A 106,218-nucleotide genomic window follows, 5' to 3' on the forward strand; every position below is an offset into this window, starting at 1 on the left:
CTGATATATTAGGAACAAATACGACACAATTTCAAAAGGAGAATCCGTTCTCATGGAGAAAAGCATTGCAGAAATGCAGCGTGAGGTTGATCTGTATATTTCCCAGTTCAAAGAAGGATACTTCAGCCCGCTGGCCATGCTCGCCCGTATGTCTGAAGAGGTGGGAGAGCTTGCAAGGGAAGTGAATCACGAGTTCGGTGAAAAACCGAAAAAATCTTCCGAAGCAGACAATTCCATTGAGCTTGAGCTCGGGGACATTTTATTTATCACGATTTGTTTTGCTAACTCTCTCGGGATCGACCTGGCAGAGGCGCACGACAAAGTCATGCATAAATTTAACACACGCGATGCAAATCGGTGGACGCCAAAAAACACCGATTAGGCGTAGATTACATATGCTGTACCATCACCTCAATGGGGGAGGGACAGCTTGGATGATGAAACCGGAAGAGTATATGCAGCATGCGTACCGCTGTATTTTGCAAAATGATTTTGAGCAGGCGATTCGTTGGTTTGAATCTGCCATTAATGCTTACCCGGAACATGCGGAGCTCTATTATCGTTGTTCCATTACACATGCCCGTAGTCAACACCTTGTTCCAGCGCTTGAATATGCACGTAAGGCTGTTGAACTGTCACAAGGGATAGAGGAGTATGTTTTGCATTTGCAGACCCTGGAAGCCAAACAGATAAGCCTTCAGGCCAAGGTGCTGCTTGAACAGGCCGGAAACGGAACGCATGAACGATATGTGCAGGCGGCCGATCTGCTGAAACAGGCAGTAAAACTTGACCCGTTATATGTGGAAGCGCATATCATGCTTGCTCTTGCTTACAGTGATCTGAATGAGTTCGACCTTGCAACCCGTTCCGTTCGTGACGCATTGTTGTTGGACCCGCAGAATGATCAACTGCATCTATTGTTACATGAAATTAAGCAGCGTATGAAATCCATTCAATAAGATGCCGTTTCATAGCGGGATGGAGATCTTTTGAATGGATTCAACCAAATGAACCAATATAGTGAGGAGATGCAGTCAAGATGAGTGAAGTAATAAGAGTTGCCGTAATCGGAGCAGCTGGCCGGATGGGCCGTGAAGTAGTGAAACTGGTGCTTCAAGATCCTGAACTGGAGCTCGCCGCAGCGGTCAACCGCTCCGGAGTAGGCACGGATGCCGGAACACTTGTCGGTCTGCCCGAATGTGGGGTGCTTCTTACCGATGATATCGAGATGGCTTTTGCAGAGACTAAACCACAGGTTATGGTGGACTTTACAGTCCCTCAATATGCCTTTGCTCATACAGAGATTGCGATCCGTCATGGGGTCAGACCTGTTATGGGTGTTACCGGCTTTACGCCGGAACAGATCGAACAGCTGGACAAGCAGTGTCAGGACAAAGGCATTGGAGGGTTGATTGCCCCGAACTTCTCAATCGGTGCTATTCTGATGATGAGATTTGCCGCACAGGCTGCCAAACATATGCCGAATGTGGAGATCATCGAATATCACGGGGATCAGAAGCTGGATGCTCCTTCGGGTACAGCAATCAAAACAGCCGAGCTAATTGCAGCAAACCGCGAGGAACTTCGCCAGGGTAATCCGAATGAAGAAGAGACGATCGAAGGATCGCGTGGTGGCTATTATAATGGATTCCGAATTCATAGTGTCCGGTTGCCGGGGGTATTTGCCCAGCAGGAAGTGGTATTTGGAGACTTTGGCCAATCCCTCAAAATTCGTCATGATTCCTATGAGCGTGCAGGTTATATGCCTGGTGTTAAGATTGGTGTACAGAAGGTTATGGAATATACAGGACTTATCTACGGATTTGATCACTTTATCGACTAAAAGAGGTAGTTCAAAAAGTCAACTTTTGATCACGAGGTCACTCGAGAAGCGGATACGACATCGAATCTTGAATTCAGCCGGGCCTTCCGTTGCTCACGTAGGTTCGCAAGCACATGCTTCCGAAGCCGTTTTCTCCGAAAACGTGTAGCTCCGCTACTCAGTCCCTAGCTTCATCCAACCTTCTTGGTGCTGAAAACCTGACTTTTTGAACACACACTAAAAGGAGATTGTCATGTTGAAAATTGCATTTATTGCCCATGATCGCAAAAAAGAAGAGATGGTTAACTTCGTGACAGCCTACGAAAACGTATTTACAGACCATCAACTATACTCCACAGGTACAACAGGTCTTCGTATTATGGAAGGAACCTCATTACAGATCCATCGGTTTGAATCCGGTCCACTGGGCGGAGATCAGCAGATCGGAGCCTTGGTTGCACAAAATGAGATGGATTTGATTATTTTCCTGCGTGATCCATTGATGGCACAGCCTCATGAACCAGATATTAACGCTTTGCTGCGTCTGTGCGATGTACAGGGGATTCCGCTTGCTACGAATATTGCAACTGCAGAAATTCTCGTCAAAGCGCTCGATCGCGGTGATTTTGGCTGGAGAGAGCTTGTACATAAATACAAGCCTGAGGGTGGATTGAATTCGGGTGATGCTCAATGAGTTTGGACATTCTCATATTTGGTGCACACGCGGATGATGCAGAGATTGGGATGGCAGGAACGATTGCCAAACATACTGCAGCTGGACTGAAAGTAGGCGTGTGTGATCTGACCCGAGCGGAGATGTCTTCCAACGGGACGGTAGAGCGCAGAGCCGAGGAAGCGGAGCAAGCCTCCCGCGTCCTCGGTCTTTCGTGTCGAAGCAATCTCTGTTTGCCTGATCGGGGGCTGTATATTACTCCTGAACACATCGAAGCTGTGACTGCCGAGATACGGCGTCATGCCCCTCGAATCGTGTTTGCGCCATATTGGGAGGATCGTCACCCAGATCATGTAATGTGCAGCAAGCTGGTGCAGGAGGCTGTCTTTAATGCCAAGCTTAGAAACTATAAGCCGGACATGCCCGCAGTTCAAGTGAAAGAATTGTATTTTTACTTCATTAACGATATCGGACCAACGGATTTGATTGTGGATATTACGGAACACTATGAGCAGAAGGAAAATTCATTGCTAAGTTATCGTTCCCAGTTCGAATTGGGAGAAGGCGCAGTTGCCACTCCATTGACTCAAGGATATATTGAACGTGTGAAAGCCCGGGATTCTTTGCTCGGACAGCGGAGCCTCATTCCTTTTGCAGAAGGATTCGCTAGCATTACACCTTATGTAGTTCATCAATTTGGCCAAGCAGCCAAGTCATAAAACGATCGAACTTACTCGTATAAATCATTTATCAATTGCATTTCCGTTGCATTACATCAACCTGCACACGCGGGAGATTAAAGGAGCGTCCACCGGATGGATCAAAAGCTAAAAATTGGTATTACCTGTTATCCGTCCCTCGGAGGGTCTGGCGTTGTCGCAACGGAGCTGGGCAAATTGCTTGCCGAACAGGGTCACCAGGTTCACTTTATTGCCAATAGTATCCCGTTTAGACTGGGTAAATTTCAGAAAAATATTTTTTATCATGAAGTTGAGGTCAACGATTATTACGTCTTCCGTTATCCGCCGTATGACCTGTCATTGGCCACGAAAATGGCGCAAGTAGCCAAAGCACAGCAACTGGATCTGCTGCATGTACATTATGCAGTGCCACATGCGGTTTGTGCCTTCTTGGCAAAACAAATGGTTGGTGAGGATTTAAAGGTGGTCACAACGTTACACGGAACAGATATTACGGTACTGGCGCAGGATGAGTCGTTGAAGGATCTGATTCGACTTGCCATCAACGAGAGTGATGCGGTTACGGCCGTATCCCAGGATTTGATTCGTGAAACGGTTGAGTTGCTGGATATAAGACGTCCAATCGATCTGACCTATAACTTTATTGATAAAAGAATTTATTATCCACGTGATGCAGCAAGTCTGCGTAGAGACTTCGCAGCACCTCACGAAAAAATACTGATGCATATCTCCAACTTCCGTCCTGTGAAGAGAACACAGGATGTGGTAGAAGTGTTCCGTCAAGTACAGGAGCAAGTACCTGCCAAACTGTTATTTGTTGGAGAAGGACCGGATTTGCCGAAGATTCAATGGAAGATTAATGAGCTTGGACTGAATGACAAGGTCCATTTCCTAGGCAAGCAGGATGATATTGCTCAAGTCATTTCGATGGCTGATGTGCTTATGCTGCCGTCGGAGAAGGAAAGCTTTGGTCTTGTGGCACTCGAAGCCATGGCTTGTGGTGTACCTACCATTGGTTCACTAGCAGGGGGGATCCCTGAATTGGTATTGCACGGCAAGACCGGATTTTTGTCTCCAATCGGCGACACGCAATCGATGGCGGAGAACACGATTCGTTTGTTGACAGACGACCGTTTGACAGCGGACTTTAGAGAAGCGTGCCTGAAACGGGCACACCATGATTTCTGCAACGATGCTATTCGGCATGAATATGAACAAATATACTACCGGGTGCTGGGACGTGAAGTTCCGAATCTGAAGCCGGTTTGTGGCTGATTGTCAGATAGGATTGTTCCATCTTGGAAATATATCTGTGTAAGCCACACCAAGCAACACGTAGTTATGGGGTGAGAGTAAGTGGTTCAATGGACACAGGTAGATCATGAAATGGCAAGACAAAGTGAACAGGTGCTGCGAACATTAAATGAAAAAGGATACGAAGCTTATTGGGTCGGTGGTTGTGTGCGTGATGAACTGCTGGAACGTAGCGTGGATGATATGGATATCACCACGTCCGCTTCTCCTGAGCAAGTCATGGAACTGTTTGCGGATTGTATTCCTACGGGCCTCCAGCATGGAACGGTTACTGTACGTTCAAGAGGTTTTTACTTTGAAGTTACAACGTTCCGCACTGAATCTGAATATAAAGATAATCGAAGACCCGCTGCCGTTCAATTTGTGCTGGATGTCAAAGAAGATTTGCAGCGGCGTGACTTCACAATGAATGCTCTCGCTATGGATCGAGACGGAAATATCGTTGATCCTTTCGGTGGACAATCGGATATCCAGGATGGACGGGTCAGATGTGTAGGATCGGCGACAGAACGGTTTGGTGAAGATGCACTGCGGATGCTTCGCTGTGTTCGTTTTGCTTCGGTATTTGATTTCAAAATTGCCTACAACACCTGGAAAGGGCTTGTTCATCAAAAGGGTCTGCTCCAACATATCGCCATGGAAAGAGTACGTACCGAAATGGTGAAAATGATGGCAGGCCCCCATCCGCTGCGAGGTCTGGAATTGCTGTTTCGCAGCCAGGCATTGGAACATGTGAAGGCACCAATCCACAGGGAACGATTCAATAAAGCCCTCATGTCCAATATGGAACAACTGAAGGAAGAGAACGTTTTATTGCGCTGGTCCATGATGCTGATTGCAGGTCTTTTTACCAGGGATGAAGCAGATGCTTTGCTTCGAAAATGGACGTTTTCTAATGACGATCGTTCCCGCATTAATGGAGTTCTGCAGGTCGAAGAGTTGATCCAGAAAGTCATACAGGAGCAAAAGGATGAAGAGACACTGCGATCAGAATGGATCATAACTGTGCTGTCTTGCGGACGTCAGGCAGTAGAGGACTGGCTCATTATTCAACCACTGCTTCCATCAGGTTGGAGAGATCAAGAGGTCCTACACGAAGAACAGATCGTGGTAATACAATCTCGAGGCGCTGCATGGAGCCAATCCATGAAGGTGCACGAACTGAAAGATTTGCAAATTACAGGTGAGAACATTCTACAGTTGCTTGGACGTAAGGGTGGACCATGGCTTGGACAACTGATGAAACATCTCTTAAGAGAGACTGCGATCGGAAATATAGCGAATCAGCATGACATGCTGACCAACGAAGTAAAGCGGGTGGCTGCAGATGACAAAGCATGAGGAACTGTTACATATGTTACTAAATGCAGAAGGAGAGTTTGTGTCTGGTGAAGAGATCAGTCGCAACCTTTCCATTAGCCGAACGGCCGTGTGGAAGCACGTAAACAAACTGCGTGACATGGGTTATGAGTTTGAAGCCGTATCTCGCAAAGGGTATCGCTTGGTCACGAAACCGGACAGTATCGATGCCACAGCGCTTCAACTGGCACTGGAAACGACGGTGTTTGGTCGGAAGGCAATCATTCTGAATTCCACATTGTCCACCCAAGGTGATGTTCAGCACATGGCTGAACAGGGGCAGGGCGAAGGGACAGTGGTGCTGGCAGAAGAACAGACGGGTGGACGAGGCCGCTTTGGACGTAAATGGTTCTCACCACCGGGAAGAGGCATCTGGATGAGTGTTCTAATGCGTCCGGAGCTTGCACTGCAAAATACACCACAGCTTACATTATTAACGGGTGTGGCGGTGTGTCGTGCGATTAGATCGTATACAGGCGCTGATGCCGGTATCAAATGGCCTAATGATCTTTTAATCGATGGTCGCAAGGTATGCGGGATTCTGCTTGAATCAACCGTTGAAGATCACGAATTACGGTACTGTATCGCAGGCATAGGCGTAGATGTGAACTTCGATCCCAAGGATTATCCCGAGGATCTGATATCAATTGCTACTTCACTTAAGATGGAGACCGGACAAACGATAGACCGAACCAAACTTGCAGCGGCCATTCTCTCGGAATTGGAGCGTTTGTATTATTTGTATCAAAAAGAAGGGTTCGGCGTGATCTCTTCGCTCTGGGAAGCTTTGTCCGTATCCATGAATCGTGAAATTAAGGTGGCTAATCCGCAGGGTATCATCGAAGGTACAGCCATAGGCCTTGATCCTTCTGGTGCATTGATTTTGGAGAAGAAAAACGGTGAGCATGTATCGGTATACTCCGGTGAAGTTTCATTGGTAAATTAAACAATTTGTCGAATTTACACCGTTAAAATGAACATAAGACGTGAACTTTGGGCAGAACTTTGGTATACTGTGTTCGTGAGGCGATATCGGCTAATGCAGACCGAATTGCACTCCGGCAATAGTATGCTTTGTTCTGCTTTTAAAATGTTGTAGTGACAAAGGCAGGAATGGTAGTAAAGTGAGTTGTTGGATTCTGCTCTGAGCCGAAGAGGACCGAGACAGAAGGGACGATCGCAAGTGACTCTTTTTTGACTTTTCGGGACTTTTTAGTGGAAACTAAAAGGTTTTTTTGTTGTGTTTAAATTGAAAAGATGAGAGGAGCCATGACGAAAATGGCAAACAAACAAGCATTGAATATTGTGAAAATGAAAAAATATAAGCAGGACGGCGTGCCGCTTAGCATGATTACAGCTTATGATTATCCGACAGCCCAATTGGCCGAGGAAGCGGGTATCGATCTCATCCTGGTGGGTGATTCACTGGGAAATGTGGTACTGGGTTTTAACTCGACCTTGCCTGTTACGATTGACGATATGGTGTACCATACACGCTCTGTAGTACGTGGAGCGGGAAATACGTTTATCGTGGCTGATATGCCCTTCATGACGTATCATGGTAGCTTGGACGAGACGCTCAAAGGGGTTCGTCGCCTGATGCAGGAAGGTCATGCACAAGCGGTCAAGATGGAGGGCGGTCTTGAAATCGCGGATACGGTAAAAGCGGTTGTTCAAGCTGGTGTACCTGTACTTGGACATATCGGGCTTACACCACAATCCGTGAATCAAATTGGCGGTTATCGTATTCAGGGCAAGGATGCTGCTGATGCCAAACGTCTTATGGACGAAGCCAAGGCGCTTGAAGCAGCGGGAGCTTTCGGCATTGTACTCGAACTGGTTACGGAAGAAGTGGCAAGAGCGATCTCGGAAGAACTTTCTATTCCCACAATCGGTATTGGCGCAGGTAGAGGGTGTGATGGTCAGGTACTGGTATTCCATGATGTGGTTCAGTATGCTTCCCCATACACGCCAAAACGCTTTGTTAAATCGTATGGAGACGTAGGTACATTGATTCGCAATAGCATTGAGTCCTATGTGAAAGAAGTCAAGGATCGCTCATTCCCGGCAGAAGAGCATGTATTTACCGCCGCTGACGGCGTTCTGGATCAGCTGTACGGACATCGCAAAGAAAAGGTGGAGACCAACGCATGAAAGTGATACGGACAATCGCAGAATTAAGAAAAGAACTTAGCTTGAAACGTCAGTCGATTCAGTCCAGAGAGTCCGTTGTAGGACTCGTGCCTACGATGGGATTTCTTCATGAAGGCCATGCAAGTTTGATGCAAGCGGCGAAACAACAGAGTGATATCGTGGTTTTGAGCATATTTGTAAATCCAATTCAATTCGGTCCGAATGAAGACTTTGACAGTTACCCTAGGGATGAAGCCAGAGATGTGGAAACTGCACGAGCAAAAGGGGTGGATATCGTATTTATTCCCTCTGTTGAAGAGATGTATCCACAGCCTACTCAAACGACTGTATCGGTTTCTCGTCTAACGGATCGCTTATGTGGTGCATCACGTCCAGGGCATTTTGACGGAGTGACTACAGTCGTGTCAAAGCTGTTTAACATTGTACAACCGCAGCGTGCATTTTTTGGCATGAAGGACGCACAGCAGGTAGCTGTGATCCAGCAGATGGTTAACGATTTGAACATGGCGGTTGAGGTTGTGCCTTGTCCTATCGTTCGTGAAAGTGATGGCTTGGCCCTTAGTTCGCGCAACGTGTACCTCAGTTCAGAACAGCGTCAGGAAGCTCTTGTTCTGTCCAAGGCTCTGCGTGAGGCACAGGAAGCTGTAGATGCAGGGACTGCAATGACAGCAGCGGATATCCGCGTTATATTGCGTGAGAACATTGAACGTTCACCAATGGCAGTGATTGATTATGCTGAAATTCAGGCTTTTCCAAGTCTGGAGCCACTTGCAGATCAGGAAAAAGTTCATGGTCGTGACGATCTGTTGATCGCACTTGCAGTAAAATTCGGCAAAACAAGATTGATTGACAATATAAGGCTGCAAAAATCGGAGGTACTGTCCCATGTTTAGAACACTAATGAAATCCAAAATTCACCGGGCAACCGTTACGGAAGCAAACCTGAACTATGTGGGTAGCATTACCATAGATGAAGATCTAATGGAAACTTCCGATCTAATGGAAAATGAGAAAGTGCAAATTGTGAATAATAACAATGGTGCACGTCTGGAAACCTATGTCATTCCAGGTCCACGTGGAAGTGGAGTGATCTGCTTGAATGGAGCAGCAGCTCGTCTGGTACAGCCTGGGGATACCGTCATTATCATTTCATATGCGATGATGTCTCAAGAAGAGGCAAATAATCACAAACCTACCGTTGTATTTGTGGATGGACAGAATAAACCTGTGCAAACGATGAAGCACGAAGTTCATGCGACGATTATGTAATCGACTGGTAAGGGGAATGAAATCGACCCATTCTACAAAAAATGAGTACAGGTCACTGCACTAATCCATTTTTTCAAGGGTGGGGATGCATCGATGTTCCAGCATGTTTTCGCAGAAATGAACGACATGTTAGATGAAATTATCAAGCGCTACCCTTCTGCTGAAGGCCTAAGCAAACAGGAATTGCTGCAAAAGTGGAATTTGCTGAAGCGGATGAGTGACGGGATGATTGATGAGTGGCTGATGTTTGAAGAAAAAATGAGCCAGGTGAGGGAAAGGGAACTCGATAAGCCAGCTTCCCTCGAACCTGAACAGGAAGCTGTTACCGCACTGCCAGAACTGCATCTGGAGTGTTTCAGTCGCGGTCAGGGATATTTCAAACTGCAAATGTACCCCCAGGCGATTATGCAATTTTCTAGGGTTGTGACCGACTATCCGGAAAGTGCATTGACTCGTTTTTACCTGGCTCTTGCTCATCTTAACCTGGAACAAACCGAGGAAGCAGGAAAACACTTGCAGCGGATCATGCATTTGAATGGTTCACCGAGATTGAAAGGACTGGTATGTAACGTCCTGGGCTGTATCGAGGCCAAGCTTGCGAACCTTGATGGTGCATGCTCTCTATTTGCGCAGGCGCTTCAGTATGACCCAACGTTGACCGAACCGCTGTATAACATGGAAGCCTGTCGATTAAACAGCGGAAAATTGCAATATGCAAATCAGCTGACTGCCTTAAATTAAGGGCTATTCGGCGGCATAAAGACGGTGTTCCCTCCTCTGGCATAGCGGCGGGGACACCGCCTTTTTTGTCAGTTAATTTTCAAATGCCCTTTTTTTTGCTATGCTGTAACATAGACTGGAATGGAAGGGACCGTACATTGCAATGAAATTTGCCGTATTGGATTTCGAAACAACCGGCACGCAGTCCGACGGTGAGATAATACAGGCCGGACTTGCCATCATAGATCATGACTACAGCATAACTCAAATATATAGTTCTTATGTGAACCCAGGTGTACCGATTCCTCCGTTTATTACGGGGTTAACCGGTATTACTGATGAAGATGTGGCGGATGCTCCCTCATTGGAAGAGATGATGATGGAGATGGTTCCGCTGCTTGACGATGTTGTTCTTGTTGGACACAACGTTGCTTTTGATTTTCATTTTCTTCAAAATGCACTCGATCGATGCGGTTATCTGCCATTTACCGGACGGATTCTGGATACGATTGATTTCCTGAAGATCACGTTTCCGTCACTGGGGTCTTATCAACTCGGTTATGTGTCTTCGGAATTCGGATTTCAGCATGACCGTCCTCATCAGGCAGACAGTGATGCTCTCGCAACAGCTTTTGTATTACTGAAGTGTCTCGATGAGCTGCGTGCATTGCCTCTGATCACGATTCAGCGCCTCAGTGACCTGTTTGCGCCGGAAGACAGTGACTTGGGTTGGTTCTTTGATGGAATGCGTACTGAGAAGGAAGCAGAGCCGATTCAGGATCTGGATGGTCATACGTATTACCGCCAGCTCGCCCTGAACGTGAGTGACTGGACCGATATAGGCTCACCACGCGATGAGCGAGAAGGTAATCCGCTGGAAGGCGTAAGTTTTGAGCAGTTCATGGATCAGGTTAGAGATAACCTGAAGGAGACGCTGGACCATTATGAGGAGCGTGAGGCTCAAACTCAGATGTTCAGCAGTGTACGACAAGCTTTGGATGAAGAGAAACATCTCTTGATTGAAGCTGGAACAGGTACAGGTAAATCACTTGGGTATTTGCTGCCTGCCATCTATGAAAGTGTGAAACAGGAACAGAAAGTCATGGTCAGCACACATACCATCAACCTGCAGGAGCAATTGAGAGAGCGGGATATTCCTATGCTGACCCAGGTGGTTCCGTTCCCGTTCAAAGCAGCGGTGTTCAAAGGACGTGGGCACTATTTGTGTCTGCGTAAGTTTGAGCACAAAATCAATAAACGCGAATTTGCTACACCAAAAGAGGATTATTTTACAGCGGCTCAGATGATTGTCTGGCTTACTCAGACGGAGACTGGAGACGACGAGGAGCTTAATCTAAGCGGGCGCGGAGGAGACTTCTGGGAGACGGTACAGAGCGAGTCTGAGTCCTGTCTTGGACGTTCCTGTCCTTGGTTCCGCAAATGTTTCTATCACCGGGCCAAACATGAAGCCGGGCTGTCTGATATCGTCATTACGAATCACTCGAAATTGTTTACGGATGTCAAAGCAGCGCATCAACTGCTGCCGGCCTACGAAAGTCTCGTCATCGATGAAGCACATCATCTGGAGGACGTAGCAGGTAAGCATCTTGGTCTTCATATGAAATATTTTACGTTGGTTCATACTCTGACCCGACTGTTTAAAGATAGCCGTAATGGCCAACTGCCGATGCTTCGTTCTCAATTATCGGGTCACGAAAATTCGGTACAGTGGGGCTCCATGATTGATCAGATGTTCCCGCTTGCCGTCGAAGTCAAAGAGATGTGGGATCGACTAAGTGACACATTGTTTGGCCTGCTGCCTGAACGCAGCGATGCTTCTCCAGGCGAGACAGGACAATTCTCTCTTAGACTGAAGCCTTCACAAAAACCAGCCAAATGGCAGGAATTGCAGGATGCTGAAAACCAAATCTATGTCACTCTAGGTGATTTGATTCGTAAAGGCGACAAGCTGCTGCTTGAAGTGAAAGAAGATCAGGATGATTATCAGTCCGATAGTCTGATTACGGATATCTCAGGTCTGCTCAAGGACTTGGCAACGATTAAGGATAATCTGCGTTTCTTCATGCGGATGGATGATGCCAACACCGTGTACTGGATGGAGGCCAGCGGCCAATTCCGCAGTAAATCACTTCAGCTCTATGCTGTTCCTGTCGATGTCAGTGCACAATTGAAGGATATGTTCTTTGATAAAAAGAAAAGCGTTGTGCTTACATCGGCTACGCTCTCCGTTGACAAGTCATTTCAATTCATGATCGAACAGCTGGGTTTGCAGGAAGCTGCCGAGAATAACCGTTTGTTAACGTCCATGTTGCCGTCACCGTTCAATTATCGAGAACAGGCGCTGCTCGTCATTCCGCGTGATTTCCCAAGCGTGAAGGGCAGTGTAGGCGATGCCCACTTTGTGGATATGCTCGTGCACTCCCTCGCGGAAACGGCTATTGCCACTCGTGGACGTATGATGGTGTTGTTCACCTCCTATCGCATGCTGCGCCAGGTCTATGACCCACTTAAGGAGGCCTTGTCAGGCAATGATATCTCTTTGCTTGGGCAAGGGGTGGACAGTGGCAGCCGTTCCAAGCTTACACGCCGCTTCCAAGATGCGAAAGCAACGGTGCTTCTTGGCACAAGCAGCTTCTGGGAAGGGGTGGACATTCCAGGAGAGGCTCTGACTTGTCTCGCGATTGTCAGACTGCCGTTCCAGCCACCGAATCATCCATTAGTCGAAGCGAAGAGCGAGCTTTTGCAGCAGCAGAAGAAAAACCCGTTTATGAAGCTGTCCGTGCCACAAGCCGTCATCCGTTTCAAACAGGGATTTGGCAGACTGGTTCGTACAGGCAAAGACAGAGGCATTGTGATTGTATACGATACACGCGTTATTGAAGCATATTATGGCAAGTACTTTTTATATTCATTACCTGGTCCCAAAATGGAGCACATGCTCACAGAACAGATGGTTCCACGCATTTCGGAATGGCTCGAGAGACCGACCGAAGAGCAACAATAACAGATCGCTCTGTAGCTTCCATTATTGCAAGACGCCAGTGGTTGGCGGTAAAATTAAGTAATATGATTTATTCGTTTCATGGATATGCGAGTAAAGCAATTAAAGGAATTAAAGCAATTATCCATTATATAACAATGAGCATCCTGTTTAACTCAGTAATCTTTTTGCTCGTTTTAGACAGGGTGCTCATCTTTTTCATCTATCTATCGTGGCCTTTGTAAGGGGGAGCAATGAATGAAATCAGATAAAATTTCGGAAGCCGTGGTGCGTAGATTACCTGTTTACTTGCGTTATTTGAATGAACTGCATCAGCGTGAAGTCAATACGGTCTCTTCACAAGAACTTGGATTGAGGCTGGATTTGAATCCTGCCCAGATTCGTAAAGACCTGGCTTACTTCGGTGACTTTGGTCGTAAAGGGATCGGGTATGACGTATCATATCTCATTGAGAAAATCCGCCATATTTTAAAAATAGACCAGCAGATCAATGTAGCTCTTGTCGGAGCAGGTAATTTGGGACATGCCTTGTCCAATTACAATGCCTATCTCAAAGACAACATGAAGATTGTCGCTGTATTTGATGCCTACGGTCCGAAGATTGGGAGCCAAATCAACAGTTTGACGGTACAACCGATGAATGAATTAACGGATTCGGTCAAAAAAGATAACATTCGTATAGGTATTATCACGGTTCCGGATACGGAAGCCCAAAATGTTGCAGATCAGCTGATTGAGTCAGGAATTGAAGCGATTCTGAACTTTGCACCAACGATCCTGAAGACCCCGCCGCATATTCGTATTCATCATGCCGATTTTACGACGGATCTACTTAGCCTGGCTTATTACTTGGAGAATGGAAAGGACGACGAGGAAGATGACGACAAATAGATGGGTAATTCACAACGGCAAATTTGCCGTGAGTGAGGGTACGAATTGGAAAGTGGTTCAAGGTTTTATGGTTGTTGAGAATGACAAGATTGTGCATATTGGTGAGACATTGCCGGAAGGAGACGAAAGTCTGACAAAGGTGGACGGAAAAGGACTGTTCTTCTTGCCGGGTCTGATCAATACGCATGGTCACGCGGCCATGTCGCTTTTGAGAGGCCATGGAGACGATCTGGCGTTACAAGTATGGTTGCAGGAGAAAATGTGGCCAATGGAAGCCAAAATGACGTCTGAAGACGTATATTGGGGCACATCACTATCCGTTCTTGAAATGTTGAAAGGCGGAACAACATCTTTCCTGGATATGTATGATCATATGGATCAGGTCGCGAAAGTGGTGGAACAATCCGGCGTTCGGGCTGCTCTGGCACGTGGGGTAATCGGACTTTGCTCAGAAGAAGAACAACTGCGTAAGCTGGAAGAGTCCGCAGCATTTGCTCGTCAATGGAATGGACAGGCAGACGGAAGAATTACAACCGTAATCTCTCCACACGCCCCTTACACTTGCCCTCCGGATTACATAGAGAAGCTGGTACAGGTTGCTCATGACCTGAATCTGCCTTTGCATACGCATATGTCTGAAACGCTTCGCGAAGTGGAACAGAACGTGGCTGATTACGGACTGCGTCCGGTTGCACATCTGGAGAAACTAGGATTTTTCTCCCGTCCATCTTTGGTTGCACATGCGGTACATCTGAATGATGAAGAGATCGAGATTCTCGCAAAGCATGATGTAGCAGTTTCCCACAATCCAGGCAGTAACCTGAAATTGGCTTCGGGTGTTGCACGAGTACCTGATCTGTTGAAAGCAGGTGTGACCGTATCCTTGGGAACAGACGGACCAGCAAGTAACAATAACCTGGATATGTTTGAAGAGATGAGATTGGCTGCGTTGATTCATAAAGGTGTGTCTGGTGACCCTACTGCAGTGCCGGCGGGGGAAGCACTTCTGCTTGGAACTTCATATGGTGCCAAATCCATATTCCTGAACAACACAGGCGCTCTGCAAGTTGGCATGAAGGCTGACTTCATCGCGTTGAACATCGAACAAGCCCATTTCTATCCGCATACGGATCTGATTTCCCATACGGTCTACTCGGCATCTGCCAAAGATGTGGAGCATGTGTGGGTGGATGGTAAACAAGTGGTTAAACATGGCGAATGTCTTACAATGGATGAAGAGCGCATTCTGCGTGAGTCTCAGCTGGCATTTGACAGTTTGCTTGCCCGATAATTACAAGGACCGCATCGTCATAGGGAAAGGAAGTTCGGCTTTTGAAGAAAAAAAAGAAGTGGATATGGATTTCGCTGCTGCTCCTGGTTCTGATTCTGTTTGGACTTCAGCGTTATTATGTCTATGTTACCCAGGATCAGCGCAAGGAAGAGGCGTTGGCCATACAGGCGGCCCAGGAACAGCTGGGGATTACGTCCCACGAAGAGCTGCGTAAGTATGTCTGGGGGCAGAAAGACGGCGGAGACAACATATACTGGACCCTGATCGGCAAAAATAAGGATAATCAGGATGTCATGGTGTGGATCAAGTTTGATGAGAATAACAAACCGGTGACGGGAGCCAATGCAGTACACGGTGAATTGTTGAAGAATGGCATGAATGAAGCTCAGATTCGAAATCGGTTCAGCTCTGAAGTTCCGGGTGGGGAGATCAAGCGAATCATGCCAGGCGTTGTGAATGGAATCTATGTATGGCAAGTGTATTACAACGATGATACTCACAACTATTATCGGTTTTACCGCTTCAGCAACGGGGAACAGGTGGACCTGGTCTATACGATCCCGAATAGCTAGAATTAGCAAAAGTACTATCGCCCAAAAGAATACATTAAAGAACCGGCAGACGGAAACCCGACTGGACCGGTTCTTTGGCGTACTTTGTTGATCATTTTGGATTTGAATAGTTAAAATTAATAATTTATTCATATTTTCGCCTTAGATATTGTATATACGATGTGATATACTCAAATATGTATTCAAGGATACATCATACACAAATAAATCCTGTTAGGCACATCACAGGACATTACGTACACATATTCATATTCTTGCCTACAAGTTATAGGATGAGCCAAAATTTAGGAGGGGTAACTCACTTGAAGATAAAAGTATTGCCTATTGCTCTGACTGCCGTCATTTCAGCCGTTGTGTTGTTTGGAGGTTGGTTTGTGTATCGTCATGTGGCTGTGCAAAGCCCAATTGAAAAGATGGTTACCCAGTACGATGGAGTCAATGATGTTCAATTAACTATTAACCGCAATGATGTACAGTTGAAACTCGATCTGCAGCCAGATGTTGATCTGGGCAGATTAGTACAATATATTCACAAAGAAGGACAGACCTTGATTGGCACTCGTTCGTTGAAGCTGGATGTCGTGGATCATTCCAACGAAGCGCTGGAGAGCTGGTGGGGAAGCGCGATGTTTACCGTAGCTCAAGCGATGGAGAACAAGCAATACACCGAGATTACACCGACCTTGTCTAAAATGGCTACAAATGGGATCAAGGTAAATACAGCCATGGATGACAATAATGTATATGTCAGTCTCAGAGATGGAGATGCCAGCAAGTTTATCATTCTGCCGCGTGTGCCCGGTCAGATAGGAGTGTGGCCTAATGCCTAAATGGACGAAAGAAATTGCCATTGGATTTGTACCCGTATTAATTATCTTTCTCGCTTTTATCGGTGTAAACATGATTCCCATTCTGATCGCTGCAATGCTTGTGGGTGCTCTGCTGCTTATGATGCAAATGCGTGGCGGAATTACGGTGGGCGCAGGTCAGGAACGTAAACGCAAGAAAAAAGGACCTTCCAAGCTGACTTTTGAAGAAATCGGTGGTCAAGAGAGTGCCAAGCAGGAACTGCGGGAAGCGCTTGATTTTCTCATTCGACATGAAGAAATTCAGAAGTTTGGTATTCGTCCTTTGAAAGGTATCCTGCTTACTGGCCCTCCAGGAACAGGTAAAACCTTGATGGCCAAAGCTGCTGCTCATTATACCGACTCTGTTTTTGTAGCTGCTTCAGGCAGTGAGTTTGTTGAGATGTATGTTGGTGTAGGTGCAGGCAGAATACGGGATTTATTCCGTGATGCAAGAACACGTGCTGCTAAAGAAAATAAGGAAAATGCCATTATATTTATTGATGAAATTGATGTGATCGGTGGAAAACGGGAAGGTGGACAACAGCGTGAATATGATCAGACACTGAATCAGCTGTTGACGGAAATGGATGGCATATACTCTTCCGACACACCGCGCATACTCGTGATCGCAGCTACGAACCGAAAAGAAATGCTGGACAGCGCGTTGACACGTCCAGGACGTTTTGACCGTCATATTCAGGTAGATTTGCCGGATAAGAAAGGCAGAAAACACATCCTGGAGCTGCATGCTGTCAATAAACCTCTTTTGGAAGGGGTCAGCCTTGAGAAGACAGCAGAAGAATCCTATGGTTTTTCTGGAGCACAGCTGGAAAGCGTGATGAACGAAGCTGCAATTTACGCGATGAGGGACGGGCTGCCCAACATTGAACAGCGCCATCTGTCCTTAGCGATTGATAAAGTAATGATGGGTGAGAAGACAGACCGCGAATCCAGCGTAGAAGAGAAGAAAAGAGTGGCTATTCATGAATTGGGACATGCCATCATGGCTGAACTGGTTCGTCCTGGCAGTGTGAGTCAGGTTGCACTCAGCCCTCGTGGACAGGCCCTGGGATATGTACGTCATAACCCGCAACAAGAGCAATTTCTTTACACGAAGCGCTTCCTTGAAGAGCAAATCATGATTGCCCTCGGAGGTGCAGCAGCGGAGGAAATGTATTACGGTGGACGCAGTACTGGATCACGCAATGACTTTGAACAAGCAACGAATGTGGTACAAACGATGATGGCTTCCGGGCTCACAACGTTAGGTATTGTTAACATGGATATGGTAACTACGGAAGAATTAATGCGGGAGAACAAATTGATCCTGCAAGACCTGATGGAACAGACCAAACGATTGCTTGAAGAACAGCGGACAATTTTCGACAATTCCCTCGACACGTTGCTCAGGGAAGAAGTATTGTCTGGCGATCAATTTCGTTGTCAATTTCGTGACAGCGCCCTTCTACCGGCATAATTTATTTATGTCGGTTATTTTTTTTTACATTTCAGTCGTGCTAAGATATTATTATATGTTGGGTCGAAATTTGTAATTTTCGGCGAACAGGGTACAATAGAGAAATAGAGAACCGAAAGGATGGAGCAGAACCATGTTTTTCAAAAAGATAGGAGTTGTCGGCGGCGGCACGATGGGGCAAGGTATTTCCCAGATGCTTGCAGCCAAAGGACTTGATGTGCTTCTGGTGGAACACACAACGGAGAAGCTGGATCATGCATATAACATGATTGAGACCAACCTCGATAAACAACTGGAGAAATGGGCTATTACGAAGGCTGAGAAGAAATTGATTCTCTCCCGTATTACCAAAGTTGCCCATCTGGCTGAACTCGGAACTTGCGATATGGTCATTGAGACTATTTCTGAAGATCTGGAAGCGAAAAAAGCGGTATTCAGTCAACTTGACCAAGTTTGCCCAAGCAACGTAATTCTTGCAAGTAATACATCCACGCTGAGTTTGACTGAGCTTGCAAGCTCAACCAAATACCCAGAGCGTGTTATTGGTATGCACTTTATTCACCCGGTATCCCGGGTTGATCTTGTAGAGATTATTCGTGGTCTGAAAACATCTGATTCCACTTTTGCAGAAACTAGACGTTTTGTGGAAGAAGTAGCGGACAAAAAAGGCGTTATGATCTATGAATCACCTGGATTTGTTACGTCCAGACTGATCTGTCTTTTGATCAACGAAGCGCTGCATGTACTGCAGGAAGGTGTCGCTTCCGCTGAAGATATTGATGACGCTATGCGTATCGGATACAATTTCCAGCACGGACCGCTTGAGATGGCAGACCGTTTCGGATTGGATTCAGTAGAAGCTGCACTCGAAAGAATGTTCCGTGAATTCGGTGAATTGAAATATCGTCCTTCCACAGTCCTGAAGAAAATGGTACGTGCAGGACACCTGGGTGTCAAAACAGGCGAAGGATTCTTCAAGTACGACAAGGATGGTGACCGGCTGTGAAAGTACTCGTAATTAATGCGGGGAGTTCCTCGCTCAAATATCAATTGTATAACATGACGGATGAATCCGTATTGGCAAAAGGTCTGGTAGAGCGGATCGGGATGGATTCTTCCATTCTGACTCATAAACCAACCGGCCGCGAGGATGTTACGGAAGTTAGCGAAATTCTCGAACATACTACAGCGATTCGTAAAGTTATTGACATCCTGACAGACAAAGAAAACGGTGTGCTTGGTTCCGTTGATGAAATTCAGGCTGTTGGACATCGTGTAGTTCACGGTGGTGAAGCATTTAAGGAATCAGCATTGGTTGATGATGCTTCCAAAGCAGAAATCCGTCGTCTGTTCGATCTGGCTCCACTGCATAACCCTGCAGCGATGATGGGGATTCGTGCGGCTGAATCCAATATGCCAGGGGTACCACAGGTAATGGTCTTTGATACGGCTTTCCATCAAACGATGCCGGAAAAAGCATATCTGTATGCCATTCCACGTGTACTTTACAAAAAATATAAAGTGCGTCGTTATGGAGCACATGGTACTTCCCATGATTACGTAAGCAAGGCAGCAGCTGAATATCTGGATCGTCCATTGGAAGATCTGAAGATCATCACATGCCATGTTGGTAATGGTGGTAGCGTAACGGCTGTACAAGGCGGCGTATCCGTGGACACGTCCATGGGCATGACTCCACTCGAAGGATTAATGATGGGAACACGTAGTGGTGACTTGGATCCGGCCATTGTACCTTATGTTATGAACAAGGAAGAACTGAGCGTGAGCGAAGTGAACTCCATGTTGAATAAACATAGTGGACTTCTTGCAATCTCCGGTATTAGCAGCGACATGCGTGAAATCACGGAAGGTATGGAGGCTGGCGATGCTAACTCCACGCTTGCATTCGAGATGTACGAATATCGTTTGCGTAAATACATCGGTTCTTATGCAGCAGCAATGAACGGTGTAGACGTGATCGTATTTACGGCTGGTGTAGGTGAAAACTCCATAGTTCTTCGCCAAAAAGTATGTGAGCAACTTACGTATCTGGGTGTTGAACTGGATGAAGCGCTGAATGCAATTCGCTCTGGAGAACCACGCCGTATCACAACAGCGAATTCCAAAGTGGACGTTCTCGTAGTTCCTACGAACGAAGAATTGGTGATTGCAAGAGATACACACCGAATCGTATTGAATTCTCTGTAATCTAATTGTAAAGTGAATATAGCATGACAAGGAAGTGCAGGGGACAGGCATATGCCTGCCCGCTGCATTTTCAAATTCAGGATTCCAAGGAGAGATATGTGCATGAGTACGGATTGCGTAATTCGTAATGTGAGTGAGCATGTGGGCGAGACTGTTAAGATCGGCGCCTGGATTAACAACAAACGTTCCAGCGGCAAAATTCAATTTTTGCAACTGCGTGATGGAACCGGATATATTCAAGGGGTAGTGGTTAAGAGTGAAGTCAGCGAAGATATCTGGAATGCTGCAAAGAGCTTGACTCAAGAAAGTTCATTGTATGTAACAGGAATTATCCGCGAAGAACCACGTAGTGCATCCGGTTATGAGATGACGGTTACTGGCGTGGAAATTATCCATCTGACTGAAAACTATCCAATTACTCCGAAAGAGCATGGGGTAGATTTCCTGATGGATCATCGCCATCTGTGGCTGCGTTCGACAAAACAACGTGCGATTATGGTTATTCGTGCGGAAATTATCCGCGCTGTTCAGCAGTTCTTTGATGGTAACGGATTCACACAGGTGGATCCTCCAATTCTTACACCTTCATCTGCTGAAGGAACAACGAACTTGTTCCATATCAAATACTTTGATGAAGATGCCTATCTGACACAAAGTGGACAGTTGTATATGGAAGCTGCAGCAATGGCGCTGGGCAAAGTGTACTCCTTCGGTCCTACGTTCCGTGCCGAGAAATCCAAAACACGTCGTCACCTGATCGAGTTCTGGATGATTGAGCCGGAAATGGCATTTGTGGATCATGAGGAAAGCCTGCGAGTGCAAGAGAAGTTTATTGCTCACGTGGTTCAAACGGTTCTGAAAAACTGCCGTGCTGAACTGGAGTCCATTGGACGTGATGTATCCAAGCTTGAAAAAATTGTAGCTCCATTCCCGCGCATTACGTATGACGAAGCGATTGAATTCCTAAATGGACAAGGCTTCGATATTCCTTGGGGAGAAGACTTTGGTGCTCCACACGAAACGGCGATTGCCGAGAAATACGAAACACCGGTCTTTATTACCCATTATCCGGCTGGAATCAAGGCATTCTACATGAAACCTGATCCAAATCGTCCTGAAGTAGTCCTCTGTGCAGATATGATCGCACCAGAAGGATACGGAGAGATCATTGGCGGTTCCCAGCGTATTGATGATCCGGAACTGATGCAGCAGCGCTTTGATGAGCATCAATTGTCGGAAGAGGCATATCAGTGGTATCTGGACTTACGTAAATACGGATCGGTTCCTCACTCCGGCTTCGGTCTGGGATTGGAGCGGACGGTAGCATGGATCTGTGGATTGGATCACGTACGTGAAACAATTGCATTCCCACGTATGCTCTATCGTCTGTACCCTTAATGCTTAACCGCGAGTCCATGGAAGAAACCGGCTCCAAAGCCTGGTTGAATGGAGCAGCTTACGGTATGGCATCAGGGACAGCGCAGCTCCCATATGCTTTATTGCGCTATTATCATCAGCTGGGGTTAAGTGACGCAGAGGTGCTTCTGTTGATTCAATTGTTTGGATTCCGGCAAGTCGAATTCAATGAGTTCCCAACGCTTGAAGAGCTTGCAACCCGTATGGGTCTTGCTCCTGAAGGCATCGCCAGAATGTTGCAACGTCTTATGAGAGACGGGTACATTCACATTGACGAGCATCGAGATGAAGAGCGTGACATTCAATATGAACGTTATGATCTGCATGGATTATATGCCAAGCTGGCAGGATGTACAGCAGAGGACATGGCCGTTGCTCGTAAGCAGCAGCTGGACAGTAATGCATTGCGCCCGGATTCGAACAGTGTTCAAAAAGAAGAGGAAGAACGAAATATGTTCTCTATTTTTGAAAAAGAATTTGGCCGCCCGCTTTCACCGATGGAATGCGAGACTATATCCAGCTGGTTGGATCAGGATCGCTATCAGGAGGAACTGATTCTCATGGCATTGAAGGAAGCGGTGTTTGCTGGTAAAGTGCATTTCCGGTATATCGACCGAATTCTGCTTGAATGGAGCCGTAACCGCGTGAAGAATGTGCAGGACGCCAAGGCATATACGCAGCGGTTTCGTAACGGAGGACGTTAACACCAATGTTAGATTAGGCAACAACTTCATTCAGAATAAATCAAAAACAGGCCAGAATTTATTCTGTGCCTGTTTTTTTTAGAGTATAGAGATGTTAAGTAAGATGCATTAAGTTCCCGGTAGGACTGACTTTTCAGGCAATGTATAACCTTTTTATAAAAAAAAATGAATGAATACGCAGGGGTCAACAAACAAGTTGTCGTCTATTGTAGTGGAGAGGAGGGGAGAGTTATTGATGAAGCGCGCTTAATCGAACAAATCCGTCAAGGCGATACATCCAAGATACGCTTGTTGGTCGAAAAGTACAGCCAGCATGTATACCATGTGGCCTACTCCGTATTGCGGAACGATCAGGATGCACAGGATGCAGCGCAGGAGGCGTTCATTCAGATGGTTAAATCTCTCCCCGATTACCGATCCGAAGGTTTCAAAACGTGGTTAACCCGAATTGCCTTTCACAAAGCAATTGATGCCAAACGCAAGCTGGGCAGACGAAGCGCTGAGGATCTGGGCGGAGAAGAAAAAATAATAAACATGCCCGGTCGTGAAGAAGATGTTCTTGCCCGCCTTGTACGTGAAGAGCGTCAGGAGAAGTTGCGCGAGCGTATCAATCAGCTGCCTGCCCAGCACAGGGACATTATAACTGCGTATTACTTAAGCGAAAAAAATTATGAGCAGATTGCCCGTGATGCACAGGTGGCAGTGAAAACCGTGGAGTCCCGTCTGTATCGTGCCCGGCAGTGGATTCGAAATCATTGGAAGGAGGATGAGTGGCGTGAGAAATAAAAGAATGTATACCGTCCAGGAATGGACTGATTATATTGAAGGTCGAATGACTGCAAACCAGGCAAGTATGATGGAACAGGTGCTTATGGACGTTCCGGCAGCAATGGACAACTATCTCGAAGCACTCGGCATTCATCGGGAGCTGCCACAACTGAAGGACCCGGTAGGCTTCGCCGATTCAGTCATGAATCAAATTACGGAAATGCAATCCTCCAAGCCAAAGCGCAAATCGCGTTCCGGACGAAGACGTCTCTGGCTGGATCACAAAGTGTTTCATTATGCTGTAGCGGCTTGTCTGACGTTAATCTTCCTCTCCTCAGGGCTATTTGACAAGGTTGCGCCTTATCATAAGTTCCAGGATGGTGATCACAGAGGTTCATTTACGGAAAAATGGACGGAGGCAGCTACTTCATGGCTGGATCACTTCAAGCCTGGACCATAAATTAAATTTATTCGCATTGCCTGAAAAGAAAGGATGAAGACTGTGCAATCAGATCGTAACAAATTACTTGCATTCTTATTAAACCTGATTCCGGGTTTGGGTTTTCTCTATTGGGGTCGACCTGCCAGAGCTGTAATCTATCCATTACTCTTTTTTGGGACAGCTGTTGGTTCGTTTATGCTGGCAATTCTGGTGAGTGAGCGGGAATTAATGATTCTTGGGGCTTTGGGGACCATATTCTTCTGGTGTGTCAGCATGCTGGATATGATTATCGTTCTGCTGCGTGCCCCATCGCCTAATGATGCCCGATACCATGGATATGGCGCACATTACAGTGGACCGCATCAGGGGGCGGCATATCAGGGAGCATACACTGGTCAGGAAGGTCATCTGGGACAGATGGAGATGGACATGGAGGGAATACATCAGCATCAGGGTGGTGAGTATGGTGGCCCCGAAGGGGCTTACGGTCAACCCATGTATCGAAAAGGCAGTGAAAGCGAACGATTTTTTACGATTTTGCTTTCTTTTGTTCCAGGTCTGGGACATCTTCATCTCGGACTGTTACATCGCGGTTTATCATTCCTGATCGCGTTCTTCGGTTCATTTGCCATGATGGTTTTTGTAGCTTCCATTACGAATGAATCCGTATTTCTGATGTTCTTGCTCATTCTGCCTGTCATTTGGGTATACTGCATGTTTGATGCCGTCCAGCACGTGCATCGCAAGCAGGCTGGTGAGGTATTGCAGGATCGTACGTTGTTCGAGGAGCTGGAGATGGGCAGGGCTTCTGGACGGAGAAGCAAGGTGCTGGCAACCCTGTTGTCAGCCTTCCCGGGTGCGGGCCATCTGTATCTTGGACTGCAAAAAAGAGGCATGCAACTCATGTTCCTGTTTCTCGGCAGTATCTACGTTCTGGACCTGCTTCATTTATCGGTGTTCCTGTTCATGATTCCGTTGATCTGGTTCTACAGCTTCTTTGACGGACTTCAGTGTTCAAGCCGGTATGGCCGCGAACCGTTGACAGATCAACCCATTTTCAAGGATTGGGCTCGTCACCAGCGCCTGATTGGATTCGGAATTGCTGCGTTGGGATTGTACTATCTGTTTATCCGTTTGGTCATTCCACAGCTCAATGAGATGTTCCCGGATGCATTTATGACGTACGAGATTCGTTCGTATGTGAACACCGTCATTGTGTCCTTGCTGCTCATTTTTGGCGGTCTGAAGCTGTTGTTTGGCAAGCAGAGGGGGACGGGTATCCCTAGTGCGGCTCATCGAAATGATGAGGGAGCAGACAGTCTCTTTTTATTCAAGGATCGGGATGATCGATTGTAGAACTTTACAGATTTTTTCTGAATGGGAACAAAGAAATCATAGAAAACAAGAAATTCCCCAAACATAAAAAACACGCCAAGGCCTATGTATATCAGCCTTGGCGTGTTTTGGTTGTGCAGCTTTGATTTCGAATAAATGATTGCTATTTCGTAGCACCCTTTAACAGAAGCTGACGGTACATCACTTCAAATAGGAACTCGAACGCTTCCAAATGACGTTTGGCTTCAAAAGCATCTTTGCCCCAGGCATAAATACCGTGGTTACGCAGTAAAATTCCCGGTACGTTGGCATCAAGTACACCTGGCACCAATTCAGCGATAGATGGAATATCTGCAAAGTTAGGTAGAACCGGTACACGAATCTCCGCATTTTCTTCCCAGATGTTGAAAGCCTTGATCAATTCGATGCCTTGAATCGGTACGTGTCCGTCTGCTCCAAAGAATTCACTGATCAGGTTGTTAAATACGGTATGCACGTGGAACACCGCGCCGCAGCCGGTTAAACGATAGATTTCGCAGTGAATTAACGTTTCAGCGCTCGGTTTCAGGGTTGTGGTCTCAATGGCTTTACCATGCTTGTCCACAAACAGAAAGTCTTCCGGTGTACGGAGAGATTTGTCTTTGCCTGATGCAGTAACTGCAAAGTAGAATTGCTCCGGGTCGAAGTCGCCCACACGCATCGAGAGGTTGCCACTTGTACCAGGGAACCAGTTACGGCTGGCAAACAGCGCTTTGATATCAGCCAGCTCTTCGAGGACCTGGCGTTTATGTTCCAATGTAATCTTTTCAAAACCCATTTTTACAGCACTCCTTGTGTTTGCTTCTGTTTCATATCTTCCATAATATCGTAGAAGGTTGTGAATGGGACATGGTCCACACCCAGCTCTATACACTTATCCGTCAGAATAGAACGGGAGTAGACAAGATCAGCGATTTTGGCACCTTCAAAATCCGTTAGACTGTCTCCAATGAGGATACGATTATATTGTTCTTCCGGGAATGTACGAATAACCGTCGTTTTACACATGCCGCAGCCATTCTCACAAGGAGGCTGACATGGATTAGGCCATTCAATACGTATGAATTCATCTGTGAAATCTGCCCCGTTGCAATAAACGTGATCCTGTGGAATATCGAATGGAGCGAGCAAAGGCTCAATAAAAAAGTCCATTCCGCCACTGGTGACATTGAATTCAATGCCCTCGTCCCTAACATATGCAAGAAATTCGCTGAAACCTTCTCGGATGCCGGCCTGTCCAAGGACAAATTCCACAATCTCATCTTTCTGCGAAGAAGGCAACAGAGCGAACATCGCTCCCACACCTTCGCGGAGCGAAATTCGCTGTTCAATCGTGTCGTTCATAATCGCTTCAATACCTTCGGGTTTAAAATGTTTCATAATCGCTACGATATTGTCCGAAAGGGTGATCGTGCCATCAAAATCACAGAAAATAACTGTTTTTTTATCACTTCTCATCGTTCGCCACCCCACAGATCCAGTGCACTTTTCAGCTCGGGATGTTCGACTGCATATTCTGCTAGTGGAATGGAACGTTGGGCTGCCTCGATTGCCTGCAAGAATGCCCGTCCGCCTGCCTCAGTGCCCATAGGATGTCCATGGATACCACCGCCGGCATTAACGATGACATCGGTACCGAAGTCACGCAGAATAAGCGGTACAAGCCCTGGATGTATACCAGCCGAAGGCACAGGCATGCTGGTTCTGACCGGAAGCTCAGGTGACAGCAATTGTTCTGTAATGGCCATATTCTCTTCCTTCGGCATCGTCACCGATCCGTAAGGGGAAGGGAAGAGCACCAGATCCGCTCCGGCAAGTCGCATCAGCTGTCCCAGCAGGACGGAAGCCGAGATTCCATAGTGTGGTGAAGGATACAGTGCACCTGCAAGCGCAGGGTGAGCCATGATTGGTACGTTGATGTCCGGATCACTGCTTAGTTCGTGCAGCACGTCATATCCGTAAGACAAGACATTGATTAACAGTGCATTTGCCCCTGCACCTATTGCACGTTCAGCCTGCTGTTTCAGGTGTGAGGTAGGCCCAGTCAAATTTGCGGCATAAAGAAGTTTCTTACCCGTCTCCTTGCGTGCCTGTTCCGCAGCTTTCATGCAGACCTCGACTCTTTTCTCAATCGGAGTCAGTTTGTTCTCAAACAGAATTTCATCATCTTTAATCAAGTCTACTCCACCAAGAGCTTGGCGAATAAACTGTTCCCTCAGTTCGTCAGCATCCAGTCCAATAACTGATTTAAAAATACTCATTAACAACGGACGATCATGTACACCTAGCAGATCACGAACACCATTCAGTCCAAACTTGGGACCAGGGAATGCGCTAAGGAAGCCATCTGAGAATCCAAGCCGTGTCAGTTTGATACGTCCATCCATTGAAATTTTGCCAAAGACCGTCACAAGCAGGGCAGGAATATCACGGCTGAAATTTACATCCGGATAACCGATGGTAATATCAGCGTAACGCTCACCTGGGGCTATGCCCTCAGCTTCATGCACCTCAACGCTGATGACCTCACCCAGATGTTTCTGCATCGCCTCACGCTTGGCCTGAGGTAATTCAGTCCAACTGCCAACAGTCATGCCGACAGCAATGGACTCAGCCTTCTTGCGGAAGTCTGCACGATCATCATGCAGACGATATGTGGCTATGCACATATTATTCATTTTAAATCTCCTTCCAAAGCAGCTCCCATCTCCCGTGAGCGCTCTGCACAGCGGTTGACGGCTGCGATTACATTTTCAAAGAAATCTCCCTCATCCAGCGTTTTTAGTGCTGCCTGAGTTGCACCTCCCGGGGAGGTCACATCACTACGGAGTTTCATTGGCTCTAAGCCAGTCTGTTGTACCATGCGTGAAGCACCCAGCACGGTCTGAACAGTCAGATCGCGGGATTGTTGGCTGGATAAGCCGCCACGAATACCTGCGGCAATCATGGCCTCCATCAAATAGTATACATAAGCCGGACCACTTCCGGAAATACCTGTGAGCACTTCGAGTTTATCTTCAGGCACGATGGTCACGATTCCAACAGCTTCGAACATCGTCATGACTGTACTGCGCTGTTCATCCGTAATCTCTTCGGAAAAGGCAAGTCCGGTTGCGCCGAGCCCGATTGTACTGGACGTATTCGGCATGGTGCGGGCGATCGGTTGCTTACGTCCTAGTAGGGATTGCATCGTACGGATCGATAATCCGGCAATAACCGAAACGATTAATTGATCCGGCGATAGGAGCGGCCCAAGTTCACGCAGCGCTGCGGCAGCATCCTTTGGCTTCATGCAGAGTACAATAACCGGAGAAGCAGCGAGATGATCCAGCGATTGTGCAGCAGTTCCGGTATGTACGGCATAACGGGTGCTGAGCTCCTCCTGACGTTTCTGGTTGCTGCGGTTCAGCATCGTAATATCCTGAGGACGAACGACAAGGCGGGAAATTAATCCGCGCACGATGGCTTCAGCCATCGCACCTGCTCCGTGAAATGTAATCTTCTGTTGTAATAACGTCTGTTGTTCTTGACTCATATTTATCGTTCCTCCTATATAACTGTAGCTGCGATATTATTGCCGGATTTGTCCATTTCCTGTGATACGGTATTTGGTTGACGTTAATGCAGGCAGACCCATAGGTCCACGAGCATGCAGCTTCTGGGTACTGATCCCAATTTCGGCTCCATAACCGAATTCAAATCCGTCTGTGAAACGAGTAGAAGCATTATGGTATACAGCAGCCGCATCTACATCATGTAAAAAACGTTCTGCATTGCTGGTATCCTTGGTGACAATACACTCTGAATGCTTTGTGCCATAACGCGCGATATGCTCCATCGCTTCATCCAGGTTCTGAACTACACGAATATTTAAAATATAATCATTGTACTCTGTCGCATAATCTTCTTCCGTCACAGGAAGGGCAGAGGGAACGAGACGGCGAACCGTGTCACAACCCTTCAACAGGACATTCGCCTCACGGAGCTGTTCAGCCAGTGTCGGTAGATGCTCCTCCGCGTATACGGCGTGCAGCAACAAGGTTTCCATGGAGTTGCATACGGATGGACGCTGTGCCTTGGCATTAACGGCAATCTCCGCTGCCATGACCGGATCGGCAGATTCATCCACATAAGTATGACAGATACCTGCACCGGTTTCGATCACAGGCACTGTTGCATTGGCGACCACATTGCGGATCAGTGAAGCTCCGCCGCGTGGGATGATGACATCGAGCAGTCCATTTAACTTGAGCATTTCGTCCACGGAGGAACGGTCTGCATCCTCAACAAGCTGTAAGGCGTCCGCTGGCATGTCAGTTGTTGCCAATGCCTGATGGAGTACCTCCACAATTTTGCGATTGGAGGAGAGGGCAGAGGAGCCGCCTCGCAGCAGTACAGCGTTACCTGTTTTGAGGCAAAGTCCGGCGGCATCTACTGTAACATTTGGACGTGCCTCGTAGATGATGCCGATTAGACCGATGGGCACTCTCAATTTTTCAACATGCAATCCGTTCGGACGAGTGAAAGTCTCCAGCACTTCGCCCACAGGGTCTTGCAACTCCACGATCTGACGCAGTCCTTCAGCAATACCAGCGATACGCTCCTTATTCAAAGCGAGGCGATCCAACATCGATTCTGGCGTACCTTGCTGTCTGCCACGTTCCAGATCGTCAGCGTTTGCTGCAATAATGGAATCCGATTGGGCAATCAATGCGTCCGCCATGACTAACAGGGCGTTATTTTTTTGTTCTTTGCTCAGTCGATTCAGCTGCGGAACCACGGCTTGGGCCTTGCTCGCTTTTTCCCTGACTTCACTCATCATAAATTCCTCCCATATATAAAGTGGAAACAAAAGAATATTTAATAGCTGTATCATATGATCCTGAGTAGTACACTCGGTAGGATTATAGGTGTTCTATTTTAACGTAATCCACTCGTCCCGATGAATAACCTCAAGTCGATGGATGCTGTTCAACTGCTTCATCACTTCGCCACTTGGCAGTCCTGCGATGAGCCGTAGCTGGTCATCATCATAATTGACGATACCACGACCGAGCAAGGTGTCATCCATACCCAGCACCTCTACAACATCTCCGGCATGGAAGGTACCCAGCACACGTTTGACACCTACAGGCAGGAGACTATGACCACCATGAACCAATGCTTCTTCGGCACCATTATCCACAACGACGGTACCGAGCGGAGTAGACATGAAGCCAAGCCATTGTTTTTTGCGAGAGAGAGCGGCAAGGCGAGTTTCGAAATACGTTCCTTTTCCGGTGCCATCAACCGCTCTTTGCATATCTCCAGGTTCCTTCACACTTCCTACAAAGACAGGCACGCCTCCACGCGTTGCCACTTTGGCTGCATCTACCTTGGATCGCATGCCGCCGGTACCTACGGATGATCCAGAACCGCCAGCATAGGCGTAAATTTCTGCCGTAATTTCGGGGATGCGGTCATAACGAAACGCAGACGGATCCTTTCGCGGATCAGCCGTGTACAGACCGTTGGTATCTGTAAGAATGACCAGATGCTGTGCCTTGACCAGATTCGCCACCAGAGCAGACAGGAGATCGTTATCTCCGAACTTCAATTCATCGACAGATACGGTATCATTCTCGTTAAAGATCGGAATGACGCGCTGTTTGAGCAGTTCTTCTACCGTCATGCCCGCATTGCCCATACGTTTCCGGCTGTGAAAGTCGGTACGGGTGAGCAGAATTTGTGCTGTAGTAACGCGGTGCGCTGCAAAAGCCTGTTGATATGCCTGCATCAGCAAAGCTTGCCCAACAGCCGCTGCAGCTTGTTTTTCATGCAGTTGCTTGGGACGCTGGGGGTAACCAATCTCCCGGAATCCGGCAGCTACCGCTCCCGAAGTGACCAGAAGAACCTCGTGGCCCTGTTCGGCCAAGGCAGCAATTTCTCCAGCAAAAAAAGTAATGGCACTCCGATCTAGCCCGCCTTCTTCCGTAGTAAGCGAACTGCTTCCGATCTTAACTACAATACGTGAGGTCATGATTTCACTTCCTTAAACAATATTAATGATTGACCCTGGAGCAGACCGTTGGGTACAAAAAAAACTCCCGCCCTTTTAATTAAAAAGGACGAAAGTTCGTTACTTCCGCGGTACCACCTTTATTGATGATTGGATCATCCGGCTTCATGCCCTGTAACAGAAGGCACTGTCCTGTGCATCACAGGCCGCTCAGGGGTAGGTTTCGGAGAGAAGCCGCGGTAAATTCTTGCAGCCCGATGGAATTTACTCTCTGGGCGCGGCTGATCCTCTCGTACTGGTCCCGTCATCACGTTTCGTTCAATATTTCCTTATAACATACCATGGAAACTTGGCAGATGCAAAGGGGTTATGCACCTGTAAATTACTTGAATAAATTCAACTTGCCAATCCGCTCCGCTGCTTCCCTTAATCGATCTTCATCACTTAGCAGTCCTGCGCGCACATAGCCCTCACCATGTGAACCGAAACCAATACCCGGTGCTACGGCCACTTTAGCTTCACGCAGTAACACGTCAGCAAAGGAAGCAGAAGTAAAGCCTGCAGGTACAGGCAGCCAGCTAAAGAAGGAACCTCCCGGTTTAGGAGCCTGCCAGCCGATGGATGAGAGTGCATCATAGAAAGCGTCGCGACGTGATTCATAACGTGCAACCAGTGAAGTCACACATTCCTGGGAAGATGTCAGTGCTGCCGCAGCAGCGGCCTGGATGCCTCCGAAGAGGCTCACGTAGATATGATCCTGCAGCAGATTGATTTTGGAGATGATCTCCGAATTACCTAGAGCAAATCCGACGCGCCAACCCGCCATATTGTAGGTTTTGGATAATGTGTAGAACTCAATGCCCACTTCTTTGGCACCTGGTGCCTGCAAAAAGCTCACTGGACGATGTCCATCGAATCCAATTGCACCATAGGCGAAGTCACTTGCTACGACGATTTTATTTTGAATGGCGAACTCTACCGTATCTTCATAGAAGGAAAGCGGGGCGGTTGCCGATGTTGGATTGTTAGGATAGTTCAGGAACATCAGCTTGGCATTTTCTCGATCTTCGGTAGAGATTGCTTCATAATCAGGCAGGAATGCATTGGACTCCAGCAGTGGCATAAAAGACATCTGTGCTTTCGCCAGTGCCACTCCGGACCAATAATCGGGATAACCTGGATCAGGTACGAGACATACGTCCCCAGGATTGAGCAATACCTGAGGTAACTGGACCAAGCCCGTTTTTCCGCCAAATAAAATCGCAACTTCCGTTTCGGGGTCCAGGTCCACGTTGTAATCTTCCTTGTAACGTTTCGCAACGGCTTCCTTCAGGAAAGCATGCCCGCTAAAAGGCGAATATTTGTGATAGAGCGGGTTCTCCGCCGACTCCTGTAATGTTTTGACAATGTGGGGTGGTGTAGGTGTATCCGGGTTCCCCTGACCCAAGTTAATGACGTCGTGACCACTTGCAATTTCTCGGTTTACATTTTGAACTAGGGAAGCAAAAAATTGTGTAGGAAGCTGTGTCATTACATCGGATGTAGGTATGGTAAAGGCTGAACGACCCGATGATTGAGGTTGATTAGTCATGCTATACATCACTCCGGTTATTAAAGATGGCAATATAGTATTCATTAATTTATCACGTCAATCCCGAGCTGTATAGGGGGAAAACACTTCATGAATACTTGGGTGGAGCCAATATTTAAGTTTTTGTACAAAACTGAAATGAGATATTTTGTTTTGTCCATTGAGATTAGGGGAAATCCTGTTTTATGATAATATTCGATAATGATAATCAATATCATTGATAAATAGGAACGAAGCACTTATTAGGGGGAGAAATAGAAATGAAAAAGGGTATACGAAATACGGCAGTATTATTGACCGTTACATGGTTATCCATTCTTTTGCTGGCTTGTGGAAATCAGACTTCAACTCCATCTGCCGGAACGGATGATTCCAAAACGGTCAATGAAACACAGACAAACGAAGATCAGTCCAATCAGGAACAGACGGCATCGAAGGATAACAGTGAGGGTGAAACCCGGATGTTCAAGGACTGGACAGGCCATGATGTAGAGGTTCCGGTTACGCCGAAGCGTGTAATTTATCATGGTGAAGTTACAGGGGACTTGCTAGCGCTGGGCGTTGTACCTGTAGGTATTCTTCGTCAGGAGGGAACAGTATATGATGATCAGGTCGCCCAAGCAGAAGATGTGGGTTTCCCGATAAGTGTTGAAAAGGCGCTTACCTTGAATCCTGATCTGATCATTTTCTCGAATAGTGATGAGGCACAATATGATCAAATCTCAAAGGTTGCGCCAACGGTTACCTTTGATTCATTTGCCTCATTGGACGACCGTATGCGTATTCTCGGCGATCTATTGAACAAAAAGCCGGAAGCGGAAGCTTGGATCACGGCCCATCAACATGCAACGGAAGAGATGTGGAAGCAGCTTCATGAGAATGGACTGAAAGAAGGGGAAACGGCTTCGGTATTCACCATGTATCCTGGTAATCGACTGTTTGTAATGGCCGGAGCAGGATTGCCACAGTTATTATATGGAGCCGATGGGATGAAGCCAACCGCGGAAATTCAGAAAGTGTTAGATGAAGGAATGGGCTTTGCTGAGATTTCTACTGAAAAGCTGCCTGAAATAGCGGGTGATCGCGTATTTATACTGGATCCAGTAACGGATGATGCGAAGCAGTCCACCAAAGAATTGCTGGATAGCCCGATTTGGAAGAACCTGCCCGCTGTAAAAGAAGGAAAAGTATATCGCTTTGATCTGGTCAAGGCTTCAAGTGACGCAACTTCAAGAGAATGGCTTTTGAAAGAGTTGCCGAAACAGATGATTCAATAGTTAAGAACGAAAATGCCGACTAAAAAAGAGCCTTCAACATTTCGTTGAAAGCTCTTTTTTGTGCTGATTACAGCCAGATCTGGATTAATGACAAAAGCTCGCTTATAATCAGTTCATACAGATATAATGATAATCATTCTCATTTTAAAAACGAGGTGAACCACCATGCAGGCTTTGAATGCCGATGCCAGAGGGTTGTATTTTTCAGCATTCATGTTTCGGCTGGATCATCTGGAACAACGAATTGAACAACCAGAACAGGTGATGCTGGAAGTGGCATGCGATAAACATACATTTTTGATCTGCGAAGAAGGGGAAGGTCGCTTATATATAGGATATGAACAGTTTCCTTTTACCACCGGATGTGTTTACCCTCTTTCTCCGAGCGAGGGGTACCAGATTGAACACGGAAACCGAATGGAATTGAAATATATGGTGATATCATTTGATGTTATTCATGTGTTGACGGGAGATCCGGAACAGTATACGCGCCCTGTATTCGAACATAGAAATCAATTGAACGGCTATCCTTATGCTCCGTTAAGTGGGCTGTTGGAGCAATTGTATGCCATTCGGGATTATCAAACAGATGCTGAATATAGCCATTTGAATGCACAGTTTCAGAGATGGATGGAGATGATCATCACCCGGTACACTTCACCAAAAACAGAGCAGAGTATGGAATCCAGACTACACAGTACAATTCAATATGTAGAAGATCATTACGCTGAAGAAATCACAGTAACGAAACTGGCCCGTCTTGCAGATATCCGACCCGTGCAATATACAAACTTGTTCAGACAATTAACAGGCCACAGGCCGCTTGATTATGTGAACCATGTACGAATTAAACATGCTAAGGATTGGTTGCGCAGATCCGATGAACCACTTCGGGATATAGCAACCCGGGTGGGTTTTAAGGATGAGTATTATTTTAGCAGGCGTTTTCGTCAAATGACCGGATTATCGCCTCGTCAATATGACCGATCTATTCAGCAACAAACACTGGTTCAGGATTGGTTGGGTCATGATGTGAATATTCCGTCACAACCCGAGCGAATTATGTTTTATGGTGATTCCGGTGGAGATTTGCAAGTGCTGGGCATTGGTTTATTAGGAGATCAGGCCTATGATGCGGTTGCCCCGGTTAATGTGGAAGAGGCAGTCCGGATGAGACCAGACCTGATCATTTTCGATAGTACTAACGAACAACAATATGAACAATTTTCCCGAATAGCACCCACACTGGCATATAACTCTCATGCAACGCTGGAAGATCGAATTTGTAGGGTGGGAAGCTGGTTTGGCAAGCAATCAGAGGCTGGAAAATGGCTCTCCTCCTATCAGCAACGTATGGAAAAGATGTGGATGAAGATTCATGCATCAATTGAACCCGGGGAAACGGCGTCCGTGTTCACCTATCATCGGGGTGCCCGATTATTTGTCATGGGCAATATTGGTCTGGCCTCACTCTTGTATCATCCGATGGGATTCAGCCCCGTTACGAAAGTGAAGGAGGCGCTTGTGGCGGGCAGAGCGTATAAGGAAATTTCGTCAGAAGCGATTCGTCAGTATGCCGGTGACCATATATTTGTCTTGCTTCCTGAAGAGGTTATTGCAAGACAGGCGACAGAGAAGTTGATGCAAAGTCCAAGCTGGCGAGCACTTCCAGCGGTGCAGAAGGGGCAAGTGTACGGAGTGGAAGAAACAACATGGAATTTGGGCGATGCAATGACGAGCAACCGTTTGTTAATTTTGTTGCCCAAGTTATTATGTAGGAGTTCACAACGAAAACAGGTTGCAGATGTTTGAATGATCAAGCTATGATTACAGGTATTACGGTTCAGAGGAGAGCTGGTTATGACAGAACAACAACAAGGGGAAATGCGTGTAGCCCTGATTCAGGGCGATATTCAGATCGGAGACCCTGAGGCCAACCATAAACATATGCAGTCTTTGCTCGAACGAGCGGTAGAACAGGTTCCCGACTTGGGATTGGCTGTGCTGCCCGAGATGTGGAATACGGGCTATGCTTTGGAACAAATTCATGAGCTTGCTGACCCGGAGGGCCAGAAATCAAGAGAGTGGCTCGCGAATTTTGCCCAAAAACATCGAATCTCCATCGTTGGCGGTTCCATTGCGGAGAAACGTGATGGCCAAATCTTCAATACAATGTACGCCTATAATAGTGAAGGAAATCAGGTGACACGTTACGATAAATTGCATTTGTTCCGCCTGATGGATGAAGAGAAGTATTTGCAGCCTGGTGCAGAACCGGAAATATTCGAATTGGAGAACGGCCTCACCGCTGGAGCTTCGATCTGTTACGATATCCGTTTCCCTGAGCTTGCTCGAACACTTGCCTTGAACGGAGCCAAAGCATTAATTGTCCCCGCTGAATGGCCGAACCCGCGCTTGCACCATTGGCGCACACTGCTTACAGCTAGAGCCATTGAGAATCAGATGTACGTTATTGCCTGCAATCGCGTTGGGAAAAGCAGAGATACCGAATTTTTCGGACATTCCCTCATTATTGATCCTTGGGGTGAAATTGTGGCTGAAGGCGGAGAAGGAGAAGAGATCGTGACCGGAGTTATCCGTCCATCGCTTGTGGATGAGGTTCGTGGCCGTATTCCGGTATTCGAAGACCGCAGACCTGGCATATATTTTGGCAGCAAATAAAAATCTGTAATTTTCCAATAAAGTGTTTATTCTTCCGGGAGGCGGGTAATGATAACTATCCCGTCACCAAGGAGGATGATCAATCAATGGACAACCATGTGAAAGATACGCTCAGGAGACTGGAACAGGAAAACACTAGGGTAGATCACTTGAGGCCATTCTTAGAGAATGGGGCAGGAGGGCTATCACCACCTGAACAATCTGTTCAGGACGAAGGCCGCCTTGTGAATCAACAGAACAGGCTGACAAGTGAACGTAATTTGCGAAAATAAACCGCCAAACTTGAAATTCTCATATGTACGTTTCTACGTTAACAATTCAATGATGATTTAGCAACATTGTACTGTAACGATGATGTACTGCTAATACCATGTAAAGAACTTTATCCTGCGGATGCGGGAGACGAGTATAGAACAAAGGCTTGGCCCTTATGGGTCAAGCCTTTGTTTATTTTATTGCCATGTATAGAGCAGGTCTAATACGCTGACCGTCCAATTATTCTCCTTGAGAGAGCTCGGCAACGGTTTGTTGAAACGTATGAATAAATGCTTCCGCGGCTTTGGAGAGAACCCGTCCTTGGCGGTATGCAACTACAAGGGTACGACTGGGAGATGGCTCAGCTAGCGGTACATAAACAGGAACGAATTCACTGCGGGGCGCGCGGGCAATAAAGCGCGGAACTAGTGTAATCCCCATACCTGTAGCCACCAATGACTGCACCGTCTCAATATTTGTACTCTCAAACACCACATTGGGGTCAAACCCCGCTTCCTCACACAGATCAAATGTAAGTTTACGGAAGCCTTGTCCTTTCTTCAACACAACAAAGGGTTCATCTCGAAGCTCTTCCATCCGTACTGGAACTGGATGCTCCGGATCTCCTCTGCGTGCCAGAGGGTGATATGGGGGAACCGCCAAGTCAATTCGCTCTTCACCAATTGTTACATAAGATAGGCTTGGCTCCTGCAATGGGAGCGAGAGCAGGCTTAAGTCAGCCTTGCCACTAGCCGTCAACTTTTCAAGCGTCAGCCCGGAGTCTTCCAGCAAGGTTACTTCAATCTCGGGATAGGCCTGCTGAAATGCGGGTAGCACATGCGGAAGCAGGTGGGAGCCAGTGATCGGCATGCTGCCTACAACGACTTTACCTTTGCGCAGCTGGGAAATGTCCGACATTTCCTGTCTGAGCAGCTCGACCGCATCAATAATTTTCTGAGCCTGCTCTACAAAAGTCACCCCTGCATGGGTCAGCTCCACGCTGCTGGTATTACGCTGGAATAGCAGTACGCCCAGTTCCTTTTCAAGTTTGGATAGCTGCTGACTTAAAGAAGGCTGGGCGATGTGCAGCTTCTCGGCTGCCCGGGAGAAGTTTCGCTCTGACGCGATTTGCAGCGTATATTGAAGTTGTCTGAATTCCATATCAACACGTCATTCCTTTCGTTATGCCATCATTATATCACTACAAATAAGAAATGATTAATTTAACTGAAACGCTTAAACTGCTTAAAAGAGTTAATAAATGTAGATGTTAATAATACAGAGCTTGTTTATCGGCAGAATATTCAATCAAAATCTATTATCGGTAGCCTTTTTGACTAATGCTGATCATTCCATGCTAAAAAAGAACACGGCTGCATCTAAATGGCGTACTAATCTGACAGCCATTTTCTTTCCTAGAGCGCTTTTTGATGACAAGTATCTGAGTGATTTAAGTCAATTTGTTAAGCAAATGGCTCCGAAATCCGTTCATTAATTTTTTTCTTAGCAGTAAATCTTAACTTATGAAGACGTTAACGGATGTGAATTCATCTGGCTAACGTCTTTTTTATTGAACAGTCAGGAATAAATACTTGCACTAACTTAAGATTTACTTATAATAACTTGCAAAAACTAAAAATAACACTTATAGTTACTTAAAAGGAGGTGCGTGTATTGTGTATCAAGAGGAAAGATTGTTAAAAATACTCGAATACTTGAAACAACACCAATCGATGAGTGTTACAGATATATGTACGCTGTTTGAAGTATCAAGGGATACTGCACGAAGGGATATTGTTAGATTAGTACAAGAAGGCGTTGTGATTCGAACTCATGGGGGGCTATCGTTACCTGAGTTACAGAAAGAAATGCTGTCTTATCAGGATCGTTTGATTGATGAATCCGAGAGTAAGAAAAAAATAGGGAAGTTTGGGGCAAAACTTATCCAAGACCATGAGACTGTGATTTTAGACGTATCAACCACGGTGCAATTTGTAGCAGAACAAATTAGCGCAAAAAATTGCACGGTGGTCACGCACTCGATTGATAACGTAGGGATCTTGTCCAATCGAGAGGATCTTCAAATCTATATTCTCGGTGGTTACTTGAATGTAAAGCATCGCTTTTTATATGGTTCTTCCATTATCGATAAACTAAGTGAAATTCGTGCTGATAAAGCCTTCATTGGAGCATCGGCGATCCGGTCTGATGGACTTTATTATCCATATGAAGAAGATGCCCGGGTAAAGAAAGAAATGGCCAGAAGATCTGATCAGGTTATCGTAGTAGCCGATCACACAAAATTTATTGGCAAATCTATTCATCGGCTGGACTTTGATTTCGTTGACATTTTAGTCACAAATCTGGAACTCCCGAGTGAGATCAGAGAAGTTCTGGATCAGAAGAACATCACTGTTATTGAGTGTCAGGAAGAAAATGAAGAGGTTCGAAAGCAAGACTGATAACCATCGGGAAGAGGAGGGTTTTTATGGATTATATTTTGCATAATGTACAAATGGCACTTCGCAACCGTATCGTTCCATCAGCCAATGTGTGGATTTCTGAAGGGAAAATCATGAGGGTAGACACAGGTGATCTTCCTACGCTAGAAGGAGAGTATGAACGGATTGATGGGAGAGGACATTTGCTAGTACCTGGGATGATAGATGTTCATATCCACGGTGCCAATGGCTTTGATATGATGGACGGTACTGAAGAGAGTATTCAAGAAGTTTCACGCCAATGTGCTTTAACGGGGTGTACCTCATTTCTGGCTACATCTGTTAGTTCTACGATGGAGGATCTTCTGGAAATGATTCGTAGTGTCAAGCGTGTAATAGGACAAGAAGTGGGAGCAAAGATCGCAGGGATTCACTTAGAGGGACCGTATCTGAACCCGAAGCGAAAAGGAATGCAGAATGAAAAGTATTTGCGGCATCCCAACATAGAAGAAATGAAGATCATTTTCCAGGAAGCAGGGTCACTCATTAAGATGGTTACTATTGCTCCCGAGCTGCCGGGAGGAATGGACTTGATTTCCTTTTTGAAAGAACAGGGAGTAGTTATAGCGATCGCTCATTCGGATGCCACATATGAGGAAGCCAAACAAGCCTTTACATCAGGTGCGAGTCATGTTACGCATTGTTTTAATGGCATGCGGCCGATCCATCATCGAGATCCGGGTCTGATCGTGGCTGCTTTTGAAGAGAAACATGTAAGTCTTTAATGTCCATCTGCATCCTGCTATTATTCGACTGATGCATAACCTGAAAGGACCGGAAGGAATGGTCTTGATCACAGATGCTTTACAAGCAATGGGTATGGGCGATGGGAATTATCTATTTGGAGGCCATCATGTCACGGTATCGGGTGGCATTGCAAGACTGGAGGATGGAACACTGGCCTCCAGTACAGTTACCATGAATGAAGCCTTACGTTATACTGTCGAAACCGGAATTCCCTTGATAGATGCCGTACAGATGGCTTCAACTACGCCGGCCAATATTCTTGGATTTCAACAAAAGGGGGAAATTTCCTCTGGTTTCGATGCCGACCTGGTCCTATTGGATGATGAATTTCAGGTTCTCTGGACGATGGTGGGCGGTCAAATTCTATAAATCACTATTATTTGCGATTCCACAGCGAAAGCCCATTAGATAAGTCTAGTGGGCTTATTTTTTATTTTCTTCACATTCCGACCCATACAGGATAATAATCGTCAAATATATAAACAATAATAATGGTATCATGACAAAAATATTATAATGGCGAATGAGTATATGAGGTAATCTCACTAACCGGAATGATAATATTCTATCGTTATCTTTCTCTAATGATTGGATTCCAGTGATTTTGCTATTAAGACTTAAATTGTTTGCGGAAGCAGAGTGGCGAGATGCCCATCACTAATTTGAAGGTTCTTCCAAAATGGGAAGTGTTATCAAACCCGACCATTCCCGCAATTTCAGTAACATTAAAAGAAGAGCCCACCAGCAAATCACGAGCTTCTTTAATACGGATGTTATTGATATATTCTATGAAGCTGAACCCTGTGGATTCTTTAAAAGTTCGGCAAAGGTAGGAAGAGCTTATGTCGAATTGCCGTGAAATCTCACCGAGCTTAAGCGGTTCCATATAATGTTGATTTACATAATTAACGATGTCTAGGACTTTCTTGTGTGTACGATTGGATTCCACCAATGGAGCGACAAGGCTGTCAAATAGTTTACGGTTAAGATAGAGGAGCAACTCTACCAATAATATTTGTTGGTAGTGTTCATATCCGCGTGCTTGTTTGTTCCCTTCCTGGATCATCTTCAGAAAAAGCTGTTCGATGAAATGCTGATCCTTTCCGGTCATCTTCAAAGCACGGTAATCACTTTTGAATAATTCGAGCAGTTCCTCACATTGATCACGGGTGCAGAAATGCTGCAGGAATTCTTTCTTAAACAGCAGTGTAACTCGTTCATACATATTGCAGCTGGAATTAACCAGTTTGTGCCTTTCCTGAATATCCATAAATAGCAGTGTTCCGCCCGCAACCTGGTAGGTTCTATCGCCTATATAATAATAAAAATCCCCGGATATTAAATACAGAATCTCATATGCATCATGATAGTGTCTTGAAGGCATGCTGGTGTATACCTGTTTCTTGCGGCTGATGTCAAAAAGAGTAGACTCATAAAATACCGGCTTCATTGAGCACCTCCTAAGAGGATTGTAGACTTGATCTAAGGTTGATAGCAATATATGTATGAAAATTTAATAATTACAAGAAAATACGTGCTGTATAGATAAATTTTTTGAGATAAGCTTGAATGGAATTTATCAATCGTTGAAAAAAAGGAGGGGTGTCATGCTTGGATCGGTTTGGGTATAGGGTTCCTATTGCTAAAAGTTAAAGCGCTTATACTATTTAACTAAGGGAGAGATTGCGGTGCTTAATTCAACGAATAGTAAGGTTTTCAAGAAGATGAAATTTTCATTGATGATCCTACTCAGTTTTTCAATGATTTTTTCTTATGGCTCTCTGTTCAATGTGTCTCAACAGAAAAGTTATGCGGCAGGAAACCCTAATTCTAATTTCTCACCTGCAACACTTCAATTCTTACGTGCCAACACAGGTTTGGATGGTGAGCAGTGGAACAATATTATGATGCTTGTTAACAAACCGGAGCAGGACGATCTGAACTGGACCAAATATTACGGATATTGTGAAGATATTGATGATAACCGCGGGTATACGATTGGAATATTCGGTGCGACTACAGGCGGCTCAAATGATACCGGTCCCGACGGTCCGGAACTGTTCAAGGAATATGACGCTGCCAAAGGCGCGAGTAATCCTTCGGTTAAGGGAGCATTGGCCCGGATTGGTGTCAAGGGTTCGATGAAAGGGAAGATCCTCGAAATCAATGAGAGCGAAAAGAGTTTCTGCAAAAAGATCGGCAATTTGCAAAATGATCCCGAGTGGAGAGAGGCTATGTGGAAAACGTTCTACAATGTTTATATTAAGTATAGTGTGGACCAGGCCCGCAAACGCGGCTTTAACTCGGCATTAACGATTGGTTCCTTCGTGGACGCAGCGCTGAACCATGGAGCGACCGGCGGTTCTGAGACCCTTCAAGGGCTTTTGGGCAAATCAGGAAGCAGCACGGATGAGAAGACTTTCATGACCACATTCTATAAAGAACGGACCAAGATTGTGGATACGAATGACTACAACTCTCCGCCTAACGGAAAGAATCGTGTGAAGCAGTGGAGCAATTTGCTGAACATGGGAGAGACAGACCTGAAGGGCGCAGATTCGGCAGTACTTCAAGTTACCAACTGGAAACTCCAATAACAGGAGGGAGATGGGGCGAATGGACAACAACCAATCTTATCTCAAGAACAGATTTTCCAAGGTAATCAGTCTATTGGTTATAGGTTTGCTGCTTGCCATGGAGTTGACCGGTTTTGTCTCAGCAGGAAGGGAAGGAAATGAGGAAGATCTTGCAAGTGAAGCAACTGCAGTTCAAGAAACGATTGCCCAGTGGATTTTTAAAGACAAAGGTGAGAACGGAGTATTTCCGGCTACCGGCGGGATATATCAAACAGCATCATCCATTCGTGATGTAGGAACAAATACGGATGCATACACCTATGAGTCAGGTGAGAACAGCGTACGCAACCAGGGCTGGCATGAAGGAACGGGCACTAAGTACTGGCTCGCCACGGTTTCGACCAAAGGCTTTGAAGGTATCGTCCTCTCTTCACAGCAAACATCTTCAAGTACAGGTCCCAGGGATTTTAAGGTGCAATACAGTAGGAATCAGCAGGAATGGACAGATGTCGCAGGCGGCAAAATGGTTCTGGCCCAGAACAATTTTAATTGTTCCAATAATTCTTGCAAATTAACGAACCTCTCATTGCCTGCGGGAACAAACAATCAAGATGTACTCTATATCCGCTGGGTGGTAGACTCTGCGAAAAGCGTAAGCGGGGCAGCGGTGTCCAGCTCAGGCTCAAGCAGAATTAAAGATGTGGTAGTTAAAGGAACACGCATCAGCGGCGAACCCGGGAACACTCCCACACTTGAGGTAAGCAAAACTCCCGCTTCAGGGGCTGCAGATGTTTCCCTTAACGCAGAGATCACAGTGAAGTTTAATAAAGCCATTAGTCTCGTTAGTGGTCATCAAGTTGTAATCACAGAAAACAATGCTCCTCTTACCAACATCTCTGCCTCGCTCCTCAGTCAAGACACGGTTAAAGTCAGCCATCCTAATTTTACTGCCGGCAAAACTTACAAGGTGACCATCCCTAAAGAGCTTGTTAAGGGGACTATGGACGGCCGAACACCGGACAACGATATTACCTGGAGCTTTAAAACGAAGTCTCCAGATACCGGTAACAAAACACCAACGCTGCTGAACATGACTTTTAATGGAGACCCCAAGACAAGTATCGCCTTTGACTGGTATACGGCCGAAACGGTAAGAAGTACAGTAGTGCAAGTGGTGGAGGCCTTCAATGCGGTAGGAAGTGAGTTCCCGGAACAACTGGCAACTTCTTATGAGGGCAGCTCAACAGTTATTGAAACCTTAATGACGTCAGGAGACAGAAGTTCCAAGAAGTATAAAAAGTTCGCCAGCCACAAGGTTATTGCAACCAGTCTTAAGCCTGGAACCAAATATATGTATCGCGCTGGTAACGGTGATGTGGACGGCTGGAGCGAGACGGGTTCTTTTACCACAGACAAGGCGGATAATCAGGATTTCCATTTCCTCTATGTAACCGACACCCAAGGCTCAAGTAAATCCAATTTCGATCTGTGGCAGGATACTTTTAAGAGAGCTATTGAGAAAATGGTAGACCCCAAGTTTGTTCTTCTTACAGGGGATCTAACGGATGACGGTGATCTGGAGCAGCTGTGGCAATGGTTCTTGGGTGTGCCGAAAAAAGAATTTGCCAATGTGCCTTTTGCTCCGATAATTGGCAACCATGAGATAGAGGATTATCCGAATAATAATTTTTATAACCATTTTAATCTTCCGAAAGATGTGGGGACTGGTGCTCATGATGGGTCGGTGTATGCTTTCGAATACGGCGATGCCCTGTTTATGCAAATCAATTCCCAGTACGAAGGGGAGGTCAAGCCGTACAAAGCGGATATTCAGTTTACGAAGCAATTGGAATGGATGCGGAATCAGGTGGCAAAGACCGACAAGAAGTGGAAATTCGTCTCTATGCATAAGGGAGCTTATTCTTCAGGGGATAATGCTTCGGCAGAAAGCGAACGGGTAGAATTTTACCGGAAATATCTGATTCCTGTATTTGATGAGCTGGGTGTGGATATGGTGTTTGAGGGACATGACCATATGTATATGAGGTCTTTTCAAATGCTGAATAACGTTCCGATTAAGAATGTCATTACCGATGAGCATGGAAATGTGCTGAATCCCAAAGGAACCGTGTATCTAATGGGCAACTCGGCCGCTTCGAAATTCTATGCTCTTAATCCAGATGCAGACACGTTTTTTGCAGCAAAAAACGATCAGCCCAACAAGAAAATGTTCCTGGATGTTTCCATTACAAGCGACGTGCTGAAAGTTACATCCTACACAGCAGTTAAAGATAAACCTCTTGCCGTCTATGATGCTTACAGTATTAAACGGACTGACGTCAAACCCCGCACAGTCGAAAATCCAAGCGCAGTAAGACAGTCAGCGAACCGTGCAGTTCTTTCGTGGAAAGCGCCAGCAACTAGCTCTGAGCCGGTGCGAGGTTACCGGATTTACGAGAAAAATGATAAAGTCAGCACGAATTGGAGCGTGTATGTGCCGGCGGTCAGCGGTCAGACAAGTTACAGCTATACATTAAACGGCATAGATTCTGCCAAAGACTACAATTTCGTTATTAAAGCTGTGGGGACAAGAAGTAATTCACTTCCAGCAGAGGCAGGAATGCAATGAATGGATAGATGTGGGGAATACGGGAGGTAGCGATCGTACTTCTTTTCAAGACCTCAATCTGCTGATCCGTTGTCTCATTTATTTCATTCGGTTATTCATATGTCGTTTGTACTGTGTGTGGACGGGAACGTCTAGAGCTGGTGAGAATTAGTCATCGCAGCCCTTGCATCAGGGCTGCTTTTTTTCTATTAAACATAAAAAGCATTGACAGCGAAGAAGCTGGAACGTAGTATAAGACTTACATGATAATGATAATTGTTATCAATTGAAACCTCTGCATAGAGCAGTGGTTTATTTGCTTTTCCCTCATTATAGGTTAAACCTATTACATCTATAGATATTATATCTTGGAACAATGAAGGACAGGGTGATATATTTATGTCATTCAAGAGCTTCACTTTTAAAGGAACTAAAGAGGCTCTTCCAAGGACCGAACTTATGATGAGGTGAAAATGATGAGTAAAAAAACGATGTTTGAGAAAATTTGGGAAAACCACGTGATTCATCAGGAAGAAGGCAAACCAAGCATTTTGTATATCGATCTGCATTTGGTGCATGAAGTAACATCCCCACAGGCGTTTGAAGGTCTGCGTCTGAGTGGTCGTAAAGTTCGTCGCCCTGAGTTGACGTTCGCAACAATGGATCACAACGTTCCAACGAAGGATCGTTTCAACATTACGGATCCAATCTCCAAACAACAAATCGACACACTTTCACAAAACTGCCGTGACTTTGGCGTAAAACTGTATGACTTGGATACCGTTGATCAAGGTGTTGTACACGTTATGGGTCCTGAACTCGGCCTGACTCATCCAGGTAAAACGATTGTATGTGGCGACAGCCACACGTCCACACATGGTGCATTTGGCGCACTCGCATTCGGGATCGGAACGAGTGAAGTAGAACATGTTATGGCAACCCAATGTTTGCAGCAAGCCAAAGCCAAAACGATGGAAGTTCGTTTTGTCGGCAAACGTAACCCGGGTGTAACGGCGAAGGATATGATTCTCGCAGTCATCGCCAAATACGGTACAGACTTTGCTACTGGATATGTTATTGAATATACGGGTGAATCGATCCGTGAATTGAGCATGGAAGAACGTATGACCGTTTGCAACATGTCCATCGAAGGTGGAGCAAGAGCGGGCATGATTGCTCCGGATGAAACAACATTCGAATATCTTCGTGGACGTGAATATGTACCTGCCGATGGCCAATTCGATGAAGCAGTTGCTACCTGGAAAGAGCTTGTAACCGACGAAGGTGCTGAATTCGACCATGTGGTTGAAATCGATGTAGAATCATTGATTCCGCAAGTGACTTGGGGTACTAGCCCAGGTATGGGAACAGACATTTCTTCGAAAGTTCCTGTCCCGGCTGAACTGCCAACTGAAAACGAACGTAAAGCCGCTGAAAAAGCGCTTGAATATATGGGCTTGGAACCTGGAACACCAATCTCCGAAATTCCGGTTGATTATGTATTTATCGGTTCATGCACGAATGGACGGATTGAAGATTTGCGTGCTGCTGCACAGGTAGCCAAAGGTCACACCGTATCCAGTAATGTTACAGCGATCGTTGTACCAGGCTCGGGACGTGTTAAAATTCAGGCGGAAAAAGAAGGTCTGGATAAAGTCTTCACAGAGGCTGGATTTGAATGGCGTGATGCCGGATGCAGTATGTGTCTGGCAATGAACCCGGATGTATTGAAACCAGGACAGCGTTGTGCATCGACTTCCAACCGTAACTTTGAAGGACGTCAGGGACGCGGAGGACGTACTCACCTCGTATCTCCTGCAATGGCTGCAGCAGCAGCGGTTAAGGGACACTTCGTAGACGTACGTGACTGGAATTTCAAAACGGAAGCAGCTATCTAACAACGAACGGATTGAAGGGAGAACGAATGATATGGAAGAATTCAAAACACTGCAAGGCATCGTTGCACCGGTAGACCGGGTCAATGTAGATACAGATGCAATCATTCCGAAACAATTTTTGAAACGGATCGAACGGACCGGATTTGGACAATTTTTGTTCTATGAATGGCGTTTTGACGAAGAGGGTAACAACAATCCTTCTTTTGAAATGAATAAACCTCGCTACGAAGGGGCATCTATTCTGATCTCACGGGCCAACTTTGGTTGCGGATCTTCTCGTGAGCACGCACCATGGGCAATTATGGACTACGGATTCCGTTGTGTAATTGCACCATCTTTTGCGGATATCTTCTATAATAACTGTTTCAAGAACGGGATCTTGCCGATCAAACTGTCGGAAGAGCAGGTTGAAGATCTGTTCCAGCGTACAGCGACACATGAAGGCTATGAGATGAATGTGAATCTGGAAAACAAAACGATTACAGATGCATACGGACTGCATATTGATTTTGATCTGGATGAGCATCGTCGCCAATTCCTGTTGCAAGGATTGGATGATATTGGTCTTACACTTCAACATGATGACGAAATCGCTGCTTATGAACAGCGCCACGCGGCAAAGCTGTTTGGACAAACGGCCTCAGTCTAAACTTTATCTGCAATTTGTATTCAAACCTCCAATCGTGCAGGGAACTTCACCGTTCCTTGGATCGAATTGGAGGTTTTTTTGCATTTGGCAATGATGCAATTATGTCTTCGAGTTATAGGATACTCCGACTAAATATGACAACGTTGTAACCGGATGAAGTGACAATATCTGATAAACTGATTAGTAGATTATGGAAGGGTAGATAGAGTCGAGTGTTGCATCACAGCGAATCAGATCGAAGGTTCATAAGACAAACAGAATGGTGGTTGATGTATGAAGAAATGGTCGGCAGCAGTCTTTGTTTTTCTGTTCCTGTGTTTATTTCCTGTCATGGCAAATGCCGATTCGTCTCCCTCGATTGTGCTGGACGGTGTGACCATTAACCAGCAGTCGGGAGCTCCAGCCGAGAATACTGGCAAAACCGTGATGGTGCCCATTCGGATCGTCTCTGAAAACCTCGGTTATCAGGTGAAATGGGAGAAAGCCACTCAGACTGTTCGTATTCTCAAAGGTAACAGCAGTATCCAGATGACGGCAGGCGAAGATGCGGCCACCGTGAATGGAAATCGGGTGAGTCTTGATTCTCCGCCTCTAATCAAACAGGGGACTACACTGGTTCCGTTACGTTTTGTCGGTGAAGGCATGGGTCTTCAGGTGGGATGGGACAATGGAACCAAGACAGTAAGCCTATTAAGTATTCCTCCTGTAGCAGGTACCGAGGGTGAAAATGACCCGGTGGAAGCTCCTGAACCGGAAGGTTTGTCAGAGCTTCAAAGTATCAGCTTCGGCGGGGATCGTCTGATCTTGGCGACGAACGGGAAAATCACACCAAAGGTTTCCAGTCTCAGTGGACCTGATCGTATCATCGTAGATCTGCCCGGCACCACATTTGCTAAGGAGTTCATCCAGGGACAGGCTTCCAATCCGGATGGCAGCGGAACTCTTCTGGTTACGGATTCATCGCTGGTTTCCAAGGTGCGATATGCAATGTTCAGCCAAACGCCTTCAACGGTGCGTGTGGTCCTTGATCTGAGTCAGGTGGCGACTGCCAAATGGTCACTGGGCGAGAACAACGTGTTGCTTGTTGACCTTGCGGCAAGTAATGGAGAACCAACAAGTCAGCCTGCTGTGCCAAGCAATGATGGCAAAAAGGTTGTCATTATTGATCCAGGGCATGGTGGACGACAATCGGGGGCCATCAGTGTGACAGGCGCCTTTGAGAAGGACTTTAATTTGGCTGTAGGACTCAAAGTTCAGGCACTTCTGCAACAACATACGGAGATTCAGACCGTGATTACAAGGCAGGATGATACGGAATTATCCCTGCAGCAGCGTGTGGATATCGCCCAACTGAATCAGGCGGATATTTTTGTGTCGATCCATGGAAACAAGTTTACAACTCCTGTTCCTAATGGAATTGAAACGTTGTACAGTCGTAAAGATAGCAAGGATTTGGCCGACATTTTGCACAAGCATGTGTTGCAGATTACAGGATTTAAGGATCGGGGAGTCAAAACGGCAAGTCTGCATGTAACCCGTGAAACAACGATGCCCGCAGTTCTGCTTGAACTCGGATTTCTAAGTAATTCAGCTGATGAAGCAATGATGCTGACTGAAGATTATCAGAACAAATGTGCACAGGCTATCGTAGACGGAATTGTAGAATATTTGGGTCTTTAATGTGGGTTGTGCGCAAATATGAAGGTCAGGGTTGTGCGTTGTTTCGAGATGCATAATTGATAATTAAGGAAAAATTCAGACAATAAAATGTAGAAAAAGCTTGATTTGACAACGTTTTTTTTCTGTTATGTTGGAATATATTCGCAACTTTTGAGAATACGAGGCGTCTAATAGGTGTCTGGTAATGCCTCAGTGGTCAGTCGGAGCTGAAGGTTCACAACATGCGGCAAAAAAATATGAGAATGGTAGGGGTGAAGGATGAAGAAGTTCGGTTTTTTGGTACTGTTATTTGTCTTTGGGCTCGTTTTCCCGGGCTATAGTCATGCAGCAGCAGATACGCACATTATCCTAGATGGGAAAGAAATTGTGCAGCCTTCGGATGCCAAAGCGGAAATCATCAATAGCAGCGTGATGGTTCCGATTCGGGTTATTTCGGAGAGCCTGGGATATGGTGTGGACTGGAAACAGGCAACAAGCACCGTGACTATTAGCAAAGACAACACTGCCATGCAGATGATTGTTGGACAGAAGACGGCAACGGTGAACGGCAGTAACGTGAACCTTGATGCCCCGCCACTCGTGAAAAATGGAACCACACTTGTGCCTTTAAGGTTCATTGGTGAGCAAATGGGTCTTAAGGTGGGTTGGAACAATACAACGAAGACGGTAACATTAGTTACCCAGAATTCAGGTTCCGGAAACGGGACAACCACTCCTCCGAACTCTGGTAATGATGGTGGAGGATCGGATCAGGATGGTCTTGTACTGGTGAACGGCATCAGCTTCAGTGACAACCGCTTTTTGATTGCAACAAGCGGAAATACGAAGCCGAACGTCTTCACGATGACAGGACCGGATCGAATCGTTATAGACTTGCCAAATACCGCGTTCGCTGACTCTTTTAGTGAAGGACAAGCTTTGGACAGCAACCAGAATGGACAGCTTGTCGTGAGTGGATATCCGGATGTGTCGAAGATTCGTTATTCCTTGTACAGCAATAGTCCTTCTACTCTTCGTTTTGTCATTGATCTGAGCAATGCCAAAGGTTATGACGTACAAAGTGACTCCGGGATGGTTATGATTGATCTGAACAAAGAAGGCACTACAACACCGCAACCTCCTGTTGGAAACAACGGCAAAAAAGTTGTTGTTGTAGACGCTGGACATGGTAATCAGGACCCGGGAGCCATCGGTGTAACCGGCAAGAAGGAAAAAGACTTCAATCTGGCAATGGCTCTGAAAGTGGAAGCATTGCTGAAAAAAGAATCTAACATTGACGTTGTGCTGACGCGCAGCGATGATACATTTTTGGCTTTGAGTGAACGAGTAAAGATCGCAGAAAAATTGAAGGCGGATATCTTTATTTCCATTCATGCGAACAGCGGGTCTGCAGCGGCAAACGGTGTGGAGACGTATTACACCCGTTCGAATAGCAAGGCATTGGCTACGGTGATGCACAAGTATCTCTTGCAATCATCTGGCCTGAAGGACCGCGGAGTAAAAACGGCAAGTCTCCACGTAACCCGTGAAACAACGATGCCGGCTGTTTTGCTGGAAGCTGGTTTCCTGAGCAACAAGAGTGATGAAGCCGCACTGTTCACTGAAAGTTTCCAGAACAGTGTAGCCAAAGGGATTGTTGCAGGGATCAAGGAGTATCTGGGAATTAAATAAGGGTTCAACCCTTATGATCAGGAGGCGGAGTTAGAATGAACAAAAAATTATGGATTGCAGCGCTGCTGGTAACGGTTATGACAGTTGCTGCTGGATGTGGAAGCAAGCCAACAGCTGCTCCAGCTCCAAATCAGACTCAAGGTGCGGGAACAGAGATTAATGCGCCTGAGGATCAGAATGAGACGGATATTACTGAACCTGTAACTGAGGATCCGGAGGATACAACGACAACGACACCGGGTAACACAGAAGGCAGTACGGAGGGTACAACGACTCCATCGGGTGGAACTACTTCAGAGAAGCCTGGAACTTCCGAAACTAATGAGAAGAAGACCATTGATGTGTACTACACAGATCTGGAAGAGTTGGAATTGCATAAAGCATCGGCAGATATTTCTTATGCTTCTGATGAAGCCAAGTACAAGGCTGCATTTGCAGCGCTGCAACAAAGCAAGGACGACAAGCTTGTTCCGCTTTGGGCTAAAGAAATTGAATTGAAATCTGTTCAGTTCAAAGATGGTGCGCTTACCCTGGATATTCACATGCCGGATACAGCACGTCTTGGTGCAGGTGGCGAAGTGTTTGCTATTGATGCTTTGAAGCAAACGTTTTTCCAATTTGATGAAGTCAAATCACTTGATTTGCTGGTAGATGGCCAGCAATCCGAGAGTTTGATGGGCCATGTGGATCTTGAGCATCCAATGACACGATCCGAATAGGTTGTACAGCATGTTGTTTTACCGTGAATCTGCGGAATATCGGCCGTTTTACATGAGAGAGGGGAATCACAGGTGACTTTTAAATATAACAATCCATCACACTCTAAAAAAGTAGTTTCAGCCGTGCTTGCAGGCATGATGGCCCTTAGCGCCGGCGGTGCTGCTATGGCAGCAGAATCAACAGATACGGGGCAAGGTCAGACTGCAACTGTAAGCAATACAGCTGCACCAACCGGTTTGTTCAGTGATATCAAGGTCGGATATTGGGCTGAGAAACATGTGTACAAACTGGCCTATCAAGGTATTCTTCTCGGTAACAATGGCCTGTTCCGTCCGGGAGACGCGGTAACGCAGCAGGAAGCTGTGACGATGGCGATCCGTTTTATGAACAAGGAGGACCAGTTGAACGACAGTACGGCTACGGCATTACCGACAAATATGGAAGTGGGAAACTATTTCAAGCCATATGTCGCTTTGGCGCTTCAACTGGGACTGATTGATAAAACCGAAGAATCTACAGTGGATGTGTCCAAAACATCCTGGGGGCAGAAACAGGCATCACGTGAATGGATTACAAAATTGTTGATCCGTTCGTTGAACAAAGATGCTGAAGCGAAGGCGCAAAACAATCAATCTACCGGATTTGCTGATAATGATAGCATTTCCGAAAGTGGCAAAGGGTACATCAATCTGGCTGTAAGTTTGGATCTGGCCAAAGGTGTAGATGGCAACAAGTTTAATCCAACAGGCTCTGTAACTCGTGCTCAACTCGCTACATTCTTCAGCCGCGGCGAAACGTTAACGGATACGAAGTATGCGAACACATTCACGGGTTATGTAACTGGATTAAAAGATGGGCAGATCACACTGGTTGTGGACGGAAAAGCTGTTAACTTCGCAGTGAACAGCAGTACGCCTTACTTTACTAAAGACAGTGAATCCCGTGCATCGTCTGCAGATGTGAAGCTGTATACAAAAGTTCAGATTGTAGGTACTACCGGCACGGCTTCCTATGTGGAAGTGGTTGATGCAACACCGCAGGTAGAAAGCGTTGAAGGTACTTTTGCTCGTTCATTATCAGGTAATAAAATTGGCTTGTTTGTAGGCGAGAATTATGAAACGTATGGCTATGATGAGGCAACAGCATTTATCGATCAAAACGGAAATGCAATCAAACTATCTGATATTACAGCGGATAGCACCATTGAAGTACAGCGTGAGACGTTCTCGGCTGACAAAAAGACAGTTGTTATTCGTGTGAAGTCCGGTATTGTCAACAAAAGTGATAGTGGTGTCGTTGCTGAAGTAACGACTTCTGCCAAAACGATTAAGCTTACCAATGCAGCCGGAACTACAGAGCAATACACGTATAACGATAATCTGATCATTCGATATCAAGACCGAATCCTTTCCCTGGCGGAGCTCAAAGCGGGAAGTGCAGTGAAGTATACGGTTAAAGACAGCATCCTGCAAACGATTGAATTGTCGCAAGGTGTAGAGCAGTCTTTACGCGGCACACTGGTGGAGATCGGTGGTAACCAATCGACACTGACGTTTAAACGTGAAGGTGGATCGCTGGAAGCGAAGCTGCTTGCAGAAAAACCGGAAGTAGTTATTAACGGAATCCAGGATGCTACGCTGAATGATCTGATTACAGACGCAACTAATGGAGATCAGGTTGAACTTACGCTAAACTCAGAAGACCGTGTGACGCGCATTCAAGTAATCGGACGTCAGATGGAGCCAATGAACGGAGTTTCCGTTGTATCCTACAACAGTAAAACAAAAGTATTGACGGTTCTGGACAGTAATAAAAAACCGTTTGTGTTCACGCTGGATGACAAAACGAAGCTGGACTACAACACATCGAAGCCTACACTTGCTGGATTGGAGTCTTTGTTGAATGATGGTCGCAAATTGGATCTGACGTATGTGGGAACTCGTGCGTTATCCGTTAAAGTGATCTATAAATACGAAGGCACAATCAGCAGTATTGATACTGCGGGCAGAAAAATCAGTTTGTTGTCTGGAAACCAGACGATCACGGTGCCGTACTCTACGGTTCCAACAATCGAGATTTACAACAAATCTGGAGCAAGTCTGAGTGACCTGAAGATCGGTGATAGTGTCACAGTTACGCTGGGTTCGAATCAGGACTATGTACAGAAAGTGGCTTTGAATACAGTGGCACAATTTGAAGTAGTTTCTGTAGAAACCAATGGACGTGTTCGTGTGAAATCGGATTCGCTGACAAGTCAGTTCTATGTCGATCAAGCGGTTCTGACAGGAGAAAGTGGTCAGTCCCTTACGGCGTCACAATTGGCAGCGGGAAACCTGATAAACGTTACTTTTGAGGGAACGACTCCTAAAGCGGTTCAAGTTGTTAAACGTACGCTTGCGGAGGTTACATCTGTTGATGCTTCGTCAGTTACACTGAAACTGTTCAATGGTCAAAGTGAGACGGTTCCTGTTAGTGGTTCTGTAAAAGTAGTCAAATCGGGTTCTACGTTAACTACTCTTAGCAGTCTTACTGTTGGTGATCGTGTTGAAATGACGAAAGATACGGATAATTCTACCCGTTTTAGAGTGTTGACAGTCATGAGCAAACAGTTCTGGTCTTATGATGGAGTGGGCAACCAAATTTTGGTTAAACGCGAGTCCACATCTGACACGAATTATCGTTTTGCACTGGGGACAGGCGCATTTGTTCACCAGGGTGACAACACTTTAAGCGTGCAATCTCTCAAAGATAATGATAATATTGTATTGTATCTCCTGAACAACGTTGTACTGGAGATCCAAAAACAGTAATCGTTTCTTTTCGAGGATCAAAAGAATGACCGTCTTGATGCGGGATCTTTCCCGTATCAGGACGTTTTTTTTGCAAGATTTTTGGGGTCCCCGCAAAGTACTCGAAAGAAGCTTCGAAGTAAGGCTCCACCTCGTGGAGTCATTTTGTGGGAGGTAGCTCTTCATGAATGCAGCCACTGTTAGGCATATACTCGAAACAATGGAAGCGATGTTTCCTGATGCACATTGCGAATTAAATCACAGCAATGCGTTTGAATTGACTGTAGCCGTCCTATTGTCTGCCCAGTGCACCGACGAAACGGTAAACAAGGTAACCGCAGACTTGTTCAAAAAGTACACCAGTCCTGCCGATTATCTGTCTGTTCCTCTCGAAGAACTGGAACAGGATATCCGGCGTATCGGTTTGTACCGAAACAAGGCCAAGCATATTCAGAACATGTGCCGAATTTTAATAGAGCAGTATGGCGGTGATGTACCGCAGGAACATGATCAGCTTGTGACGCTCCCTGGTGTCGGGCGGAAAACTGCAAATGTCGTTGTATCCAATGCATTTGGAGTCCCGGCAATTGCGGTGGATACGCATGTTGAACGTGTATCCAAAAGGCTGGCACTAGCAGGTTGGGATGACTCCGTACTTGAAGTCGAGAAAAAACTGATGAAGCGCGTACCCCGGGATGAGTGGACTTTAACTCATCATCGGTTCATATTTTTTGGACGCTACCATTGCAAGGCACAAAACCCTCAATGCCATGTCTGTCCATTACTGGACATATGCAGAGAAGGTAAAAAGCGTATGAAAACGTCCCAAATCAGGAAAGATAAGGAACGTGCCACAACCCCAAAACGAAAAATAAATTAATGAGTAGAAGAGGATGAGTAATCATGAAATGCATTTCCGTGTACACTGACAATTTTGAGGCCTTCTCCGATATTTTCGAACAAATCGTTGAACAGGAAATGGCTGAAAACGAAGAAAAAGAAGTAGAAGGCATCACTGTAAGCCATTCTGGTGATGTGCCTGAACATTATCTGGAGCGTATGTCCACGAAACCAGAAGTAGTTGTCATGAGAGACAAAGGTCGTGACATTACGATTTTGCAGCATGGCCAAGTATTTGAAATTTTGCTGCCTTCGATGGAGAACGCTGTTTCTTAAGAGATTTGAATTAATAAGCTATGCTGCTTCTATGTACAAGGTTATCTTTTGAAGGTGATCCAATTGGGCATGGACGCAGCATGCTTCTTATGGAATACAATTGTTTCACAGATAAAACCGACAGGATCGGTTTTATTTTTTTATGTGGAGAATTGCGATTTGAAATTATCTTTGTCAGTCATCTTGTATTCAAACCGTTCAATTTCAAACTTGATAATGGTAAAATAAATGAATTATAAGATAAAGACATCGGACCAGATGTCAAATTAGAGGAGCCAGGGGGAAGGCCAGTCATGTCCAGAACAGATTACCCAGTAGAGATGGCCAAACCTCTGCTTCCATTGCGAGAAGCGATGGAGCAGACAGGGGACCATACAGCTGTACAGGCTTTAACGGATTTGATCAGTAAGGCGGAAATGAAACAGTTAACGATTGCGTTTTGTGGACACTTCTCGGCAGGCAAATCGAGTCTAATTAATAGTTTATGTGGCAAGCGGGTTTTGCCTTCGAGTCCTGTACCTACAAGTGCGAATGTTGTATCCATCCGTAACGGTGAGCCGAGAGCACTTATTTATACGTCATCGAACGTAAGCGCTGACAATTCAGCGGGAGTTCTTGAGGTTTCGCCAGAACAATTGGAAGAGTATTGCAAGAACGGTGGGGCATACACCTCCATTGAAGTATGGGATGACATTCCCCTACTGAAAGATGATGCGGTATTACTTGATACGCCAGGTGTGGATTCGACCGATCAGGGGCACAGCCTAGCAACACATTCAGCACTTCATCTTGCTGATGTGGTGTTCTATGTGATGGATTATAACCATGTGCAATCGGAAAGCAACCTTTCTTTTGCCAAAAGTCTATCCGATTGGGGCAAACCGTTGTTTCTTATCGTAAACCAGATTGATAAACATCGGGAACGGGAGCTTTCGTTTGACCAATATGTTGAAGGTGTAGAAGCTATTTTTGCAGCCTGGGAAGTTCGGTATGATGGACTGCTGTTTACTTCGCTTCGGGACAAGGAGCATCGTTACAGCCAGTGGAAGCAGCTTCCTCAACTGATTGAACATATGATGAATGAGAAGGAAGGGTTAATCAAGCATAGTCTTGCAAGCTCTGCGAGCCATGTGACCGAGCAGCATCTGACAAGACAGGCAGAGGAACGCGAAGAGGAAGAGACAGCGCTCCTGGAGGAAGTTGGGGGCAAGGAAGGTATTGAACGCTTGGAACGGGAACTGGGTCTCCTGGATCAAAAGGAAGCAGAACTTCGTTCCAAACCATCACGTGAACGGGAGAAGTTTCGGGCGGAGTTGGAGCCCCTTCTGGCAAATGCGAACCTAACCCCTGCCGATATTCGTACCTCTGCGGCGGCTTATTTGGAGAGCCGTAAACCCGGTTTCCGGGTAGGCTTATTGTTCTCTGGTGGTAAGACCGAGCAGGAGAAACTGCGTCGTGCCGCTGAGCTTGTGAGACTTCTGCAAGATCAGGCTTCGGGGCAAGTAGAAGTGCATATTCGTACCATGCTTAGACAGTTGGGTGAAGCACATCAGCTGTGGGGTGCTGAGTGGGAGCAAGCGCTGAACGCGGAGCTGCCTGCGGTAGATGAAGCACTGCTGGAGATGAAACGGAGCGCCAGTGCAGAGGTATCTCCCGAGTATGTGCTTCAATTCAGCAAGGATATACGGGGCGAGATCGAGGCCCGTTACCGCAGGTCGGCCATGATACTGGCCGACCGCTTGCTTGAAGCGCTGGGCACGCAGGGCGAAGCCGCGCTCCAGGCGCTGGACGCCAGCCGCGCAGCGTTGCTGGCGCAATCCGCGTCGGCGGCGCGCTATACGGCGCTCCAGCGCGCCGCCGACGCCGAGGCAGCAGGGCTGCGCAGCCTGCTGCCTCCTGCGGGCCCCCTCACCTCCGGGCTGTTGCCGGAGGTGCAGGGCCCGCCCGTGCCCGCGCACGAGCCGGGTGAAACACCCGGCCCGCACACGGGCACGGAAGAGTCTGTGGCTGCGCAGCCACAGACTCCTGGGGCACCGCCGCCGCGCAAAGCGGCGGTGCATGGGCAGCCGGCGGCTGGCGCACAGCGCCGCCGGCGCCTGGACGCAGCGGCGGCACGGCTGGAAGCCGCCGCTGCGCTGGTAGAGCCGTACCCCGCCATGGGGTCGGCGGTACGGGATCTGCGTACACGCGCGGCTTCGCTTGCGGGCGGCACGTTTACACTGGCGCTGTTCGGAGCGTTCAGCGCCGGCAAGTCCTCCTTCGCCAACGCGTTGCTGGGCGAAGCCGTGTTACCGGTCTCGCCGCATCCAACGACAGCGGCAATTAACCGGATCATGGCTCCGTCCGGTGGCGCGGAGCATGGAACTGCCCGGGTCCGGATGAAGACCTCGGACGCCTTCCAGGAGGATCTTGCGTATTCCTTCCGTTTGCTTGGACTGGGTGAGCCTGGGGCAGACTGGCAAAAACGGGTCAAAGCCCTTTCACCACAGGATGTGCATCCGGCAGGGCGTCCGCATTACAGCTTTTTGCAGGCAGCCGCAGCAGGCTGGGAGGATACCGCAGCTCAACTCGGCCAGGATGTGCTGGTGGATCTGAACGGATATCGTAACTTTGTCGCTAATGAGAAGAAGTCTTGCTTTGTCGACAGTATTGACCTGTACTACAGTTGTGATGTAACAGAACAAGGCATTGTCCTTGTAGATACGCCAGGGGCTGACTCCGTGAATGCCCGTCATACGGGTGTCACTTTCAATTATATGAAGAATGCGGATGCACTCATTTTCGTAACGTACTACAATCATGCCTTCTCTCAAGGAGACCGACAATTCCTGAATCAATTGGGACGCGTGAAAGACAGCTCAGCAATGGATCAGATGTTCTTTGTGGTTAATGCGAGTGATTTGTCTTCCTCTGAAGAGGAGTTGGAGCAGGTTCTTGACCATGTGAGTACTCAGCTGCGCAGTAATGGCATTCGGGCACCACGCCTATTTCCTGTATCCAGCATGCTGGCAATGGAAGGCAAGACAGGCAACGATGCGACATTGCTGGAGCAATCTGGCTTCATTCAGTTCGAGGAAGAATTTAACCGGTTTGCAGGAAGTGAGCTTGCGGACCTTGCGGTTGGTGGGGCTTCTGAAGAGATCGCACGGGTGATCAAACGAGTGAAGACACGTGCCGAGGATGCGGCCCAGGGGGAAGAGGTTCTACAGCGACGTCGGGATGAGCTGGGCTCAATCCAGGAACAGTCCCTTCAGAGGGTACATTTGCTCGCGGAACGGTCCATGAAGGCAGAACTGGCCCAGGAAACGGCTGAATTGCTGTTCCATGTGCGGCAGCGCCTGGGTTATCGTTTTGGGCTGTTCATGGCAGAAGCGTTCCATCCATCCGTTCTTCGTGAGGATCGCGGGAATCTGAAAGCAGCCTTCGCTGCCTGTGGTCGCGAACTGCTGCGCATGATTGCCATCGAACTGGAACAGGAACTGCTTGCCACTACACTTAGACTCGAACAGGCGGGGCAGACTTGGATGCACAAGCAAGTGACCGAATGTGTAGATGAACTGAAACGATTATCCGGAGGCATGGATCTGTCGTTGCCACTGAGCGAACGCTGGAGTACACCTGTTTTGGAAGAGGTGCGTTTGGAAGAACCTTCGGGTTGGAAAGCGTATCTGAGTTATTTCCGTAATCCGAAACAGTTCTTCGAAGGAGATGGACGACAGCGGCTTCAGGAGGCACTTGATCCTGTTATTAAACAGATGGTGATCGATGTTCTGCCTGCTGCGGAGAATAAACTTGTTCAATTCTATGACAACCAGCTTGGTCAGTCTTTGCAGCATCAATCCCGTCAATTGGAAGAGAGACTTGAGGAGGCCGTTAGTGCCCTTCATGAGACAATGACCAGTGGAATTCCTGCCGAAGAATGGGAGAGTCTGTCTGTACAACTGGGGCAGATTGAACGTGAATAAAAGGTATTCAAATCCATGTCTGTATGTAAACGGTTGAAAATCGGAATGAGTTATACAGCGATATTTTGAAATGTTGTCGTTGTACCAAAAAAGGCCCCTGCCTCTAAAGGCATACAGGGAGCCTTTTTTGGTACGAACAACCTGAAAGGAAGAGAATATTCAAACATTTGATTGATAGGAGGGTATCTACCTTCCTTAATGACGCATTAAGGTGAAAGTAGCCTGAATATGGTCGCTTATTCGCTTTGCCGCGAATGGGGGACGGTGATAAACTTCATAAATGTTCATACTGTTTTTGAACGATATAAGAGGAGGAGAGACATGGATGTTCTCAGGCAATTGCAGATCTTTTTCTGGGAGAAGCGCACGTATTTATTTTTATCGATCTTATGCCTCGCCATAGCGACCGCGCTTGGACTGGTGTATCCGAACCTGCTAAGGATACTGATTGATGACGTCATCACTCCGCGCAATTTTGAAGACGTTCCCAAACTTGCTTTAACGGTATTAGGTGTCGTTATTCTGAAAGCGGGAATGCAATTTTTACACGGTCTTTTTGGAGGGCGTCTCGGGAACTTCCTGGCGTACCGACTTCGTAACGCTTGTTACGAAAAGCTTCAATTTTTATCCTTCCGGTATTACGACACGGCCAAAACGGGAGATTTGATGTCCCGCCTCACGGGAGATCTCGAAGCGATCCGTAACTTTATCGGATTTGGCTTCGCTCAAATTCTCAACATGGTTCTGATGGTCGTATTCGGCGCAATCATGATGATGACCATGAGTTGGAAGCTTACCTTGCTAACGCTCATATGTATTCCTCTGCTTGCCTTCGTTGCGCTGAGATTCGAATCCCGAATTCACCCTGCATTCCAAGAAATGCGGCTGGCACTTAGCTCTTTGACGACAGCAGTACAGGAGAATATTACAGGTGTGCGTACTGTAAAGTCATTTGCACGTGAGCCTCACGAAGTGGAGAAGTTTGCCGTCCGTAACGAGCGTTACAAAACGAACCAGATTCATGCAGCAACATTATGGAGTCAATATTTTCCGATCATGGAGATTCTGGCTTCTGTCAGCGTAGTTCTTCTGCTCCTCATTGGCGGAAACATGGTTATTCAGAAAACGTTAACACTCGGTGAACTCGTTGCCTTTTTCAGTTTGATCTGGTACATAATCGGTCCAATGTGGAACCTTGGCTTCCATATCAATAACTATACGCAATCCAAAGCATCGGGTGAACGGGTGTTGGAACTTTTGAATACGCCGGTAGATGTACAAGAGACAGAAGATCCGGTCATTGTAGAGGCTGATCAAGTCAAAGGGCATGTGGCCTTTGAATCCGTTACCTTTGCTTACGGCAATAAAATGCCGGCAGTGACCGATATTAACTTTGATGCGCCACCAGGCTCCGTCATTGGCTTCCTGGGAGGAACAGGCTCGGGTAAATCAACTATTATTCAGCTCCTGATGCGTGCATACAACGTGAACTCGGGCACCATCAAGCTGGACGGCAAAAATATTAAGGATATTGGAATTCGCAGCCTGCGGAGTCAGATTGCTTCTGTGTTCCAGGAAACGTTCCTGTTCTCTTCCAGCATTCGCAACAACATTTCTTATGGACTCAAAAATGTAACCATGGATGAGATTATCCGTGCAGCCAAACTGGCCAAAGCACATGAGTTCATCATGGAATTCCCTGAAGGATACGATACGGTCGTAGGGGAGCGGGGAATGGGCTTGTCCGGAGGACAAAAACAGCGGATTGCAATTGCTAGAGCTCTGCTGAAAAATCCGAAAATTCTCGTTCTGGATGATGCAACCAGTGCAGTCGACATGGAGACCGAACATGAAATTCAATCCGGATTCCAGGAAGTCATGCGTGGAAGAACGACGTTTATCATTGCGCATCGGATCTCTTCCCTGCGTCACGCAGATGAGATTCTGGTACTGGATGAAGGACGTGTCGTTCAACGTGGCACACATAAAGATCTCATTGAAGAGCCTGGACCTTACCGGGACGTATATGAGATTCAATACGCAGATTATATTGCCCGCGGTAAGCGGGAGGCTGGGGAGCAGGTGAATTCATGAGTGCCGAAACGGTAGCCGATAGGCGCGAGGTCAAAGAGACCTCTGACAAGAAAATGAATGAACGTTTTGTATATCAGGACGACGAAATAATTGAAAAACCGTTTAACTGGCGTGAGTTCGGACGTTTGTTCTCTTACATGAAACCTTATGCAAGACAACTCTTGCCACTCATTATCCTAATGATGATTTTGGGTACCATTACGAAATTGTCCGTTCCATTTTTGATCAGTTTGGCGATTGATAAAGCGATTGCACCTGCAACGGGGTTGCCAAGCTTGACGATGCTCTATATTATTGCTGGTTCTGTGCTTGTGTTATACCTGATTCAATGGGCGGCTAATACGTACCGAATCAAATTAACGAACATTATCGGGCAAAGGGTCATTTACGATCTTCGCTCGGATCTGTTCAAACATATCCAGAAGCTGTCCTTTAACTTCTTTGACAAAAGACCTGCGGGTTCGGTATTGGTGCGTGTCACCAATGATATCAACTCCCTGCAGGATCTGTTCACCAACGGTGCGGTCAATGTCATGATTGACTGTGTGCAGCTGTTGGGGATTATCGTCATTTTGCTGCTGATCAACTGGAAACTGGGCCTCGCGGTCATTATTACAGTTCCGCTCATGTTTATTATTTCAACCAAACTGCGTGTGTTGATCCGCCGTGCCTGGCAGGATGTACGTATGAAGAACTCACGCATCAACTCCCATTTGAATGAATCCATTCAGGGGATTCGTGTGACTCAGGCCTATACGCAGGAAAAAGAAAACATGAAGTATTTTGACAACATGAATCTGTCGAGCAAAAAATCATGGGATAGAGCATCGGCCATGAACCAAGGCTTTGGTCCTCTGATTGAAATTACGGGCGGCTTCGGAACGTTAATCCTGTTCTGGTTTGGTGCTTATCTAATTCAAGAGGGGCAGCTGACAATCGGATTGCTCGTAGCTTTTGCCAACTATGTCGGCAACTTCTGGGACCCGATTAACCGTCTGGGGCAGATGTACAATCAATTGCTCGTTGCCATGGCTTCCTCCGAACGGATCTTCGAGTTTATGGATGAGGAGCCGAGTATTGCAGATAAACCTGGAGCCAAGCCGCTTGCTTCTATTAAAGGAGATATTGTATTCGACAATGTGGTGTTTGAATATGAGAAGGGTAGACAGGCGCTGAAGGGAATCAGTTTCGCTGCAGCTGCCGGACAATCGATTGCTCTCGTAGGTCATACGGGTTCAGGGAAAAGTACCATTATCAATCTCATCAGCCGGTTCTATGACATATCTGGCGGACGTCTCACCATTGATGGTCAGGATGTAAGAGATGTAACGGTCGAAAGTCTGCGCAGCCAGATCAGTATTGTGTTGCAGGACACGTTTATCTTCTCTGGCACCATTCGCGATAATATTCGTTTTGGACGGCTTGATGCAACCAATGAAGAAGTGGAAGAAGCAGCGAAGGCTGTTAATGCCCATGAATTTATTATGAAGCTACCGGGTGGATATGATACGGAAGTCGAAGAACGTGGGAATGTATTATCCATGGGACAACGGCAATTGTTATCCTTTGCCCGTGCCTTGCTGGCTGACCCTCGAATCTTGATTTTGGATGAAGCGACTGCCAGCATCGACACCGAAACGGAGCTCAAAATTCAGGAGGCTTTGAAAGTGCTGCTGCAAGGAAGAACTTCCTTTATGGTGGCTCACCGTCTCTCGACGATCCGAAATGCGGATAACATTATCGTGCTGGATCATGGTGAAATCAAGGAAGAAGGAAACCATGAGCAACTTATCCAGAAACAAGGAGTTTATAATGGATTAATAGAAGCTCAATACAGATTTTTGTAAAAATTGATCGAAAAAACACAAAAAATCTTGTAAAATTCACAAGAAAAATAGGGAGCACTCTTGCATTCTTTAACCAAAACCCCGAAAATAGAGAGATAGATATAGAAGATTTCTCTTTGGGAGGATTGGAAAGAACATGTGGGGTGCTCCATTTTCGGCTCAAGCCAAAAAAATGCTGCTATTGGGCAGCGGAGAATTGGGAAAAGAGGTCGTTATTGAGGCCCAACGACTGGGAGTAGAGACGATCGCTGTTGATCGTTACGAAAACGCACCTGCCATGCAGGTTGCGCATCGGTCTTACTGCATCGACATGTTAAATGCCGAAGCTCTGAAACAATTGATCCGAAAGGAACAACCTCATTACATCGTACCTGAGATTGAAGCAATCGCAACAGAAGCTTTACTCGAGCTTGAGGAAGAAGGATTTTGTGTCGTTCCTACGGCCCGTGCTGCCCGTTTAACGATGGACCGCGAAGGCATTCGCCGTCTGGCAGCCGAACAATTGAACCTTCCGACAGCGGCCTATCTTTTTGCGGACAACCTGGAACAACTTCAGGAAGCTGTTCGTGAATTGGGTACACCATGCGTCATCAAACCACTAATGAGTTCTTCCGGTAAAGGGCAGAGTGTATGCCGTACATCGGGTGACGTAGAGGATTGCTGGAACATTGCTCTTTCGGGAGCACGTGGCAAATCCGTACGAGTCATTGTGGAAAGCTTTGTGAAGTTTGACAGCGAAATTACGCTGCTCACTGTTAGATCTGTCTCAGGGACTGTATTTTGTCCTCCGATTGGTCACATTCAGAAAGATGGGGATTATGTCGAATCGTGGCAGCCTCATGCGATGACACCGGAGCAATGGGAACAAGCTTGTCATATTGCCAAGTCTGTTACGGATGAACTCGGTGGTTATGGACTGTTCGGGGTCGAATTATTCCTGACATCAGATGGAGTCGTGTTCAGCGAGGTATCGCCTCGTCCGCATGATACAGGCATGGTTACTATGGTAACGCAAGATAGTTCCGAGTTTGCGCTGCATGTGCGTGCAATTCTTGGTTTTCCGGTCACAGGTGTACATTTACTGACACCGGGAGCTTCAGCAACGCTGAAGGCTAATGATGAAACATCTGACTTTACTGTAGGCGGGATTGAAGAAGCACTGGCGCTTCCTCGTACTCAGGTTCGTGTATTTGGCAAACCTGAGACCAAAGTGGGACGCCGAATGGCCGTAGCATTAAGTGCCGGCCAAGATGTGGAAGAAGCTCGTAAAACAGCGGTACAAGCCGCTAATATGCTGAAAGTGGAGGTAAATCATGTCCAATAATGTTGAGGCCCCTGTACTGATGATCCGAGAGTGTGAACTGCGAGATGCTGAAGCGGTAACGGGACTGATGCGAGAGGTCAGCTATCCCACAACAGCCAATGTCATGAAAGAGCGCATTGAATGTTTGGAAAGTAATCCAAACGCATGCATGCTTGTTGCCGAAGTGGATGAACAGATTATTGGTGTGATTGGCTTGCAATGTGTGCAAAGTCATGCCTATCCGGAACCTGCCGCACAAATTACGTCCTTGATAGTAGGACAAGAACACCGTGGGGGAGGAATTGGCCGTCGTCTGATGGCTCGTGCCGAGGATTGGGGCAGACAGCAAGGTGGGAAACAATTGTTTGTCACCGGAGCGAACCGTGAAGTGACTTCAACAACCTATTCTTTCTACGAGCATATTGGTTTCCAGAAGAGAGGCTACCGTTTCAGTAAAGTCCTTCTATAGAAAAAGAGTTTTATTATATCGCGATCTTCACGTTTTTCTTGTGGTGAATGATAAATAAAAGATAAGTGGCATTCGGCGATTTTTTGTCCGGATGCCATTTTTTTATACCGTATTTTAAGGTTGATGGTTAGAGTTTTAGTTGATATACCAGCGTTTTAAGAGCTGATTGCAGGATTGGGTGCAATGTACTATAAACCGTCCACACGCACTTGAAACAGGTTATAAAAATGACAAAAAAGTTACTTTTCCATAATTTATGGGTTCACAATCTACTATTCACTTGATATACTGCTAGAGTATTAATTACAAAGTTGTCATAACTAATATTCCTAAGGAGATGAATGAATTTGAAGAAGAAATGGATGAAAACCGTGGTAACCAGCAGTCTGACAGCCGTACTCGCCGTAGGGGTTATGCTCCCTGCTTCCGCTGCAGATGCATCATATAAAACAACTACTAATACTACAACGTTTAAAATTACGAGTGCGGATAGCTTAAAAGCGTACATTGAAAAATGGCTGAAAGATAATGGTTACACTGTATCCACTGGCGAAGGGCAAACAACGGTAGAGAAGCCTGCAACAAAGCCTGATCAAACTACTAAACCTGCTCAACCGACAACACCTGCAAAACCGGTAACACCTGCAAAACCAACTCAAGAAGAGAAACCGGCAACTACACCAGCCAAAGATCCTTCAAATAATGGAACTGGAACTGGAACGACTACAGGCAATACAGGTAACAGTGGTAGCGAGAGCACACAATCGGATTTTGCAGCTCAAGTAGTAAAACTTGTGAACGCTGAACGTGCCAAAGCTGGCCTGGGCGCATTGGCTTCCGATGCTCTTTTGGACAAAGTGGCTGTAGCCAAAGTTAAAGACATGAGCAACAACAATTACTTTGATCACCAATCACCGACCTATGGTTCTCCGTTTGACATGATGAAACAATTTGGAGTAACTTACAGCTATGCTGGCGAGAATATTGCGAAAGGGCAAAAAACACCTCAAGAGGTTGTTACAGCCTGGATGAATAGCGAAGGCCACCGTGCGAATATCCTAAGCAAAAACTTTACGAAAATTGGTGTTGGATTCTACAACGGATATTGGGCTCAAGAATTTATCGGTAACTAATTCATTTTATTGAAGAATATTTTGATTTTAGTTCAAAAAAAGGTTATGTCATCACAGCTGGAAGCTGTGCGTGACATAACCTTTTTTTTGTAAAAGCATATTTGAAACTGAATTCTGCTTAATACAGCGGCAAAATTTGCAAATTAACGACAGAACATTTATGTTATTTAGAAAAAGCGTCATCTTAATGTAAAATCATTTTAAATTTTAAGCACCCAGCCAGGTGTACATGAGCGGAGATGTGATGAATGAAAAAAAGAAATCTTGATTCAGCGCCATGGATCTGGAGAACCATTAGCACAGTATCCATATTGACAACATTGCTGCTGTTATTTGGATTTGGATACGCCATTAAAGACGTCATTTTTCCTGAGGGAGATGCCCAATTAGGTACAGGACAGCAGACAACGACACCTGCCAAGGATAGCGGGCAATCAACACCTGTGGTGAAAGATGGCAAAATTCAAATGGCTGTAATCGGTGATTCCCTGGCAAGAGGTACGGGGGATGATGAGGGGCTTGGTTTTGTAAGGCGGGCAGGTAATTTGCTCAAAGATCAGGGATATGATGTGCAAGTGCTTAACAATATGGGTGTGAATGGTTTGAGAACAGACGCATTGTTGAGCAAGCTAGATGAACAAGGCGTACGTTATGTCTTACAACAGTCCAACTTTATTCTGTTGTCGATCGGAGCCAATGATCTGTTCCAGGGTGGACAGGTTCTACAGGGAGAAGACGCTCCAACGGCAGAGACACTTGCTGCGGCATTACCGGAGACGTCGAAGCGTTTGCAGGAGATCTTGAAGAAAGTGAAAGAAATTAACCCTGATGCACAGATTGCCTACATAGGGCTATACAATCCGTTTGGGGATGTGAAAGAACTCAAAGAGCCAGGAAATGCGGTTGTAGCTGCGTGGAACGATGCCGCAATGAAGGTTCTGAACAACGAGGACAAGATGACACTTGTGCCTACATTTGATCTGTTTGAAAATCATCTGGGACAATATCTGTCGTCAGATCATTTTCATCCCAATGGAGAAGGCTACGAGCAAATTGCGGTTCGGATTGCACAGGAATATCGGGCAGAGACTCCAGCAGAAGGGAGCGGAAAATAAATGGCACAAGAACAGACTGATTCCGTATTGTCGGTGCAGAATCTGAAGAAAAAGATTGGACGCAAATGGATCATTAAGGATGTTACTTTTGACGTTAAACCAGGCGAAATTTTTGGTTTTCTGGGACCCAATGGTGCCGGGAAAACAACAACCATTCGGATGCTAGTCGATCTGATTAAACCGACAGAAGGTAAAATTCAAGTCTGTGGGTATGATGTCAACCGTGATCCTGAACGGGCCCTGAAATATGTGGGTTCCATTGTTGAAAACCCGGAAGTGTACACGTATTTGACCGGATGGGAGAATCTTGAGCATTTTGCACGTATGCAGCCAGGGGTGGATAATGACCGTATTCAGGAAGTTGTAGATATTGTACGCCTCGATCAGCGAATTCATGATAAAGTAAGAACCTACTCTCTGGGGATGCGTCAACGACTTGGCATTGCACAGGCATTGCTTGGTCGCCCACGACTGCTGATTCTGGATGAGCCAACGAACGGACTTGATCCCAAAGGGATTAAGGAACTTCGCGTCTTTATCAAACAGCTTGCAAGCGAAGGCATGGCAGTGTTCGTCAGTAGTCATTTGCTCAGCGAGATTCAGCTTCTTTGTGACAGGGTGGCAATTATCAGTGCCGGGCGCGTGCTTGCAGTTGGCGGTGTCAATGAACTGATTGAAGACCATTCCAAATTGGCGATATGGCATGTTACTCCGTTGGAGGAAGGTAAAAAAATGCTGCTGAATGCAGGTATTTCCCTGGTGGATCGGCCTGCTGATGTTATGGACGATACCATTGTTGCAGGGCTTGGTCTGAATGCGGTCGTTGCTGAAATGCATGAAGATCGGATTCCGGCCCTGGTGCAGCAAATGGTGCAAGCCGGAATTCAGGTTGAAGGAGTGCAGCGGATTCAGCCTACGCTGGAACAGCTATTCTTAAAAATGACAGAAGGTGAATCCATTGAGTAACATCATGCCGCTGATCCGAAACGAAACGATCAAGATGGTAAAGAAAAAACGTCTTTATATTATTTTTATCGTACTCGCGGTCCTGGTTCCGATGTTTACGTATGCCCAGATGAAATCTGCGGAAAATAATCGTGACAAGTTTGGCGGCGACTGGCGGCTTGAACTGCAACAAGCCATTACGGATAATCAGAACTCGCTTGGCAGTGACCGGGTACCTGAAGAATACAAAAAGTACAGGACTGTGTACATCCAGCAAATGCAATACTATCTGGAGAATGACATCAATCCGAAAGAGCCTGGCGGTGTAACTTTTACGCGGGAATTCATGAATAACGCCGTTGGATTGTTTATACCACTGCTCATTATGGCGATTGCTTCGGATCTGGTATCCGGTGAGCGCACCACAGGTACGATTAAAATGCTACTGACCCGTCCCGTCAAACGTTGGAAAGTGTTGCTGAGCAAGCTCATCACGTTGATTATGTTCGTATCGATTATTGTGGTGTCGGCGTACGTTATCTGTTATGTCATCTCGGGAGCGGTATTCGGATATAAAGGTTTCGGTATGCCGATCTTTACCGGATTCAAGGTTGTGGGTACAGATGTCGATATGTCTGCAGTCCATGCTGTGGACCAGTGGCTGTATATGCTAATGCAGGCAGGGCTGATCTGGTTCGTCAGTATCATTGTGGCGATGCTTGCCTTCATGGTCTCTGTATTAGTGCGAAGTACAGCAGCAAGTATTGTCATCATGATGGCAGCACTCATAGCAGGAACTATTCTCACCAGTATGGCTGCATCCTGGCAGTCAGCCAAATATTTGTTTATGGTTAACCTCGAACTTCCGAATTATTTGTCTGGCGGATTGCCACCAATCGAAGGGATGAATTTAGGTTTTTCCCTTATTGTGCTTAGTGTTTGGGGCATTGCTTCACTCTTTGTGTCATTCATTGTCTTTACGAAACGGGATATCTTGAATTAAAATGGACAAGGATAAGAAAACATCTGTTTGCATTTCAGGCATTTTTTTAGTTGCAAGTTAAGAAGGGGGAGCATGAATGGTCGAGCAAATCGATATGTCGGCAGGTTCGACAGGCGGAGGACAAGGGTCTTCAGGCTACGACGCGGACGACATTCAAGTACTTGAAGGACTGGTAGCGGTACGGAAACGGCCGGGGATGTACATCGGCAGCACCAGTACTTCGGGTCTACATCATTTGGTATGGGAAATCGTGGATAACGCTGTCGACGAACATCTCGCCAAATTCTGCTCCAAAATCGATATCACGCTGCATAAGGACGGTTCTGTTACGGTTCAGGATAACGGAAGGGGAATTCCGACAGGTATACATAAAACAGGGATTCCTACTCCCCAGGTCGTGTTTACGATTTTGCACGCAGGCGGAAAGTTCGGTGGATCAGGATATAAAAAATCCGGCGGTTTGCACGGTGTAGGTGCGTCAGTTACGAACGCATTGTCCGAATGGCTTGAAGTCGAGATTTTCCGTGATGGCAAGATTCATCGTCAACGATTCGAGTATTGGCAAGACAAAAAAGGCGTTGAGCATGTCGGAGAACCGGTGTCTGGTCTCGAAGTATTGGGCAATACCAATCGAACGGGAACCAAAGTTACGTTTAAACCGGATATTCGGGTGTTCCAGAACGGCATTCAATTTAATTATGATACACTGGCAGAACGTCTTCAGGAGATTGCTTTTCTGAATTCGGGTCTTAGAATTGTGCTCAAGGACGAACGTTCAGGCAATCAGGATGAGTACATGTACGAAGGCGGAGCAAGCCAGTTTGTTGCTTTTCTTAACGAAAATAAAGATGTGCTGCATGATGTCATTCACTTCTATGCGGAGAAGGATGACATTGAGGTCGAAGTAGCGATTCAGTATAACGCGGGTTATACCGAAACGCTGGCGTCGTTCGTGAACTCGATTCCCACTAGGGGCGGCGGTACACATGAGACCGGATTCAGAGCAGCTTATACACGTGTGATGAATGACTACGCACGGCGTACCAGCATGATTAAGGAAAAAGATAAAAACCTCGAAGGTAATGATCTTCGTGAAGGCATGATGGCGGTCATCAGTGTCAAAATGTCGGAGGTTGAATTCGTAGGACAAACGAAGGATCAACTCGGTAGCGCTTCCGCACGAAGCGCAGTAGATTCTGTCGTGTCCGAGAATATCCAACGGTTTTTGGAAGAAAACCCGCAGGTTGCGCAAACGTTGATTCGCAAAGCGGTTCAAGCTTCCAGAGCCAGAGAAGCTGCACGAAAAGCTCGGGATGAGATGCGAACCGGCAAAAAACGCAGTGAAAGCTCCAACCTGAACGGCAAACTGACTCCGGCACAATCCAAGGATTTTACCCGGAATGAATTGTTTATCGTCGAAGGGGATTCCGCAGGGGGTTCAGCCAAACAGGGACGTGATTCCAAGATCCAGGCGATACTCCCGCTTAAAGGTAAACCGCTCAATCCAGAAAAAGCGAAGTTGGCCGATATCCTCAAAAATGAAGAATATCGTGCCATTACATCGGCTATCGGAGCAGGTATTGGAACCGAATTTGCAGTTGAAGACAGCAATTATTCCAAAATCATAATTATGACGGATGCCGACACGGATGGCGCACATATACAGGTATTGTTGCTTACTTTCTTCTACCGCTATATGAAACCGCTCATTGATGCAGGCAAAATATATATCGCTCAGCCGCCATTATACAAACTCACACGCAAATCAGGAAAAATGGCTAGTGTACGTTATGCCTGGACTGATGAAGAGCTGGCGAATTACATGAAAGAATTTGGAAACAATGTGGAGCTTCAACGTTATAAAGGACTTGGCGAGATGAACCCGGATCAACTGTGGGAGACAACGATGAACCCTGAAACACGCGCATTGCTCAAAGTGGAAATTGTCGATGCAGCAAAAGCGGAACGTCGTGTATCTACACTCATGGGTGATAAGGTTGATCCGCGCAAACGCTGGATTGTAGAGAACGTCGACTTTACAGAGTACGAAGAATAGAAGGTGCTTGGAATGAGTCTATCAGAACAATTTATGCCGGCCTTTCTCGAAGAGGTCGTGGGTGACCGTTTCGGTCGCTACTCCAAATACATTATTCAGGACCGGGCCATTCCCGATGTACGGGATGGATTGAAGCCGGTGCAGCGGCGTATTCTTTACGCAATGTACGATTCAGGTAATACACCGGAGAAACCATATCGGAAGTCCGCAAAAACAGTTGGGGATGTTATGGGTAATTACCATCCTCACGGGGATTCCTCCATCTATGATGGGATGGTACGGATGGCACAGCCATGGAAAATGGGGCATATGCTCGTGGACGGTCATGGAAACTGGGGGTCACAGGATGATGACCCGGCAGCGGCTATGCGGTATACGGAGGCCCGTTTGTCGCCCATCGCAATGGAGATGCTTCGCGATATCGAGAAACGGACTGTTCTGTTTAAAGATAATTTTGATAATACGGCCAAAGAACCGGTTGTATTACCATCACGTTATCCGAACCTGCTGGTCAATGGTGTAAGTGGGATATCGTCAGGTTTTGCAACAGAGATCCCTCCACATAATTTGCGTGAAACCATTGATGCTTGTATTGCTGTGATGGAGAAGCCGTCGATTGAACTGGATGAGATCATGATGTTTATGAAAGGTCCAGATTTTCCGACAGGTGGGCTAATCATGGGCGGCGACGGCATTCTGGATGCTTACCGCACAGGTAAAGGGCGGATCTATCTCCGCTCCAAAACCGATATCGAGAATATGCGCGGTGGCAAACAGCAAATCGTGATTACCGAGATCCCTTATCAGGTCGTAAAATCCCGTCTGGTTACAGCGATGGAGAACATTCGGCTGGAGAAAAAGGTTGAAGGAATTGCCGAAGTACGGGATGAAAGTGGGCGTGAAGGCCTGCGGATCGTGGTTGAGCTGAAAAAAGAAGCCGATGCACAAGGTATTTTGGCTTACTTGCTGAAGAAAACAGACTTGCAGGTCACTTACAACTTCAATATGGTTGCGATTGTAAACAAAGCCCCTCAGCAATTGGGATTGAAATCAATCCTCGAGGCTTATATTGCCCATCAGCGTGAAGTTGTGACGTTCCGTACCCGCTTTGAGCTGGAGAAGGCGGAAGACCGTGCACATGTCCTGGAAGGTCTGGTAAAAGCTCTTAACATCCTTGATGAGGTCATTGCGGCTATCAAAGCTTCGAAGAACCGTCAGGATGCTCAAAATAACCTGATGTGGATGTTTGGTTTCTCCGAACGTCAGGCGGATTCCATTTTGACTTTGCAATTATACCGATTGACCAATCTGGAGATTACTTCTCTGGAAAAGGAACTCGGCGAACTGATGAAGAAGATCGCGCAATTACGCTCCATTCTGGATAGTGATCGCAAGCTAATCGGAGTCATTCGCAAAGAGCTGATGGAGATTCGTGAGAAATACGGAATTGACCGTCGCTCAGCCATTCAGGGCGAAGTGGAAGAACTCAAGGTTAATCTGGAAGTGCTGGTGAACGCGGAAGATGTATTTGTCACTTTGTCCAAAGAGGGATACATCAAGCGTACAGGCATGCAGTCATTCACACGATCCGGTGGGGAACGTAATGCAAGTGGTGTGAAGGAAGGCGATTATATCGCTCAGGTCCTTGAAGTTAACACGCTGGAGAACTTGCTGGTATTTACGAAGAAAGGGCAGTATTTCCTGTTACCTGTGCATCAGGTACCGGAATTCAAATGGAAAGACCCGGGGACGGCGATCGTCAACGTTATTCCGCTGGCAAAAGACGATCGGATCTCAAGTGTGCTTGCTGTTAAATCCTTCGAAGAGCCGGATCACAGTCTGGTCTTTGTCACCCGCAAAGGACAGGTTAAACGTACCGAGCTGAAGGAATACGTCACCAAGCGTTCCGGCGCAGTAGCCGCATGCAAAGTCGGCAAAGATGATGAGGTATTATCCGTTCATCTAAGTACAGGTGGCAAGGATATCATGCTGATCACCAAAGAAGCCATGGCTATCCGTTTCCGTGAGGATGAAGTAAATCCGATGGGGCGTGTATCTGGAGGCGTACGTGGTATTCAGTTAAAAGAAACGGATGAAGTTGTATCTGTTCTGTGGGTGGAAGGCGATGAAGGTGAGGTTGCTATATTGTCTGACTTGGGTTATGGCAAACGCTCGTTACTGCTGGATTATGCTCTGCAGAGCCGTGGCGGCAAGGGACTGGCAACATTTGAATTCAAGGAAGGCAAACGGGTGAAACCGAACGGTAGCCGAATTGCCGGAGCGTTCTATTGTCGGGAACAACGAAATGTAACGGTGATGACCAAGGAAGGTCAATCACATCACATTTCTTCCGAAGCTGTACCTATTACTGAACGGAAACATATTGGTAAATTGCTTGTGCATGTGGACAAACAGGATGAAATTGTGGAGCTTATCATGGATCTCACAGAGAATCAGGCAGCTTCTTCCTCCTAATCAGGATTCAATAAAGACTCTTTACAGAGCAGGGAAACCTGTCATGTAAAGAGTCTTATTTTGTTGTTCAGACGCGGATTAATAGAGGACCACCATGCGAAGTTTAACAACCTTCGTCGATTACGGTCGATCGCTAGGAAATTGAAAAAAGGCAGCAGGAATGCGGCTTTTAAGGGCGAAAACTTAAGCAGGTGAAGTGATAACCGGTTGCAGAGAGGAGCGATTCAAGATGTATAATTCCGATTTTGCCAAGTGCTGGTCGAGGCTGACCAAGGACTACAAGCTGCATATGGATCATGAGCTGGCACCCTCGTTAACAGAGGCGCAGCTGGCTGTACTGGAGGTTCTTGAGGATCACGAGAAGATGAAACCATCCGATTTGATTCCTTTTCTGGCTACAACACCGGCAGCAGTAACGATGTTGTTGGATCGTATGGAGAAAAACGGACTGATTCGCCGGGATCGGGATGATCAGGATCGACGAATTGTATGGGTATCCCTATCTGATAAGGGACGCATGGAGACTGAGCGGGGAATCACCATTCGCAATGAATTTATGAATTCCGTTCTCAGCAATATTTCAATGCATAACCAGCAGTTGCTAGTATATCTATTAGGCAAAATGACGACACCAAAAACAAAAGAGCATGCCTTGTCCACATCTTAATGCCAATGGACAGACGAATAATAGTAACCATGGAACTCTTGCTGAACATGCAAGAGGGCCGTGGTTATTTTTTATTGATGTTTACTTTAAAGAGTTTTACCTGCTTTGAATGGCTGAGAATAATCTCTAAAAATTTATATGTAAAGAGTTGACTATGTAAATATTTTTGTTATAATAAGTAATTGTTCCCCTGATATTTCGTGTACGAAATATTATATTCCATAAGTAAAAGGGTGAATTAATGTCTGACACATACGAAGTATTCTACATTATTAATTCGTTTAGGCAGGTCAATCAAATGCTCTTCCGGGCATTCTGGAATGAAAACAAGGAAATTGAGCTCACTTCGATTCAATTTATGGTGTTATCCATTTTGAGAGAGCGCCCTTCGATTGGTATCAATGAAGTGGCTGAGCTCTGTCATATGGGCAGCAGCTCTATGAGTGCTGTGGTGGAGCGTCTGGTCAAGGGTGAGTACATTGTTCGAACCCGTTCCGACTCGGACCGTCGATCCGTAAAACTTCAGATTACGGGCAAGGGGGAACGGGCCCAGCAGGAAACACACCAATTGTGGATGGAGCGAGTGTCACCTATTCTGGATATCCCGAAGGAAGACCTGGGGCACCTGCTAAGAATTCATAATCAAATGATTGAAAAGTTAGAAGGAAGAGAGATGAACAACCAATGAGTACTACTGCAGCAGCAGCGCCATCCTCAGCGATGGACAATATTAAGAAAGGCCCGATTGTGGCCGCATTGTTAATCGGTGCATTCGTCGCCTTCTTGAACCAAACGTTGATGAACGTAGCTCTTCCTAAAATTATGGAGGACCTCGGCATCGGCGCGAATAAAGCCCAATGGCTGACTACGGGTTATATGCTCGTCAATGGTGTATTGATTCCAGTTACGGCGTATCTGATCGCCAAATTTTCGACACGTCAAATTTTCATTACGGCTATGACGCTCTTTACATTAGGAACCTTGGTCTGTGGTTTAAGTCCGAACTTTAGTATTCTGATGGTAGGTCGTGTTATTCAAGCGGCAGGTGCAGGTATCCTGATGCCTCTGATGACAGTTGTATTCTTGACGATCTTCCCGATTGAGAAACGTGGTCAGGCTATGGGTACGATGGGGATCGCGATGATTCTCGCTCCGGCCATTGGACCAACACTGTCAGGTTATGTGGTTGAGCATTATTCCTGGAGACTGTTGTTCTATATCATTTTGCCATTCTCCGTTATTGCAACTGCAATCGGTATTGCGTTTGTTAAAAATGTAACACGTCAATCCAAACCTAAATTGGACTATCCAGGTGTTATTTTATCTACACTCGGTTTTGGTAGCTTGTTGTACGGCTTCAGTGATGCGGGTACAGACGGATGGGGCAGTGCAATTGTAATTGCTTGTCTGGTCGTAGGGGCCATATCCCTGATCCTGTTCGTAATTAGACAGATGACAACCGATCATCCGCTGTTGGAGTTCCGTATTTTCAAATACAACATGTATACATTAACAACGATCATTAACATGCTTGTTACGATGGCGATGTTCGCAGGTATGATTTTGCTTCCGATTTTCTTGCAAAATATTCGTGGATTCTCACCAATTGAATCTGGTTTGCTGATGATGCCGGGCGCCATCTTGATGGGGATTATGTCTCCAATCACAGGTCGCATCTTTGACAAAGTTGGAGCACGCTGGTTGTCCGTTGCCGGCCTTGCAATTACGGCTATTACGACTTGGGGACTCAGCCGCCTCTCGATTGACACTACTTATGGTTACATGATGTTTATCTACACAGCTCGTATGTTCGGTATGTCGATGTTGATGATGCCAATTCAAACAGCGGGTCTGAATCAACTTCCACAGCGCCTGAATGCACATGGTACAGCGATGTCCAACACATTGCGTACGGTTGCGGGTGCGATTGGTACAGCGATTCTCGTTACGATTATGAGTAGTAAACTGAAATCCCATCTGGCAGATACTCTGGCTACAGGCCAAATCGCTACAGATGATAAGGCTGCAATGCTTCGTGCTACCGCTGATGCAACTATCTACGGCGTAAACTATGCGTTTGTTGTAGCAACTGCGATGACTGTAGTTGCTTTGCTGCTGGCGTTCTTTATCCGTAAAACAAAACCGGCTACAGAACCTGTAACAACTGAGCAACAAAAAGTGAATGCAACAGCATAAATCAAGCTAGATTACTGTTATTATTCATTCAATAAAGGCCTTATATATACAAAAGAGAGTTCAGGCAGATCACACTGCTTGAACTCTCTTTTTATTATGCCTTGTGTTGACTTTATTCTTCATCGGTCGATAGATCAAGGAGGAAGGTAGGATCAGGATCATGACCGAAGAGTTTGAGGTTGATGCTTCCATCCATCTGGAATTCAACGCCCTCGCTAATGAGCTCCGTTTCCTGCATGAGGCGTGAATGCTCGTCAGGAATGGCTATCAGACCTTTGGCATTGACGACGCGGTGCCAGGGAAGGCGCTCCTTCCGGCTCATGGAGTGCAGAATGCGTACAACCTGCCTGGCAGCTCTCGGGCTGCCTGCATGAGCGGCAATCTGTCCATACGTCATGACTTTTCCCTCAGGGATTGCTGCGATGATGGCGACGACCTGTTTCGTAAAAGGTGTCATAGTAGGTCTTCCTTTCCATTGGAGTAAAAAAAACCGCGCCATTCAGATAGGGAATCTGGATGACACGGTTTACGGTCAGATTTGACCTGATCCTGTGAATGATTATTTTAAATATATCAATTAATGTTCTGCTTTAAATGCTTTATCATAGACAGCCGCCGGCCACTCTGTCCATGGGAATTCACGGGGAGGCAGGGACTGCAGGACAATTTCTTCCTTCGTTACCGGGTGGGGAAAAGCAGCGATGGCAGACCAGAGAGCAATTTGTTGTCCAGGCTTATTCACACCTGCACCGTACTTTTGATCTCCAAACAGGGGGCAGCCCATCTCTTTCATTTGGACCCGAATCTGATGAGATCTACCTGTGTGCAGTTCGATGTGAACCAGACTGTAACGGTCGGTTTCACCGATGACCCGGTAATCCAACACAGCATCTTTACCGCCGGCTGTACCTTTAGGCACAACGGTGACGGTATTGGTACGTGCATCTTTCAGCAGCGTGTGTTTTAACGTTCCTTGCTGTGCAGGTAGCTTGCCATGTACAACAGCCGCATATATTTTGCGGAAATGACGTCCCCGAACCGTCTCGGATAATCTTGAAGCCGCCTTCGATGTTTTGGCAAAAATCATGGCACCACCAACGGGGCGGTCAAGACGATGTACTAATCCGAGATAGACGTTGCCAGGTTTGTTATAGCGTTCTTTCAAATCCTGTTTCAGCAGTGTAAGCAAATCCGGATCACCTGATGCATCTTCCTGGGTAGGTACATTGACCGGTTTCGTGATGCCTAACAGATGATTGTCCTCAAACAGAATCGGAATATCTCCCATTGTTTGCGAATGTTCGGACATCATCAGGACTCCCAGCGGCCCAAGATGCCGCATGGCAGATCCAGACCACTACGGGTAATTGGAAGACCAATTTCACCAGCTGTAATTTGACCGCCGTATTGGGCAGACATCGTCATTGTCAGCATGTTGCGCAGAACGGTAGACGAAATCCCGGTTGTGTAGGAATTGACCAGCATGAATAATGGGTTATCGGACAGAATTTCCATACAGGATTTAAGGAAAGGATAGAGGTTCTCTTCCAGCTTCCATGTCTCACCGTTAGGGCCTCGGCCATAGGAAGGCGGGTCCATAATAATCGCGTCATACCGGTTGCCGCGACGTTGTTCGCGCTGTACGAATTTGAATACATCATCTGTAATGAAACGAACAGGACGATCCGCGAGGCCAGATAATTGAACATTTTCTTTGGCCCACTGTACCATGCCTTTAGCTGCATCCACGTGCACAACTGAAGCTCCGGCATAAGCAGCAGCAACTGTTGCACCGCCTGTATAGGCAAACAGGTTTAGTACAGAGATGGGACGGCCTGCCCCAGCAATTTTATCCATCATCCAGCTCCAGTTGGCCGCTTGTTCAGGGAACAGACCGGTATGCTTGAAGCTGGTTGGTTTAATATGAAATTTCAGGTTCTCATATCCGATGGTCCAGCGTTCCGGGATCGGTTTTTTCATATCCCAGCTGCCGCCGCCCGAAGAACTGCGGTGATAATGGCCGTGAACCTGGCGCCATTCATTGGTTTCTTTTTCAAGGGGCCAAATGATCTGTGGATCGGGTCTACGCAAAATCACATCGCCCCAACGCTCCAGCTTTTCGCCGCCTCCTGTATCGATTACTTCATAGTCCTTCCAGTTCTTTGCTACGTACATAATGATTTATCCATCCTTCAAAAGTCATTTGGATACTATTGTACAACAAAAAAGGGCCTGTACGCCAGTTGTGGTAGGCGCCTGAAAGGGTGCAGTGCCTAATATGGTGTTGAATTTGGTCCATCACCATATACTGAAATGGAAACCGATTGAAAATTTAATTTGACAATGATAATCATTATCACATATGATTTTGATAAATTCAAATGTTACTTCTTCAGGAACAGTATGACATGACCAATAAAAAGTGAGGGAAAAATAGATGGCTAAATTGTTAGTGGCTTATGCAAGTATGACAGGAAATACGGAAGAGATTGCGGAACTGATCGTCGAAGGAATTAAACAAGGTGGGCATGAAGTTGATCTCAAGTCCGTAACGGATTGCAATGCGGCTGATGTACTTGATTATGACGGGTTTCTCATTGGAGTATACACGTGGGGAGACGGTGAACTGCCGGATGAATTCCTCGATTTTTACGAAGAGCTGGATGAGCTAGATCTGAGTGGCAAACGGGCAGCAGTGTTCGGAAGCGGGGATACTTCTTACGAGCAATACTGCGGAGCCGTTGATCTTGCGGCAGCGAAGCTGGTGGAACGTGGGGCGGAGGTATCTCCAGAGATGCTGAAGATTGAATACAGTCCGATGGAGCAGGAGAAGGATACGTGCCGTGACTTTGGCAAACGTTTTGCTGCTGCCGGATTACAGGTGTCCTAAGGACTCATGTTAAGACATAATGTTCAGGCAGCTCTGCAGGCGGGAATGTCAGACACCCCGGTACGGCTGCTTGAAGATTACAGATTGGAAGAGATGCTGCGCAGCCCGTATCGTTTCATCCGCCCGGAACCGGAGGCTGAACAGCGCTCACCGTTGCAATGGAGACACCGTGTACAATATGCAGTCAGCCATGCAGTTAATGCTTTTTACAGTATGGACCCGGAAGTGCGCAAAGAGGTGCCTGTACAATATTTACTCGAAAAGTGGTGGCCTAGAAAGGCAACCGGATTTGAATCGGTACTTCATTACTGGGATGTAAAAAACAAAATTACGGATGAATTATCCCTTGCAATTGCCATGAACGATGATTTGAAGCATCCGACCATTCTATTTGAACAATGGCGAACGGAGCTTCCTACCTTGTCGATGCATCTGTCCATGATCTTCCAGGCTGCCTGGCAGCCAGAGGGCTGGGATTCACTGCTCATCCAAAAATATATGGTTGTCCATGATCCAAACGTGGTTGAGGCGTTCCAGCATATGGTGAGCGTGTTCTGCTGGGAAGCATTTGGCAAGCTGCCAGGCATGATCGAAATCTATTGTTTGCTTGAAGGTCGCAAGATTCGATATATCCCGGGACGTCAATCGCTTGTCCGTTCGATGGATTATATTCGACTGATTCGTGACAGCATTCCGAGCACAGAGAAGGTGGAGTCTGACCAATTTACGATTCGGGACAAAGCCAGAGTGCATGAAGAGGTCGATCGGTGGAGAAATGAGACTGAACCGAAAAAAAACTGGTTGATGTAAAGCAAGACAAGGGATGTTGTGATATATCGTGCAGATTAAGGAGGGATGAGCCATGTCTACCGGTTTGAGACAAGATGCAGTAAGCGGCAAGAAACGTACAGGAACTTGTGAGTTCAGCCCGTTGCCTGTACCACAGTCGGTTATAAGACGGTTGCTGGATGAAGCAGATCCATCTTTATATGTGATAAGTTCAGAGCCTTGGCGGTTTATGTTGTTCGCGAATGAAGGACGTCAACTGTATCTGGAGGCGGTCAGACAGAGTTACCCACCACATTTGGCAGATCGTTACGGGGACTGGGCTACATATCAATATACAGAAGCTATTCCGGCACATCTGGTTGTTGTCGCCCCTTTAAGTGCCAGGGAGGACCATTTATTGCCTGCAAAAGCCTGGAGCAAACGTTTTTGCATCCTGGCAGCGGAACAAGGTTTGAATGCCGTCTGGAAGATCAATGATTATCAACAGCATCCCGTGTTTATGAATTTGATGGGTTTAACGCGTGAGGAAAAGGTATTGGGTGTATTCCACATCGGTTACGGAGACCAGTCTGCACTTCGGGACACCGACGCAGGCAGACCAGCCTCTGAACTGATGACGGTCTACGACCATCTGGTTTAAACGAGGGGGTCATTCCTCATTCTTATTTCCCGTTTTTGGCAATAAAATTACGAACGAGCTGACGATATGATTGATCTTCGAAGCATGCTGAGTACAGCCGGTTCGACACGGTGATCGTGTTGCCAAAAAAGAACCGTTCAAACTGGGTCTGTCTACCTCCAAAAGATCCTGCTCCCAGCTCCCAGATCAGGCGGAACAGCGCTGTGCGTTCTTGGGATACCATGTCGGTCCCTCTCAGGTACGTATCCAGGTGTGGCGCGATATCGGAGCGGAAGTCTTCTTCCTGTGGCACCATAATTACGCCGCTGGAACCCAAGAGCTGCAAGATTTCAATCATCTCAGGATACAGCTTGGGGAAAATAAGATTTGCTGCCATTAATGGTTTGGGAGCAGGTAATACAAATCCCCGTCCATCTGTTATAGCACCGGCTTCTGATGCCAGAGCCAGTGCTTTTAACGTTTCAAGGCTGGACAGTACCCTGGCTGTTTTCTCCACCACATGAGTTTCGGCAGCTTGGTCGAGTGTGTCCGCGAGTAGCTGAATGATGCCCAGGACAAATTCCGTTTTGGCAATATAGCGACATATGACCTGATGTCCTGCGTGAATATGAAAATGGCTTCCGCTAAAAAGGCGGCCGGACATTTCCTCATTACCGGCGAAGAATATCCGTTCATGAGGAACAAGCACATGGTCAAAAATGACGATGTTGTCCATCTCTTCATATCTTGAACTGAGTGGATAGTTGAAATTGGACTCGGCTGCGTAGGTATCCCGGCAGATCAGACTAATTCCAGGCAGGTCATTCGGTACAGCAAAAGCAAAAGCGAACGGATTTTCATCGTCGAACGGTGCCGGTGACGGAGAAGGATACACCAGGATTTCGTCTGACGTGGCGGCCTGAGTGGCCATCATAAATGCACCATTGATGATCAGACCTTCTTCAGTGCGCTCAACCACTTTGGCAGCAATTGCATCTTCGGTCGTGTCCAATTGTCCCGAAATTTTACTGGCATGAGGCTGGATAAAGGCATGGGAGAGGGTAATATCATTATCCCGGCAGTAGGCATAGTAGTTTCTCAAATTTTCGGCGTATTGTGGCGATACTTCTTCAAGAATATCTGCCCCAGTATAAAAGGCCATAATTGCTGTGTTCATATAATCGGGTGATCGTCCCAAAAAACCATGGTGAGTCCCTGACCAAATATTCATTGCTTCTCGGCGTCTGCGCAGATCATCAACACTGGTTGGAGGCAAAAAGGACATACCTACTGGTTTTCCGTCAGCTGGGGATGCATAAGTCATCGTATCGATCAAATGTGGATTGGACTGAAGATCGTACAACTTTGCTTGTGTTTCCATTAAACCTGCAAACGCAAAATGTTCAGAACGTTTTCCAGTTACAAGCTCTCCTTTGTACCAGCAGGGGACCGTCTGGGCATCGATCCGTTCGATATACTGTTTGCCACTTTTTACGGGCATCGTTACTCACCTCTATGATATATTCGTTCATGGGCAGTTTGACTGCTCTCGTAGTGTACGTCAATAGGCAGTCCAATGTGCATGAAGAGAGGGGAGTTCAGATTTTGTAGAAAAGAGCTTGATAATAATTATCATTCTTGTTACAATAGAAAAAGAAAAAGGAACCACGAGGGCTCCTTTAACTTGTACAATTTGAATTTTTATTTTACTTCGAATGTTTTGCAATCCGTTTCAGCGGATTCACTTACTTTTTTGGAACTGTGACTCACGATGTAGATTGAAGATGCGTTGCATTTGTTCTCTTCTGCCCAGTGACGACAAGAATTAACCTCGCATAATACGTCTTTTGCCATGATTGATAACCTCACTTTAATTGGATTTGGATTACAGTCGTTGGTATAAAAGAACATCCGGAATTTGGCAAGTTGCCGCTTGCAAATCTGGAAAATTTTTCGCTCTCTCGAGTAAACAGAGGGCTTTTTTGCGTTATACACAACGATGCATATTTAGAATAGCAAATTTTGTTACGGCTTGCAACAAATTGGACGGACCTTACGCAAAATGATGGACAATTCACATAAACTTTGCAAAGAGGCCGTATTATGATATGATTTAATAGTAATAATTACGATTAAAAGATCATTAACTTATGAATGAGATTGAATCGATAGTATTTAACTTGGATGATCCCTTGAGACATAGAAGAAGGAGAACGATCAACGATGAGCAAAATCAACCATATAAATCGGATACCCCGAGCTAAAGGCATCGATATGGCCGCTTTTTATTCACCGAAAGAGTGTGGACGCAAGGCAAAGCATATTGTATTCACCGCAGACAATGAACGAGTTGTGGAGGAGTTTATTACCATTCTCGGTATGAAAGATCAGTTTGCAGAACATGATGTGCCATTGCCGAACAAAATGGTGATGTTTGGTCCTCCGGGCACAGGCAAAACATTAACAGCTTTCCATCTTGCACACCGACTTCAGCTTCCGCTGGTCCTTGTGAGACTCGATGCCATTATTCATAGCCATCTTGGGGAGACGGGAAGCAATGTCCGTAAACTATTCGAATATGCACGGGCTAATCCCTGTGTGCTATTTCTAGATGAATTTGATGCCGTAGGTCGTACACGTGAAAGTAATGATGAGGTTAAAGAAATGGCTCGTGTCGTCAATACATTGTTACAGTGTCTTGATGAATTCGATGGTGATAGCATTCTGGTTGCCGCTACGAATCTGGAGACACAGCTGGATCATGCGATATGGCGGCGATTTGATACCAAAATGACTTATGGGATGCCGGATGACTCGAGCCGTAGATTATATATTAACAAGCTGATGGGGCAGTTTGAGCAGGAGAGCCGACTGGAAGAATTCACGTGTGAACGCCTCACAGGATGCAGTTATGCGGATGTGGAGCAGATTGTTTTAAAAGCCAAGCGGAAAGCCATTATTGCCAGCAGTCCATTACATGAGCGATTCATTAATGACGCGTATGCAGAATATATGCCGCGAGTAATGACCACTTAGCTTGTATATGAATATCACCGACCACTGTCACATTATGAATAGCCCGGTTCCTATGAAGGAATGCCGGGCTATTCGATATTTCAGCAAGTTCCATGGGCCGTTTGCTCATGGTTCTTTGGTAGATGAAGTAAGCCCGTTTATGACATGCAGACATCGTGTCCTGCTACGCGTTAGCCGTTGCGCGGTAAGATGGTTCTATCTCTGTTTTTTCTGGACCAGACCATCGTGGCAAAGTTAAGGTGAAAAGGCTGCCTTCAGGACTGCTGGAGGTCAGGGATAAATCCCCTCCCTGAGCTCGAGCAAGCAAGCGGCTATAGGTCAGTCCCAGACCTAGCCCACGGGTACGGCGTTTTTTGATCTCGCCACGGTAGAAACGTTCGAAGATCTTGGGTTGATCTTCTTTAGTAATACCCGTACCGTTATCCTGCACATCAACAAACAAGTTGTCCGCCTCAGCGCGCAAACGGATATGAAAGACGGCAGCTTGGTCGGAAGCGGCTGCTTGCAGTCCGTTATTGAGCAGGTTGACAATAATCTGCTGAATTCGAAGGGCATCACCGATGGTATAGAGCGTACCCGAAGGTGTATGCAATTCAATCTCGGGAGACTTTTCCTCATACGCGATTTTCCACTGATACATAATTTCACCCACCAGCAAATTCAGATCTATGGGTTCCCGACGAACAGCAACACTTCCAGCGCTCATCGCATTGTAATCCAGCAGGTCAGCGACCATACGTTCCATACGTTCGGATTCTTTGAGTGCGATGTCCAGAAATTCCTTCGCTTCCCCCGGACTGACGATATCGTCCCGGACAGCCATCACGAGTCCTTTAATGGACGTTACCGGTGTTTTCAATTCATGGGTTACCCCAGCAAGTGACAGGGCACGCCATTCCTCCAATTGCTGCAAACGGATGGACATCTCGCGAAAAGATTCAACGAGTTCATTCATCTCCCGTTCCCGTGTGTTCAGATCCAAATTGACTTCATAGTTTCCGTTTCGAATCTGCTCTGCGGCATGGGCGACTTGACGAATAGGCCTGGAGAGCTTGCGGGACAGGAGGTAGATTGTAAGCCAACCACACAGAATTAAAGCAACGAACAGGATGCATACCACAAGCATCGTTTCCGGATTGTATGCAATGGACTTTTTGGATTGCATGACCCACACTTTACCGAGTGTCTGATCGTCATCTGTGACGTTGACCGTCACCCCGGCGAATTTTTTGTTTCTTGGTTCGCGTAGGTCATCAGACAGCCGATTATATACATCTTGCTGCGTCATTTTTGGTTTGGAATAGATCAATTGATTATTGTTGTCGAGCACCATAATACAAAAGTAATTATCTGTATTGAAAAGCTTGGTTCGCTTGTCCACGAGCCTGTCGAGATCCGGGGGAATATGCAGTTTGTTTTCCGCTCCCGTTACCTTTTCGGCAATTTCCAACCCTAGCAGCTGGGCCGTTTTGAGACCTTTTTCAATGGAAGTAGTTCTGATCCAGTAAAGTGCCCCTGCAACAATAATGGTGAAACCAATGCAGAGGATAAGAAAATATCGAAGCGTCCAGTAGGACAGAATGGATGTTTTACGTTTGGTTGTATTTCGTTTTAGTTGGCGATCCAAAATTGATACCCCATTCCCCGTAAAGTCCGGATTTCTCCCGTTTCAGGTAGCCAGTGGGATAATGCCTGACGCAGCCGTTTGATCGACAGGTCCACAGCCCGGTCACTTCCGTCATAGTCCATGCCCCATACCTGTTCAATCAGATGGTCCCGGGTGAATGTGCGGTTGGGGTATTCTGATAGAAACAGGAGCAGTGACAAATCACGTGGTGTGAGTGCAACCTCGGCACCGTTCAAAAGTACCTGTTTGGCAGCCAGATCAATGACCAGATTACCAAAATAACGTTTGCCTTCACCTTCAGCTGTCCAGTGTGGATTGCGGCGAAGCACAGCATTGACTCTGGCGACCACTTCCTCGGGCACAAAGGGTTTGCTCATATAATCGTCAGCACCGGCATTCAGCCCGTTAAGACGGTCCTGAATATCATCCAATGCGGTTAACATGATGACGGGACAAGCACTTTTTTCGCGGATGATTCGTAGCAGATCCCAACCGTCCATTCCGGGCAGCATTACATCCAGCAATACCAAGGAAGGCACATCCGAATCAAATAAAGTTAGGGCAGTGGGTCCATCCGCTGCATGACGAACGTCGAATCCCGCTTTTCGAAGATAGGCAGCCAGCACACGGGCAATGGCTTGTTCATCTTCGACGATGAGTATGGATTTCAAGAAGGTGTCTCCTTTCACTTCAGAAGCTTGTGTACTGATTTTACATGAGCGGAAGCACAATGCCAATGAGGCAATTATTTTCAGAAAAAAATGCGTTGTACATCATTTCTTGACGTCATCTTGACACATTGGGCTGGTAAGATGCTGATAAATAACCAACTTATACAGTTACCCATTGGAGGAAAATAGAGATGAATAAAAAGGCAAAAACATGGATGATCTCAGGTGCGGCAGCAATCGTCATTCTTGGGGGCGGAGGGTACTATTTCGCGAACAGTTACCTGGGCAACAACGTTGAGATTGAACAGGTGCTGCCTGCCAGCACTGCAGCTTCCACAACGGAAGCCGGATCGGACAGTGGTACAAGCGTATCCAACGTTGCAGCGGGAGCAGAGCAATTGAATGGAGACTGGAGCATCAGCGAAGGTTCGAAAGTATATTTTTCGGTAACGACATCCCGGGAGACGGTCAATTTTGCGGACGAGCAGGTTAGTGGTAACTTGAACCTTAATGTAGACGATGCGTCCCAGATGAAAGCGGATGGACAGATTGAGCTGAGTGACATTGATTCAGGCAATAGCCAGCGGGATGGACATGTGAAAGAAGCTGATTTCTTCGATGTTTCCACCCATCCACAAGCTGCATTTACGGCTACCTCATTTGAAGGTGTACCAACGGAATGGCCGGCAGGGCAGACCGTAGACTTTAAAATGAACGGAACCCTAACGGTAAAAGGGATTGAGAAAGAGGTTACGTTTGACGTAAAAGCCGCTTATGAAAATGACCAAGTGTTGTTGTCCGCCACAACGATGGTTACCTTTGAAGATTTTGGTATGGAGAATCCACATTCGGTGGTCCTTTCTACTGAAAATGACATTCAGGTTCAACTGGAGCTGAAGCTCAGCAAGTAAGCATATAGTAAGGCTAAAATCTGTTCCAATCTGCCTAATCAGGCAGAGGGACAGATTTTTTTTGTTAGGAATGGGAATCGATCCACAGTGAGCAAGGAATTACCACTCGATGTGTTAAAATAACTGCTGTTTCCTTGGCATAATATCGTGTCCTCGTTTGATGTAAAGCGCTTACAATGATAATGATTTACAACATTCATTGTTCAAAGGTGACCAAACAAATGATAAGGGGGAGATCAAGCGTGCACAAAAGATACATAAGCGGCTGTCTCGTATTACTGTTGTTGTTCTGTGATTTGGGTCTGGTAGTTCGGCCCGCAGCAGCAGCAGAGAAAGTAAACGTTGCGCTGAATAAGGCGGTTACGGTCAGCTCAGAGGATCTACAATGGGAGGGCTATAAAGAAAAAGCGGTGGATGGCAATGGAGATACAAAATGGAGTGCGGACAGTCCTACTTCAGTAGATCAACCGCATTGGCTGACGGTAAACTTGGGGGCTTCATACAACCTTTCCGGTGCAGAACTAACGTGGAAGGATGAAAACGAGGTTGTGAAGTTTTTGGTTGAAGTTTCTGAGGACGGAAATACATGGACACCTGTTGAAGATCACTCTGCCAACGATAAAGCGGAATCACAGGTCAATCTGGATTTTCAGGCAGATGCGGTTCAGTATGTGAAGGTCACGATTCCTTATTATGCGGGTCCAAACTACTGGCCTGGCATTTCCGAATTCCAAATCTGGGGAGAGGAAGAGGTACGGAACCCGGCAGACATCGTGAAATATGATCCGGTCAACGTGTCTACCGTAAGTCGTACTGCTCCTGTTCTGCCAGCAAAAGTCACGGCACATTACCAGAACGGGAAATCGGGCCTTGTCCCGGTGGCATGGGAGGAAGTTGCCCCTCCACAATATGCATCAGCAGGCAGCTTTACTGTTACGGGTGATGTATATGGTGCTCCCATTCAACCTGAAGCTACCGTTACGGTAGAAGGATATCGCAGTGATTTTGTCAGAGGGGTGGATATTTCCACATTAACTGCCATTGAGGATAATGGAGGTTATTATCTGGACAGCAATGGAGCAGAACGCGATCTGCTCGATATTCTCAAAGACCGTGGCGTGAACTATGTGCGGCTTCGTCTGTGGAATGATCCACAGAAATCCAATGGGTACAACGACAAGGAAGATGTGATTCGTCTGGCCCAGCGGGTAAAAGAGAAAGGCATGAAGATCCTGCTCGACTTCCATTATTCCGATGAATGGGCGCATCCCGGTCAACAGCTTCGCCCGAAGGCCTGGGAAAACCTTTCATTTGATGAACTGAAGACAGCTGTGTATGATTACACGCGTGAAGTGGTAGGCGAGATGAAGGATGCGGGCGCGATGCCCGATATGGTACAGATCGGTAACGAAATTAACAGCGGCGTGTTAAACGGATTGAAGAGTAATGTCGACTTTGATGAGAACGTTGCCTTACTTCAGCGAGGAGTGGATGGCGTTCGAAGTATCCAAGGCGGAGATCAGGTTCAAATCATGATCCATCTGGCTGAAGGGGGTAAAGCCGATACATTTGACTGGTACTTTGGCGAATTGCAGAAACGTCATTTGGAGTACGATATTATCGGCCTTTCCTATTATCCATTCTGGCATGGGACATTCGAAGATGTGCGCAGAACGATGAATGAAGTATCTGCGAAATATGGAAAAGAAGTCATTATTGCTGAAACGTCATATCCATTCTCGTATAAAAACGGGGACGCTCATGGCAATATTATTGGCAACCCGGAAACGCTGAATGTGGGAGGGGCTACCTTCCCGGCAACTGTACAGGGACAATACGATGCCATTGCAGGCATCATGGACATGATCTCACAAGTTCCGGATCAGAAGGGAGCTGGGTTCTTCTATTGGGAGCCTGCATGGATTGCAGCCGATGTAGGCTGGATTGCTTCCGAGGGAGACGCATGGGAGAATCACGCCATGTTCGATTATGACGAATATCCGGCGAATGGCGGTTACTCGTATGAAGGACGTGCTCTGCCATCGCTGGATGTGTACAAACGTGGCCTGGAGATTCTGCCTGCAGATCGGAAAGAGTTGTCGGCAGCCATTACACGTGCACAGGCGCTTGAATCCAGTGATTTCACATCTGAAAGCTGGACCACACTCGCTCCAGCCATTGCAGCAGCCGAGAATACGTACAAATTGGCTTATACATCTGGTGGTGTAACCCAACAGGATACGAACGCTGCGACTGCCGCTCTTAATGAGGTTATGCAGCAGCTTGATGTTATAGCGGCGAATCGGAACGCTCTCGAGGCAATCATTGCCGAAGCCAAAACATATAAACAAGCGGATTGGTCTGCTGCAACATGGGCTGTTCTGACCAAGGCTCTTACTCGTGCAGAACAGGTTATGACAGATCCAAGAGCCACCCAGACCGAGGTGAATACAGCAGCAAAACAAGTGGAAGCAGCCATCCATGGGTTGTCCAATGTAGACAAAACGGAGCTGACACAGTTTATCGGTGAAACCCAGCAGCTGACCGAATCTTCGTATACTCAGCGAAGCTGGGCAAACCTGAAAGCGGCATTGTTATCGGCAATCACGGTCAGAGACAAGCAGGATGCCATACAATCGGAAGTGCAGGAGGCTCTGACAATACTTCAGAAAGCCAATAACAACCTTGTTTTGCTGGAGGCATTAACAACAGGTAAAACAGCTACCGCATCAAGCAGTGCCGGTACAGGTGGTGGAAAAGACAACTCGCCTGAGGGAGCGATTGACAGTGACCCCACTACTTCATGGGGAACAGACCAAAGTGTGGATAGTTGGTGGCAAGTGGATCTGGGGGCGACCGCTGTGATCCGTAAGCTGGAAATGTCCATGTGGAGTGGAGGCATTAAATACAAGATCGAAGTATCCAACGATAACAAGAACTTTGTCAAAGTCGTGGATACAACAAGTGATGTGGTTGTATCCACCAGTCCAAGACATATCCTGCCCGCAGGCACGGAGGCGCGTTATATTAAACTGACCATTACCGCTGGTTCTCAGTGGGTAGGCTTTATGGATTTTGAAGCGTACGGGGTTTTCCCGGCGGACAAATCTGCCCTGGAGACTACAGTGAATTCCGCTGTGAAGCTGCATCAAAGTAATTACACGGCCGCAAGCTGGAATGGGTTTGCACAGGCATTGTCGTTTGCTCATGTGCTTATGGATGATGCAGAAGCCAGCGCACAGGAAATCAGTGCTGCGGATAACGCATTGAAAGAGGCGGTTAGTCAGCTTGTAAGGCAAGAGTCGACCCCGGGTCAGCCATCACAGCCGGGTCAACCTGCACAGCCTTCCACGCCTGGATCATCCCAGAATCCCGGCAATTCTCCTATAACGCCACCTGTTGAATCCAGTAATCCAGGAGAAAGTGGTTCCATTACATTCAAAGGGACAAGTACCGGAGCGGGCACCTATGTGATTCAACCTGAGATGAAACAGTTGTCTCAAATGATTGACGGAATGGGAGCAGGGAGCAAAAAGCTAACCTTGATTGCAGATGTTCCCAAGGATACAAAGGCTGTGACCTTCCAGCTCAATGCAAATCAACTTCAGGAATGGGCAAGTACTCAGGCATTACAGTCGCTGGAGCTCATCATGAAGCAGACATCTGTCCGCATCCCGTTAAGTGTATTGAAGGATGCTCGTAATGAAGATGGGGGTACAATGGATGTAATTCTAGCCGAAGACTCCACAGCCAATCTGTCTGAAGCGCATAAGAAAGCCATCGGTAACCGCAACGTGGTCAGTGTGGATCTCATGTTAAACGGACAGCCGTTACAGTGGACAGACAGATCCATTGAAATAGCGATGTCGAATGTTCAAAATTCAAATGCAGAAGACGTTGTGCTGGTTATTCAATCCCTTTTGCCAAATGGTGAAATGAAACCGGTAACCTTTACTCAATATGATGAAATGACCCAAAGTCTGGCTTACAAGCCGCTTCAATCAGGCCGTTTCGTGATTACTGAAGTGCAGGTGCCATTGAATGATTTGCAATCCTACTCCTGGGCCATTAAAGAGGTTCAGAATCTGTATGGAAAAGGAATCATTTCAGGCATGACAGATACCCGGTTCAGTCCGCAAGCAGAACTGACACGTGCACAATTTCTGCAAATGATCATGAAGGGGATTGGCGAATCACGTTTGCCGGATACATCCACTTCAGCTCCAATGGATGTGAAGAGTGATCAGTGGTATTCAGATTTCGTACGCCTTGGTTTGGAGATGGGGATCGTGCAAGGCCGAGCAGACGGTTCGTTTGCAGCAAATGAACGTATTACCCGTGAGGACATGGCGGTAATGTTAAACCGTGCGGTACAGGTCATGAAGCAGAACACCAGTGCAACCGTTGATACAACACCCAACAGCACCGCATTTAATGACAACGCAGATATCGCTGAATATGCAAAACAAGCTGTTGCAGCGATGCAGGAGCAAGGCCTGCTTAAAGGAATGGCAGATGGCTCGTTTGCGCCTAAACTGCATGCTAATCGTGCACAGGGTGCAGTCGCTGTAGCCAGAATGATGGAGCAGATTTATAAATTCTAAGTGTATATATGATATAGGGATCGGGTCTCTCTGACTCGTTCCCTATGTTTATGGATTTCAATTAAAATGGTAGACAGTTAGTAATCAATTCTGCTATGATTCCAATGATAATGATTACCATTATCACAAAAAGCGTTGAATTATAGGGGGCATCATGTTTATGTTTAAATCCAAATCGATTCTTTCCATTTGCACGTTATTTATTGTGTTTACGCTAGTTCTTGCGGGCTGCGGAAATGCAGGAAAGACAACGGATGAAACGGGAAGCGGCTCAGGACAGACGACTGAGAATCAGGAATCCACTGGAACCGATACAGCTCAGAATGAATCATCGGAAAGTGAAACACGTGAATATGAGACGGATAAAGGGACGGTTACCATTCCTGCACATCCGAAACGCATCGTGACCGATTACTACGGGGGCGAGATTCTGTCTGTAGGCGGTAACTTAATTGGTGTAGAGCCAAGTGCCTTTGATAACCCGTTCATTAAGGACAAGCTAAAAGACACCACAGATGTGGGTTATCCAGTGAACGTGGAGAAGACGCTGGAATTACAACCTGACCTAATCGTTGTGATGTATGATGATAACTACGAGGAACTTTCCAAAATTGCACCAACTGTCCATATCCCATATGGTACAGCGACAGATATCTACAAGACAGTTGAACTGTTTGGTGATTTGATTGGTCAACCAGATCAGGCGAAGGCGTTCATTGCCGATTATGAGAAAAAGGCAGCAGAAGGACGCGAGAAGCTGAAAGGCATCGTGGACGAAAATACGACCGTTGGATTATACGAGTTGACGGACAAAGGAGATCTGTGGATCTTTGGCGACAACGCAGGCCGGGGAGGACAAGTTGTATACAATGCTTTGAAGCTGAAAATGCCGAGCAAAGTGAGCAAAGACAATCAGACCGTGCAACTATCGCTCGAAGTACTACCAGAATACGCTACTGATTACATGTTCATGACGGTGTACGACCCTGAGAAAAAAGGCGAAGCGCTGAAGGAATTCAAACAGTCCAAAGTATGGAATGGTCTGGATGCGGTGAAGAATCACCGATTCTTCGAGAATGATTTTGACACATTCTATCGATATGATCCGATCGCCATTACTGCCCAGATTGATTTGTTTGTTGATCTGATCTTGAAGAGCGCTGAACAAAACAAATAAATGATGAACGTTGATTAACAAGGTGATGACTCCTGATGTTAGGCTAGCGCCTCGCATAACCTAACTCATTATGAGTTGCCATTACTGGCTATAATTATAGAAATGGACCTACTTTAAGGCTTCAGCCTAAGGTAGGTCTTTTTTTTGATGTCGAAAGCAAAAAAAAAGTTGTTAATGTCATATTGACAATATTGAATTCGTTTGTTATCATTTCGATAATATCAAAACGACAATATTAGGAAATGGGGAATGAGCGATGTTTGGATTCCGATTCGTGAAGTTTCAACCCAGTGAGTACGTAATGAAAGTGAAGAATGGGCAGGTGCAACGTCAAGGTGTGGGTTTGTCCTTCTACTATTATGAGCCGACGACATCGGTGGTGGTTCTGCCTGTATCTTCGGTGGATGTACCCTTTATGTTCGAAGAAATAACAGCCGATTATCAAACAGTTACAGTTCAGGGTCAACTGAGCTATCGTATCGTTGATTATATGAAAATCACCCAAAGCTTGAACTACACGTACAATTTGCGCAAAAACAGATATATCTCCGACGATCCTGGCAAATTGGATCAACGTGTGATTACGACCGCCAAAGTGCTGACCAAAAAACATCTGGAGCAAATGCCCCTGAAGGAAGCTATTCAATCGAGTGAACGGCTGGCCAGCAGCATGAAACGGGAAGTGGTGCAGAGTGAGGAACTGGAGAAATTGGGCGTAGAACTGATGAGTCTGTCCATTCTGGCTATTTTGCCTAATAAAGAGACGATGCGTGCACTGGAAGCACAAGCGCGGGAAGAGATTTTACGCCAAGCCGACGAAGCGCTGTATGTACGTCGCAATGCATCCATTGAACAGGAGCGGAAAGTGAAGGAGAACGAACTAAACACGGAAATTGCCGTTGAGACGAAGAAACAGCAGATTCGAGAAACGCAATTACATGCTGAGCGCTCGGTGAAACAGAAACAGAATGAGATGGAACAGGAACAGCTTCAATTCAATACGGCGATGGAGGAACGCAAACAACAGCTTATAGAATTAACGATTGCCAATCAGAATGCCGAAGCTGATGCCAAAGCCTATGAAATTGCAGCCGTGATGAACTCGTTACAACAGGTGGAACCTAGCGTGCTACAGGCGATGGCTAACATGGGTATGAACTCGGATAAATTGATTGCCCTTGCATTCCAGGAGCTGGCTGAGAATGCCGGGAAAATTGGACAGCTTAACATTTCGCCGGATCTGCTGCAAGGATTGATGAATCCACCGACAAGAGACCAGCAGGGAGGTCGGGCACGATGAGACTTGGGAAGGCAAGCCAGACTGAAGTTGCACACACTGCGGGAGGAGAACCTATGACTGAATACAAGTTGATTCTGGTCAAACGCAGAACGAGGCTGGAAGAATTGGTGGTCCGTTATAACACGGTCCAACAAGCCCAGTTCTATATCGAACGCCTGGGAGCAGACTTCAGTGATTACATGGAGGAGGACAGACGTTATCATCATTCCGTGCAGCAGGCCCAGCAGCAGCTCAGCCAACTGGGCCGGGTTCAGACCATTGATCGGGAACATGTGCCCAACTTTATTTTTGGAGCACAGGACATTGTGGTAGTGATCGGACAGGATGGACTTGTTGCCAATACGCTCAAGTATGTAACCGAGCAGCCGCTCATTGGTGTGAATCCTGACCCAATGCGTTGGGACGGGGTATTGCTGCCATTTACGGTAGAGGATCTAAGCTTGATAATTCCTGATGTTATTCGTAAACGTCGCTCCCTGAAAGAAGTGACTCTGGCCAAAGTGGAGCTGAATGATGGGCAGTATCTCTATGGCGTCAACGATCTGTTCATTGGCCGAAAGACGCATGTATCTGCTCGTTATGAAGTTCGCATGGGTTCATCGGTAGAACAACAATCCTCCAGCGGAGTGATTGTATCCACGGGAATGGGATCGACGGGCTGGTTCAAAAGTGTGCTGGCAGGTGCTGCTGGAGTCGTGGGTTCGGAAGCGTGGCAGCACATCCAATCGGGTGAAGCGTTCCTTCCCGATAGAGACAGCGGAAGCCCTCATTCAAACTCGAACCCTAGAGGGAAAGGTTATTCAGAAGCACATAGCGCTGCGACAGCATCTGCACAGGGAAGTATGAGCGACATGAATCACTTTGGCTGGGATGCGCCTTATCTGTATTTTACAGTACGTGAACCTTTCCCCAGCCGGACGACTGCAGCCGATCTCGTGTTTGGACAGATTCATCCGAAACAGCCTTTGCAGATTGTCTCCCAGATGCCGGAGGACGGTGTTATTTTCAGTGATGGGGTAGAACAGGACTTTCTCGAATTTAATTCCGGAGTGGAAGCGACCATTGGCTTGGCAGAGAAACGTGGACGTTTAGTGGTCTGATCCTTTATTTCCAATCCGTTTTTGACTAGAATGGTAAACTAGATGTAGAAGATATGTCAGGGAACGGAAAGAAGGTTGACGATGCAATCGATATTGCTGGTTGAAGATGATGCCAAGCTCGCAGGATTGCTGGGTGAATATCTGATCCGAAATGGTTTTCAAGTGCAGATTGTGGCAGATTTCCGTCATGTTCTGGATGAATTCGTGCAGATCGGCCCGGATTTGGTATTGATGGATGTAAATCTGCCTCAATTTGATGGCTACTACTGGTGTAGACAGATCCGTTCGCATTCCATATGTCCCATTCTATTTATTTCGGCTCGTGACAGTGGCATGGATCAGGTTATGGCGCTGGAACATGGGGCGGATGATTATATTACGAAGCCTTTTCAATATGAGGTCGTACTTGCTAAAGTTCGTAGTCACCTGCGTAGAGCATATGGGATGTATGCAGCTGTTCAACCAGAAATGAAAGTGAAAAATGGCTCTATGCTACTGTACCCCGAAAGATATGTACTGGAGTTCAATGGTCTTTACGTGGAGCTGACTCAGAAGGAATCCATATTGGTCGAAGCGCTGATGGCCAAGGCAGGTCGGGTCGTGGGCCGGGAACGTTTGCTTGAACTGATGTGGGAGGATCAGCATTTTATTGATGATAATACGTTGAATGTGTACATTACACGTGTTCGCCGCAAGCTGAAGGATCTGGGGGCTGAAGAAGTTTTGGAAACCGTTCGCGGAGCGGGCTATCGATTGCTTGATTTGGAGTCACCTGTCCAAGAGGACCGACAATGAAACTGTTCTTAAGAGATCAGCTACCCCTCATCGGATTTTATTTGCTGCAAATGCTACTTGTCCCATGTGTATATTGGCTTTCAGGTGAGGATCGCCCCATGAGGATTGTTCTTTATGGCATGTTTCTGAGTACAGTGGTATTGCTCGTGTATCTGACCGTGCGTTATTTCCAGCTCCATCCATATTACCGTGTGCTCCAGCAACCACAACGGCTGGTACAAGAGCCTTTCCAATCACTCGGTAATGCCCCTGTGGCTAATTCTTTACAGGAATTGATGCATGAACTGGAGCGTAACCGTCAGAATGAGATGGGTCAATTGCGCATTCATAGTGAGCAGCAGGTTGTATTCATGAATCGTTGGGTCCATCAGATGAAGACACCCTTGTCCATTATTCAGTTGACCCTGGAAGATGTGGATGATGATAAAACTGCTGGCAGCATACAGGATGAGCTGGATAAAATGCGCAAAGGGTTGGAAATGGTACTTCATTCTTCACGCCTGGAACAGTTCGAAGGGGATTTTCGCGTAGAGCTTTTGTCTCTACCCGAGGTGGTTAGAAGCAGCGTAGCTGAGAATCGACGTTTGTTTATTCGCAGAGGAATTACGCCGGATATCCGAATGGACAACGACCTTCGAGTCTATAGTGACTCCAAATGGCTGCGGTTCATGTTTACCCAGATTTTGACCAATGCCGTCAATTACTCAGATAGCAAAGTAGGAAAAAAAGTCATGATTACTGCCTATATGAAGGAAGAACGAATCGTATTAGATATTCAGGATCAGGGTATCGGCATATCGGCTGAAGATATTCAACGTGTATTTAATCCTTACTTCACCGGAGAGCGGGGAAGACAGTATCATGAATCTACGGGTATGGGACTATATCTGGTCCGTGAGATAAGTACACGTTTGGGTAACCAGATAGAATTGTTCTCCAAACCGGATGAAGGAACATTGGTCCGATTCAGCTGGATGAATCGAAAATAGAGGTGCTTTGCCTATGGGCGAGGTGCTTTTTTTATGGAATAGGAAGGAGGGGGAACATAACCTTAAACGCTGTGTAAGGAAAGTTTAAGGTAAATCGATAGCAGGGTTGTAGGAGGTCGTTTAGGATAAGGATATGAAAAGAAAGCATAGTTTAGTTGGAGGGGAAACACCATGGAAATGTTACAAGTTTCGGCACTAAACAAAGTGTATCAGGGCAAAGTGCAGACTCAAGCCCTTAGTGATATTCATCTGACCATCAAGCAGGGTGAATTTGTAGGGATTATGGGGCCATCGGGCAGTGGGAAAACGACGTTGCTCAATATGGTCTCGACCATTGATGAGCCAAGTTCAGGCAAGGTGCTGATTAATGGCATGAATCCGTTTGATATGAAAAAGAAAGAACTCGCCATGTTCCGACGCCGTGAACTCGGGTTTGTATTTCAGGATTTTAATCTGCTCGATACCTTGACCGTTGCTGAAAATATAGTACTCCCCTTGACGCTGGACAAGGTCAAGCTGAAGGAGATGGAGAACAGACTCAATCGGATTACCACTCACCTTGGAATTGATCACATTCTGGATAAACGCGTCTATGAAATCTCGGGCGGACAGCGGCAGCGTACAGCCATTGCCAGGGCCATGATTAATATGCCATCTATTGTACTGGCCGATGAACCGACAGGTGCGCTGGATTCCACGTCATCTCAAGCGGTAATGGAGTCGCTTGAACAGATCAACCAGCAAGAGAAAACAACGATTATGCTGGTCACGCATGATCCACTTGCCGCAAGTTATTGCCATCGGATTGTGTTTATCAAGGATGGCAAGCTCGCAGCCGAAGTGCATCGTGGCGATAACCGCCAGACGTTCTTTCAACGGATTATTGATACATTATCCTTCTGGGGAGGGAATTCGCATGAGCTTTCCTCAGTTCGCCTTTAACAACATTCGTCGAAACGGGCGAGCGTACATCGCCTTTTTCCTAAGTAGTGCATTCATGGTCATGATTTTCTTTGCATATGCGATGTTTATCTATCATCCGTTTGTTGAGAAAATGCCGATAGGCAAGACTACGGCAGCGGGAATGCAGGTTGCCTCCGTCATCGTATACGTTTTCGCGATCTTCTTTGTTATGTATTCCATTAGTGCATTTCTGAAATCACGGAACAAGGAATTCGGTATTCTTACCATCTTGGGCGCAGAACCAGGACAGATTCGAAGACTGGTCATTCTGGAAAATATGTTTATCGGATGTCTGTCCATTGTGGCTGGAATAGGTGGAGGCATGTTATTATCCAAGCTGTTCCTGATGTTAACCACCCGATTTATCGGTATGGAAGATCTTCCTTTTTATTTCCCTGTGAAGGCCATGTTGATTACGGTAATTGCTTTTATAGTACTGTTCTTTTGCATTTCCCTGTTTACATTGGTCTTTATCGGAAATAAGCGAGCATTGGAGCTGCTAACGGGTTCGAGCAAACCCAAAAAGGAACCTAAAGCATCATGGATATTCTCTATTCTCGGGCTTGCGTTTCTGGCTACGGGATTCATTGCGCTTTCCGGCAGTTTGTCGAGTGAGAGTATTCTGATCGCTGCTGTGACAGGCATTGCAGGTACGTATTTTTTCTACTCGCAGCTATCCGTGCTGGGCATTCGTCTGTTGAAACGTAATCGCAAACGGGTGTGGCATGGTACACGCTTGCTATGGATTTCCGAGATGAGTTACAAAATAAAAGATAACGCACGTATGCTGTTTATGGTGACAGTGGTTATTGCGATTGCTTCCATGAGTGCAGTGGTCATTTTGTCGCTGGATCAACAAAATCGACAAGTATTTAGAGACAATCATTTTCCTATTCGTTATAACGTGTACAGTGCATCGGAAGAACCTAACATGGCACCCGTCAATGAAGTTCTTGACGCTGCGGGTCTTCAATATCAGAATGCTTATCTGGAATATTTTTGGACAAGTACGGATGATAGCGGCATCAGTGTAATGTCTCTAAGTGATTTCAACCAGTTCAACACAATCCAGAACAAACCGACCTATACGCTCTCAGCTCATGCCAGTATATTCATTGATTCACGCAATGTGGAGAAGCCTCGACATGAAGAAAGATTTCGTTCCTATGCCAAGGGCGATCAGTTAACGCTGGATATGAATTCAGGGCCAGTTACATTCGATATTAAATATACTGAAAATGAACCGGAATTCAACGGGCTTCTATATACCTCAGCCCTAGTTATTGTAAGTGATGAAGAGTTTAAGGCTCTTTCCGGACAATTGGACAAAGATTCTGTGTCCGGTAAATATCTTTATCATATCCCTTCATGGGGGGGATCGGTCCCTGATCGGCAATCATCCGAAGCAATGGTTAGCGATCGGCTGGCGGGCATGGATGAGATCATTAGGAATAACTCTAATGATAAAGACTTTTCTGGCTTTTTCACGACGCGATATGCTGACTTCGAAGAATTCAGACAGACAACGGCACTCTTTACCTTTTTGGGGATATTCATTGGACTGATCTTCTCGATCTCCTCAGCCAGCTTTCTCTATTTCAGGCTGCACACGGATCTGGAGGCAGATGGGAAAATGGTGCATTCCTTGTCTAAAATGGGTCTCAGTTTTCAGGAGATGAAACGATCATCCACAATTCAGATCGCGGTTCTCTTTTTCTTCCCAATCCTGATCTCAATTGTTGAAACGCTCGTTGTTGTTAAGCCGTTTCTGACTGAATTCGGTATTACGAATTATACTGTTCCGGTATTAACCGTATTTGGTGCATTTCTGCTGGCACAGACCTTCTATTTCTTCGTCATTCGTTCAAGATATATATCTTCACTACGCAAAATGATGGTTTAGAGTTAGCGGTTTTGTGGACGCAATATGAGCATACGATCGCAATCACGGCGGACGAATCGCTGATTTTAACGGCCCAGTAAGGATAACATAGTTTATTGTTTTTTCAGTCTGATGATATAGCTTCTCTATGAAAATTGGAGAATTAAAACAGCGTCAGCCAGGGACGAGAAAATGATGTCCTGGGCTGACGCTGTTTGTTTGAACTTTTTAACTAATGAATCGATTCACAGCCATTTCGTATACTGATCTGCGAGTGATTGTAACTCATTGTACAGCATACTGGCATGGTAGCCGTCGCAAACGGCATGATGGAGTTGGACCGATAGTGGCAGCAGTATCTTTCTGTCAGACTGAAAATATTTTCCCATTGTAAAAATGGGTAGTAAATAGGTTCCTTCGTTATAGACGTTCAGATTGAAGCTGGAGAAACTGACCCACGGAATACTAGAAATGGGGAAGGTATTTGGTGGTTCTTTTGGTTTCGCAACAAATTGTTTAATATTTCCGTACTTCTCTAGATCATCAAGATATCGTTTGTAGAAATCATTAAAATCTTCACTGTACAAAGTCCACATACTTGAAAAACTCTTATCTTCATCATGGAAAATGGTAAAGCTAGGCGACATTCTGTCCCAATAACCCAATCTGCCATCGGAATCGAGACTGGTGCGATACTCCCTGTGGCGGTTTACCGTCGTTGTTATCATGTGGATTAGGGTTGGATAAAGCTTAATTCCCTTATTCTTAAGTTTGGCTAGCAACCGGGTTATGTCAATATTAGCCGTCATACTATAGGTGCATCTAACATGGTTTATATAATGTTCGAAATAGGGCTTTCTGCTCCAGTTCTCTACGTCAATCCGATTAAAAATCATTAATTATTACCTCCTAAAAATAATATTGAATTCTTCATTTTAGGAGGTATGTTCGACTGATTTAACCATATCCTATCACAATCCCAAGAAATTATTTTTACTGCTATATAGTACCACATCGAATCGCGTTCTTGTATGTTTCCAATTTCAATACAAATGGCAAATTAATCTTTGACTTAGAGTATACACCATCATGAGAGCCCAAACATTAAGAGTCTCCTCTTATTTAAGAACATAGAGGCCACAACCTTGTGATGCGAAACATACTTTGTGACGTCGTTTTTGTAAAAACGATGAGCTTATCTGATTAGGTTTCTTGTGATCAGCAACAGAGTTTCATATAATTTTAGATAGTACAACTGGTAAATGTTGATTGTTTGGATTCGGTCATACTCCATGAGGGTAATGAAATGCGGCATTCTATGATTTTTCCTGAAGGAGTTATAAAGGAGGATGATCATGAAATTTCGTTTAAAGATTACTATATTTGCAGTGATTATAGGCACGTTACTCATTCCAGCCTATTTCATTTTACAGACGTATGGTGTGTTTCAAAGAGAGAAGGTACTCTCTGATTATGCTCTTGCTGTCGACGTGAATGGCAAATCCTATGAAGCCTGGCCGCTCATCAACAGTTTCGCTGCCATGGACAAGGAGGAAGACAACAGGCAGTTATATTACCGTGTAGATATGAATCATATCCAATACCTTTTTCACATCGCTTATCAGGAGTTTGATGTTCGACCCAGTGAAGATAATCCCTATCTGGCGGGTACAGTGAGCTATCAATCCACAGAAAATGAATATGTAAAATCTGAAAAGCAATATACCAATGCCAAAGATTTTACAACGGTGTTGAATTTTTATAATAAGGACAAAGAAGTGATTTATACTTATCAAAATACTGGAAAAGGGGATGGACAGCTGGTTCAATCCATCATTCATCAGGGGATGAGTCGTTCTAGCAATGGAGGCAGCGAAGCTGCTCGTGATCCTTATATCAACGTTACGGCTTTGTTCCATGATAAGTTAGACATCGATGTGAAGCTGGATGTGGATGAAGAACATAAAGTCGTAACTATTCGAATGAATAAAGCGGAGGCGAGATCATGAATTTATTTGGTGTACATAAAGGACCTACATATTTGGAAGGTTTGGTTCGGGAGATTTCGGATGTTCAGACTCATGAAGTCGAATGGAAAGGCAAGTTGCAAACGAGCGATGGACATGACAAGTTCCATATTTTTTATTATGGTGACTTAATCGAAGATGATCTGATAACCTGGCATGATTCGACACCACTCATTGTATATGCAGAGCATACCGTAACAGGGGAACGTTACTTGCTCATCGATTCAGCCAAACATGGTTATGATGCCATGTTGTGTGAGACATATCCAGAGGAAGACCTTAATAACAGGCCGCTACGGCCCTACCTGGACGTCGAAGGGGAAGACATATTTGAAGTACAGCTATCTGCCTTTTACAACGTGCCGTGGGATGATGAGTTCGGGGAAGATGTAGATGAAGACGGAACCTACGAATTAATTACGGGAGAGCGCATGGATTTTGAGCAGGTGAAACGTGACGGCTATGATGCATTTGCCATTAGCATTGTAAACCGCAAGGGTGTACTAACCGAAATTGTGCAGGAAGAATTGGCTTAGCCTTAACCTGGTTGAATTGCTGATCGATTGAATGAACTGTCGTGAATTGAACGAAACGATCGTAGGGAGATGTCGTGAATGTATATTGTAACTCGTGCGCTTAAGCCCGTACCCGCTGAGGAACTGGATCATTTTGAAGAACAGCATTCCATCTCGTTGCCTTCCTCTTATCGCAAATGGCTGGAACAATACGGGGAAGGCACGTATACGGGCTGGATGAATGTGCAGCGGCCGGATCAGGAGGTATTGAAACCTTTTGCTGAATATGATTTTTGGATGCACACGGAGGATACACCAGTTACTCAGGATCAGCTTCAGGAGTGCATCAGTATCGGCAGTTCGGTGGATGGTGATTTCCTGGCGATTCATCCAGATGTGAAGGGATTGTTGTGGCTCCCGCGTCATGATGAGCATATTATTCTGTGGACATGCTCTGAAGCAGACTTTGGAGAGACACTGGACCAGATCTATTGCGAATATTACCATCAGGATAAAACGCTGACCCCGGCGTATTTTGAACCGTGGAACGAGCTGCGAAACCATACGTTCTACCACTTGGTTAACGTTGAGCGTGAAGGCTCCATGAAAGAACTGGCCGATTTGTGTAAAAGTAAAATCAAGTGGGATGCAGTGATGGAAAATGAGTACACATGTAAGCTTTTTATGGTCTCCATGGGTGGCTATTTACGCTTTAATTATGCGAACGGCAGGGAAATTGCGCTTTTCTATGAAGAAATGCCTGGGATGGAAGGTGCAACGGATCATGATCTGGATCAATTTTTGCTGGCACATCACTGTACAGTTATGGACATAGGCGGAGTGGAGGAATAATCATTGAGTTGGATAAACGAAGAAATTGCGGAAACATGGCGTAATGAAGGCAAACGATACTCAAAAGATGTCAATGCATTTGTACGCAGAGGCATGGCAGGAGAACAACTGGATGAATCGGAGCTTGCGGAGGATGCCAGAACGCAAATCAGCACTGAAGTGTGGGAGATGGTGAAGCAAGCTAATCTTCAAGGGGATTTGGAACGGCTTCGGCTTGAACTGCCTGCTGCAACATGGCCAATGAACGAAAATTTTCAATCTTCCATGCAGGCCGTTCGGGTGGTAGGTTATCTGAACACAGAAACAATAGTATTCACAACCGGCACTTTCACGGAGAATGGCTGTGTATATACGGCTGATCAAGATGGATGGTTGCCATTCTCTCAGTATACCTTCGCAGGTTGTTCGTCAGACGGCGTAGACTATGCGCTGGCCGGATCGGAAGGTATTCGCATCATCAGACAACCAGATCGTCAACTGGAAGGAAAAGAGCTTGCGGTGTATCGCTGGGAAGATATTCAATCCAGTATTCAGAAGGCTTTGCCACGCATTGAATCCCTTGCTGACTGTGAGCATCCGGAACGCACACTTGAAGGACTTATTCCATTTAATGATGGGAAATCCGTTCTTATCTTCTCCAATTATGGAATCTACCTGGTAGACCAAGAGCAGGTATCCCTGCTGCACCCGGATCCTGCAGAGATCGAAGAATATGAGTTGGAAGATACACAGATTGATATGGGTCATGCAGCAGTCTCACGTGACGGTCGCTGGATTGCCTACGGCAGCCAGGTTAGTAACCATATGGTTCTGGATCGCGAACAGAATAAGACATATTCGCTTTATCCTGCATCCAGCTATCCACATTATGCGGTATTCACTGCAGACAGCTTAGAGGTATGGTTTAATGCCTGTCACTTTTATAACGGTGTTACAATACAAGTTCAGCTGGAAACGATCGATGGTAATGAGAGTAATGAAAATTGGCCTGTAATGGATGAGAATGCCCGTGTTTATGCTGCAGTAGAATTGGATGCAGGTATGGTGCTTGGTGACGCATACGGATATTTATATTGTGTGAATGGTGATGGGCAGGAAGTGTGGAGACATTTTGTAGGCAGCACCATCTATTCCTTGGCGAGCTCTCCTGACCAGTCCAAGCTTGCAGTGGGTACGTTCGGGGGCATGCTGCATATTCTTGATCTACACTCTGATCTGATGGATGAGTATGGCATAGGCACAGGCAACCTCCGTGAAATTGAGCGCTACGTGTTATGGCGTGGAGAAGAACCTTTACGCTGGTAACGTTCAACGGATGGAAGGTCGAATTTATACTAATGGGTTATAGGAATATGCGCGGGACGGGCAGAGATGACTGTAGAAGGAGGTGGAGTTTCGTGACACCTGAGGCTAATGCAAAATGGAATAAATTGTTCGATGCGCTGAATGAGCTGTTGAACGAAAAAATCCAAGATGAAGAAATTTGGCAGTTATATGAGGAGTACCAGCAGCGGAAAGGAGCGTCCGAGGAAACCCTGATCGCATTGGAGAAGCAGTTCGATGTGCAGTTGCCGGAAGATTTTCGTGCCTTTTACCAGCGCAAGGACGGAAGTGGTTATGCATTCCATGTCTTGTATCCAGGCGATGCGGAAAAAGAGGAATGTAATCCGTTTTATCTGATGTCATTGCAGGAAATTCGGGAAACCAAACAATACTTCTGTGAAGTAGATGAGAAATTGGATGAGCACTATTCCGCGGAAGAGATTAGTAAGCTGGACCCGGAAATCAAGCCGTATTTATTTCATAAAGCATGGATTCCTTTCGCAACGATGGCGGGCGGTTCCCTGTATTTAATGCTTGATTTTGATCCGGCTGAGCAGGGGACTTACGGACAGATTATTATGTATGTGCATGATCCGGATTTTGTTTATTATTTGACAGATACATTTACGGAATTACTGGAAGTGTCTACTCGGAATCTAAGGATCATGGATGAGATTGAGTATTGAGCAGATCTAATGCTGTACAAAGAAGGGTATCATTAGCTGTCCTAACAGAAGGTTGAATAAGCACAGGAGCTGCCGGCAGCAGCTCCTGCTTTGTTCTTTTTACCAGTGGAAGAAACGATGACCGTGGAAACCTCCGCCAGGTCCACCAGGGCCCCCCGGTCCTCCGCCATGAGGTCCTCCACCATGAGGACCGCCAGGATAGGCACCTCCAGGGAATGGGCCGTGTGGTCCGCCCGGGTAACCGCCACCCGGGTATCCGCCATGCCACCAAGGTCCGCCAATCGGGAACGGGAGAGGAAACGGGACGATGGGCGGGTATGGGTATGGATATGGATAAGGGTAGGGATAAGG

At 46.3% G+C, this 106,218-nt stretch carries 90 protein-coding genes and 1 pseudogene; 73 read left to right on the plus strand and 18 right to left on the minus strand.

The window, feature by feature from the left end:
• The first annotated feature begins 52 nt into the window (after nt 1–52).
• The 25 genes from G3352_RS14080 to G3352_RS14200 all read left to right on the plus strand — a co-directional run bounded on the left by G3352_RS14080 (nt 53) and on the right by G3352_RS14200 (nt 25,007).
• Nucleotides 53–382, plus strand: a complete 330-nt coding sequence (locus tag G3352_RS14080; RefSeq protein WP_024630636.1) for a nucleotide pyrophosphohydrolase — start codon at nt 53–55, stop codon at nt 380–382.
• A 52-nt stretch (nt 383–434) separates the two neighbouring features.
• A complete protein-coding gene (locus tag G3352_RS14085) occupies nt 435–959 on the plus strand; it encodes a tetratricopeptide repeat protein (RefSeq protein WP_240343075.1) in 525 nt (174 codons plus the stop codon).
• Nucleotides 960–1,039: 80 nt separating this feature from the next.
• Complete coding sequence (gene dapB, locus G3352_RS14090) at nt 1,040–1,843, plus strand: 4-hydroxy-tetrahydrodipicolinate reductase (RefSeq protein WP_053780709.1); 804 nt, start codon at nt 1,040–1,042, stop codon at nt 1,841–1,843.
• A gap of 232 nt (nt 1,844–2,075) precedes the next feature.
• Nucleotides 2,076–2,516: a methylglyoxal synthase gene (mgsA, locus tag G3352_RS14095; RefSeq protein ID WP_024630633.1), complete on the plus strand. Its 441-nt coding sequence runs from the start codon at nt 2,076–2,078 to the stop codon at nt 2,514–2,516.
• Entirely contained in the window at nt 2,513–3,214 is a 702-nt protein-coding gene (gene bshB1, locus G3352_RS14100) for a bacillithiol biosynthesis deacetylase BshB1 (protein ID WP_163757356.1), read from the plus strand. The genes mgsA and bshB1 overlap by 4 nt, the downstream gene beginning before the upstream one ends.
• A 96-nt stretch (nt 3,215–3,310) precedes the next feature.
• On the plus strand, nt 3,311–4,471 hold the full coding sequence (gene bshA / locus G3352_RS14105; RefSeq protein WP_163757366.1) for an N-acetyl-alpha-D-glucosaminyl L-malate synthase BshA: 1,161 nt from the start codon (nt 3,311–3,313) through the stop codon (nt 4,469–4,471).
• Between the two features lie 81 nt (nt 4,472–4,552).
• Nucleotides 4,553–5,851: a CCA tRNA nucleotidyltransferase gene (locus G3352_RS14110; protein ID WP_345940758.1), complete on the plus strand. Its 1,299-nt coding sequence runs from the start codon at nt 4,553–4,555 to the stop codon at nt 5,849–5,851.
• On the plus strand, nt 5,838–6,815 hold the full coding sequence (locus tag G3352_RS14115) for a biotin--[acetyl-CoA-carboxylase] ligase (RefSeq protein WP_163757368.1): 978 nt from the start codon (nt 5,838–5,840) through the stop codon (nt 6,813–6,815). Before G3352_RS14110 ends, G3352_RS14115 begins: the two co-directional genes overlap by 14 nt.
• Nucleotides 6,816–7,147: 332 nt before the next feature.
• The gene (gene panB / locus G3352_RS14120; RefSeq protein ID WP_099858388.1) at nt 7,148–8,023 is read left to right on the plus strand and encodes a 3-methyl-2-oxobutanoate hydroxymethyltransferase; all 876 of its coding nucleotides are present in this window, start codon (nt 7,148–7,150) and stop codon (nt 8,021–8,023) included.
• Nucleotides 8,020–8,916 (plus strand): pantoate--beta-alanine ligase, encoded by an 897-nt coding sequence (gene panC / locus G3352_RS14125; RefSeq protein ID WP_163757370.1) that lies wholly within the window; start codon nt 8,020–8,022, stop codon nt 8,914–8,916. Before panB ends, panC begins: the two co-directional genes overlap by 4 nt.
• Nucleotides 8,909–9,292 carry an aspartate 1-decarboxylase gene (gene panD, locus G3352_RS14130; protein ID WP_024630626.1) on the plus strand — a complete coding sequence of 128 codons (384 nt, stop codon included), beginning with the start codon at nt 8,909–8,911 and terminating at the stop codon, nt 9,290–9,292. The genes panC and panD overlap by 8 nt, the downstream gene beginning before the upstream one ends.
• Before the next feature lie 117 nt (nt 9,293–9,409).
• Nucleotides 9,410–10,033 (plus strand): tetratricopeptide repeat protein, encoded by a 624-nt coding sequence (locus G3352_RS14135; RefSeq protein WP_240343076.1) that lies wholly within the window; start codon nt 9,410–9,412, stop codon nt 10,031–10,033.
• 142 nt (nt 10,034–10,175) lie between these two features.
• Nucleotides 10,176–13,037: an ATP-dependent DNA helicase DinG gene (gene dinG / locus G3352_RS14140; protein WP_099858386.1), complete on the plus strand. Its 2,862-nt coding sequence runs from the start codon at nt 10,176–10,178 to the stop codon at nt 13,035–13,037.
• 234 nt (nt 13,038–13,271) lie between these two features.
• On the plus strand, nt 13,272–13,925 hold the full coding sequence (locus G3352_RS14145; protein ID WP_053780717.1) for a redox-sensing transcriptional repressor Rex: 654 nt from the start codon (nt 13,272–13,274) through the stop codon (nt 13,923–13,925).
• Nucleotides 13,912–15,216 (plus strand): amidohydrolase, encoded by a 1,305-nt coding sequence (locus G3352_RS14150; protein ID WP_163757374.1) that lies wholly within the window; start codon nt 13,912–13,914, stop codon nt 15,214–15,216. Before G3352_RS14145 ends, G3352_RS14150 begins: the two co-directional genes overlap by 14 nt.
• A 41-nt stretch (nt 15,217–15,257) precedes the next feature.
• Nucleotides 15,258–15,788 carry a cell wall elongation regulator TseB-like domain-containing protein gene (locus G3352_RS14155; protein WP_163757376.1) on the plus strand — a complete coding sequence of 177 codons (531 nt, stop codon included), beginning with the start codon at nt 15,258–15,260 and terminating at the stop codon, nt 15,786–15,788.
• 302 nt (nt 15,789–16,090) lie between these two features.
• The gene (locus tag G3352_RS14160) at nt 16,091–16,618 is read left to right on the plus strand and encodes a hypothetical protein (RefSeq protein WP_063566800.1); all 528 of its coding nucleotides are present in this window, start codon (nt 16,091–16,093) and stop codon (nt 16,616–16,618) included.
• A complete protein-coding gene (locus G3352_RS14165) occupies nt 16,611–18,113 on the plus strand; it encodes an AAA family ATPase (protein WP_076288964.1) in 1,503 nt (500 codons plus the stop codon). The genes G3352_RS14160 and G3352_RS14165 overlap by 8 nt, the downstream gene beginning before the upstream one ends.
• Before the next feature lie 133 nt (nt 18,114–18,246).
• On the plus strand, nt 18,247–19,119 hold the full coding sequence (locus tag G3352_RS14170) for a 3-hydroxyacyl-CoA dehydrogenase family protein (protein ID WP_063566802.1): 873 nt from the start codon (nt 18,247–18,249) through the stop codon (nt 19,117–19,119).
• Entirely contained in the window at nt 19,116–20,321 is a 1,206-nt protein-coding gene (locus G3352_RS14175) for an acetate/propionate family kinase (RefSeq protein ID WP_163757378.1), read from the plus strand. Before G3352_RS14170 ends, G3352_RS14175 begins: the two co-directional genes overlap by 4 nt.
• A 102-nt stretch (nt 20,322–20,423) precedes the next feature.
• On the plus strand, nt 20,424–21,719 hold the full coding sequence (gene asnS, locus G3352_RS14180) for an asparagine--tRNA ligase (RefSeq protein ID WP_063566804.1): 1,296 nt from the start codon (nt 20,424–20,426) through the stop codon (nt 21,717–21,719).
• Nucleotides 21,719–22,441, plus strand: coding sequence for a DnaD domain-containing protein (locus tag G3352_RS14185; protein WP_236703325.1), 723 nt, complete (start codon nt 21,719–21,721; stop codon nt 22,439–22,441). The genes asnS and G3352_RS14185 overlap by 1 nt, the downstream gene beginning before the upstream one ends.
• Nucleotides 22,442–22,606: 165 nt before the next feature.
• Complete coding sequence (locus G3352_RS14190; RefSeq protein ID WP_205524872.1) at nt 22,607–23,227, plus strand: RNA polymerase sigma factor; 621 nt, start codon at nt 22,607–22,609, stop codon at nt 23,225–23,227.
• Nucleotides 23,217–23,669 (plus strand): hypothetical protein, encoded by a 453-nt coding sequence (locus tag G3352_RS14195; RefSeq protein ID WP_076288968.1) that lies wholly within the window; start codon nt 23,217–23,219, stop codon nt 23,667–23,669. The genes G3352_RS14190 and G3352_RS14195 overlap by 11 nt, the downstream gene beginning before the upstream one ends.
• A 42-nt stretch (nt 23,670–23,711) precedes the next feature.
• Nucleotides 23,712–25,007, plus strand: coding sequence for a multi-tm2 domain protein (locus G3352_RS14200; RefSeq protein ID WP_257219588.1), 1,296 nt, complete (start codon nt 23,712–23,714; stop codon nt 25,005–25,007).
• A gap of 142 nt (nt 25,008–25,149) precedes the next feature.
• Here the strand turns inward: G3352_RS14200 and G3352_RS14205 are convergent, their stop codons facing one another.
• From G3352_RS14205 to G3352_RS14235, 7 genes are all read right to left on the minus strand, one after another.
• A complete protein-coding gene (locus G3352_RS14205) occupies nt 25,150–25,803 on the minus strand; it encodes a methylthioribulose 1-phosphate dehydratase (protein ID WP_036607600.1) in 654 nt (217 codons plus the stop codon).
• Between the two features lie 2 nt (nt 25,804–25,805).
• On the minus strand, nt 25,806–26,483 hold the full coding sequence (locus G3352_RS14210; protein WP_163757380.1) for a 2-hydroxy-3-keto-5-methylthiopentenyl-1-phosphate phosphatase: 678 nt from the start codon (nt 26,481–26,483) through the stop codon (nt 25,806–25,808).
• Nucleotides 26,480–27,703 (minus strand): 2,3-diketo-5-methylthiopentyl-1-phosphate enolase, encoded by a 1,224-nt coding sequence (locus G3352_RS14215; protein WP_163757382.1) that lies wholly within the window; start codon nt 27,701–27,703, stop codon nt 26,480–26,482. The genes G3352_RS14210 and G3352_RS14215 overlap by 4 nt, the downstream gene beginning before the upstream one ends.
• Nucleotides 27,700–28,560: a pyrroline-5-carboxylate reductase gene (gene proC / locus G3352_RS14220; protein WP_076288972.1), complete on the minus strand. Its 861-nt coding sequence runs from the start codon at nt 28,558–28,560 to the stop codon at nt 27,700–27,702. Before proC ends, G3352_RS14215 begins: the two co-directional genes overlap by 4 nt.
• 36 nt (nt 28,561–28,596) lie before the next feature.
• Nucleotides 28,597–29,844, minus strand: coding sequence for a glutamate-5-semialdehyde dehydrogenase (locus tag G3352_RS14225; RefSeq protein ID WP_163757384.1), 1,248 nt, complete (start codon nt 29,842–29,844; stop codon nt 28,597–28,599).
• A 96-nt stretch (nt 29,845–29,940) separates the two neighbouring features.
• The gene (gene proB, locus G3352_RS14230; RefSeq protein WP_076288974.1) at nt 29,941–31,044 is read right to left on the minus strand and encodes a glutamate 5-kinase; all 1,104 of its coding nucleotides are present in this window, start codon (nt 31,042–31,044) and stop codon (nt 29,941–29,943) included.
• Between the two features lie 361 nt (nt 31,045–31,405).
• Entirely contained in the window at nt 31,406–32,614 is a 1,209-nt protein-coding gene (locus tag G3352_RS14235) for a pyridoxal phosphate-dependent aminotransferase (protein WP_163757386.1), read from the minus strand.
• 260 nt (nt 32,615–32,874) lie between these two features.
• Between G3352_RS14235 and G3352_RS14240 the strand changes: the two genes are divergently transcribed.
• The 4 genes from G3352_RS14240 (at nt 32,875) to G3352_RS14255 (ending at nt 36,845) form a co-directional block, all read left to right on the plus strand.
• Nucleotides 32,875–33,891: an ABC transporter substrate-binding protein gene (locus G3352_RS14240; RefSeq protein ID WP_163757389.1), complete on the plus strand. Its 1,017-nt coding sequence runs from the start codon at nt 32,875–32,877 to the stop codon at nt 33,889–33,891.
• Nucleotides 33,892–34,056: 165 nt separating this feature from the next.
• Nucleotides 34,057–35,703 (plus strand): AraC family transcriptional regulator, encoded by a 1,647-nt coding sequence (locus G3352_RS14245; RefSeq protein ID WP_163757391.1) that lies wholly within the window; start codon nt 34,057–34,059, stop codon nt 35,701–35,703.
• Between the two features lie 48 nt (nt 35,704–35,751).
• Nucleotides 35,752–36,573: a carbon-nitrogen family hydrolase gene (locus G3352_RS14250; protein WP_163757393.1), complete on the plus strand. Its 822-nt coding sequence runs from the start codon at nt 35,752–35,754 to the stop codon at nt 36,571–36,573.
• A gap of 86 nt (nt 36,574–36,659) precedes the next feature.
• A complete protein-coding gene (locus tag G3352_RS14255) occupies nt 36,660–36,845 on the plus strand; it encodes a hypothetical protein (RefSeq protein ID WP_024630602.1) in 186 nt (61 codons plus the stop codon).
• A gap of 223 nt (nt 36,846–37,068) precedes the next feature.
• Here G3352_RS14255 and G3352_RS14260 read toward each other — a convergent pair whose 3' ends face one another.
• Nucleotides 37,069–37,989: a LysR family transcriptional regulator gene (locus G3352_RS14260; protein ID WP_163757395.1), complete on the minus strand. Its 921-nt coding sequence runs from the start codon at nt 37,987–37,989 to the stop codon at nt 37,069–37,071.
• 515 nt (nt 37,990–38,504) lie between these two features.
• On the opposite strand from G3352_RS14260, the gene G3352_RS14265 reads away from it, so the two are divergent.
• Both G3352_RS14265 and nagA read left to right on the plus strand, forming a co-directional pair.
• The gene (locus tag G3352_RS14265) at nt 38,505–39,290 is read left to right on the plus strand and encodes a DeoR/GlpR family DNA-binding transcription regulator (RefSeq protein WP_179282962.1); all 786 of its coding nucleotides are present in this window, start codon (nt 38,505–38,507) and stop codon (nt 39,288–39,290) included.
• A gap of 26 nt (nt 39,291–39,316) precedes the next feature.
• A pseudogene (gene nagA, locus G3352_RS14270) lies at nt 39,317–40,445 on the plus strand (N-acetylglucosamine-6-phosphate deacetylase).
• 241 nt (nt 40,446–40,686) lie between these two features.
• On the opposite strand, the gene G3352_RS14275 reads toward nagA, so the two are convergent.
• The gene (locus G3352_RS14275; RefSeq protein WP_163757397.1) at nt 40,687–41,526 is read right to left on the minus strand and encodes an AraC family transcriptional regulator; all 840 of its coding nucleotides are present in this window, start codon (nt 41,524–41,526) and stop codon (nt 40,687–40,689) included.
• Nucleotides 41,527–41,836: 310 nt separating this feature from the next.
• On the opposite strand from G3352_RS14275, the gene G3352_RS14280 reads away from it, so the two are divergent.
• From G3352_RS14280 to G3352_RS14395, 24 genes are all read left to right on the plus strand, one after another.
• Nucleotides 41,837–42,673, plus strand: a complete 837-nt coding sequence (locus G3352_RS14280) for a chitosanase (RefSeq protein ID WP_240343077.1) — start codon at nt 41,837–41,839, stop codon at nt 42,671–42,673.
• Between the two features lie 19 nt (nt 42,674–42,692).
• Entirely contained in the window at nt 42,693–45,281 is a 2,589-nt protein-coding gene (locus G3352_RS14285) for a metallophosphoesterase (RefSeq protein ID WP_163757402.1), read from the plus strand.
• A gap of 455 nt (nt 45,282–45,736) precedes the next feature.
• On the plus strand, nt 45,737–47,158 hold the full coding sequence (gene leuC, locus G3352_RS14290) for a 3-isopropylmalate dehydratase large subunit (protein ID WP_163757404.1): 1,422 nt from the start codon (nt 45,737–45,739) through the stop codon (nt 47,156–47,158).
• 31 nt (nt 47,159–47,189) lie between these two features.
• The gene (leuD, locus tag G3352_RS14295) at nt 47,190–47,807 is read left to right on the plus strand and encodes a 3-isopropylmalate dehydratase small subunit (protein ID WP_163757405.1); all 618 of its coding nucleotides are present in this window, start codon (nt 47,190–47,192) and stop codon (nt 47,805–47,807) included.
• A 273-nt stretch (nt 47,808–48,080) separates the two neighbouring features.
• Entirely contained in the window at nt 48,081–49,487 is a 1,407-nt protein-coding gene (locus G3352_RS14300; protein WP_163757408.1) for an N-acetylmuramoyl-L-alanine amidase family protein, read from the plus strand.
• A gap of 258 nt (nt 49,488–49,745) precedes the next feature.
• Nucleotides 49,746–51,158 (plus strand): N-acetylmuramoyl-L-alanine amidase family protein, encoded by a 1,413-nt coding sequence (locus G3352_RS14305; protein WP_163757410.1) that lies wholly within the window; start codon nt 49,746–49,748, stop codon nt 51,156–51,158.
• A 35-nt stretch (nt 51,159–51,193) separates the two neighbouring features.
• A complete protein-coding gene (locus G3352_RS14310) occupies nt 51,194–51,877 on the plus strand; it encodes a GerMN domain-containing protein (RefSeq protein ID WP_163757412.1) in 684 nt (227 codons plus the stop codon).
• 72 nt (nt 51,878–51,949) lie between these two features.
• On the plus strand, nt 51,950–54,688 hold the full coding sequence (locus G3352_RS14315) for an S-layer homology domain-containing protein (protein WP_163757414.1): 2,739 nt from the start codon (nt 51,950–51,952) through the stop codon (nt 54,686–54,688).
• A 163-nt stretch (nt 54,689–54,851) separates the two neighbouring features.
• Nucleotides 54,852–55,547 (plus strand): endonuclease III, encoded by a 696-nt coding sequence (gene nth, locus G3352_RS14320; RefSeq protein ID WP_063566827.1) that lies wholly within the window; start codon nt 54,852–54,854, stop codon nt 55,545–55,547.
• A gap of 23 nt (nt 55,548–55,570) precedes the next feature.
• Entirely contained in the window at nt 55,571–55,843 is a 273-nt protein-coding gene (locus G3352_RS14325) for a hypothetical protein (protein ID WP_024630585.1), read from the plus strand.
• A 293-nt stretch (nt 55,844–56,136) separates the two neighbouring features.
• Nucleotides 56,137–59,808 carry a dynamin family protein gene (locus tag G3352_RS14330; RefSeq protein ID WP_163757415.1) on the plus strand — a complete coding sequence of 1,224 codons (3,672 nt, stop codon included), beginning with the start codon at nt 56,137–56,139 and terminating at the stop codon, nt 59,806–59,808.
• 321 nt (nt 59,809–60,129) lie between these two features.
• Nucleotides 60,130–61,902, plus strand: a complete 1,773-nt coding sequence (locus G3352_RS14335) for an ABC transporter ATP-binding protein (RefSeq protein ID WP_163757418.1) — start codon at nt 60,130–60,132, stop codon at nt 61,900–61,902.
• Entirely contained in the window at nt 61,899–63,749 is a 1,851-nt protein-coding gene (locus tag G3352_RS14340; RefSeq protein ID WP_076288991.1) for an ABC transporter ATP-binding protein, read from the plus strand. The genes G3352_RS14335 and G3352_RS14340 overlap by 4 nt, the downstream gene beginning before the upstream one ends.
• A 136-nt stretch (nt 63,750–63,885) precedes the next feature.
• Nucleotides 63,886–65,073, plus strand: coding sequence for a formate-dependent phosphoribosylglycinamide formyltransferase (gene purT, locus G3352_RS14345; protein ID WP_163757420.1), 1,188 nt, complete (start codon nt 63,886–63,888; stop codon nt 65,071–65,073).
• Nucleotides 65,063–65,521: a GNAT family N-acetyltransferase gene (locus tag G3352_RS14350; protein ID WP_062328403.1), complete on the plus strand. Its 459-nt coding sequence runs from the start codon at nt 65,063–65,065 to the stop codon at nt 65,519–65,521. Before purT ends, G3352_RS14350 begins: the two co-directional genes overlap by 11 nt.
• A gap of 347 nt (nt 65,522–65,868) precedes the next feature.
• Nucleotides 65,869–66,654: a CAP domain-containing protein gene (locus tag G3352_RS14355; RefSeq protein WP_240343078.1), complete on the plus strand. Its 786-nt coding sequence runs from the start codon at nt 65,869–65,871 to the stop codon at nt 66,652–66,654.
• 248 nt (nt 66,655–66,902) lie between these two features.
• Entirely contained in the window at nt 66,903–67,769 is an 867-nt protein-coding gene (locus G3352_RS14360; protein WP_163757423.1) for a GDSL-type esterase/lipase family protein, read from the plus strand.
• The gene (locus tag G3352_RS14365; protein WP_163757425.1) at nt 67,770–68,735 is read left to right on the plus strand and encodes an ABC transporter ATP-binding protein; all 966 of its coding nucleotides are present in this window, start codon (nt 67,770–67,772) and stop codon (nt 68,733–68,735) included.
• On the plus strand, nt 68,728–69,717 hold the full coding sequence (locus G3352_RS14370) for an ABC transporter permease (RefSeq protein WP_063563174.1): 990 nt from the start codon (nt 68,728–68,730) through the stop codon (nt 69,715–69,717). The genes G3352_RS14365 and G3352_RS14370 overlap by 8 nt, the downstream gene beginning before the upstream one ends.
• Before the next feature lie 76 nt (nt 69,718–69,793).
• Nucleotides 69,794–71,773, plus strand: coding sequence for a DNA topoisomerase IV subunit B (gene parE, locus G3352_RS14375; protein WP_099858369.1), 1,980 nt, complete (start codon nt 69,794–69,796; stop codon nt 71,771–71,773).
• Between the two features lie 12 nt (nt 71,774–71,785).
• Nucleotides 71,786–74,248, plus strand: a complete 2,463-nt coding sequence (gene gyrA / locus G3352_RS14380; RefSeq protein WP_076288996.1) for a DNA gyrase subunit A — start codon at nt 71,786–71,788, stop codon at nt 74,246–74,248.
• Between the two features lie 229 nt (nt 74,249–74,477).
• On the plus strand, nt 74,478–74,915 hold the full coding sequence (locus G3352_RS14385) for a MarR family winged helix-turn-helix transcriptional regulator (RefSeq protein ID WP_063563171.1): 438 nt from the start codon (nt 74,478–74,480) through the stop codon (nt 74,913–74,915).
• 241 nt (nt 74,916–75,156) lie between these two features.
• Nucleotides 75,157–75,603 (plus strand): MarR family winged helix-turn-helix transcriptional regulator, encoded by a 447-nt coding sequence (locus tag G3352_RS14390; RefSeq protein ID WP_163757427.1) that lies wholly within the window; start codon nt 75,157–75,159, stop codon nt 75,601–75,603.
• Nucleotides 75,600–77,111: a DHA2 family efflux MFS transporter permease subunit gene (locus tag G3352_RS14395; RefSeq protein WP_099858367.1), complete on the plus strand. Its 1,512-nt coding sequence runs from the start codon at nt 75,600–75,602 to the stop codon at nt 77,109–77,111. The genes G3352_RS14390 and G3352_RS14395 overlap by 4 nt, the downstream gene beginning before the upstream one ends.
• A 112-nt stretch (nt 77,112–77,223) precedes the next feature.
• Here the strand turns inward: G3352_RS14395 and G3352_RS14400 are convergent, their stop codons facing one another.
• The 3 genes from G3352_RS14400 to G3352_RS14410 all read right to left on the minus strand — a co-directional run bounded on the left by G3352_RS14400 (nt 77,224) and on the right by G3352_RS14410 (nt 79,286).
• The gene (locus G3352_RS14400) at nt 77,224–77,568 is read right to left on the minus strand and encodes an MGMT family protein (protein ID WP_163757429.1); all 345 of its coding nucleotides are present in this window, start codon (nt 77,566–77,568) and stop codon (nt 77,224–77,226) included.
• 120 nt (nt 77,569–77,688) lie between these two features.
• Entirely contained in the window at nt 77,689–78,399 is a 711-nt protein-coding gene (locus G3352_RS14405; RefSeq protein ID WP_345940759.1) for an RluA family pseudouridine synthase, read from the minus strand.
• A 23-nt stretch (nt 78,400–78,422) separates the two neighbouring features.
• Nucleotides 78,423–79,286, minus strand: a complete 864-nt coding sequence (locus G3352_RS14410; protein ID WP_024630567.1) for a class I SAM-dependent methyltransferase — start codon at nt 79,284–79,286, stop codon at nt 78,423–78,425.
• 262 nt (nt 79,287–79,548) lie between these two features.
• On the opposite strand from G3352_RS14410, the gene G3352_RS14415 reads away from it, so the two are divergent.
• From G3352_RS14415 to G3352_RS14425, 3 genes are read left to right on the plus strand one after another with little or no spacing between them, the layout of a single operon-like run.
• Nucleotides 79,549–80,001, plus strand: coding sequence for a flavodoxin (locus G3352_RS14415; RefSeq protein WP_064636952.1), 453 nt, complete (start codon nt 79,549–79,551; stop codon nt 79,999–80,001).
• 6 nt (nt 80,002–80,007) lie between these two features.
• A complete protein-coding gene (locus G3352_RS14420) occupies nt 80,008–80,811 on the plus strand; it encodes a hypothetical protein (RefSeq protein WP_163757433.1) in 804 nt (267 codons plus the stop codon).
• Between the two features lie 52 nt (nt 80,812–80,863).
• On the plus strand, nt 80,864–81,430 hold the full coding sequence (locus G3352_RS14425; RefSeq protein WP_163757435.1) for a nitroreductase family protein: 567 nt from the start codon (nt 80,864–80,866) through the stop codon (nt 81,428–81,430).
• Nucleotides 81,431–81,452: 22 nt separating this feature from the next.
• On the opposite strand, the gene G3352_RS14430 is transcribed toward G3352_RS14425, so the two are convergent.
• The gene (locus G3352_RS14430; RefSeq protein WP_163757437.1) at nt 81,453–82,910 is read right to left on the minus strand and encodes a 4-hydroxyphenylacetate 3-hydroxylase family protein; all 1,458 of its coding nucleotides are present in this window, start codon (nt 82,908–82,910) and stop codon (nt 81,453–81,455) included.
• 200 nt (nt 82,911–83,110) lie between these two features.
• The gene (locus tag G3352_RS14435) at nt 83,111–83,263 is read right to left on the minus strand and encodes a DUF1540 domain-containing protein (RefSeq protein WP_090807335.1); all 153 of its coding nucleotides are present in this window, start codon (nt 83,261–83,263) and stop codon (nt 83,111–83,113) included.
• Nucleotides 83,264–83,632: 369 nt separating this feature from the next.
• Between G3352_RS14435 and G3352_RS14440 the strand changes: the two genes are divergently transcribed.
• Complete coding sequence (locus G3352_RS14440; RefSeq protein ID WP_163757439.1) at nt 83,633–84,445, plus strand: AAA family ATPase; 813 nt, start codon at nt 83,633–83,635, stop codon at nt 84,443–84,445.
• A 163-nt stretch (nt 84,446–84,608) separates the two neighbouring features.
• On the opposite strand, the gene G3352_RS14445 is transcribed toward G3352_RS14440, so the two are convergent.
• Nucleotides 84,609–86,072, minus strand: a complete 1,464-nt coding sequence (locus G3352_RS14445; protein WP_163757441.1) for a HAMP domain-containing sensor histidine kinase — start codon at nt 86,070–86,072, stop codon at nt 84,609–84,611.
• The gene (locus G3352_RS14450; RefSeq protein ID WP_091000319.1) at nt 86,057–86,743 is read right to left on the minus strand and encodes a response regulator transcription factor; all 687 of its coding nucleotides are present in this window, start codon (nt 86,741–86,743) and stop codon (nt 86,057–86,059) included. The genes G3352_RS14445 and G3352_RS14450 overlap by 16 nt, the downstream gene beginning before the upstream one ends.
• A 191-nt stretch (nt 86,744–86,934) precedes the next feature.
• Between G3352_RS14450 and G3352_RS14455 the strand changes: the two genes are divergently transcribed.
• The 9 genes from G3352_RS14455 (at nt 86,935) to G3352_RS14495 (ending at nt 100,485) form a co-directional block, all read left to right on the plus strand.
• Nucleotides 86,935–87,654 (plus strand): YceI family protein, encoded by a 720-nt coding sequence (locus G3352_RS14455; protein WP_163757444.1) that lies wholly within the window; start codon nt 86,935–86,937, stop codon nt 87,652–87,654.
• A 242-nt stretch (nt 87,655–87,896) separates the two neighbouring features.
• Nucleotides 87,897–92,258, plus strand: coding sequence for a glycosyl hydrolase 53 family protein (locus G3352_RS14460; RefSeq protein ID WP_163757445.1), 4,362 nt, complete (start codon nt 87,897–87,899; stop codon nt 92,256–92,258).
• 160 nt (nt 92,259–92,418) lie between these two features.
• Complete coding sequence (locus tag G3352_RS14465) at nt 92,419–93,435, plus strand: iron-hydroxamate ABC transporter substrate-binding protein (RefSeq protein ID WP_163757447.1); 1,017 nt, start codon at nt 92,419–92,421, stop codon at nt 93,433–93,435.
• Nucleotides 93,436–93,691: 256 nt separating this feature from the next.
• Nucleotides 93,692–94,735, plus strand: coding sequence for an SPFH domain-containing protein (locus tag G3352_RS14470; protein WP_163757449.1), 1,044 nt, complete (start codon nt 93,692–93,694; stop codon nt 94,733–94,735).
• Nucleotides 94,732–95,835 carry a diacylglycerol kinase catalytic domain-containing protein gene (locus tag G3352_RS14475; RefSeq protein ID WP_240343079.1) on the plus strand — a complete coding sequence of 368 codons (1,104 nt, stop codon included), beginning with the start codon at nt 94,732–94,734 and terminating at the stop codon, nt 95,833–95,835. The genes G3352_RS14470 and G3352_RS14475 overlap by 4 nt, the downstream gene beginning before the upstream one ends.
• Nucleotides 95,836–95,916: 81 nt before the next feature.
• A complete protein-coding gene (locus G3352_RS14480) occupies nt 95,917–96,630 on the plus strand; it encodes a response regulator transcription factor (RefSeq protein WP_163757451.1) in 714 nt (237 codons plus the stop codon).
• A 98-nt stretch (nt 96,631–96,728) separates the two neighbouring features.
• Nucleotides 96,729–97,619: a sensor histidine kinase gene (locus tag G3352_RS14485; RefSeq protein WP_345940760.1), complete on the plus strand. Its 891-nt coding sequence runs from the start codon at nt 96,729–96,731 to the stop codon at nt 97,617–97,619.
• Nucleotides 97,620–97,790: 171 nt separating this feature from the next.
• Nucleotides 97,791–98,561, plus strand: a complete 771-nt coding sequence (locus G3352_RS14490; RefSeq protein ID WP_163757455.1) for an ABC transporter ATP-binding protein — start codon at nt 97,791–97,793, stop codon at nt 98,559–98,561.
• Nucleotides 98,536–100,485, plus strand: coding sequence for an FtsX-like permease family protein (locus tag G3352_RS14495; protein WP_163757457.1), 1,950 nt, complete (start codon nt 98,536–98,538; stop codon nt 100,483–100,485). Before G3352_RS14490 ends, G3352_RS14495 begins: the two co-directional genes overlap by 26 nt.
• Nucleotides 100,486–100,709: 224 nt before the next feature.
• On the opposite strand, the gene catA is transcribed toward G3352_RS14495, so the two are convergent.
• Nucleotides 100,710–101,360 (minus strand): type A chloramphenicol O-acetyltransferase, encoded by a 651-nt coding sequence (gene catA / locus G3352_RS14500; RefSeq protein ID WP_163757459.1) that lies wholly within the window; start codon nt 101,358–101,360, stop codon nt 100,710–100,712.
• Nucleotides 101,361–101,819: 459 nt separating this feature from the next.
• Here catA and G3352_RS14505 point away from each other — a divergent pair, with 459 nt between their 5' ends.
• The 5 genes from G3352_RS14505 to G3352_RS14525 all read left to right on the plus strand — a co-directional run bounded on the left by G3352_RS14505 (nt 101,820) and on the right by G3352_RS14525 (nt 105,867).
• The gene (locus G3352_RS14505) at nt 101,820–102,473 is read left to right on the plus strand and encodes a hypothetical protein (protein WP_163757461.1); all 654 of its coding nucleotides are present in this window, start codon (nt 101,820–101,822) and stop codon (nt 102,471–102,473) included.
• Nucleotides 102,470–103,027, plus strand: coding sequence for a hypothetical protein (locus tag G3352_RS14510; RefSeq protein WP_163757463.1), 558 nt, complete (start codon nt 102,470–102,472; stop codon nt 103,025–103,027). The genes G3352_RS14505 and G3352_RS14510 overlap by 4 nt, the downstream gene beginning before the upstream one ends.
• A 78-nt stretch (nt 103,028–103,105) precedes the next feature.
• Entirely contained in the window at nt 103,106–103,858 is a 753-nt protein-coding gene (locus tag G3352_RS14515; protein WP_163757465.1) for an SMI1/KNR4 family protein, read from the plus strand.
• A gap of 3 nt (nt 103,859–103,861) precedes the next feature.
• Nucleotides 103,862–105,163 carry a hypothetical protein gene (locus G3352_RS14520; RefSeq protein ID WP_163757468.1) on the plus strand — a complete coding sequence of 434 codons (1,302 nt, stop codon included), beginning with the start codon at nt 103,862–103,864 and terminating at the stop codon, nt 105,161–105,163.
• Between the two features lie 92 nt (nt 105,164–105,255).
• Nucleotides 105,256–105,867, plus strand: coding sequence for an SMI1/KNR4 family protein (locus G3352_RS14525; RefSeq protein ID WP_345940761.1), 612 nt, complete (start codon nt 105,256–105,258; stop codon nt 105,865–105,867).
• 41 nt (nt 105,868–105,908) lie between these two features.
• Here the strand turns inward: G3352_RS14525 and G3352_RS31430 are convergent, their stop codons facing one another.
• On the minus strand, nt 105,909–106,037 hold the full coding sequence (locus tag G3352_RS31430) for a hypothetical protein (RefSeq protein ID WP_275898428.1): 129 nt from the start codon (nt 106,035–106,037) through the stop codon (nt 105,909–105,911).
• Nucleotides 106,038–106,218: the final 181 nt, after the last annotated feature.

This window comes from Paenibacillus sp. ALJ109b (assembly GCF_010747435.1).
In the GTDB taxonomy this organism is placed as follows: domain Bacteria; phylum Bacillota; class Bacilli; order Paenibacillales; family Paenibacillaceae; genus Paenibacillus; species Paenibacillus taichungensis.

Coding starts and splice junctions, on each gene's coding strand:
- G3352_RS14080 (WP_024630636.1), top strand. CDS start 53: ATGGAGAAAAGCATTGCAGAAATGCAGCGTGAGGTTGATCTGTATATT.
- G3352_RS14085 (WP_240343075.1), top strand. CDS start 435: ATGATGAAACCGGAAGAGTATATGCAGCATGCGTACCGCTGTATTTTG.
- dapB (WP_053780709.1), top strand. CDS start 1,040: ATGAGTGAAGTAATAAGAGTTGCCGTAATCGGAGCAGCTGGCCGGATG.
- mgsA (WP_024630633.1), top strand. CDS start 2,076: ATGTTGAAAATTGCATTTATTGCCCATGATCGCAAAAAAGAAGAGATG.
- bshB1 (WP_163757356.1), top strand. CDS start 2,513: ATGAGTTTGGACATTCTCATATTTGGTGCACACGCGGATGATGCAGAG.
- bshA (WP_163757366.1), top strand. CDS start 3,311: ATGGATCAAAAGCTAAAAATTGGTATTACCTGTTATCCGTCCCTCGGA.
- G3352_RS14115 (WP_163757368.1), top strand. CDS start 5,838: ATGACAAAGCATGAGGAACTGTTACATATGTTACTAAATGCAGAAGGA.
- panB (WP_099858388.1), top strand. CDS start 7,148: ATGGCAAACAAACAAGCATTGAATATTGTGAAAATGAAAAAATATAAG.
- panC (WP_163757370.1), top strand. CDS start 8,020: ATGAAAGTGATACGGACAATCGCAGAATTAAGAAAAGAACTTAGCTTG.
- panD (WP_024630626.1), top strand. CDS start 8,909: ATGTTTAGAACACTAATGAAATCCAAAATTCACCGGGCAACCGTTACG.
- G3352_RS14135 (WP_240343076.1), top strand. CDS start 9,410: ATGAACGACATGTTAGATGAAATTATCAAGCGCTACCCTTCTGCTGAA.
- dinG (WP_099858386.1), top strand. CDS start 10,176: ATGAAATTTGCCGTATTGGATTTCGAAACAACCGGCACGCAGTCCGAC.
- G3352_RS14145 (WP_053780717.1), top strand. CDS start 13,272: ATGAAATCAGATAAAATTTCGGAAGCCGTGGTGCGTAGATTACCTGTT.
- G3352_RS14150 (WP_163757374.1), top strand. CDS start 13,912: ATGACGACAAATAGATGGGTAATTCACAACGGCAAATTTGCCGTGAGT.
- G3352_RS14165 (WP_076288964.1), top strand. CDS start 16,611: ATGCCTAAATGGACGAAAGAAATTGCCATTGGATTTGTACCCGTATTA.
- G3352_RS14170 (WP_063566802.1), top strand. CDS start 18,247: ATGTTTTTCAAAAAGATAGGAGTTGTCGGCGGCGGCACGATGGGGCAA.
- asnS (WP_063566804.1), top strand. CDS start 20,424: ATGAGTACGGATTGCGTAATTCGTAATGTGAGTGAGCATGTGGGCGAG.
- G3352_RS14185 (WP_236703325.1), top strand. CDS start 21,719: ATGCTTAACCGCGAGTCCATGGAAGAAACCGGCTCCAAAGCCTGGTTG.
- G3352_RS14190 (WP_205524872.1), top strand. CDS start 22,607: ATGAATGAATACGCAGGGGTCAACAAACAAGTTGTCGTCTATTGTAGT.
- G3352_RS14205 (WP_036607600.1), bottom strand. CDS start 25,803: ATGGGTTTTGAAAAGATTACATTGGAACATAAACGCCAGGTCCTCGAA.
- G3352_RS14210 (WP_163757380.1), bottom strand. CDS start 26,483: ATGAGAAGTGATAAAAAAACAGTTATTTTCTGTGATTTTGATGGCACG.
- G3352_RS14215 (WP_163757382.1), bottom strand. CDS start 27,703: ATGAATAATATGTGCATAGCCACATATCGTCTGCATGATGATCGTGCA.
- proC (WP_076288972.1), bottom strand. CDS start 28,560: ATGAGTCAAGAACAACAGACGTTATTACAACAGAAGATTACATTTCAC.
- G3352_RS14225 (WP_163757384.1), bottom strand. CDS start 29,844: ATGAGTGAAGTCAGGGAAAAAGCGAGCAAGGCCCAAGCCGTGGTTCCG.
- proB (WP_076288974.1), bottom strand. CDS start 31,044: ATGACCTCACGTATTGTAGTTAAGATCGGAAGCAGTTCGCTTACTACG.
- G3352_RS14235 (WP_163757386.1), bottom strand. CDS start 32,614: ATGACTAATCAACCTCAATCATCGGGTCGTTCAGCCTTTACCATACCT.
- G3352_RS14240 (WP_163757389.1), top strand. CDS start 32,875: ATGAAAAAGGGTATACGAAATACGGCAGTATTATTGACCGTTACATGG.
- G3352_RS14245 (WP_163757391.1), top strand. CDS start 34,057: ATGCAGGCTTTGAATGCCGATGCCAGAGGGTTGTATTTTTCAGCATTC.
- G3352_RS14250 (WP_163757393.1), top strand. CDS start 35,752: ATGACAGAACAACAACAAGGGGAAATGCGTGTAGCCCTGATTCAGGGC.
- G3352_RS14255 (WP_024630602.1), top strand. CDS start 36,660: ATGGACAACCATGTGAAAGATACGCTCAGGAGACTGGAACAGGAAAAC.
- G3352_RS14260 (WP_163757395.1), bottom strand. CDS start 37,989: ATGGAATTCAGACAACTTCAATATACGCTGCAAATCGCGTCAGAGCGA.
- G3352_RS14275 (WP_163757397.1), bottom strand. CDS start 41,526: ATGAAGCCGGTATTTTATGAGTCTACTCTTTTTGACATCAGCCGCAAG.
- G3352_RS14280 (WP_240343077.1), top strand. CDS start 41,837: ATGATTTTTTCTTATGGCTCTCTGTTCAATGTGTCTCAACAGAAAAGT.
- G3352_RS14285 (WP_163757402.1), top strand. CDS start 42,693: ATGGACAACAACCAATCTTATCTCAAGAACAGATTTTCCAAGGTAATC.
- leuC (WP_163757404.1), top strand. CDS start 45,737: ATGAGTAAAAAAACGATGTTTGAGAAAATTTGGGAAAACCACGTGATT.
- leuD (WP_163757405.1), top strand. CDS start 47,190: ATGGAAGAATTCAAAACACTGCAAGGCATCGTTGCACCGGTAGACCGG.
- G3352_RS14300 (WP_163757408.1), top strand. CDS start 48,081: ATGAAGAAATGGTCGGCAGCAGTCTTTGTTTTTCTGTTCCTGTGTTTA.
- G3352_RS14305 (WP_163757410.1), top strand. CDS start 49,746: ATGAAGAAGTTCGGTTTTTTGGTACTGTTATTTGTCTTTGGGCTCGTT.
- G3352_RS14310 (WP_163757412.1), top strand. CDS start 51,194: ATGAACAAAAAATTATGGATTGCAGCGCTGCTGGTAACGGTTATGACA.
- nth (WP_063566827.1), top strand. CDS start 54,852: ATGAATGCAGCCACTGTTAGGCATATACTCGAAACAATGGAAGCGATG.
- G3352_RS14325 (WP_024630585.1), top strand. CDS start 55,571: ATGAAATGCATTTCCGTGTACACTGACAATTTTGAGGCCTTCTCCGAT.
- G3352_RS14330 (WP_163757415.1), top strand. CDS start 56,137: ATGTCCAGAACAGATTACCCAGTAGAGATGGCCAAACCTCTGCTTCCA.
- G3352_RS14335 (WP_163757418.1), top strand. CDS start 60,130: ATGGATGTTCTCAGGCAATTGCAGATCTTTTTCTGGGAGAAGCGCACG.
- G3352_RS14340 (WP_076288991.1), top strand. CDS start 61,899: ATGAGTGCCGAAACGGTAGCCGATAGGCGCGAGGTCAAAGAGACCTCT.
- purT (WP_163757420.1), top strand. CDS start 63,886: ATGTGGGGTGCTCCATTTTCGGCTCAAGCCAAAAAAATGCTGCTATTG.
- G3352_RS14350 (WP_062328403.1), top strand. CDS start 65,063: ATGTCCAATAATGTTGAGGCCCCTGTACTGATGATCCGAGAGTGTGAA.
- G3352_RS14360 (WP_163757423.1), top strand. CDS start 66,903: ATGAAAAAAAGAAATCTTGATTCAGCGCCATGGATCTGGAGAACCATT.
- G3352_RS14365 (WP_163757425.1), top strand. CDS start 67,770: ATGGCACAAGAACAGACTGATTCCGTATTGTCGGTGCAGAATCTGAAG.
- parE (WP_099858369.1), top strand. CDS start 69,794: ATGGTCGAGCAAATCGATATGTCGGCAGGTTCGACAGGCGGAGGACAA.
- gyrA (WP_076288996.1), top strand. CDS start 71,786: ATGAGTCTATCAGAACAATTTATGCCGGCCTTTCTCGAAGAGGTCGTG.
- G3352_RS14385 (WP_063563171.1), top strand. CDS start 74,478: ATGTATAATTCCGATTTTGCCAAGTGCTGGTCGAGGCTGACCAAGGAC.
- G3352_RS14390 (WP_163757427.1), top strand. CDS start 75,157: ATGTCTGACACATACGAAGTATTCTACATTATTAATTCGTTTAGGCAG.
- G3352_RS14395 (WP_099858367.1), top strand. CDS start 75,600: ATGAGTACTACTGCAGCAGCAGCGCCATCCTCAGCGATGGACAATATT.
- G3352_RS14400 (WP_163757429.1), bottom strand. CDS start 77,568: ATGACACCTTTTACGAAACAGGTCGTCGCCATCATCGCAGCAATCCCT.
- G3352_RS14405 (WP_345940759.1), bottom strand. CDS start 78,399: ATGGGAGATATTCCGATTCTGTTTGAGGACAATCATCTGTTAGGCATC.
- G3352_RS14410 (WP_024630567.1), bottom strand. CDS start 79,286: ATGTACGTAGCAAAGAACTGGAAGGACTATGAAGTAATCGATACAGGA.
- G3352_RS14415 (WP_064636952.1), top strand. CDS start 79,549: ATGGCTAAATTGTTAGTGGCTTATGCAAGTATGACAGGAAATACGGAA.
- G3352_RS14420 (WP_163757433.1), top strand. CDS start 80,008: ATGTTAAGACATAATGTTCAGGCAGCTCTGCAGGCGGGAATGTCAGAC.
- G3352_RS14425 (WP_163757435.1), top strand. CDS start 80,864: ATGTCTACCGGTTTGAGACAAGATGCAGTAAGCGGCAAGAAACGTACA.
- G3352_RS14430 (WP_163757437.1), bottom strand. CDS start 82,910: ATGCCCGTAAAAAGTGGCAAACAGTATATCGAACGGATCGATGCCCAG.
- G3352_RS14435 (WP_090807335.1), bottom strand. CDS start 83,263: ATGGCAAAAGACGTATTATGCGAGGTTAATTCTTGTCGTCACTGGGCA.
- G3352_RS14440 (WP_163757439.1), top strand. CDS start 83,633: ATGAGCAAAATCAACCATATAAATCGGATACCCCGAGCTAAAGGCATC.
- G3352_RS14455 (WP_163757444.1), top strand. CDS start 86,935: ATGAATAAAAAGGCAAAAACATGGATGATCTCAGGTGCGGCAGCAATC.
- G3352_RS14465 (WP_163757447.1), top strand. CDS start 92,419: ATGTTTAAATCCAAATCGATTCTTTCCATTTGCACGTTATTTATTGTG.
- G3352_RS14470 (WP_163757449.1), top strand. CDS start 93,692: ATGTTTGGATTCCGATTCGTGAAGTTTCAACCCAGTGAGTACGTAATG.
- G3352_RS14475 (WP_240343079.1), top strand. CDS start 94,732: ATGAGACTTGGGAAGGCAAGCCAGACTGAAGTTGCACACACTGCGGGA.
- G3352_RS14480 (WP_163757451.1), top strand. CDS start 95,917: ATGCAATCGATATTGCTGGTTGAAGATGATGCCAAGCTCGCAGGATTG.
- G3352_RS14485 (WP_345940760.1), top strand. CDS start 96,729: ATGAGGATTGTTCTTTATGGCATGTTTCTGAGTACAGTGGTATTGCTC.
- G3352_RS14490 (WP_163757455.1), top strand. CDS start 97,791: ATGGAAATGTTACAAGTTTCGGCACTAAACAAAGTGTATCAGGGCAAA.
- G3352_RS14495 (WP_163757457.1), top strand. CDS start 98,536: ATGAGCTTTCCTCAGTTCGCCTTTAACAACATTCGTCGAAACGGGCGA.
- catA (WP_163757459.1), bottom strand. CDS start 101,360: ATGATTTTTAATCGGATTGACGTAGAGAACTGGAGCAGAAAGCCCTAT.
- G3352_RS14505 (WP_163757461.1), top strand. CDS start 101,820: ATGAAATTTCGTTTAAAGATTACTATATTTGCAGTGATTATAGGCACG.
- G3352_RS14510 (WP_163757463.1), top strand. CDS start 102,470: ATGAATTTATTTGGTGTACATAAAGGACCTACATATTTGGAAGGTTTG.
- G3352_RS14515 (WP_163757465.1), top strand. CDS start 103,106: ATGTATATTGTAACTCGTGCGCTTAAGCCCGTACCCGCTGAGGAACTG.
- G3352_RS31430 (WP_275898428.1), bottom strand. CDS start 106,037: ATGGCGGAGGACCGGGGGGCCCTGGTGGACCTGGCGGAGGTTTCCACG.